Annotated in this window: 102 protein-coding genes, 2 tRNA genes and 1 pseudogene (1 of these 105 cut by a window edge); 17 read left to right on the top strand and 88 right to left on the bottom strand. The window is 39.3% G+C overall.

What is annotated here, in order from left to right; genetic code table 11:
• Nucleotides 1-140, top strand: a pseudogene (locus tag DFR58_RS22590) (IS256 family transposase); the annotation flags it as partial.
• Between the two features lie 451 nt (nucleotides 141-591).
• On the opposite strand, the gene DFR58_RS04310 reads toward DFR58_RS22590, so the two are convergent.
• The 16 genes from DFR58_RS04310 to DFR58_RS04235 form a co-directional block, all read right to left on the bottom strand.
• Nucleotides 592-978 carry a hypothetical protein gene (locus DFR58_RS04310; RefSeq protein ID WP_114296564.1) on the bottom strand — a complete coding sequence of 129 codons (387 nt, stop codon included), beginning with the start codon at nucleotides 976-978 and terminating at the stop codon, nucleotides 592-594.
• A gap of 125 nt (nucleotides 979-1,103) precedes the next feature.
• The gene (locus DFR58_RS04305; RefSeq protein ID WP_114296563.1) at nucleotides 1,104-1,625 is read right to left on the bottom strand and encodes a hypothetical protein; all 522 of its coding nucleotides are present in this window, start codon (nucleotides 1,623-1,625) and stop codon (nucleotides 1,104-1,106) included.
• Nucleotides 1,622-2,971, bottom strand: coding sequence for a RuBisCO large subunit C-terminal-like domain-containing protein (locus tag DFR58_RS04300; protein ID WP_114296562.1), 1,350 nt, complete (start codon nucleotides 2,969-2,971; stop codon nucleotides 1,622-1,624). The genes DFR58_RS04305 and DFR58_RS04300 overlap by 4 nt, the downstream gene beginning before the upstream one ends.
• The gene (locus DFR58_RS04295) at nucleotides 2,949-3,653 is read right to left on the bottom strand and encodes an ASCH domain-containing protein (RefSeq protein ID WP_114296561.1); all 705 of its coding nucleotides are present in this window, start codon (nucleotides 3,651-3,653) and stop codon (nucleotides 2,949-2,951) included. The genes DFR58_RS04300 and DFR58_RS04295 overlap by 23 nt, the downstream gene beginning before the upstream one ends.
• Nucleotide 3,654: 1 nt before the next feature.
• Entirely contained in the window at nucleotides 3,655-4,581 is a 927-nt protein-coding gene (locus DFR58_RS04290; protein ID WP_114296560.1) for a hypothetical protein, read from the bottom strand.
• 290 nt (nucleotides 4,582-4,871) lie between these two features.
• Entirely contained in the window at nucleotides 4,872-5,876 is a 1,005-nt protein-coding gene (locus tag DFR58_RS04285) for a helix-turn-helix transcriptional regulator (RefSeq protein WP_114296559.1), read from the bottom strand.
• Nucleotides 5,877-6,229: 353 nt separating this feature from the next.
• Nucleotides 6,230-6,829 (bottom strand): restriction endonuclease, encoded by a 600-nt coding sequence (locus DFR58_RS04280; protein ID WP_114296558.1) that lies wholly within the window; start codon nucleotides 6,827-6,829, stop codon nucleotides 6,230-6,232.
• Between the two features lie 123 nt (nucleotides 6,830-6,952).
• The gene (locus DFR58_RS22130; protein WP_207659119.1) at nucleotides 6,953-8,434 is read right to left on the bottom strand and encodes a hypothetical protein; all 1,482 of its coding nucleotides are present in this window, start codon (nucleotides 8,432-8,434) and stop codon (nucleotides 6,953-6,955) included.
• Nucleotides 8,435-8,624: 190 nt separating this feature from the next.
• Nucleotides 8,625-12,365: a P-loop NTPase family protein gene (locus tag DFR58_RS04270; protein WP_114296557.1), complete on the bottom strand. Its 3,741-nt coding sequence runs from the start codon at nucleotides 12,363-12,365 to the stop codon at nucleotides 8,625-8,627.
• Between the two features lie 83 nt (nucleotides 12,366-12,448).
• Nucleotides 12,449-13,273 (bottom strand): BRO family protein, encoded by an 825-nt coding sequence (locus DFR58_RS04265; RefSeq protein ID WP_114296556.1) that lies wholly within the window; start codon nucleotides 13,271-13,273, stop codon nucleotides 12,449-12,451.
• A 181-nt stretch (nucleotides 13,274-13,454) separates the two neighbouring features.
• Nucleotides 13,455-14,459 (bottom strand): helix-turn-helix transcriptional regulator, encoded by a 1,005-nt coding sequence (locus tag DFR58_RS04260; protein ID WP_114296555.1) that lies wholly within the window; start codon nucleotides 14,457-14,459, stop codon nucleotides 13,455-13,457.
• A gap of 402 nt (nucleotides 14,460-14,861) precedes the next feature.
• Nucleotides 14,862-15,017 (bottom strand): hypothetical protein, encoded by a 156-nt coding sequence (locus tag DFR58_RS22125; RefSeq protein WP_207659118.1) that lies wholly within the window; start codon nucleotides 15,015-15,017, stop codon nucleotides 14,862-14,864.
• A 55-nt stretch (nucleotides 15,018-15,072) separates the two neighbouring features.
• The gene (locus DFR58_RS22120) at nucleotides 15,073-15,216 is read right to left on the bottom strand and encodes a hypothetical protein (RefSeq protein ID WP_207659117.1); all 144 of its coding nucleotides are present in this window, start codon (nucleotides 15,214-15,216) and stop codon (nucleotides 15,073-15,075) included.
• A 480-nt stretch (nucleotides 15,217-15,696) separates the two neighbouring features.
• On the bottom strand, nucleotides 15,697-16,911 hold the full coding sequence (locus DFR58_RS04245; protein ID WP_242987389.1) for an alpha/beta hydrolase: 1,215 nt from the start codon (nucleotides 16,909-16,911) through the stop codon (nucleotides 15,697-15,699).
• Nucleotides 16,912-17,419: 508 nt separating this feature from the next.
• Nucleotides 17,420-17,938 (bottom strand): dihydrofolate reductase family protein, encoded by a 519-nt coding sequence (locus tag DFR58_RS04240; RefSeq protein WP_114296554.1) that lies wholly within the window; start codon nucleotides 17,936-17,938, stop codon nucleotides 17,420-17,422.
• Between the two features lie 181 nt (nucleotides 17,939-18,119).
• The gene (locus tag DFR58_RS04235) at nucleotides 18,120-19,184 is read right to left on the bottom strand and encodes a PDDEXK nuclease domain-containing protein (RefSeq protein WP_341457383.1); all 1,065 of its coding nucleotides are present in this window, start codon (nucleotides 19,182-19,184) and stop codon (nucleotides 18,120-18,122) included.
• 148 nt (nucleotides 19,185-19,332) lie between these two features.
• Between DFR58_RS04235 and DFR58_RS04230 the strand changes: the two genes are divergently transcribed.
• Entirely contained in the window at nucleotides 19,333-19,521 is a 189-nt protein-coding gene (locus DFR58_RS04230) for a hypothetical protein (protein WP_114296552.1), read from the top strand.
• 235 nt (nucleotides 19,522-19,756) lie between these two features.
• On the opposite strand, the gene DFR58_RS04225 is transcribed toward DFR58_RS04230, so the two are convergent.
• The gene (locus DFR58_RS04225) at nucleotides 19,757-21,115 is read right to left on the bottom strand and encodes a sensor histidine kinase (protein ID WP_114296551.1); all 1,359 of its coding nucleotides are present in this window, start codon (nucleotides 21,113-21,115) and stop codon (nucleotides 19,757-19,759) included.
• A 4-nt stretch (nucleotides 21,116-21,119) separates the two neighbouring features.
• The gene (locus DFR58_RS04220) at nucleotides 21,120-21,821 is read right to left on the bottom strand and encodes a response regulator transcription factor (protein WP_114296550.1); all 702 of its coding nucleotides are present in this window, start codon (nucleotides 21,819-21,821) and stop codon (nucleotides 21,120-21,122) included.
• A 146-nt stretch (nucleotides 21,822-21,967) separates the two neighbouring features.
• Between DFR58_RS04220 and DFR58_RS04215 the strand changes: the two genes are divergently transcribed.
• The 4 genes from DFR58_RS04215 to DFR58_RS04200 all read left to right on the top strand — a co-directional run bounded on the left by DFR58_RS04215 (nucleotide 21,968) and on the right by DFR58_RS04200 (nucleotide 24,627).
• The gene (locus tag DFR58_RS04215; protein WP_114296549.1) at nucleotides 21,968-22,732 is read left to right on the top strand and encodes an ABC transporter ATP-binding protein; all 765 of its coding nucleotides are present in this window, start codon (nucleotides 21,968-21,970) and stop codon (nucleotides 22,730-22,732) included.
• Complete coding sequence (locus tag DFR58_RS04210; RefSeq protein ID WP_114296548.1) at nucleotides 22,729-23,454, top strand: ABC transporter permease; 726 nt, start codon at nucleotides 22,729-22,731, stop codon at nucleotides 23,452-23,454. Before DFR58_RS04215 ends, DFR58_RS04210 begins: the two co-directional genes overlap by 4 nt.
• A 12-nt stretch (nucleotides 23,455-23,466) precedes the next feature.
• Complete coding sequence (locus DFR58_RS04205; protein WP_114296547.1) at nucleotides 23,467-24,231, top strand: ABC transporter permease; 765 nt, start codon at nucleotides 23,467-23,469, stop codon at nucleotides 24,229-24,231.
• Nucleotides 24,232-24,486: 255 nt separating this feature from the next.
• Nucleotides 24,487-24,627: a hypothetical protein gene (locus DFR58_RS04200; RefSeq protein ID WP_479722723.1), complete on the top strand. Its 141-nt coding sequence runs from the start codon at nucleotides 24,487-24,489 to the stop codon at nucleotides 24,625-24,627.
• 83 nt (nucleotides 24,628-24,710) lie between these two features.
• Here the strand turns inward: DFR58_RS04200 and DFR58_RS04195 are convergent, their stop codons facing one another.
• Both DFR58_RS04195 and DFR58_RS04190 read right to left on the bottom strand, forming a co-directional pair.
• Nucleotides 24,711-25,856, bottom strand: coding sequence for an alpha/beta fold hydrolase (locus tag DFR58_RS04195; protein WP_170138028.1), 1,146 nt, complete (start codon nucleotides 25,854-25,856; stop codon nucleotides 24,711-24,713).
• A 27-nt stretch (nucleotides 25,857-25,883) separates the two neighbouring features.
• A complete protein-coding gene (locus DFR58_RS04190) occupies nucleotides 25,884-26,462 on the bottom strand; it encodes a TetR/AcrR family transcriptional regulator (protein ID WP_207659116.1) in 579 nt (192 codons plus the stop codon).
• A 768-nt stretch (nucleotides 26,463-27,230) separates the two neighbouring features.
• On the opposite strand from DFR58_RS04190, the gene DFR58_RS04185 reads away from it, so the two are divergent.
• From DFR58_RS04185 to DFR58_RS04175, 3 genes are read left to right on the top strand one after another with little or no spacing between them, the layout of a single operon-like run.
• Nucleotides 27,231-27,923 (top strand): response regulator transcription factor, encoded by a 693-nt coding sequence (locus DFR58_RS04185; protein WP_114296545.1) that lies wholly within the window; start codon nucleotides 27,231-27,233, stop codon nucleotides 27,921-27,923.
• Nucleotides 27,920-29,314: a sensor histidine kinase gene (locus DFR58_RS04180; RefSeq protein WP_114296544.1), complete on the top strand. Its 1,395-nt coding sequence runs from the start codon at nucleotides 27,920-27,922 to the stop codon at nucleotides 29,312-29,314. Before DFR58_RS04185 ends, DFR58_RS04180 begins: the two co-directional genes overlap by 4 nt.
• Nucleotides 29,311-29,871, top strand: coding sequence for a DUF2680 domain-containing protein (locus DFR58_RS04175; protein ID WP_242987388.1), 561 nt, complete (start codon nucleotides 29,311-29,313; stop codon nucleotides 29,869-29,871). Before DFR58_RS04180 ends, DFR58_RS04175 begins: the two co-directional genes overlap by 4 nt.
• Nucleotides 29,872-30,207: 336 nt before the next feature.
• Here DFR58_RS04175 and DFR58_RS04170 read toward each other — a convergent pair whose 3' ends face one another.
• The 51 genes from DFR58_RS04170 to DFR58_RS03920 form a co-directional block, all read right to left on the bottom strand.
• Nucleotides 30,208-31,620, bottom strand: a complete 1,413-nt coding sequence (locus DFR58_RS04170; RefSeq protein WP_114296542.1) for a nickel-dependent hydrogenase large subunit — start codon at nucleotides 31,618-31,620, stop codon at nucleotides 30,208-30,210.
• The gene (locus DFR58_RS04165) at nucleotides 31,617-32,525 is read right to left on the bottom strand and encodes a hydrogenase small subunit (protein ID WP_242987387.1); all 909 of its coding nucleotides are present in this window, start codon (nucleotides 32,523-32,525) and stop codon (nucleotides 31,617-31,619) included. The genes DFR58_RS04170 and DFR58_RS04165 overlap by 4 nt, the downstream gene beginning before the upstream one ends.
• Before the next feature lie 55 nt (nucleotides 32,526-32,580).
• A complete protein-coding gene (locus tag DFR58_RS04160; protein WP_114296540.1) occupies nucleotides 32,581-33,075 on the bottom strand; it encodes a cytochrome b5 domain-containing protein in 495 nt (164 codons plus the stop codon).
• A gap of 73 nt (nucleotides 33,076-33,148) precedes the next feature.
• Complete coding sequence (locus tag DFR58_RS04155; protein ID WP_170138027.1) at nucleotides 33,149-33,613, bottom strand: hydrogenase maturation protease; 465 nt, start codon at nucleotides 33,611-33,613, stop codon at nucleotides 33,149-33,151.
• Nucleotides 33,614-33,702: 89 nt separating this feature from the next.
• Entirely contained in the window at nucleotides 33,703-33,990 is a 288-nt protein-coding gene (locus DFR58_RS04150; protein ID WP_242987386.1) for a Fic family protein, read from the bottom strand.
• A 96-nt stretch (nucleotides 33,991-34,086) separates the two neighbouring features.
• A complete protein-coding gene (locus DFR58_RS04145; protein ID WP_170138026.1) occupies nucleotides 34,087-36,441 on the bottom strand; it encodes a helix-turn-helix transcriptional regulator in 2,355 nt (784 codons plus the stop codon).
• A 250-nt stretch (nucleotides 36,442-36,691) separates the two neighbouring features.
• Nucleotides 36,692-38,383: an extracellular solute-binding protein gene (locus tag DFR58_RS04140; RefSeq protein ID WP_114296537.1), complete on the bottom strand. Its 1,692-nt coding sequence runs from the start codon at nucleotides 38,381-38,383 to the stop codon at nucleotides 36,692-36,694.
• Nucleotides 38,384-38,502: 119 nt separating this feature from the next.
• Nucleotides 38,503-39,447 carry an alpha/beta hydrolase gene (locus DFR58_RS04135; protein WP_114296536.1) on the bottom strand — a complete coding sequence of 315 codons (945 nt, stop codon included), beginning with the start codon at nucleotides 39,445-39,447 and terminating at the stop codon, nucleotides 38,503-38,505.
• 112 nt (nucleotides 39,448-39,559) lie between these two features.
• Nucleotides 39,560-40,594, bottom strand: coding sequence for a LacI family DNA-binding transcriptional regulator (locus DFR58_RS04130; protein ID WP_114296535.1), 1,035 nt, complete (start codon nucleotides 40,592-40,594; stop codon nucleotides 39,560-39,562).
• A 268-nt stretch (nucleotides 40,595-40,862) separates the two neighbouring features.
• Complete coding sequence (locus tag DFR58_RS04125; RefSeq protein WP_114296534.1) at nucleotides 40,863-41,048, bottom strand: hypothetical protein; 186 nt, start codon at nucleotides 41,046-41,048, stop codon at nucleotides 40,863-40,865.
• Between the two features lie 80 nt (nucleotides 41,049-41,128).
• On the bottom strand, nucleotides 41,129-41,986 hold the full coding sequence (locus DFR58_RS04120; RefSeq protein WP_114296533.1) for an alpha/beta hydrolase: 858 nt from the start codon (nucleotides 41,984-41,986) through the stop codon (nucleotides 41,129-41,131).
• A gap of 15 nt (nucleotides 41,987-42,001) precedes the next feature.
• The gene (locus DFR58_RS04115) at nucleotides 42,002-43,474 is read right to left on the bottom strand and encodes an alpha/beta hydrolase family protein (protein WP_114296532.1); all 1,473 of its coding nucleotides are present in this window, start codon (nucleotides 43,472-43,474) and stop codon (nucleotides 42,002-42,004) included.
• 76 nt (nucleotides 43,475-43,550) lie between these two features.
• Nucleotides 43,551-45,011, bottom strand: coding sequence for a sucrose phosphorylase (gene gtfA / locus DFR58_RS04110; protein WP_114296531.1), 1,461 nt, complete (start codon nucleotides 45,009-45,011; stop codon nucleotides 43,551-43,553).
• 44 nt (nucleotides 45,012-45,055) lie between these two features.
• Nucleotides 45,056-46,534: a CE1 family esterase gene (locus tag DFR58_RS04105; protein WP_114296530.1), complete on the bottom strand. Its 1,479-nt coding sequence runs from the start codon at nucleotides 46,532-46,534 to the stop codon at nucleotides 45,056-45,058.
• Nucleotides 46,535-46,579: 45 nt separating this feature from the next.
• Nucleotides 46,580-47,806 (bottom strand): MFS transporter, encoded by a 1,227-nt coding sequence (locus tag DFR58_RS04100; protein WP_114296529.1) that lies wholly within the window; start codon nucleotides 47,804-47,806, stop codon nucleotides 46,580-46,582.
• Between the two features lies 1 nt (nucleotide 47,807).
• Nucleotides 47,808-48,659 carry an alpha/beta hydrolase gene (locus tag DFR58_RS04095; RefSeq protein ID WP_114296528.1) on the bottom strand — a complete coding sequence of 284 codons (852 nt, stop codon included), beginning with the start codon at nucleotides 48,657-48,659 and terminating at the stop codon, nucleotides 47,808-47,810.
• Nucleotides 48,660-48,756: 97 nt separating this feature from the next.
• Nucleotides 48,757-49,638, bottom strand: a complete 882-nt coding sequence (locus DFR58_RS04090; protein ID WP_114296527.1) for a carbohydrate ABC transporter permease — start codon at nucleotides 49,636-49,638, stop codon at nucleotides 48,757-48,759.
• A 24-nt stretch (nucleotides 49,639-49,662) separates the two neighbouring features.
• On the bottom strand, nucleotides 49,663-50,574 hold the full coding sequence (locus tag DFR58_RS04085) for an ABC transporter permease (RefSeq protein ID WP_114296526.1): 912 nt from the start codon (nucleotides 50,572-50,574) through the stop codon (nucleotides 49,663-49,665).
• Nucleotides 50,575-50,698: 124 nt separating this feature from the next.
• Entirely contained in the window at nucleotides 50,699-52,222 is a 1,524-nt protein-coding gene (locus DFR58_RS04080) for an ABC transporter substrate-binding protein (protein WP_114296525.1), read from the bottom strand.
• Between the two features lie 173 nt (nucleotides 52,223-52,395).
• Nucleotides 52,396-53,229: an alpha/beta hydrolase gene (locus tag DFR58_RS04075; RefSeq protein ID WP_114296524.1), complete on the bottom strand. Its 834-nt coding sequence runs from the start codon at nucleotides 53,227-53,229 to the stop codon at nucleotides 52,396-52,398.
• A 652-nt stretch (nucleotides 53,230-53,881) separates the two neighbouring features.
• Nucleotides 53,882-56,071: a peptidase domain-containing ABC transporter gene (locus tag DFR58_RS04070; RefSeq protein WP_114296523.1), complete on the bottom strand. Its 2,190-nt coding sequence runs from the start codon at nucleotides 56,069-56,071 to the stop codon at nucleotides 53,882-53,884.
• Nucleotides 56,072-56,143: 72 nt separating this feature from the next.
• Nucleotides 56,144-56,848, bottom strand: coding sequence for a hypothetical protein (locus tag DFR58_RS04065; protein WP_114296522.1), 705 nt, complete (start codon nucleotides 56,846-56,848; stop codon nucleotides 56,144-56,146).
• A gap of 15 nt (nucleotides 56,849-56,863) precedes the next feature.
• Complete coding sequence (locus DFR58_RS04060; protein ID WP_170138023.1) at nucleotides 56,864-57,610, bottom strand: ABC transporter permease subunit; 747 nt, start codon at nucleotides 57,608-57,610, stop codon at nucleotides 56,864-56,866.
• Complete coding sequence (locus DFR58_RS04055) at nucleotides 57,603-58,526, bottom strand: ABC transporter ATP-binding protein (RefSeq protein WP_114296520.1); 924 nt, start codon at nucleotides 58,524-58,526, stop codon at nucleotides 57,603-57,605. Before DFR58_RS04055 ends, DFR58_RS04060 begins: the two co-directional genes overlap by 8 nt.
• Before the next feature lie 11 nt (nucleotides 58,527-58,537).
• The gene (locus tag DFR58_RS04050) at nucleotides 58,538-61,630 is read right to left on the bottom strand and encodes a type 2 lanthipeptide synthetase LanM family protein (RefSeq protein ID WP_207659115.1); all 3,093 of its coding nucleotides are present in this window, start codon (nucleotides 61,628-61,630) and stop codon (nucleotides 58,538-58,540) included.
• Between the two features lie 66 nt (nucleotides 61,631-61,696).
• The gene (locus DFR58_RS04045) at nucleotides 61,697-61,948 is read right to left on the bottom strand and encodes a plantaricin C family lantibiotic (RefSeq protein ID WP_170138021.1); all 252 of its coding nucleotides are present in this window, start codon (nucleotides 61,946-61,948) and stop codon (nucleotides 61,697-61,699) included.
• 75 nt (nucleotides 61,949-62,023) lie between these two features.
• On the bottom strand, nucleotides 62,024-62,275 hold the full coding sequence (locus DFR58_RS04040) for a plantaricin C family lantibiotic (RefSeq protein ID WP_114296517.1): 252 nt from the start codon (nucleotides 62,273-62,275) through the stop codon (nucleotides 62,024-62,026).
• A 539-nt stretch (nucleotides 62,276-62,814) separates the two neighbouring features.
• A complete protein-coding gene (gene rpoZ / locus DFR58_RS04035; protein ID WP_114296516.1) occupies nucleotides 62,815-63,021 on the bottom strand; it encodes a DNA-directed RNA polymerase subunit omega in 207 nt (68 codons plus the stop codon).
• Between the two features lie 63 nt (nucleotides 63,022-63,084).
• Nucleotides 63,085-63,363, bottom strand: a complete 279-nt coding sequence (locus tag DFR58_RS22115) for a hypothetical protein (RefSeq protein WP_207659114.1) — start codon at nucleotides 63,361-63,363, stop codon at nucleotides 63,085-63,087.
• A 151-nt stretch (nucleotides 63,364-63,514) separates the two neighbouring features.
• Entirely contained in the window at nucleotides 63,515-64,555 is a 1,041-nt protein-coding gene (locus DFR58_RS04025; RefSeq protein WP_114296515.1) for a nucleotidyltransferase family protein, read from the bottom strand.
• 448 nt (nucleotides 64,556-65,003) lie between these two features.
• The gene (locus DFR58_RS04020; RefSeq protein ID WP_207659113.1) at nucleotides 65,004-65,348 is read right to left on the bottom strand and encodes an SPFH domain-containing protein; all 345 of its coding nucleotides are present in this window, start codon (nucleotides 65,346-65,348) and stop codon (nucleotides 65,004-65,006) included.
• Nucleotides 65,338-66,774 (bottom strand): B12-binding domain-containing radical SAM protein, encoded by a 1,437-nt coding sequence (locus tag DFR58_RS04015; protein ID WP_341457382.1) that lies wholly within the window; start codon nucleotides 66,772-66,774, stop codon nucleotides 65,338-65,340. Before DFR58_RS04015 ends, DFR58_RS04020 begins: the two co-directional genes overlap by 11 nt.
• A 296-nt stretch (nucleotides 66,775-67,070) precedes the next feature.
• Entirely contained in the window at nucleotides 67,071-67,358 is a 288-nt protein-coding gene (locus DFR58_RS04010; protein WP_114296513.1) for a hypothetical protein, read from the bottom strand.
• A 548-nt stretch (nucleotides 67,359-67,906) separates the two neighbouring features.
• On the bottom strand, nucleotides 67,907-68,863 hold the full coding sequence (locus DFR58_RS04005; protein ID WP_114296512.1) for a S8/S53 family peptidase: 957 nt from the start codon (nucleotides 68,861-68,863) through the stop codon (nucleotides 67,907-67,909).
• Nucleotides 68,864-69,351: 488 nt separating this feature from the next.
• Nucleotides 69,352-69,678, bottom strand: a complete 327-nt coding sequence (locus DFR58_RS04000; RefSeq protein ID WP_114296511.1) for a PadR family transcriptional regulator — start codon at nucleotides 69,676-69,678, stop codon at nucleotides 69,352-69,354.
• A gap of 138 nt (nucleotides 69,679-69,816) precedes the next feature.
• Nucleotides 69,817-70,254: a hypothetical protein gene (locus tag DFR58_RS03995; protein WP_114296510.1), complete on the bottom strand. Its 438-nt coding sequence runs from the start codon at nucleotides 70,252-70,254 to the stop codon at nucleotides 69,817-69,819.
• Nucleotide 70,255: 1 nt separating this feature from the next.
• The gene (locus DFR58_RS03990) at nucleotides 70,256-70,462 is read right to left on the bottom strand and encodes a helix-turn-helix transcriptional regulator (RefSeq protein WP_114296509.1); all 207 of its coding nucleotides are present in this window, start codon (nucleotides 70,460-70,462) and stop codon (nucleotides 70,256-70,258) included.
• 4 nt (nucleotides 70,463-70,466) lie between these two features.
• On the bottom strand, nucleotides 70,467-70,865 hold the full coding sequence (locus DFR58_RS22335; RefSeq protein WP_242987385.1) for a hypothetical protein: 399 nt from the start codon (nucleotides 70,863-70,865) through the stop codon (nucleotides 70,467-70,469).
• 102 nt (nucleotides 70,866-70,967) lie between these two features.
• Entirely contained in the window at nucleotides 70,968-71,255 is a 288-nt protein-coding gene (locus DFR58_RS03980; protein ID WP_114296508.1) for a DUF4491 family protein, read from the bottom strand.
• 407 nt (nucleotides 71,256-71,662) lie between these two features.
• Entirely contained in the window at nucleotides 71,663-71,863 is a 201-nt protein-coding gene (locus tag DFR58_RS22110; protein ID WP_207659112.1) for a hypothetical protein, read from the bottom strand.
• A gap of 101 nt (nucleotides 71,864-71,964) precedes the next feature.
• On the bottom strand, nucleotides 71,965-73,248 hold the full coding sequence (locus DFR58_RS03970; RefSeq protein ID WP_114296506.1) for a sensor histidine kinase: 1,284 nt from the start codon (nucleotides 73,246-73,248) through the stop codon (nucleotides 71,965-71,967).
• Complete coding sequence (locus DFR58_RS03965; RefSeq protein WP_114296505.1) at nucleotides 73,241-74,005, bottom strand: LytR/AlgR family response regulator transcription factor; 765 nt, start codon at nucleotides 74,003-74,005, stop codon at nucleotides 73,241-73,243. The genes DFR58_RS03970 and DFR58_RS03965 overlap by 8 nt, the downstream gene beginning before the upstream one ends.
• 265 nt (nucleotides 74,006-74,270) lie before the next feature.
• A tRNA-Leu gene (locus DFR58_RS03960) sits at nucleotides 74,271-74,354 on the bottom strand.
• A 68-nt stretch (nucleotides 74,355-74,422) separates the two neighbouring features.
• A complete protein-coding gene (locus DFR58_RS03955; RefSeq protein WP_114296504.1) occupies nucleotides 74,423-75,004 on the bottom strand; it encodes an ECF transporter S component in 582 nt (193 codons plus the stop codon).
• Nucleotides 75,005-75,052: 48 nt separating this feature from the next.
• Nucleotides 75,053-75,904 (bottom strand): pyridoxamine kinase, encoded by an 852-nt coding sequence (locus tag DFR58_RS03950; RefSeq protein WP_114296503.1) that lies wholly within the window; start codon nucleotides 75,902-75,904, stop codon nucleotides 75,053-75,055.
• Between the two features lie 134 nt (nucleotides 75,905-76,038).
• Nucleotides 76,039-77,073 carry a Gfo/Idh/MocA family protein gene (locus tag DFR58_RS03945; RefSeq protein ID WP_114296502.1) on the bottom strand — a complete coding sequence of 345 codons (1,035 nt, stop codon included), beginning with the start codon at nucleotides 77,071-77,073 and terminating at the stop codon, nucleotides 76,039-76,041.
• 251 nt (nucleotides 77,074-77,324) lie between these two features.
• Nucleotides 77,325-78,596: a pyridoxal phosphate-dependent aminotransferase gene (locus DFR58_RS03940; RefSeq protein ID WP_114296501.1), complete on the bottom strand. Its 1,272-nt coding sequence runs from the start codon at nucleotides 78,594-78,596 to the stop codon at nucleotides 77,325-77,327.
• A gap of 140 nt (nucleotides 78,597-78,736) precedes the next feature.
• A complete protein-coding gene (locus DFR58_RS03935) occupies nucleotides 78,737-80,104 on the bottom strand; it encodes an MATE family efflux transporter (protein ID WP_170138020.1) in 1,368 nt (455 codons plus the stop codon).
• Between the two features lie 118 nt (nucleotides 80,105-80,222).
• Complete coding sequence (locus DFR58_RS03930; protein ID WP_114296499.1) at nucleotides 80,223-80,624, bottom strand: fascin domain-containing protein; 402 nt, start codon at nucleotides 80,622-80,624, stop codon at nucleotides 80,223-80,225.
• 107 nt (nucleotides 80,625-80,731) lie between these two features.
• On the bottom strand, nucleotides 80,732-82,570 hold the full coding sequence (locus DFR58_RS03925) for an ATP-binding protein (RefSeq protein WP_114296498.1): 1,839 nt from the start codon (nucleotides 82,568-82,570) through the stop codon (nucleotides 80,732-80,734).
• Nucleotides 82,571-82,587: 17 nt separating this feature from the next.
• Nucleotides 82,588-83,208 carry a helix-turn-helix domain-containing protein gene (locus tag DFR58_RS03920; RefSeq protein ID WP_114296497.1) on the bottom strand — a complete coding sequence of 207 codons (621 nt, stop codon included), beginning with the start codon at nucleotides 83,206-83,208 and terminating at the stop codon, nucleotides 82,588-82,590.
• Between the two features lie 381 nt (nucleotides 83,209-83,589).
• Here DFR58_RS03920 and DFR58_RS03915 point away from each other — a divergent pair, with 381 nt between their 5' ends.
• On the top strand, nucleotides 83,590-84,333 hold the full coding sequence (locus DFR58_RS03915; protein WP_114296496.1) for a hypothetical protein: 744 nt from the start codon (nucleotides 83,590-83,592) through the stop codon (nucleotides 84,331-84,333).
• A 150-nt stretch (nucleotides 84,334-84,483) separates the two neighbouring features.
• On the opposite strand, the gene DFR58_RS03910 is transcribed toward DFR58_RS03915, so the two are convergent.
• The gene (locus DFR58_RS03910) at nucleotides 84,484-86,844 is read right to left on the bottom strand and encodes a glycoside hydrolase family 94 protein (RefSeq protein ID WP_114296495.1); all 2,361 of its coding nucleotides are present in this window, start codon (nucleotides 86,842-86,844) and stop codon (nucleotides 84,484-84,486) included.
• 222 nt (nucleotides 86,845-87,066) lie between these two features.
• Between DFR58_RS03910 and DFR58_RS03905 the strand changes: the two genes are divergently transcribed.
• The 3 genes from DFR58_RS03905 (at nucleotide 87,067) to DFR58_RS03895 (ending at nucleotide 88,941) form a co-directional block, all read left to right on the top strand.
• On the top strand, nucleotides 87,067-87,957 hold the full coding sequence (locus DFR58_RS03905) for an AraC family transcriptional regulator (RefSeq protein WP_114296494.1): 891 nt from the start codon (nucleotides 87,067-87,069) through the stop codon (nucleotides 87,955-87,957).
• A gap of 106 nt (nucleotides 87,958-88,063) precedes the next feature.
• A complete protein-coding gene (locus DFR58_RS03900) occupies nucleotides 88,064-88,258 on the top strand; it encodes a hypothetical protein (RefSeq protein ID WP_114296493.1) in 195 nt (64 codons plus the stop codon).
• Between the two features lie 137 nt (nucleotides 88,259-88,395).
• A complete protein-coding gene (locus DFR58_RS03895) occupies nucleotides 88,396-88,941 on the top strand; it encodes a hypothetical protein (RefSeq protein WP_114296492.1) in 546 nt (181 codons plus the stop codon).
• Nucleotides 88,942-89,351: 410 nt separating this feature from the next.
• On the opposite strand, the gene DFR58_RS21745 is transcribed toward DFR58_RS03895, so the two are convergent.
• The 8 genes from DFR58_RS21745 to DFR58_RS03860 form a co-directional block, all read right to left on the bottom strand.
• Nucleotides 89,352-89,492 (bottom strand): hypothetical protein, encoded by a 141-nt coding sequence (locus DFR58_RS21745; protein WP_170138019.1) that lies wholly within the window; start codon nucleotides 89,490-89,492, stop codon nucleotides 89,352-89,354.
• 101 nt (nucleotides 89,493-89,593) lie between these two features.
• Nucleotides 89,594-90,043, bottom strand: coding sequence for a Fur family transcriptional regulator (locus tag DFR58_RS03890; protein WP_114296491.1), 450 nt, complete (start codon nucleotides 90,041-90,043; stop codon nucleotides 89,594-89,596).
• A gap of 49 nt (nucleotides 90,044-90,092) precedes the next feature.
• Nucleotides 90,093-91,838: a flavin monoamine oxidase family protein gene (locus DFR58_RS03885; RefSeq protein ID WP_114296490.1), complete on the bottom strand. Its 1,746-nt coding sequence runs from the start codon at nucleotides 91,836-91,838 to the stop codon at nucleotides 90,093-90,095.
• A gap of 82 nt (nucleotides 91,839-91,920) precedes the next feature.
• Nucleotides 91,921-92,100, bottom strand: a complete 180-nt coding sequence (locus DFR58_RS03880; protein WP_114296489.1) for a hypothetical protein — start codon at nucleotides 92,098-92,100, stop codon at nucleotides 91,921-91,923.
• Nucleotides 92,097-93,404: a Ger(x)C family spore germination protein gene (locus tag DFR58_RS03875; protein ID WP_242987384.1), complete on the bottom strand. Its 1,308-nt coding sequence runs from the start codon at nucleotides 93,402-93,404 to the stop codon at nucleotides 92,097-92,099. The genes DFR58_RS03880 and DFR58_RS03875 overlap by 4 nt, the downstream gene beginning before the upstream one ends.
• Nucleotides 93,385-94,503, bottom strand: coding sequence for a GerAB/ArcD/ProY family transporter (locus DFR58_RS03870; RefSeq protein WP_170138018.1), 1,119 nt, complete (start codon nucleotides 94,501-94,503; stop codon nucleotides 93,385-93,387). The genes DFR58_RS03875 and DFR58_RS03870 overlap by 20 nt, the downstream gene beginning before the upstream one ends.
• On the bottom strand, nucleotides 94,493-96,289 hold the full coding sequence (locus DFR58_RS03865; protein ID WP_114296487.1) for a spore germination protein: 1,797 nt from the start codon (nucleotides 96,287-96,289) through the stop codon (nucleotides 94,493-94,495). The genes DFR58_RS03870 and DFR58_RS03865 overlap by 11 nt, the downstream gene beginning before the upstream one ends.
• Before the next feature lie 58 nt (nucleotides 96,290-96,347).
• Nucleotides 96,348-97,211 (bottom strand): 3D domain-containing protein, encoded by an 864-nt coding sequence (locus DFR58_RS03860; RefSeq protein WP_242987383.1) that lies wholly within the window; start codon nucleotides 97,209-97,211, stop codon nucleotides 96,348-96,350.
• Nucleotides 97,212-97,363: 152 nt separating this feature from the next.
• Here DFR58_RS03860 and DFR58_RS03855 point away from each other — a divergent pair.
• Nucleotides 97,364-97,441 (top strand) — tRNA-Pro (locus tag DFR58_RS03855).
• Between the two features lie 352 nt (nucleotides 97,442-97,793).
• On the opposite strand, the gene DFR58_RS03850 is transcribed toward DFR58_RS03855, so the two are convergent.
• Nucleotides 97,794-98,105 (bottom strand): hypothetical protein, encoded by a 312-nt coding sequence (locus DFR58_RS03850; RefSeq protein WP_242987382.1) that lies wholly within the window; start codon nucleotides 98,103-98,105, stop codon nucleotides 97,794-97,796.
• Nucleotides 98,106-98,410: 305 nt separating this feature from the next.
• Here DFR58_RS03850 and DFR58_RS03845 point away from each other — a divergent pair, with 305 nt between their 5' ends.
• Nucleotides 98,411-98,875 (top strand): hypothetical protein, encoded by a 465-nt coding sequence (locus DFR58_RS03845; RefSeq protein WP_114296485.1) that lies wholly within the window; start codon nucleotides 98,411-98,413, stop codon nucleotides 98,873-98,875.
• A gap of 211 nt (nucleotides 98,876-99,086) precedes the next feature.
• Nucleotides 99,087-100,010: a transposase gene (locus DFR58_RS03840; RefSeq protein WP_170138017.1), complete on the top strand. Its 924-nt coding sequence runs from the start codon at nucleotides 99,087-99,089 to the stop codon at nucleotides 100,008-100,010.
• A gap of 243 nt (nucleotides 100,011-100,253) precedes the next feature.
• On the opposite strand, the gene DFR58_RS03835 is transcribed toward DFR58_RS03840, so the two are convergent.
• From DFR58_RS03835 to DFR58_RS03800, 7 genes are all read right to left on the bottom strand, one after another.
• Entirely contained in the window at nucleotides 100,254-101,012 is a 759-nt protein-coding gene (locus DFR58_RS03835) for an ABC transporter permease (RefSeq protein WP_114296483.1), read from the bottom strand.
• Complete coding sequence (locus tag DFR58_RS03830) at nucleotides 101,009-101,770, bottom strand: ABC transporter ATP-binding protein (protein ID WP_114296482.1); 762 nt, start codon at nucleotides 101,768-101,770, stop codon at nucleotides 101,009-101,011. Before DFR58_RS03830 ends, DFR58_RS03835 begins: the two co-directional genes overlap by 4 nt.
• A gap of 15 nt (nucleotides 101,771-101,785) precedes the next feature.
• Nucleotides 101,786-102,136: a DUF1048 domain-containing protein gene (locus tag DFR58_RS03825; protein ID WP_114296481.1), complete on the bottom strand. Its 351-nt coding sequence runs from the start codon at nucleotides 102,134-102,136 to the stop codon at nucleotides 101,786-101,788.
• A 9-nt stretch (nucleotides 102,137-102,145) separates the two neighbouring features.
• Nucleotides 102,146-102,493, bottom strand: a complete 348-nt coding sequence (locus tag DFR58_RS03820; protein WP_114296480.1) for a DUF1048 domain-containing protein — start codon at nucleotides 102,491-102,493, stop codon at nucleotides 102,146-102,148.
• A gap of 157 nt (nucleotides 102,494-102,650) precedes the next feature.
• Nucleotides 102,651-103,022, bottom strand: coding sequence for a DUF1048 domain-containing protein (locus DFR58_RS03810; protein WP_114296479.1), 372 nt, complete (start codon nucleotides 103,020-103,022; stop codon nucleotides 102,651-102,653).
• Nucleotides 103,023-103,026: 4 nt separating this feature from the next.
• The gene (locus DFR58_RS03805; protein WP_114296583.1) at nucleotides 103,027-103,347 is read right to left on the bottom strand and encodes a PadR family transcriptional regulator; all 321 of its coding nucleotides are present in this window, start codon (nucleotides 103,345-103,347) and stop codon (nucleotides 103,027-103,029) included.
• Between the two features lie 440 nt (nucleotides 103,348-103,787).
• On the bottom strand, nucleotides 103,788-104,588 hold the full coding sequence (locus DFR58_RS03800; RefSeq protein ID WP_114296478.1) for a sulfite exporter TauE/SafE family protein: 801 nt from the start codon (nucleotides 104,586-104,588) through the stop codon (nucleotides 103,788-103,790).
• Between the two features lie 305 nt (nucleotides 104,589-104,893).
• Between DFR58_RS03800 and DFR58_RS03795 the strand changes: the two genes are divergently transcribed.
• Nucleotides 104,894-106,760: the 5' portion of a hypothetical protein gene (locus DFR58_RS03795; RefSeq protein ID WP_114296477.1), read on the top strand. 149 nt of this gene lie beyond the right edge of the window; only the first 1,867 of its 2,016 coding nucleotides appear in the window; the start codon lies at nucleotides 104,894-104,896; its stop codon lies off the right edge, out of view.

The following is a 106,760-nucleotide window of genomic DNA, read 5'->3' as shown; positions in this document are numbered from 1 at the left end:
ACGAATCGCTCTTAAAAATGCTGTATCTAGCTACGCAGGATGTATTAAGGAAATGGACAGGCAGGATTCAGAATTGGGGTCAGATATTATTACAGCTATCAATTTTCTTCCCAGAGAAGGTTAAATCGCATTTGCGATAAACCTTGGGGAGCCCTCCGCGGTGGCTCCCCAAACCCCTCATCCGCGGTACTTGCTGAGGATTTTGGGCAAAAACCACCCAAAATCCTCAGCAAGTCAGTTTTGATGGTGAATGGAAGGAAAAAGCACAAAATTATTGACAGACCCAAGGACAATGACGAAAAGACCTCCTATCGTAGAATAGTAACTACGACAGGAGGTCCCGTTTTGTTGTATGGCTATTGCTAATGCGCTTAAACCCCTTTATTTTCAACTCTTGACGTACGTTCAAGCAAGCAGCAACATTCTGTATGCCTTGAGTGGTCAAGAAACGCTAGTGTCAAGTCAGGGCTAAAAATTTTATTGGATAAGCGATTATCCGCACACAAATCTTCATTTTTTTATCGGACACTATAAAAAATCCAATGCATTGCTTTCCATTATATTGATAATGTGTAGTCAGTTTGTTTGCCTTTATAGGATAAGTTTTATACAATAAATACCTAAAGGCGTTATAGCATATTTATATTCTAAATAAGGATTACTTTGTACATTAAGTAAAAATCCTTTTGTCTCTAAATCATTTATGCAAACCCAAAACTCCTGCATCCCCAAATTAGTTATTTTTTTTTGTATTTTAGAAAGTATTTCTTTCAATGATTCACATTGAGATATACGTCCATTCAAGTTCCCATCTGGATCTAAACATCCATTTGCTTTCGCTTCTTCATAAAATGCCAATAACGTAGTCAAATGGATAGGTTCACAATCTTTCAATTTACTTATAATATTATTCTTCCTAAACTGGTCACTATCAAATTCTTTATTCCCAATACCTATTTTAAAACTCTCAATATCCATTAAGTTATCAATCCTTTCCTCATAGACTTTAATATAAAATAATATTTTAGCAAATTCTGATTATTAGCCGTATGTGAAATCCAATATTGTATCTTCTAATATATGGATGTCAAAAAGCTGATCTATCACTTATTCCCTGTTACTATAATATTTATATATTTTTTCATTACATAAATGAAAAGAGCATATATCGAAATAGTAATTAATAACTCAATCCAAGATAATATCACTCCAGAGAATATTGCTATTTTTTCACCCAAACACGTAATTTTCAAATAATTACCATTAACTAACAGTAATTCTACATCAAACCCTCCATCAAATTTAAAAAGAAAATGTCTTATGTTTACGAAATCCGGAATGAAATTAGATATTAAAATTAAGATGAAATAAATACCTACCATAAAAGTATAAAGCCAAAAAAAGGCTCTAGTACATACCTTATTATTGATATCTCCAAATGCTTTTATTGCTGGTGGCAATTGCCTGTATCCATGATTTGCACTATTATGTAATTGTACTAACTCATTATATTTTTTTTCTACTCCTAAGAGTGAGTTAATTCCAATATTGATTAACGCGATAGTTGTTGACAAAATGCTCAATTGCAGTAAATATTGTAAAGAAAAAGGTACCAGATATCTCATTTTCCCATCTCCTTTTTTATTTCAAATGTTTCAATACCTGCTTCAAGCATTTTTTCAAGAAACCTATATTTGTAATTATCATAATCATCTAATGACTTGTTTGCAGTATGTTTAATGCAGTTCATCCATTCTTTTGTTGATTCTTTAAGAGTTGCCGGAAATCCACTTATACCTCCACCCACATAGAATGCAAACTTATGATGATTAAATGCCTTCCTATAAATAAACTGTATTAATTCGGCATTGCTAATATCACAACCATTTGAAATTGTTGGTAATGAATCCTTGACACTAAAACCCTCTATACTATCTAAGAGAAGGCGTTGGGTATATAATCTATCCTGGAGATATTTAATGTTTATATCGTATTTTTCCTTTGAAAACTCATCATCCATTCTTGCCCATTGTGGAGTACCTGTATAAATAATATCTGCACCACATAGTCTTGACATTTTGAGTATGAACTCTCTACTCAAATGTCTATACATTCCAATTGCATCTGGGTAACAAGTGATTGCAACTTGGCTATCTAATTTTGTCCTTATGTATTCAGAAACTAATCTTAAAGAATCAAAACCAGTAACTAAAACATCAATTTTCACAAATTTTATTCCTTTAGAATGTGCATATCTTAGTCGTTCAATCATCTTTTCAATTGAACCAGTAATGTTAACTGAGAATTTTGTCTTATATGAACGCTGTAAATTCGCCATAATATCTACACGACTTGTAAAAGGGCAGTATATTGGATCAATTATCCGTTCATCATCTTCAATTATATCTATTTCACCCTTCGAAACTTCTTCACAGACTTTCTTAAGTTTGTCTATAGTCAGTCCCATTCTGGGTTTAATAGAGAAGGCTACAATAGGCCTTAAATCAGTAATTACTGTATCTTTAAGAAACTCTTTATAAATTCTGTCTATTCCTATATTTGGCCCTTTAAAGTATTCTCTATAAACATCAGAGTTAAGACAAAAATCTGCTACCTGGATTTTATAGAAATAGCTATATGTTAGGACATCTCCTGCTATTGTTGCAATAAAGTGATCAACCCCCTCAGATTCAAAATTAAAGAAGTCATCTTTGAAGGTCAATGTAAATTGTTTTTTATCGGAAGCTAAATATTCAGGTTCTATACTTGGTTGAAAGTCTTTAACTGATTCCCAACCATCAATAGTTTTATCGATTGCTGTTAATTCATCTGCATAGGTTCCCCAAGAAACATCTCTTGCAAAGCTTCTTAACGCTTCTATGGAAACATCTCCGCTAAATTTGCCCATTCGTTCTTTAATTTTTTCTTCTTCTTTTAAAATAAAATTATTATAAGTAATAACTATTGACATTTTTATTATCCTCCACTTTTTCTATTTCAATAGTTGCAATTGTCATTATTTCATTTTTATCTATTTCCCCATAAAATTTTTTAAGCGCATTTTCAAGTTCTTTAAAACTATTAAAACCGTCTTTTCTAGCATCCTCAACTGTAATTTCAGAAAATCCTAGAATCCTTATTTGGGTTATACTGACGACTAAACTATTCGTCTTAAAATAAATTATTGCTTTTCCAGCTTTATAATCTCTTACACCCTTGCGGATAGTAGACTTTTTCTTACCTGATTTTATTAATTCGTAGAATTCGGATGACATTTCAATAAATTGTGGTTGATCAATTAATCTTACTTTAAAAGCAATTAATTTATTATTACCGCAATTTTTAAGTCTTAGAATCTGAGTGCTTAAGTCTATAGCATTTTCTAAGTTAATCGCACCAGAAATGATCTTCTTATAATCAATACTTCTAAAAACATTGTTAATAGAATCGAATGTTCTAATTTCCTCTATTACTCCCCATATAGCCTTTGATGGGTTATTATATCCACACCTTAACTCAACTACTTTTCCAATTTGAATATTTTTCTCCGTATATTGTCTACCATATTTCCTTAACTCCCATTCTTTTCTGTCATGAATAAACCAATTATAAGGTTCCTTAGCAAGCGGGACAAACAATCTCGGTATTTTCATACTATGATCCAACTTTCTTATAAAAATATAGTTTCTTATGAGGAATAAAACATCCTTCTTTTTTATTAAAAAATGGCCTTGAATTCAATAATTTATCATAAACATTATATCCTGCTTTATTGAGGAAACTATTAACTTTAGAATCTAAAATCTCTTGTGCTATACTTTTAGTATGTGTTGTAAAAACTTCTATATAATTTGAAGGAGGTATCATTTTAGTATTGGATACAATTCCGGCATGTTCAGCTAAGATTGTTCCAATACCAATTCCTTGAAATAACTTTAGGACTGCAAACCTACTTGCCCAAGATATTTTTAGCAACCCAATTACAATATCTCGTGATAAATCATTTCCATTAGCATCTTTACCACTTATTAAATATTCATCAACTCCTAATTCTTCAGCAATTTTAATCCTTCCCTTAGGACTTGCATAAGTCAGCTGATCAATAATTGCACAACCTATTATTTTACTAGATTTGGATAATATTTTTTGAAATGGAGTTGATTCTTCGGGTTGGTTGAGTTTCTCAAGGAAGTATTCATGATCTTCATCAGATTCTATTTCTACAAGTATCATCATACCTTTATTGGGTGGTTTCAAATAATGGTTACTTTCTATAATACTATTACCAATGCAATAATCAGATTCATCGATAGCACTTCTTATAACAATACTAATATTATGATTATCATAATTTATCATACTTTTTACATTATAGGCCGGTAATAATTCAATAGATTCAGTTATTCTTTTATTTGTAGCTACCAAATGCTCTACGCCATCTATTATACCATACCTAAAATCATAATCTTGTATAGCTTTTCTGCCTATAATACAATCCTTGGGTAATTTAATCAAAGGAATATCTTTGTTCTTACAAACTAAAAATTCTCCCTTTAAACGCGGCGTCTCCAACTTTATCATAATACACCCCCATACTACACTAACCACTATCTTCTTAATTGATTAAATCCCATAAAACACGAACTCTTTTATCTTCAAATAATTTAATCGCATTCTCCTTATCCATTACATATCCCCCGTATTTTTAAAATTTCACTATCTTAGCTATCTACATCAACTCCAAGATATCGCTGTTTCTTTGCTTATAATAAGATATTATTCGATATAAATTCCCATTTTCCTCCATGCCGCTATAAAAATAATATTTTTACTCAATTTAGTCTATCTAGCACTTCTCAATATCACTGATTTTATAAACGATACTGTTCCAAGTAATCAGTATATTTTCGCCGGACATACTCCACAAACTGCATTTGCAGTTCTTCTGTACGCAATATTTTCGCTTTTGAATCCATGTAAAGCAACCATTGAAAAAAGTCATTTTGATCTGTAACATCAACGATAACCATACATTTATTAAATGGCCGTTCAAAGAATAGTGATTCGTTGCCAAATTTTCGTTTAACTTCTTGTTGAATTATATTATCACAAAGTAATGTTACTGTTTCAAAACTGGGGGAATACAAATTTTGGCTTCTGTCCATATACCACCTTAAATAGTACTCTTTTCTGCCCGGCCATACATTAATTTGAGATGCATTAGTTTTGTCCAAAATCATTAACTTATTGATGAGAGCTATCTCAAAGCAATCCAATTCATTGCTTTTTTCATCATGACCCAGCAAGATATATTTACCATCATCAAGAAATATGTAGTATGGCCTTACTTCTTTTTTATGTCCGCTTCCATAAAAGGCCTCTCCATTAAATTGACGAGGCATTATCATTTGAAATGATACTACTTTGTTTTCGGCAATTGCACAGAGTAGTGCACTAATCTTCTCAAGTTCACTTTCTGTTTCAACCTTATTAGACTCATTTATGAAACTGCCTTCCTCCAGTAGCGCCGCTATGGAAACCGAACATAATGACCATATTTTCTGCAAAATTGCTGTACTTGCTTGAACAGTGAGAAATGTTGCATCTGCAACCAAGTCCGCAATTATTTTCAACTCATGCTTCTCAAAAAGGTACGTTTCCATATAATAGCCGCGATTGTGATTGTCACACTTGATAATTTTATATCCAACGGTTTTCAGAGCTTTCAAATCTCGAAGCACTGCCTTCCGCTCAGCGTCAACACAGCATTGCTTTAATTTGTTTATGATTTCCGTTGTGTTAAGCGGATGATTAACATCTGTCTTTTGAAGCATTTTAAGAACCAGCAAAAGCCTTGGCTTTTTTACATTTTCCATCAGATTTCTCCTTTGGGGATTCTTTTATTTAAGAATAAAATAGAAATCCAGTTTTTACAAGCCTTGTTCGGATATATTCTATGAAAAATCAAAAATGCCATACCATTTCTGGTACAGCACTTTTCAAAACTATTTTAATCTGCAATTACGAAAAAGTCGCTTGAATACAAGGTTTGATTTAAGTTTTTTAATTTTTAGCCCTAATATACGCTCAATAACGCTGGTGTCAAGTCAGGGCTAAAAAATTATTGGATAAACACAAATCTTCAACTTTTTATCGTACACTATATAAAATCCAATACATTGCCACCCATTATATGGATAATGCTAATGATCTAATTCTTTCTATTCTGCTAAACATAATCGTTCATGTTGAAATGTTCTAAAACTTTTTTACGCAAATCTAAATCCATAGATTTTGAAGGATAAATTCGTTTATCCGGGAAATCATACAAGCTATAATTCCATTGGTATGCGTAATACTTAGGTGATTGACGAATAAGTTCAATGTGCAAGCGATCCATTTCAGGATGTAGCGAATTTTGAATATGCATAACGTGTTTATCAAAAATCTGCAATAGTGCAATACCATGCTTTTTCGCATATTCTGATGCACCACTCTGGAAGCCAGATGTAGAGATCAAAATCCCCTTGTGTCCACCTAAACTTCGCACCTTATCTGCTAAAACGACAATTTTTTCACGTTCAATTGGTCGTGTATATCGTTTGCATTCTACAATTACTTTAAAACGAACTGATAATGCAATGAATTCAGCATAAATATCAATTTGATAATCCCCATCATCAGTTTGAATTTTTTGATTATGGATCATGGAGAAATCTTTTAAAGATTCTGATTCAGCATAAGCCTTCAAAACCTCTAAACAATATTCTTCAAATTCATTAGCAGAAATGCTTGAGACAAATTTCCGATATGGATTAATTGTTTCCATTACACTTTATCCCCCCTCCACTTATCTTTGCAGCAACGCATAACCTACTCTATGGATAATCAAGAGCTCATTATTCATGTGACGATAGTATTATAAATCTAATCCTTCAGTCTTTTATTATCTTTATATTTCCCGATACCACTTCTGGGTTGCGCTTTGAAGTAATCCGATATCTAATATCACTATGTTTTCAGTTACAAAAATCGGCGTTGGAAAAGCAACTACCGTATGTTGTTTAATGTAATCTATATGAAGTTTAACTATACAAGATGAATCACTTTGATAATAATCATACTCAAACACATCGTCCAGATTTTCCTTATAGTCCTCTACATAATCTCTTGATAAAAACGAATATCCTGACATGGGGACAGAGGATGATACAGGGTGATTCAATGGTTTTCTTGATGAATCATAATCCATAAATAATGCCGTGCCGTTTATTCCAAACAATTCTGCCAGAGAACAATCATTACAAGCATATTCTAACGACCCTTCTTCCGGAAGTGGAAGTTGCTTATGGTGCAACAGTGTACCCGATTCAAATTCAAGTTCAATGTCAATGTCTTCATCAAAGGTAGTTCCCTCGTTGGACAACAAAAACTGTATACAAGAAAGATTCTCGAAGCATTTTTCTATTGGTATCCAATTCAACAACTCATTGATTGCTTTTTCCAGGGTGATAATGTTGTCATATTTTTTACTTTCGGCATCAGTTCCTTCAAAAGTGCGCCCTCTGCCCAAGATAGTCGGTGTACTCAAATGATTTTCTCGCAAGTGCCCAAGATTAAAAAAGTCATCAGCGATTTCTATTTTCATATAGCCAGCAAAAAAACGAATACACTCTTTAGTTACGTCGCTAATTTCTACCGCTTTATAAAAAGTTCCTAATATAGAATTTTCAAGATTATGATATGAACCCAATTTATTTTGAGATATTTTAGAAAACAATTTTAAAATCTTTTCCTGCATTGCTTTGGAATCTTTGTCGCTGTTTAATATAAACTTTCCTATGTAGGCATCTTCGTATAGTTGGCCTTCATACACAGATTTTAGTTTCAACTGAGGCCGAGCCTTTGACACTAATTCAGTGATTTTAGGCAGTATCAAAAAATACTGAGACAAATGCGCGAAAAACAATTTTCTAAAGTCCTCGTCACTGGAATAGGTGAAATATAAGCCCCTGCCTTTGTATCTATCTTTGAACTCATTCACTTTAACGTACTGTTTGTCATCAATGGAGGAAGGGGTGATCGGCTTTTCTGAAAAATACATAAAGACCTGTTTTCCTGCATCAAGCATGATTTCGATTTCTTCCTCTGAACCAGAACCATACCGATCAGTAGGTGTTCCAAAGCGCGTCCAGAAAATTGCGATTGCAGCGTCACAATCCTTAACAAACTGCTTATTCAGTAATTCCTGCGGCTTGTCCCCAGATTGGGCGTAAGAACTTTTAGACCAATGGCGAGAACGGATATTGATCCCTAACGGATCGGAATATAGTTCATTAAACTGTTCAACAACTTCTTTTATAATATCAATTTCTCTCTGGATATCTCCCGGGCAGGAAATAAGCAAATCGTATTGAATAACATTTTTAGCCATATAATCCTCCGCCAATTTATTGCAACATGATTTTATAAGCAGTTCCCATTATTACCCTTATAGGTATATAAATAATGGTTACAATATAATAAAATGTTCACTTTTTTCTTTGTAAGTAGCATACTTTTATTGTATCTATTGCCATTGTTTATTGCTGAAATCACTTCATTGATATGAAGTTGTTTTTATATCAGCCCCTATCAAATTCAGCGTCATGCTTTTTATCCCATTCCATATTTTCTTTAGCGCGATCTATTTCATATTCTGCCCACTCCCGAATTCTTCTTAATTTATGGTTCAAATATGGACTTACATTTTTATAGATTTCTTTAAACCTATCACTTGCAGGTCCCGAAAAACTCTCAAACGAATGTCTACCTGCACAGAATTCACGAAAAAATCTATCATCATTTTCAAATTCAGTTAATAACCACTCTGTTAATGGCGGTATATAATCAGGAATTGTTTCCGTTGGTTCAGGACTTTGTATATGCCTTGCTATAGCCCTTCCTGCTTCTATACCATTGCTCTGTATCCATCTTTTAACAACATCAAGCCCAATAGCTTCAAAAAGTCTCCTAAATACACTAATAAAGAAAATATCTTTGTATTTTACATCATTTATTTTTAACCCAAGAGATTGCATCACCTCATTTGGACGCACTTTTGCAACTTCAATTAACGATTCTAATGCATCATCTTGCAATAAATGTAATCCTAATTCCCAATTAACCAGTGCAATTGTCAAAATGTCTATTTTTTCTATCAAAAAAGTGTCCGGAAGCATCGATGCTACTTTATTCCAATAATGATCATCAAAAATACAATTCTTATCAATACAATGTTTGAGAATATATAGAGCCGCAGAAGCTAAAGGTTCAATTAGGTTCTCTTTTTTATCATGATTCCATAATGCCAAAAGCTCAAGCGCGGTTTTATAAGCATATTGATCATTATTTTCAGCAAGCGAAATAAGTAGCCTTAGAACTTCATTTTTTTGATTATCCGATAAGAAAGATGACCATGGATTCGATGCCAACCCAAACAAAAGCTGACTAACATTTTCTCCAGCCAAAGGTATGCCCATAAGTAACCTTTTAAAGCCATGTTCACTACAATCAGAATTAATTGTAATAATAATTAATTGCTTAGGATATGTCGGCGCTAATTTATCAAGATCATTCGTAATAAATTCAGGAATGCATCCTTCTCTTTCAAGAATTCCATATATATACCCGTCAATTAAGTCAGTTATTAATTCACTTAATAATTTGGGCATAAAAATCGGATATAATATATGTTTTTTGTCTAAATATCCTAGTTTCATTCCAAAAAATCGTGAAGAAATTGCATCTTTACTTTTAAACCAATCCCATAAGTTATCTAGCACATGTATATTATTTAACGTGTTTTCAGCTAATAATTGATATGTTTTACTTCTATCATTATCGCCTAATACATTCCTAAGCGACCAATACCCTCGGCTAGTAACCTCTTTTATTTCAGACTCAAGCGTAATAGGTTCTAATGAATTCCTCCATTTTTTAATATCATTTAATTCCTTATGGATTCCATTATTTTTATCTTTATCATTATTTAATTCAAGAAAAGATATATACTCATCAAGCTTTTTTCTTAATAGTCTTGACTGCTCCTCATTCAGAGCCTGTAACGTAAACCAGCCACAAAGCAAATCAAAACAATCATTTTTTAAAAATACTTGAATATTTTCAATTATAAGTCTAGTAGGGATATCCTGCTTTTCAGGCCTTAAGCCTTTAACAGCATATATTATTCTACTTGCTGCATCTTTTCGTAAATCATACAACTCTTTATATGTTTTAGGCCTCCATTCTTCAGGTGTCAATCTTCCACCAATTACTTTTGGGGGGATCATTCGCGAGATACGATCTTGTAATAATTTGACACAAGCATTTGCTACAAGATATAGCTCATCCATATTTGCGTTAGAAAGCCTCTTAAGTAATATATTTAACCTATCTTCAAAAGGAATTGCTGTCCAAGACATCACTGGGAGAAATAGACCTTGCCATATTACAGTACTATTATTGCCAATATCATTTTCCGTCTCAAATAAAGCAAGACGGAATAGGATAGATTCACAAGTATAAAAATATTCTGGGAAACATGCTAGATGCTCACATAGCCATACCGCCTGTCTTCTGCCTCTCCATCCACCACTACCATCAGTTTTACCATCAAAGCTTAATAGTATTTGGGCTGGGGCAATTTCAACCGATTTCCTTAACCAAGCTAATCCGTTTTCTGGATCTAGTTCTGTATATGTTAAAAAAACTCGTGAAGCCTCTCGAGTAAATATTAAACTAATGTCATATTCCGCAAATTCTTCCCGAAACCACTCGGCCAATGCCGAGTTTACCTCCTCTCTTAATTTACTATTACATTCTTGTCCTCTTTCGAAAAACCTTTTTTGCATTTGATATGTAGGCATACCTTTTATGAATTTTGTAACTGAATGTTTTATAATATCCCATGTCCAGTTTTCAAAAACAAATCTTGCAAGTGCTCTTGGAGTTGCCTCAAAAAAGTCCCCTTTTGAATTACCGAGTCCGCAACTTATTGCTAAGTTAATCGCCCTATCAAAATCTGTTTCAGGCTTACCAAAATAATTAGAAATATAAGTAAGCTCTTTTCTGTATTTATTCTTGTATCCCAAGTCAACTAACATTGAGAATATTTCATAGAACTTTCGAAATTCATTTATATCACCAATATCATTTTTATAAAGCTTTAAAATCCTATTAAATATCTCCTGAACATTTTGTATCGGCTTATTTCTTAATCCAGGATCTCTTTTATACGACTCTGATAACAACAATGCCAATCTTAGATCACAATCACTCCATTTAGCTATTTCTTCAGACTGTTCTTTTGATATGCTTGAATCATATGATTGTATTACTTTGGTAATATCATCATTATCATCAGGAGGTGTAACAAGAAGAATATTTTCATCATAAAAATCGCCTCTTCCTTTTGGCAATGGACCAATTGTTACAATTCTAATACGTTTATTATACTCCGACAGCCTATTATAAAGTTTATTCCATTCTTCTATGGTTACGTCATCAATAATAACCAAACTATGAATTGATTCATCTCTTGTAATATATCTTTCATAACCGGATGTGAAGCAATCTATGTTTTCAAAATACAATACACTTTCAAGTAATTTTTCTTTTTTACATGCTTCATTAACAGTTCTACTTTTCCCAATGCCAGACTGCCCTACTAAATGTAATATATTGGGACTAAATGTACCATAAAAATGGTCTATTATACGTGTTATTAGGGTCGATCTATTACTGATATCTACCCAAGGCACCTTAAAAAACTTATTATCCTTTATCCATTCATTAATTGTCTTCCATCTAAGAGGTAAAGAAGGAAAATATTTTGGTATAATTCCTGGGTACTTGTTTATCCATGCCGTAATTGTATCATTATACATAAAATGAATTAAGTCTTTGTTAAATTCATACTTTTGAGACAACATATCAGCTTTATCTCTGAGTTTATCTCTATAATTATTATTTACAGGTACTGCAACACACCAAACATATGAACTATTGCTCTTTAGATAATCAAGTACTTTCGGATGTTTGCAAACTTCATTTTCTAAAGTTGATGGTTCCAACCCATCTTTACCAGATTTGATAGACCAATATGATTTTGTTAGTGGCATAAATGAACGTGACTCATTAGTACTGGCTACATTAATCTCTATATCCCTTCCGCCATCCCCCACATTTGTTCTATAATCCCAATTAATTTTATCAAGAGGTATGCCACATAGTATGGATTCAGATAGAATTAAATCATGAATTAACGACTCAAATCTATTGGCGTTACCTATCATTATCTCCAGGTCAGAATTATTAAAAAACATTTCGACACCTCAAGATTGTAATTTTTTATTGTGTTCAACTTCGCCTAAATAGACATAATTGGCGCCCAAATACAACGATTATACTATTCTTTGATCCCCTTTATCCTCTTTGCATTCTTGCTTGTTACAACTTTTTTTCCTGTTGTTTCTTCAAGTTGTTTTCTAGCTGCATTTGCAACCTGACCACCTTGCTGAGCCACTGTCTTATTTTCTTCAAAGGTTTCTGGCTCTTTTTGTTTAGAAATTTCGGTAGTTGAAGCTTCTGCAAGCATATTCAAAACCAACTCAAGATTTGTCATGTTGTCCCGCAAATTTTCTTTCTTTAAGCCTTTGAGATTCTTATATTCTTTAGTAGTTAAACCTGCCCAAGACTTAGAAATCTCGTCCGTTAATATTGCATATTCAATACCTTTTTGAACGCCTCGTTTATCCCACTCATCTGTCAGTTCTTTTCTGACTTCTATTGTTTTTAACCTTTGGTCAATCCATTCTTTTGAATATCCTTTTCTAAGATATGTTTCAAGGGCACGCTCTATAGCAAGTTCAGGATCCGCAGTTTCATCTATTCTTTCGCTTCCAACCTTTGCAAGCCATATTTTAAAAGGTTCTGCTTTGGGTGACGGTATTGACTGAATCAAACGCAGAAGTTGCTCTGTGTCAGCAACATCGGTTTTGTAAAATTTCCCATCTGTTGACTTCATTTTCAGTTGTCCGATTTTATCGGACAACTGGCTTCCCTCTGAATTAAGTTTAGATTTGAGGTCGCTCCAATATTTTCGAGGGCGGTCAGTTCCAGTCAACACTTCAATAACATCAATAATAGAGAAAAACCATTTTTCTTGTTCTTCATCCCATAAAACACGTACTCTTTTATCTTCAAATAATTTAATCGCATTCTCCTTATCCACTACGTATCCCCCACCTTTTAAAACTTCACTGTCTGAGCTATTTATATCAAATACAAAGATATCGCTGTTTCTTTGCTTACATAATATATTATTCGATAAAAATTCCCATTTTCCTCCATAATGTTATAATAAATATTTCTATTCAATTTAGAATGTCTAACACTTCGCAACGTCACTGATTTTATAAACGATACTGTTCCAAGTAATGGGTATATCTTCGCCGGACATACTCCACAAACTGCATTTGCAGTTCTTCTGTACGCAATATTTTTACTTTTGAATCCATGTAAAACAACCATTGAAAAAAGTCATTTCGATCTGTAACATCAACGATAACCATACATTTATTAAATGGCCGTTCAAAGAATAGTGATTCGTTGCCAAATTTTCGTTTAACTTCTTGTTGAATGATATTATCACAAAGTAATGTTGCTGTTTCAAAACTGGGGGAAAACAAATTTTGGCTTCTGTCCATATACCACCTTAAATAGTACTCTTTTCTGCCCGGCCATACATTAATCTGAGATACAGCAGGTTTGTCCAAAAGCATTAACTTATTGATGAGAGCTATCTCAAAGCAATCCAATTCATTGCTTTTTTCATCATGACCCAGAAAGATATATTTACCATCATCAAGAAATATGTAGTATGGCCTTACTTCTTTTTTATGTCCGTTTCCATAAAAGGCTTCTCCATTAAATTGACGAAGCACTATCATTTGAAAGGATACTACTTTGTTTTCGGTAATTGCACTGAGTAGTATCCTAATCTTCTCAAGTTCACTTTCTGTTTCAACCTTATTGGACTCATTTATGAAACTGCCTTCCTCCAGTAGCGCCGCAGCGGAAACCGAACACAATGACCATATTTTCTGCAAGATTGCTGTACTTGCTTGAACAGTGAGAAATGTTGCATCTGCTACCAAGTCCGCAATTATTTTCAACTCATACTTCTCAAAAAGGTGCGTTTCCATATAATAGCCACGATTGTGATTGTCACACTTGATAATTTTATATCCAACAGCTTGCAGAGCTTTCAAATCCCGCAGCACTGCCTTTCGTTCAGCCCCAACACCACATTGTTTTAATTTGTTTATGATTTCCGTTGTGTTAAGAGGATGCTCAACATCTGTCCTTTGGAGCATTTCAAGAACCAGCAAAAGCCTTGGCTTTTTTTCATTTTCCATCAGATTTCTCCTTTGGGGATTCTTTTATTTAAGAATAAAATAGAAATCCAGTTTTTACAAGCCTTTTTCGGATATATTCTATGAAAAATCGAAAATGCCATACCATTTCTGGTACAGCACTTTTCAAAACTGTTTTTAAACCGCAATTACAAAAACCCGCATGAATACAAGGTTTGCTTCAAAGTTTTAGCTTTTTAGCCCCATGTTCGCTCAAAAAAGATGCCGTCTGAAGCTAGTAGCCCCTTGGCGGAGGGATAACTTTTTACATTGATTCAGTCTACATTCATAATTATAATACTGAGGTCCAGGTGACCTGCATCTATTTTACCACTTCAAGGGTCACTACTAGATGAATCTCTGGTGCCGCAAAAAGGTTGAATATTATCAGATGTTAGGCATTTATCATTGATCCATTCTTATTGTTCGGTTAAAATCATCGCTTAATTTCCACGGAATGTCATGCCTTAAGCCTTTGAACAGGATTCCCTTTGCATTTGGAAGCGCTTTGGCAATATCTTTTGCCGACTCCTTCATTGCTTTTGGTTCTTTTTCTCCCACAATTACCAGAGTTGGAACATCGGCTTTAAACAGATCATCAGGCTACTTTAAGTATTTAAACAACTCGCCCATATATCCTGTCGAGAGAGCCCACGATAAGGAGCATGAAGTCCTTCTCCAAACTCTGTCTGTCAGCTTCATTGAAAAAGCCAAATTGTTTAACTTGATATTCCAGCAGCTTTTTGTTTTTCATTATCATGATTATATTTTCTTACTTTTATACTACTCAATTATTCTCCTTAGGTTTAGGCGGTATGATTCTAACATTTTTCATCTCAATCTTTTTAATTTGTATAAGCATAAACGGGGTAGGGTCATAAGCACATTTATATTTTACAAAACAAAAGACGCGAAAGATAGCCTCCACGTCAAAAACAAATTTTCCTATTCGGCCTCTCAAACCTTTGATACGTCAGCGTTTCAGCCTTTGCAACAGGATTATTACTTCCACATGGCACGAGTACTCATTACCGATGTCTGTGTTAGAGGGAACATATCAACAATATAATTATACTGCCAACTACTAAATATGCAATTGGCGTTTTTGTTTCTATTGTTAAAATACTTATTAAATTCCTCATCTTTCTTACCTGTGGGATTATCCAGTCCCCAATCTTCCCTGTGTTTGCATGGAAGGTAAACAATGATGTGGTAATACACAGTGTGCGTAGAGATTTTTTCAATGTACCTCTTTTTCCAGAAAGTCCAGAATTTTAGTCCAGTATTCCTCATCATCTTCTACGTTTTTAAAATCACAGTCCTTTATAATATAATGCACCCGAGAATTGCGTAGCCAGGACTGTGCTTCAGGATAAGCCTCTTTGAGCCTGTCCATATTGATGGGAGGTACCTCAGTATCTCCTGTGCTTGCTATTAATAGTACCGATCTTCCATCGGCGTTTTTAATTTGTTCCACCGGCTTAATATATTTTACTTTTTCACTGCCATATACCAGTTTTAAACAGGATACGATGAAGGGCTCTTCAAGGGATAGAATGAAATTAGGTGTCCCATATCCATCCAGCGTGTCCAGTATAACATCCTCAAAGCTTGAATAGGCCGACATAGCGATCAGTGCATCAATGTCTTTTAGCTGCCCGAAGGAATTAACTGCAATTGCGCCGCCCATTGATGCTCCCTGTACGACAATCGGTACATCCTTATACTTTTCTTGACTGTTAATATAATCCACAACTGCCTTTACATCCTTTACTTCATCATATCCAAGACATATCCTGTTACCATCGCTCTTTCCATGTCCTCGAACATCAAGTAATATGGATGCATATCCATTATCCTGCATAAATTTCGCATGACCGTAAAAATAAGTAACCGATGGCTGTACAATACCGCTCAAATATATAATTACTGCTTTCGGATGAGTGGTTGTTATTTCTGAAGCCCATATTTTCAAACCATCTTCGGTTCTAAAATACATTTGATTTTCCTTCAGGTTAAAGTCCTTTGCCTGGTAAATATCCTGAAGTGGAAAATCATTGGTTACATAGCCGAGGTAATTAACATGCCGGTTCAAAAACATCGGCAGTGCAAAATATGGAAGCAAGATAAGAATTGTAAGAAAGATTCCAGTTCCTATTATAATTACTTTTACAATAATGCGTAAAACAAATTGTTTTCCTGTTCTTATCCCAGTAAAATATTGTTTTATTTTTCGACGAAGTATAATATAAACCGATATAGATGCTATTAGAATAGGAATATAAATCAAACCTTTTAAAAAGGCTCTCAAGGTATTAGTATCAGATACATATTCAACTGTAAAAGTTGTTATCATCATGATAAAACACAAAAAAAATAATACCAAGAACAAAACAGTTATGGCTTTTAATAATATATAAGAACTTCTTTTTTTATTAATATCAAAACATTCCATTATTCCCCTCCTATTTATACCATTTTATCATTGTCGAAAGCAATTTACAACTTTTTAGCTCGTTACTAATTAAGAGGCGGTAGTTCCACAACAGGGCTACCTCCTTAATTTATTTTCAACAGTTCTCTAGTCTCAACCTATCCTAAAAACAGTAGTTCCCTTGTCTCGCAAGGCAAAAAGTAGTTCTGTAGTCTCAACCCTGACTTAAATTTTATGTACAAAGCTATACTCGGAGGATAAAAAGCAAGGTTTCCATTAAATCGGTATTTCTTACCGAAAGTCTGGAAACCTTTGAATGCAAGTCCTTTTGAGCCTCTTTATTTATCTTTGCGTGACATCAAGACAACCGTCTCAACATGCCTTGAGTGTGCAAAAAGATGTCATACCCCTCTGGTACCCCCTTGGCGGAGTCCCTGTAAACAGCATTCGGCTTTGTCGAAAAACGCGTTTATATGCTTGAATTTTAACAATACCTTAATACTGCAAATTATTGGAGCTAAATCTAAAACTACTTTGAAAATTGAGTATAAAATAATTCAGCAAACTGTCCGTATTTCTTTACTTCTTTAAGGTGAAATCGCTTTAATGCTTCCTTCTGTGAAAACAACGGTATTCCTATCCCTAGTAACACAGGAGCGATCTGAATTATCATATTATCTATCATATCATTATCTAATAATGGAGCTATTATTGTGTTTCCTCCAACAATCCAGATGTTTTTATCCTTTTCTAACTGTTTAACAAATTCTATAATATCGCAATTAATTGGAATAAACCCCTTTGCGGATAAGCTTCCATCATGTGTAAAAACATAGTTTTTTGTGGTCGGGTATACACTATCTATATTCTCCATATTTTTAATTTCATTAAATGTCCTTCTACCCATGATAGTAATATCCATACTTTTATAGAAACTATCATAATCAGTTTCTTCTACTGCTCCAGTTTGATAAAGCCAGTCCAAATTATGGTTCTTATCAGCAAGATAGCCATCCAGCGTTATACAGCCATAAAAAAACACACTCATTTTAAATCCTTTCTAAATACGTATCGATTTAATCATACTAAACGGTAAATTAACAATTCCGGTAGGAATTATCCGCCATTGAAAATTTAAGCCTTTACTATTAAACAGCATACTTCTGTATGTACCATACAGGGAAACATATCCACTGACTAAAAATTGCGGTAAACCAATATATTATGTATTATTTTAACATTAATACAACATCAATACAATATATTGCAAGAAAATAGGGACATTCCTCGTCATTGCCTTCTGATTCAGCGATTTCAGTCAATTCGCGCAGTTTGCTTTGCAGCAGCTCCTTATTCGGCAAATGAAGCTGATACTGAGCCACTAACGCAGGTGATAGACTGCGCCGCAATGCATACTCAACTACCGCATCATCTTTATCGGTGCATAGGATCAATCCTACGCTCGGATTCTCATTTGGCTTTTTAATGTCACTATCAAGAGCTTCAAGATAAAATTCCAATTGTCCTAAATGCTCTGGCCTAAATTCGCCAACTTTAAGCTCAATCGCCACAAGACACGCCAGCTCACGATTATAAAAAAGCAAATCGATAAAGAAATCCTTATTACCTACCTGAACCCGATATTCTTCTCCAACGAAAGAGAAATCCCTGCCGAATTCAAGAATAAAATCTTTCAGGTGAGTGACGATGGATTTTCGTAACACCTTTTCCTTGTGCTTATGTGGAATGTCAAGAAATTCGAGAACATAACTGTCACGAAGCGCTTCCAAGCCTTGACTTTTTGCAATGAATACTTTGTTCTTCTCGTCGGAAAGCATAGTACGCTCAAATAGCATACTGTCGATTTGGCGTTCGAGTTCTCTTTTAGAATAACGGTTTTTCACCGCAAGCATCAAATAAAATTCACGTGCTTCTGCAGACTTTGCCCGTGACATAATAATAAGATTATTCGTCCAGCTAATTTCTCGCACCAGTGGTGCGAGTTTTTCAGATTCAAAATAAATCTCATAAAATTGCCTCATACGCCAGATATTTGAAGCTGAAAATCCTTGAATTCCAACGTAATGATTTTGAACAAAGTTTGCAAAATCGCTAACAACAGACTTCCCCCAGCCCTTTGCCTTAACCTTTTCGCTTATATACTTCCCTATCTCCCAATACATAGAAATAAGTTCACGATTGACAGCACGGAAAGTGTTCTCCCGCGCTTTTTCTATTATAGAGAGGATTTCACCGAAGTCCTCAGAATTATTTATTGTCAAATCTTTGCTCACTAAATCAGCTCCTCGGCAGCTCATAACCTATTACATATTGTATATTACTGTAAATAATCATGCAAGCAAAAGATAACCGCCTTTGATAGGGACATTCCCCAACAAATCAACAGAAATAGATGATGAACGTCCCCGGAAGCGTGGAATCATGAAAAGTGAGTTCAACGCAAGAAAGAAAAAGAAAACTCTGAAAAAAGAAGAGATAGAGCTTCTTGCTTGGAAACCGCCTTGGGGACGCTCCTGCTTTTTTCACAGTTTTCCGGCTCTGCCTGCTCCGTACACAACAAAAAAAGAAGCCGACCTTCGGCCAGCCTTAAACCTATCCTATTTGAATTAATGGATTGAAAACTCTTCAATAAACAGGAGCGTCCCCACCTCTCCCAGTTATTTCTACAAAGACAAATAGCAAACAATAAAAAACGAGGCACCAAGATTTTTCTCTCTTAATGCCTCAAGGTTTTCTTGTTTTGCTTTTTCCGATAAACCTAATGCTTACAATTTGTCTATATTTCCGCACATAATATCATTCATTTTTTCACGCACTTTTTCTTGGTTTTGCCATAACAAGCTGCTCATTTTTGAAAGGTTAGGGTTGTTGTAAATCCATGATTAGCAACACTCTTTATCTGCATTGTTCCCTCATGGGCTTCCACAATCTTCCGGACAAGCAGCAGCCCTAAACCATGTCTCAAATCCAGCCTTTCATCAGTGCTGTTCATGTAATGAGGTTTTTTCTCTAACTCTTGCAGCTTTTCAGCCGATAATCCAATACCATTATCAGCGATAATAAGGATAAGGGAAGCATCGTTGCAATCAAGGGACAGCTTGACATTACAGCCTTGCGGATTGTGTCTCATACTATTCTGTACCAAATTGCTTACAGCCCGTGAGATTAAACGGGAATCACAGTCTATTGCGGCTGTTTCAGCAACCGGAGTGATTTTAATATCAATAGAATAAATATCGGAAACACCCGTATTGAATAATTCTGCCACATAGGAACGCAGTAGCTTTGATAACCGAACAGCCTCCTTGTGTAACGGCTGCATTTCATAGTCCAGTTGCGATACTAAATTCAAATCCTGTACCAGCTCTTTCATCTTAACGCTTTGCTTTCGTACAATTTCAGCCTGTTCCCTTACGGTGTCGCTTACGGTTTCATCATTCGCAATGCGTCCGGCATACCCCATAATCATAGAGAGTGGGGTGCGTATGTCATGGGATACTCCACTAATCCAATTAGCGCGGGCTTCGTTCTGCCTACTTAAAATTTTAGACGCTTTATTTACACTGTCAGCCACTTCCGATAATTCGCCGCTGATAGAAAGAGATACTGGTTTACCATTGGAGAGTGTTTCAATGGATGAAATAATCGGCTCTGTACTCTTGATGATTTTCTGCTTCGACAAATGATAAGAGAAAAACAGCAGAAGCAGATCAACCGCTAACATTCCTGAAAAATAAAGCGGCAGGGTTCTAATCGCTTGAATGGAAAAATAATTGCTTGTAAGTTTGGTATAGCTGTCTTTCGGATAGCCCAATACCAGCAGCCCACTATTGGTATTCCAAACAAAAACAGGATAATCTTCAAGATAGCCCCTTGAAAATATAGCGACATCCGAAACAGTATACTCCACCGGAATGTTTTCCGGGGCATTAACAGACCACATGGTTTCTCCTGCTGCATTGAGGAAAATAGCCCAAATATGATTGCTTTCCAATTTATTGCGGGCTTTATCTGATAGTCCATCCAATGTAGACGCTGCGGCAACTTCTTCCAACATATTATTAGGTGATATAGCCCCATAGTCCTTTTTAATAACGCTATGAAAAGTCCATCCAAAGGCAATAACATTGATAAGCAGCAACACAAGAATAAAGCCTGCAAAAGATATCAGGTGTTTAGATATATACTTTCCAAATGATTTCATAGCGTCACTTCCTTGTATTCAATTTGTAGCCTAATCCCTTGATAGTAATAAGGGAAACAGGTTTTGACGGATCTGTTTCTATCTTTTCCCTTATGCGCCGTACATGGGCATTTAGACTGTTTTCATACCCAAAAGGATTATCCCCCCAAAGAGCTTCGCATAGCGCGTCCACAGTGACGATTTTTCCCTCATTTCGGGCGAGTGTTTCAAGCAGAGTATGTTCTTTTGCTGTTAAAGAAATGACTTCACCGCCCCTGCTTACCTCTGCGCGACTGAAATCAATCGTACAACTGTCTAACTTCAACAGTGGGGCATCCTCTTTATAGCAACGGCGCAAGACTGCATAAACGCGCAATAATAATTCCTTCGGCATAAATGGTTTTGCAATATAATCATCTGCGCCGAGACCTAAGCCTGCCAACTTATCCGCAGCTTCGTCTTTGGCTGTAAGGAAAATAATTGGAATATCAGTAAACGAGCGCATTTGTTCCATAAGCAAAAAACCATCCCCATCCGGCAACATGACATCCAAAATTGCTAAATCAGGCTTTTCATTTCTGCCGACTGCAATGCCTTCTTTAACAGAAGCAGCGATGACGATATTTTCAAAACCGTCGTCCGTTAAGATATTTAAAACTAATTTGAGTAAATCCGGCTCGTCGTCTACAAGCATTATTTTTTTTGTGTGCAAAAACGAATGATCCATAGCATTACCTCCAAATGTAAACATTATAACATAGGGCGTTCATTTGGGGTGCAGTATTGCGAAAAAGCAAGGTAAAAGTAAGGACACGAGAATGTAAAAGTCAGGATGGTGTTATAACATGAAATCAACGAAAGGAGATGTTTCATATGAACTATGTTATCACAACAGAACAGTTGACTAAAAAATACAAAAATTTCACTTCCGTCAACAATGTTTCACTTCACATTCGCAAAGGTAGTATTTACGGTTTCATTGGCCCAAATGGATCAGGAAAATCCACTACTATGAAAATGCTGTTGGGGCTGACCGCCCCTACAAAGGGTAGCTTTACCATTGATGGGAAGCACTTTCCAGATGATCGACTGGTAATCCTGAAAGAGATTGGTTCTTTCATTGAATCGCCCTCGTTTTATGCTAACCTGACAGGCCGGGAAAACCTTGACATTATCCGCCGGATTTTGAGGTTATCGAAAAGCTCTGTAGAGGATGCTTTGGAATTAGTTGGTCTTACCGAGTTTGGTGACCGTCTGGCAAAGAAGTATTCGTTGGGTATGAAACAGCGTTTAGGTCTTGCCGGGGCGTTGTTGGGGCATCCGCCTATCCTTATTCTGGATGAACCGACCAATGGGCTTGATCCGTCCGGTATCCATGAAATTCGTAATTTGGTGAAATCCCTGCTTGACATTTACGATTGCACCATTTTAATTTCATCGCATATGCTCTCTGAAATTGAATTGATTGCGGACGACATTGGTATTCTCAATCACGGACATTTATTGTTTGAGGGCAGCTTGGATGATTTACGTCAAAACGCATTACATTCTGGGTTTGCTGCGGACAATCTGGAGGATGTGTTCCTTTCAATGGTGGAAAAGGACAATGCAGCAAGAAAGCAGAGAGCAAAGCTATGAGGACACTTGCAATCGAGCTTCGAAAAGAGAAACGGACTGGAGTTATTCCCGTATTGCTGGCGGTTGGTATTTTGGGTGGTGCATACGCTTTTGTCAACTTCCTTGTGCGAAAAGACACGCTTTTGAACCTGCCGTTAGCTCCAATGGATGTGCTGCTGACCCAACTTTACGGCATGATTATGATACTAAATATGTTTGCCATTATAGTAGCCGCCTGTATGGTCTACAACATGGAATTTAAGGGCAATGCAGTCAAAAAAATGTATATGCTTCCTATAAGCGTCCCGGCTATGTACTTTTGTAAATTTTTGATTATAACCGTGATGTTTTTGGTGGCTGTCGCCCTGCAAAATCTGGCACTGACGCAAATTGGAATGACAGACTTGCCACAAGGGGCGTTTGAATTAGGGACGCTGATAACCTTCGCCGGGTATTCGTTTATTACTTCCATGCCGGTACTGTCCTTTATGTTATTGGTTTCCTCGCGCTTTGAAAATATGTGGGTTCCCCTCGGAGTAGGGGTAGCCGGATTTTTAAGCGGCATGGCTTTGGCAACATCAGATATGGGGCTGCTGCTTATTCATCCCTTTGTTGTAATGCTAAAGCCCGCAGTAGCTATGAGCGCACAGCCTGATATTACAGTTACTATTGTATCTATAATCGAAACAGTCCTTTTCCTTGGCGCAGGATTATGGATGGCAAAAAACCTGCGCTATGAGTAAGGAGGTAAACTGATGAACTTTTTAGAATTGCTCAATATTGAGTTTATTAAAGTGAAACGCTCTAAAATTATTCCCCTGATTTTCGTTGCCCCATTGTTGGTGGTGGCGTCGGGGATCGCCAATTTGAGCAGCTATTTTACGCCTGAATATACCAATGCCTGGCCTGCTATGTTCATTCAGAGTGCTTTGGTCTACGCCTACTATCTGCTACCATTTTCTATGATTGTAGTCTGCGTGATGATTTCAGGACGGGAAACACAAAACAATGGGATGTTAAAAATGCTGGCTCTGCCAATCAGTCGTTATACGCTCTCACTGGCAAAGTTTTGTGTACTTATGTTTTATCTTTTCATGGAAATGGTAGTTTTCCTTGTAGTTTTCGTGATTGCCGGGTTGATTGCAACAAGCTCAATGGGTATTACCGAAACGCTTCCAGTGCTTTATCTTCTGAAATGGTGCGCGGGGCTGTTCCTTACCATGCTGCCTTGTTTGGCAACCATGTGGGCGATTACGGTTCTATTTGAAAAGCCCTTGCTTTCTGTGGGTTTAAACCTGCTCCTTGTCATTCCCGGCATCTTGGTGGCTAACACCCCGCTCTGGATTGCTTATCCGTATTGTTACAGCGGCTATTTGGTGTCCTGTTCGCTGCATGATTTCACAGCAGCATCCTCCGATACTGCATTTTCGCTGATACCGTTCCTACCTTGCGCGATACTGATCTTTGTACTGGTTCTTGTGCTGGCCGTCACCCAATTTGGAAAGAAAGAAATGAGGTAAATATAAAAGATGGGGACATTCCCCAACAAATCGACTCGTAGGGAACGCCCCCCGGTGGCGTTCCTCCCCCCGTGGCGTTCCGCTCCTATGTATTGCCCTGCATCTGGACAATGATATAGCAAGACAGCTGGCAGCAAAAGCTATCCAGATCATCCTTGCATCCCACTTACACCGTTTCAGACGAGCCGCCGAAGCACGGAAACGCTTATAACAACTATTTGAAATTTGCGATGAGAATACAAAAGTCGCGAGAAAATGCTGAAGCTACGGGAAGAGCTACCGGCTGTTGAGGAAGATCGTTTGGCCGGCCGTGCCGGAGTTACACCAGACGAATTGGACATCTATTTAGAAAGCATTATTGATGAGGTGGAGCATGGAAAAGAAGCCTCCATTTAATGGGCCCCTTTTAAGTACCTAATTTTTAGAAATTTATATGTTCTTTTAGAAGTAGAAATCTGGAAAACTTTTACTTAAAATGCTTAAAGTTTTGAATCTACCCAGCCAAGAATATAGTCCAAAGCCAATTGCACATTACCGACTTGACAGTGATGCGACGCGCTTTCTTCTTTAGTGAAGATTCGGCCGCTTACCGATTTGGCGTTTGTTAGAGCCTTGATTTGTTTTTCAAAATAAACGGTATATATGTCCTCCGCCCCCGCGAGAATCAGTACATCTTGCTGAATCAATGATGAGAGCGCTATGGTATTGTAATCCATAATGCATTTATAATAATCATGAAGGTTTGTGATATTACCAAAAACATGTTGGCCTTGTTGAAACAGCCAAAGTGAAAATGGATTCGCTTTCATTAAGGCCTCTATACTCTCCCACTTTGGGCTATCTGGGGCTTCCATTAAATTGTTTATCAATTTCTTAAGCTCATCCGGCGCTCTAACTAAAACCGCTCCGTAAAAATCATAAATTAAATCGTATAACACAACCCTCTTAATGCGATCCTCATAAGCTGCCGCACGCGCCGCCAGATATCCTCCTAAAGAAATGCCGATTAAAGTTACTTCATTTAGCTGGAAATAATCCAAAATTACTTTCGTGCAGATTTCCCATTCAGGTTTCATTTTCATTTCGCATCTGTTTAAAACCTCACCTTGGCCAAATCCCTCAAACATGTAAACATTATATCCATTGGAGTATATATATTGCATAAGCGGGATGAATTCCTGAATAAAGGAATCATATCCTCCATGTATGACAATATCACCTTTGCTTCCATCGGTATGGCACTTATATATTACGGAAAAATACCCGGCTTCAAACGGGACATAGACATATGTCAGCCCGGCATCTTTATAAGCGGCTTGATATTCATTCATACATCGTTCATAGAGCTGCGACTTTTGCATTTGTTTGTTGGCGTCGGCGTTATCATCCAGCATGAAAAACAAGGCCGCGCGCAAGCATGTGGCTGAGGCGGCCAAATCCCCATTATTATGAAATGACTCAACCCGGCTGAGAAAAGACTTAGACCAACTTCCAAAATCTGTTAACTCCTTGCCTATTTCAGCAATCGTGTCATAGTTCAGGCAACCGAATGAATAAAATCTATTCAGTTGGAAATTAAAAGCTACGTCCTGATGAAAATCATGAAAGCCTATTGGAAAATTCATTATGATACCTCCTATACATTGATTCATTTACATCTCTGTATCCAGCATTTTAGAAAGAAGCGCTTTTATATGGATTAATTTTTCTTCTATAGAATTTACTTCAGTATCATGTATAATAGCGCTCATACCAAAAAGAGTAAATTGACTTAGCAAACGAATATTTGGTACAGGCACATTTATGGTATTCTTTTCTAATCCATCAAGGATTATTTGTTCAAACAAAGGAACCATTTTCAGCAATGTTCTGGAATGCAATACCACCATAATTTGAGGATTTACTTTTTCGGTATGCATCAGGCTATATTCGGAAATAGAACCTGGCAGGAGGGTAAATATTTTATTCAGCTTCTCCTTAAAACTCAAACCAGCGGAGTTGACAATTTCGGTGAATTTGGCAATGTATTTCTCGTTGTAATCCTCTAAAGCTGCTTCGTATATCTCGTTCTTGGATTTGAAGTAGTGATAGAACATGCCAATTTCCCCATCCGCTTCTTTCAAAATAGAGCGGACGGACGTTTTTTCATAGCCGTTTTCTAAAAATTGTTTCAAAGCAATTTCTATAAGTTCCTGCCGCCTTACATCCGGCGCTTTTACAATTCGGATCATAACACCCTCCTTACTCACAAAACAATGTTCTGTAGCTATTGTACCAACAGAACATTGTTTTGTCAACAGGCAAATAGAAACCCTTATTAAAAACTATACTTTCAAGAAAAATGTAGACATTGGTTATGAATTAATGGATTGAAAACGCTTAAATAAACAGGTGCGTCCCCACCTCCAAAAGATGGGGACATTTAAAAATAAAACAGTATTACCACAGTGGCGGAACACCACAGGGGGGTGTTCCCTACGAATCGTGAATGCCACCTTTCATTTTATGATTTCCGACATTGCTTGAAAGGACTTGCGGCACATGGTATAATCCTGCGTTTGACACTTGTAATTTCATAGCAATGCGGTGCGTTGGGCGTGTTGAGGAACGGACATGAAAGTGTCTATATAATTATTATACCAACCGCTTTTCTGCTTGAAACACCCTATACAACAAACTGGTCTGAAATAAGCAAGCCCATATTTGTGATAAAAGCATGAAATTTTATTTTAAGGAGTTTGTATTACTGCTTTTATGTTAAAATTTTTATATTATATAGGATGCAATAAAGATTTTACAAACATGGAGAATATAATTGCTTACAGAAATTTTTAATAGCAACGAAAAGACGCCTTGCGGGGAAATGTCTCACGGGTATGTCATCAGGCGCTTTTCGGAAGATGTATTCCTTACGGGTCAAAAAAATTTCTTGCATCAAGTTATATCCCCCATGTAAAATCTTTATTGCTAAATATATAGAAGATTTGGAAGGTGATTTTATGGACGGTGAAAGAATTCTGATTGTAGACGATGAAGATAGAATCCGTGACATGCTGCGGGAATACCTCTCTCCCCAGGGGTATATAATTGACGAAGCAGCTGATGGAACAGAGGCACTGGATTTGTTTAAAAAATATAAGTACTTTATTGTCATACTGGATATTATGATGCCTAAACTGGATGGCTGGACAGTCTGCAGGGAAATCCGAAAGACCTCTCAGGTTCCCATCATCATGCTGTCTGCAAGAGGAGAGGAGTATGACAAGCTTTTCGGATTTGAACTCGGTGTTGACGATTACCTGGTCAAGCCCTTCAGTCCTAAAGAGCTGCTGGCAAGAATGAAAGCCATTATACGCCGGAGCGCCAGTTCTGATTCTTCAAGCAGTCAGAAAAACAATGTCCGGTTTGAAGGATTGAGCATAAATTATAGTTCTAGAAATGTAACTGTAGATGGCAAGCTCCTAAGCCTTACACCTAAGGAGTATGAACTTCTGAGCTTTTTTACCCGAAATCCCAACAAGGTGTTTTCCCGCGATCAGCTTTTAAATGAAGTATGGGGATATGATTTTTATGGCGATCATAGAACGGTGGACACTCATATCAAAATGCTCCGGGAGAGTCTCGAACATTACCGCAAATTTATCATTACCGTGTGGGGGACTGGATACAAGTTTGAAGGAGGTACAAAATGAAAAGTATTGCTGTTAAGCTATGGTCTGGAATGATGCTGCTGGTCATTGTTGTCCTCATACTCCTATGGCTTTTTCAGATCGTCTTTTTGGAAAGCTTCTATACCAATCAGCGGGTTGATGAGGTAAAAAATAGAGGAATTGCAGTATTAAAGGAGTTGGACGATATTAGCAGAGATGAGCTTGAGAGCAGACTTGACAGCTTTATTTATGATTACAACTGCAGTATAAACCTGGTTGATACACAAGGAAATAATGTTTACAGCAACGGAGCGGCACGGCAAATGCCAATGATGATCCAAAACTATTTTAGAGCCGATCACTTCAATGAAGTGATTTCAGGGAAAATCATTTCTGTGCCTCTGACACACCCAAGATTCAACAGCACCTATATGCTGATCGGTATTCCGGTAAATACCGGCGAAAAAATTACCGGCGCCTTGCTTATCAACATGCCTCTTGCACCTGTGAAGGATACTGCCGCAATATTAAAAAAACAATTGATATATATTAGCACTATTCTGTTTTTTGTTGCATTGCTCCTATCCTTTATTCTGGCAAGAACCTTTATTAAACCCATCCTCAGCATTACCAGAGCTACAGGCGAAATGGCTTCTGGAAATCTGGCAGTCCGGCTAAAAATAAAATCCAGAGATGAAATCGGAAGGCTTTCTCTGGCTATAAATCACCTTGGTGAGGAGCTTTCAAAAATTGAACAGCTCAGGAGGGATTTTGTGGCCAATGTGTCCCATGAGCTTCGGACTCCACTAAGCCTTATAAGAGGCTATGCTGAAACCATCCGGGATGTGACCGGCGGCAATGAGGAAAAAAGGGCAAAGCAACTGGAAATAATAATCGAAGAATCCCAAAGGCTTGGAGCAATTGTAGATGACATCCTTGACCTTTCACAAATGCAGTCTGCCACGAAAGCTCTGAATTTAGCTGATTTTGACTTGAATAATACTATAAAAGATATAGCCGAACGGTATGATCTCATAAGCAGCCAAACAGGTATAAGATTACTGGTAAACAGTCACGGCTCCGTAATTGTTAAAGGTGACGAAGCAAGGGTACAGCAAGTGCTGCACAACCTTCTTAACAATGCCTTCAACCATAGCCAATCTGGCGCATCCATAGTAATAAACATGGAAAGAAATGATGAAAAAGCAAGAATAGAGGTTTCGGATACCGGCAAAGGTATTTCACAAGAAGATATGAAGCACATCTGGGAGAGATATTATAAAGCAGATAAATCAAGCAAAAGCAAACATCTGGGAACAGGCCTTGGGCTTGCCATTGTGAAAAATATTCTGGAAGCCCATCAATGTAAATATGGGGTGGAAAGTACCGTGGGGAAAGGAACGGTATTCTGGTTTAATCTTCCTGTTGCTTGATTTTTAAAAGCTTTCAATCTTCTATCATATTTTCATCACATTTAACCATTATAATGAAATCATCAAATCAAAGGAGAGTGATTTCAATGAAAAATCTTAAGCGTTATGCAGCAGTAGCTGCAGCAGTAGCAGTACTTACAACTGCGGGAGCAGTTTTTGCTGCAGAAATTAAAACACCGGCAGATATCGTATCGGGGCTAACGGGAAAGTCTGTCGAGAGCCTTAACACAGAAAGAGCATCAGTCAAAACCTATGGCGCTATTGCCAAGGAAAGCGGGAAGCTGGATGATTTCAAATCACAAATGCTGGAGCAGAAAAAGGCAATCCTTGACCAAAGAGTCTCTGAAGGAAAACTGACAAGGGAAAAGGCTGATGAAATTTATGGTGCAATTAAGGAAAACATGGCTTCCTGTGATGGGTCCGGTTCTTCTGGCATCGGCAAGAAATATGGCGCAGGCTTTGGAAACGGAGCCGGCTGTGGTGCTGGCAAGCAAGCTGGCGGCATGGGTATGGGTCGAGGCAACATGGGCAAAGGTATGGGCTTTGGCAGAAAATAAGGACTGTAAGTAAGTGACAAGGGGACGGGGTCGCTTTTGCTTCTTGGTATACTTAAGATAAAAATTACATCTTGCATGTATAGCTATATATATGCAAGATGTAGTGTCAATAACTCCGTCAGGCTGTGTGAAAACGCTGAACCTGCAAGAAAAATTGCAGACCGTCACCGCTGCGGCATCATGGGGTACGGTTCCTCCGCTTTCCCTTCGGTCCTTCGCTACGCTGCGGAAGCGGACGAATCCGTCCCCAAGATTCCTCCGCTACATTTTTGCAAGAATTATAGCTTGAAATTTCACTCAAAATAGTTTTCATACAGCCTGCCGTCCAATGTCATGCTAAGGAATAACCTGTATGGTATTTATGTGCTTTCCCCCAGTGTAAATATGGGTTGCACAAGATACACAAGGGTCAAAAGACCGGACCGTTCTGCCTAATTCTACAGGATTATTGATATCTCTCACAGGTGTACCGATAAGTGCCTGCTCAGCAGTTCCCTTCAAACCGTTACTGCTTCGGGTTGAAAGATTCCAGGCAGATGGTGTGATGATCTGGTAAAACGAAATAACCTGATTGTTGATTTTGAGCCAGTGCCCCAGAGCTCCTCTTGTTGTATCAATCAAGCCTTTTCCGACAGCGGTCTCAGGAATGGTATACTCCTTTTGTACTGATACGCCGGGAATAAGATTTTCAAGCAGTGTATTCATTATTAATGCTACCTTTCGGGCTTCCAGAACCCTGGCAATGGTTCTGTCCATGGTTGATATTCCATTTCTGTACTCGCCGGAGAGCCATTGCCTTGCCAGAGGCCCGCTCTCAAAAGGCAACCCATTGTATCTTGGAGCCTTTACCCATGAGTACGCATGAGGCTTGCTCATATCAGCTTCCGGGTCAGCTTCAAGAGGCTTACTGAAGCTTTGTTTATCCTTATACCAGGCATAGTCTATCTGCTCAGTGATGTTATCCGGATTGAATAAACTTGTTTCACCACCTATATATACAAGAGGATTCACATATAAGGTTCCCAGATTCTTATAGCCGTTGAAACAGCCAAAGCTTAAAAGGTTCCCATAACCCCTTCCAATATAAAAGTAATCTCTGTAATATTCTGCAATGGTATATACATCAGAGAGCATTCTATCATTAATAAATTGGTATATGGAGTGTAATATCGATTTTATCTTGATGATTTTATCAGCAGTTGCCTGTGTGGTAATTCCTCCAATAAATACTCCATGGTTATGTGGAACCTTGCCGCCAAGTACGGCAAGCATTTCGTGTGCACTACGACTTAAGTCAAGAGAATCAAAGTAATCCTTGACCAGTCTGTCATTCTTTTCTTTTGGCAGTCTGAAATCACTATGTTCTGCCTTAAACAGAGGATAATCCTCAGGAAGCTTAACAAAATCAGGGAGAGTATATTGGTAAAAATGACGGATATGGTTTTGAAGGAATTCACACCCATGGAGTATGTCTCTTAAGTATCTTCCCTGTTCAGCTGGGATAACTCCTATAGCATCCTCCAGAGCAAGGGTGGAAGCCATGGAATGGGCAGTTGAACAAATCCCACAAATGCGCTGGGTGAAATATACCGCATCAAAGGGGTTTCTACCATGTAGCATTTTTTCAAATCCACGAAACAACAGCCCTTCTGTTCTAGCATCCACCACCCGGTTGTTTTCAATATCCGCTTGAATTTCCATGAATCCACTTATCCGGGTAACAGGATTAATAATAATCTTCTTGCTCACTTTTTCACTCCTCTTGTTATGTTGTAGCTGATAAAAGGTTCCATTGCGTCAGGGAATCCAAATTGTGCACAGCCAATGCAAGGAGTGTCATCCTCAATAGGCCAGTTAACATATTGATTCCACTGTCTGATTGGGCAGTCTATGCGTGTTACCGGCCCGCGGCAGCCCAATTTGAACATACAGGTTTTGTCACCAAGCTTTTCTGCAAATATTCCTTTATCAAAATATGACCTGCGGGGACATCTGTCATGAATTAATGTGCTGTAAAATAAAAGAGGCCTATCCCTGCTGTCAAGCTCGGGTTGTCCATAAAGCAGGATATGGGCGATTGTACCCATAAACCAGTCCGGATGGCAAGGGCAACCTGGCAGCTTTATGACCTTTCGATTTAATACACTCTGCACACTGACACACTTAGCAGGATTCGGTCTAGCTGCAGAAACCCCTCCATGGGTTGCACAAGCACCTATAGCAATAACATGGGCTGCCTTCTCGCCAAGTGTTTTAACTGCCTCAAGCGCAGTTATCCATTTACCATTCAGGCGTCCGATAATGTTGTAAAGGCCGTTGTTTTTAGTCGCAACAGCGCCTTCCACAGCAAGGATATAGTCACTTCCCGGAATACTAAACAGCTGCTCCATCGCATTCTGCCCTTCGCTGGCTAAAAGACTGTTATTATAGATAAAATGAGTCATCTGCGAAATCAAGTACTTGAAATCAGGATTCGATCCATCGAGAAGTGATATGATATTTCCTGAACACCCAGTCAATTCAAGCCACACAAGATTCCTTTTCCTCAAAACATCCTGTCTGATTTGTGTCTTCACAGTCTCCACAAGACTTGCGGCTGTGTTGAGCCTTGCTTTATATTCAGGGCAGGTAATACTTCCATTGCTCGTATTCAAAGGGGCCATTCCCTCCTTTATTTGAACCTCTCACCTGTTCAGTGAGTGTGTCCACTTACATTGTTTCCAACTTTCCAACTGCTCTTAATTTACTCAGTATAGGCTGCCCTGCATGACAGGAAGCAAATTCGTTGGTGAGGTTTTTGCCTGCCGTCAGGCCAAAGTGTGTTGCAGCCGCCCAAGTGGCATTGTTTGTAACATCATAAACAATACCATTTACCGCTACATATGCGGGGTTGCCACCCTTTCCATCAAATCTGGATAGCTCTTGCAGTGTAAAGGTTGCTTGGGTTCCCGGAGCCATTGGCTGCATCAAGGCAGGCGGATCTGCTATAGGGGTAACCCCCGGTTGAAGTGGCAGAATTTGCGGCTGCACAGTCTGGCTCATAGCTACAGCAACAGATTCAACCATAGATATTCTGTCTATTAAATGGTTCAGTATCAGATTCCTTGTATATATACATGGAACTACATATAATAAGCTTATATCATAATTAATTTCCGCCATAATACGGTCAAGGTTTTTGCCTGAAAAATCTTGTACTCTCATGCTTTCCTCCGGCAATAAATCTAATATATTTAGTATATTCCGAAGGAGTCTTTTAGGTGATTTATATAATTATTTACTTAACATACCCTGAGAACCATCTGACCTTTTCACAAATAATTCTCTCAACCTCAAGACAAATTTCATTGAATACACCCTTCAGTGCTTCGCTTAGCTCACATCCAAATCCGGCTTCCGCTGCTTCAATACCAATTAAACAGCCCCTCAATGGGTTCGAGTATAGCCGCATTAAATCAAAAATGCTCATGTCATGCTGAAAGCCGGTTTCTCCATATGTAGTAATCACTTCCTCCAAATTATATAAATGAATGCTTCCAGCTGCTTTCCCTGAGTATGCAGCATCCAGAATAATTACAAAATCATCTTCCTTTAGCTGATGAAAGCAAGACTGAAAATCGGTTTCTCCAATAATGACTTGAATTCCCATTGATTCCAGATTGTTTTTTAAATTCTCTAGAATCTCTATGGCAATACCATCATCCATCATAAGCCTGTTCCCAATACCAATAGCTTTTATCATTCCATTAACACAACCCATCGAATTAATCCTGAATAATTGCGCCACTAAATATATATATGCTGAAGCACCATTTTTTATCCATTAGCATTTCATCCCTGAATAAAATCCGACAGGCCCTTGCGTTCCAACTTCATGCCATCGGCAAAAGCCAGCGCTCTTTCCCATGTCTTTTCCGTTTCATACTTGAAAAACTGATACAGTGGACTTAACTCCTCAGCCTCGTCATACTTTTGCAGGCACTCAAAGTACATCCGCTTATCCTCCTCATATACGATGAGGGGAGGATGATTTCGTATCATGAGGTATTTGTCCAAATCGGCGACCGACGTAATTTTGTAAGCTTGCCAAAAGCCAATAATCTGGTTATATTGGTCCAAGTGCATTCCTCCTTTCGTATTACTGGGTATATTAATGTACTCGTATATAATCTCACACTCCGCATTTTTTGTGACTGACTTTATTGGACAGCAGAGCTACTGTTGTAACTTCATATTCTCTCTGTATTTACCCGGTGTAATCCCTTCATATTTTTTAAATGTTCGTATCAGAGCCAGACTGCTGGTATACCCGGCTTTTTCAGAAATCTCAGCTATACTCAGCCCGGTGGAAAGCATCAGCTTTGCATTTTCAATACGCTGTTTATGGATATAGTCTAAAATACTTATCCCAGTACGTTTTTTAAATATTCTGCTCAAGTAGGAAACATTCATTTCATATTTCACTGCTATAGCCGATACATTTAAGTTCTGATCGGAATAATGATGATTAATATAATCAATTATTTCAGTAATCTTACTTTGTGCCTCTTTGGATTGGTTATTGTCGCTGTACTCTACAATACTCTTGAAAATCAGTTTTATCTGCTTCTTTAATTCAGTTCCTGATTTAGAATTAATCATTCGCGTCATGGGATCAAGCTTATTAAAATAATCCATGTCAGCCTTGGATTTAAATTCTCCGATTGCATTGAGCATTATATTAATCAAACCGAACATGCGGCATTTTACGACTTGAAAGTTAGCTGTATGAGACGGCAAATATAATTCCATAATACTGTCAAGCATAAGACTGGCATTCTTAAAATCATTGTCCAATAAATAATTCATAAAACAAATTTCATTTTTCATTGTGTTTATATTCTCTGTCTCATCCGCTTTGCTCTGCTCTATTGATCCATATTTGATCACTATATTTGATTTTTCCATAAGTCTTTTATATTCTAAAATTTCAAGAGTCTCCGAATATGCGGCGGGAATTCCGTCAAAATCCTTCTTAATATCACTGACTGCAGCCGAAAGTTGAATGTCAAAATGCTCCTGTATAAGTTTAATTGAATTCTGAGCCGCTTCTGCAACAGCATTGTAGCCCGAATCAACATCCGCATCGTCCATCCCATGTTTATAATTGATTAGGCAAACACTCATGCCATCTATCTCAGTAAAATATCTTATATACTTATCACCTATCAGCTCCTCAGTGATATTTTGAATAATAAAATAAACCAGCTCAGTATTTTCTTCATCCGGATTTTCGCTGTTATTGAGCAATATACTTTCAGGATTTTCTATTTCAAAAGTAATAACAATAAAATTATTGCTTTCAAAATCTATTTTATATATTTTTTGCAGGTTTTCCATACGGGTTTTATCCCTGATGCTGCCCTTGAGCATTCTCATAAGAAAGTTTTTGCGCAACGGAATATCCTGATTCCTGATCCTTGTTTCTGCGTTTTCCTTGTCGGTAATGAGAGAGTTAATTGCGTTTTCTATCACTTTGTACTCATTCATGCCGGACTGCTTAAATAAAGAAGCATTCTTTGATGAAATCTGGGTTAACCTCCTCAGAGGATCATAATTCTTTTTTGCGACCAGATAAATAACTATAGCACCCAAAACAACGCATACTCCAATATAAAAGTATACTACTGTTTTAATGTATCTGATTTTATAGGCAAAAACCGATGAGGGCATGGAAAGGATATATTCTAGGTTGATAATCTCCGACCCTACGTGGGTTACCGTTATATCCTGATTTTTATTGCTTATGTTAAAAACACTGTTATAAGCTTTTAAATCCTTATAATTTACAAACGGGAAATCGTCCCCGCCATAAAGCTTTAAATCTTCATTTAAATTGTTGAGAATGGATATATTGGCTTTTGATTCGGTATCCAGGCTGCTCATTACATCGCTGAGCTTTTCAGCATTTATAGCTATCATCATTGTAACCCCGGGCGATTTTGAATATATATTGGGTGTAAGGGATTGAAATAATACTACGGAATTTCTGGCACCCGTACCGCTGTCTTTTTTAGAAATCCTTATATTTCCCGGGTTCACTTGCTGAATCTGCTTTTGCCATTCCTCCAATCCTGTCATAAAGGCATCTTCTATAAAGAGTTTTATTTCGCTGCCGGTATATATGCCATTGTCAGTTAAAAGACATCCGCCGTGGCTGAAATACAAATATATATTTTCAACAAAGCTGTTTGACACAATATATTTTTTTAGATCCTTTTGGATATTGCCCATGGTATACAGGTTTTGCGGCGTATACAGTTCCCGGGAATTTGAAAGAGTTTTAATTTTGGGGTCAATTGCCAAAGCATTGCCGATTTTTTTTAATTCCCCCATCTTGCCGTCAACCAATATTTTAAATTGCTGCAAGGAGGCCAGATGAACACTTTCTACCTCATGCTTTATTATGTTTATTGAATTGTAATATACAAATTCGCCTACTATAATAGGGATTATAAAAATTAACAAATTGGTAGCTATCCAGGTTTTAAAAACTTTTTTCCTATTTTGAATCTGTCTCTTTATCTGCATAACTCCTCCCTCTTCCCTTAAGCCGGTAACCTGCCGCATCTAAATATTTAGCAATAAAGATTTTACATGGGGGATATAGTTACAGGCTGTGTGAAAACTATTTTGAATGAAATTGTAAAGCTTTGTCCTTGCAGAAAAACAGCGGAGGAATCTTGGGGACGGATTCTTATGCTTCCGTAGCGCAGCGTAGGACTGAAAGGAAAGCAGAAGAACCGTCCCCATGATGCCGCAGCGGTGGCAAGCTGCGGTTTTATCGCTTGTTATATCTGTCCAGAGCGTTCTGTTGTATTTTTATAATCTGATCAATACCCATATTTTTAATCTCGCTTACAAATGCATCGTAGTTGGAAACAGACTCACTTCCCATTATGAATTTAACAGTCATATCATCGACATAAGCTATGATATCACTCATCCCTGAGGTATAAACAGCCTCCTCCTCATAGGTTCGGTACAAGGGCGGCATATTCCAGCTATTATCCGTTTGTCCCCAATATTTTCTGGATTCCAGCTGTGCCTCAGACAGCAGGGAGTTCATCCACTGCTCGTCGGCTACACCCGGAGTTGATAAGCCATTGAATCTGGTCTCTAACATCCACGCCCATGCCGGTTCCGGATCGTTGAGAATCCTCTCCACTATGACAGGCTTCCCTTCCCTCATATTATAGGAAGTTCCTTCTATACCCCAGTTTGTCATCAGTATGCCCTCTTTTGAATATACATAGTCCAGCCATTTTATTGCTGCTTCGGGATATTTGCAGGAGGTTGTTATGGCAGTAAAGCCACCCACGCTCCAGGTGGTATAGCGGAAATGTACCTGCTCGCCTGTCCCTGATACAGGCGGATTAACCGGCTGCAAATAAAAATCCGGATCTTGGGCGGTTTTCGACACTTTGCTATAATAGTCTCCGACCCACCCAAACCCAAGGTTTGTCGCTCCCGCCTTGCCGGCGGGCATATATTTTGCCGAAAAAGTATCGAGATCAGCATCTCTGACCATAAAGAACTTATCAATCAGGCCTTCCTCATACCATTTGTTCATAAAGGTTAAATACTTCTTATAGCCAGGTTCAATGGGACCAAACTTTACTTTTCCGTTTTCCTGGTAAAACTCCTGCCCTTTTCTGTTAGTATAAGCCGTACCAAATGCAGTCAAAAATTGCGAATTAAGCCCTGCACCTGTTTTATTTATCAACAGTGGGGCCACAGCGCCTTTCTTTTCTTTAAAGGCTTTTAAAACAGTATACCAATCATCCAAAGTAACCGGAATTTCCAGTCCCAGATCGTCAAGCCAGTCCCTGCGGATAACCAGGCCATTTCCCGGATTAGCTGCTCTGGGTATAATGGGCCTGTTTATGTCGGAAATGTCGGCATTAATTTGTGCAATCCCATATATGTTACCTTTATCTGTGATTGTCAGCTTTTTAGTAATTGGGTCAGAATTAATAATTTTTTTATAGTTAGGGGCATATTTATCAATCAAATCATTCAATTTAAGTATGACACCGTCGTCTATTGCCTTGTCGTAACCGCCGGGATAGCTGTAATCATTGCTTTGGGCAGCATTAATATCCTCAATCAGATCCGGTAAATCCCGAGATGCTATCATAAGATTGTAAGCCTCAGCCGCTTGTCCGGCAGGAGGTTCTATCCACTGGATTTTAATACCTGTCCTTTTCTCCAGCTCAATATTGGATTTCATAATTGAATTTGACTTTACTCGTGACTGCAGAATATAAGGCATCCAAACCTTTAAGGTTATTGGTTCTTCGACGATTGGAAGAGCTTTAGCCGATGTATTGGATAATTTGGAATCTGCTGTTGAAGTGTCTGCCGTTGCCGTATTTCCGTCTGATATATTATTATTTGGGCTGCAGCCTGAAAACACCCCAAAGAAAGCCGAAAGAACAAGAATGAGCGATATCTCCTTTACTGTCTGCATAAGCACCCTCCCTGTTTATCATATCCTATTCGCCGGTTGACATGCACCCATATTATTTCATATACATGGGTACCTGTCAACCGCATGGCATATTTTGTGCTACATGCCTGTATTGAATATCAGTCTTCGGGTTTGTTCAAGGCATCTGCCAATGCGTTTATATATTCGTTCCTTGCCCTTTTGCCAATTTCGGTATCGTTGAATATCGTCTCAAATCCATGGAAGCACCCCGGGTATAGATGGAATTCAACAGGGACATCCGCCTGAGCTAAACGGTTGACATACTCAATGGTTTCATCCCTGAAAAGATCAAGGACTCCAATGCAGGTATACGCAGGCGGCAGTCCGGTCAAATCTCTGGCGCGGGCTGGCGCCGCATACCCCGGAACCTCATCGGCAACGCTGCTGCCAAGGTACATGCTCCAGGCCAGCCTGTTTTGTTCCCTGTTCCATAGCCTTGGAAAGTTCTCTTTATTTATTTCATAGCTTGAAGGTGTGGTGTTGCGGTCATCGAGCATAGGATAAAGGGGCATTTGAAACGCAATTTTAACCTCTCCCCTGTCACGTGCAAGAAGTGCCAGCGCGGCTGTAAGCCCACCGCCCGCGCTGGCTCCGGCAACGGCGACTTTAGAAGTATTAATGCATAACTTATCTGCTTCATTCACCATCCATTTAAGTGCCGCATAGCAATCCTCTATAGCCGCCGGATAAGGATATTCCGGTGCCAGGCGGTAATCTACCGATACAGTAACGCAATTTGCCGCAATTACAAATTGCTCGCATAAGCCGTCATCTATGTCCAGGCTTCCCAGAACATAACCGCCTCCGTGAATCCATAGCAATGCAGGCAGAAGCGCTTCTGTTCTCCCGGCAGGCTCATATATTTTAACTCTGATTTCAGACTCCGGCCCCGTTATTTTACGTTCAGAAGTCTTAACAAGCGGAGACCTTTCTATCTTAGGCATCTCAAAGCCCTCGGGGATCTGTGGGTTCCGCAAATCAACAACAGGAAACCCTTCCATTATTTTTCTTAATTCGGGAAGTACGTGTTCCGCTCTTTTCATATTAACCTCCATAAGCCGCATAGCGGCTACAAAATGTAATGAAATCTATATCCTTTATCACTATTCCTCGGTATTCTTATCGCATTTATAAGCTGTTTAAAGAACGCTGTTGCTAGGCCTCGGGAGAGCTTTCCCTGAATACACACTCAGCCTCGAAGCTGAGCTTGACACTGTCCGTCAACGTTCCTCTGGTGATTGCACTGTGCAGTATTTTTATACAGTTACAGCCCATTTCCTGGAGCGGGGGAGCGAAGCTGGTTATACCGGGCTTGATAATACTATTGACAGTATTGTTTCCGTAAGAAATAATCTCAAAATTTTCCGGAATGTCAAATCCAGCTTCCTTAATGCAGCGGACAACTCCCGTCACCATACAGTCTGCCAGAACAAAAACCGCCGTGGGCAATGCTTCAGACTTTAAAATCTCCCGCATCGCATTATATCCTCCCATGTCATTAGCCTCACTAAAAACAGTCGGAAGAATAAAAGCGTCGGTGCCGGAATCAAAATTCTGACTTCTGAATCTGTCAAAATAGCCTACCCCTCGAAGGCTCAACGCCCGGCTTGAATAATCCGGCGATATAGTTACGAATTTTTTGTGCCCCCGCCTGATAAAATGGCTCATTGCCTTGCTTCCCAAAGTATAATCATCAGTAAGCACCGAGCAGTAACCCCTGGCTGTGCGGTTGTATAAAACCACGGGAATATTGAAACTACTGTTCTCGATAAATTCTATGTCACTATCGGTAAGTGCCATCAAAACCGCACCCGAAGCAAATTCACTGCAGATCCACGTGGATACCTGATGTAATTTTCCCAGCTCATACGGTAATAAGATTATTTTGTACTGTAACCCCTGATCCCTCATGTATTTATGAGTATTTTTAAGAAACTGGTTTATAGGGCTTCCTTCCAAATTGAACGGCAAAAAAACACATATTACAGATTTGTGAAAATTCCTTTTTTTACGCCTTTCCCTTTTTACAGGCTGATATCCCAATTTATTCGCAGTCTCTAAAATCCTCTCGGCTGTCTTGTCCGAAATCCTGAATTCATCGCTTCTGTTATTCAATACAATGGAAACAGTGCTTAGCGATACTCCCGTCAATTCTGCTATTTTTTTTGCATTTATTTCGTTAGGTTTCATATACACTACCTCTTGAGCATAATACGCCGTAAATTAATATTTTCTCCCTTTATTGCTATTATACTATAAGCTTTAAAAAACACAAAAATTATTGTTTAAATTGGGTGCATAAATTATATCTGACACAGCATTTCGGAAAATCGCAATAGGGACTACAATTGAAGCACCTTTTTTACATAACAGCATAATTATCCAAAAAAAATGGGTAAAAAGAGCCAATATATTATGGCGTTTTATTCCAGATCCAGATTTTTAATAAGCTCCCTATCTATCTTCCCCTCACTTCGAGGGGAAGGAAAAGAAGGTCCATGTAGGACTTGTAGGATGTCTTCTTATTTCTTTCGCTAGCTGCTTTACATGCGCCTGCGTTGTTCTTCTCATTTTCTTCTCCAGTGCCCTTCTTTTTCTTCCCCTCAATATGAGGGGAAGATAGAAGGGGAGTTAAAATTTGCATTTTCGTCACTTAAATTAAATACACCCGTTGGAATTCATTAAACCAATACTTTCCTATTGAACCACGGATAAGAGTTAATATTAATCTTCGGGATAAATTATATCCCGACGGAGGGGCAGCCATTCCTGCAGTGCAATTTTAAGAGTCTCGTCCCACAAATCCCATTCATGCCCCATTCCCTGAATAACTTCAATCCTGGTTTCATATCCCCATTCCCTGAGATCCTTTTCGGCCAATGTAGCACGGTGAAGTGCGTGATCACTATCGCCGACACGGAAGAAAACCTTGGGCAGCTTCTTCCCCAGTTCTACGTTATTTTTTGCCGCAGCATAAACATCGTTGACAGTACCTTTGATATATTCCGGATCGTTAATTTTCTCATCGATGCCGCCGCTGACCGGGCTTTTCATTATATTGTCAAAATCAATTTTACCATTAACCGTTTTTACCATGCTTGGAACTCCGGGGCGGTAAGAAGCCCCGGACATCAGCAGAACTGCCGCATACCTCTCAGGATAATTCATGGCTGCCTTCATTGCTCCGTGAGAGCCCATAGACAGACCGGCAATAAATGTATCCTCCCTTTTATCAGATATCGGAAATAATGTTTTGCAGAGTCTTGGCAATTCTTCCGTGATATAGGTAAAGTATCTGGTCCCGTCTTCATAGTCAGTATAACAGGAGTTATTTACACTTGGCATTATAACCGCAAGCTTATTGCGATCCGCATATCGGACAATATTGGTAAAATTTACATAATCACTGTCGTCGCCGCTTCCGCCGTGCAGCAGATACATAGCCTGATATTTCATCCCTGGAATATACGTGTCTTCAAAGCCCGCCAAGCTGAGGTCAAAGCTTATTGTAGGTAAAATCACAGTAATATTTGTATTCATTCTTAATGCTTTTGACAGGAAATTCATTTTTAAAACCGCCATAAGTAACCCACCCTTCTAAAATAATAAGAAAATACGCTCCGCCCCTTTTAAAATATCGTTGATAAGATCGGCCATGTTTGCCGATAATACCGAATAGTGGTCGGTAGCATACAATACATTTTCACATACCGAAACATGAAGATTACAGATGCTCCGGCAAAACCATTCAAACGATATATACAGCTCTCCGTTGCGGTGCAGTGCCTCACAAAGCATTGACGTTATACGGTTGTCAACGGCACAGCCAATACTGCCACGCGCAAACTGCAGTTCCCTTCCGTCTTTGAGTATCAGCGCAGCCGAAAGGGTATCCTCCGAAGGTGTATACTCTGCGTCAAATACCTCTGCTATAAACGAAAGAGGTACACACAGGTATTCTCCCCTCACCTCCTGTCCTCCGTTCAGACCATGGTATTTAAGCTTCTGCCACTTTATTGCAGGGCCGGACATACCGATAACACTGTTTTTGAACCATGCTGTTGAGCAGTCCTTTGCGATTGCGACGGCAAAGCTGTCACCGACGCGCGGAGCAACGGTTCCGGTATGCACTATGCTGCCGCCCTGCTCGCGGCGAGTGCCGGAAAAGAAATAATCCCAGACCAGACCGGCGTCATCAAGAGTTTGTCCATGGTCACGGTTCTTGATATCCAGGTAAACCAAATCGGCCCTTTCTCCGCTGTAAAACGCAAGGTTATTCTCACCCTGAATGCTGATTTCAGGCAGGCTTTTACAGCCGTTGATACTAAGCCAGTATTCCCTATTGTATCTGTTTAATTTCAGGTCGTCGGGAAAGCCGTTCAATTCGGGACGGGATTGCCAGATGGCCAGAGGGCCTCCACGGTTTATGATTTTTCCGTCCCCGTCATATAGAAGTCCTCGGCCTACCGCTGCACCCGAACCGGCAGCACCGGCAAGGAGGTTTCCGAAATTCCGCGCAAACTGGTTGGTCATCATGTCTCCCATCGACATACCCTGCATGAAAACCCGTCCCTCGTCAATATTATACTTCGACTTCATCAAGTCGAGCAGTCCAAGCACCAGCCTATTGTCGTGATTTTCCCCGGGACTGCTCGGAGTCGGATGCAAACCCGGTTCAAGGCCTTTTTCCAGCTTGGCCTTATCCCACTCCACCGTCCAGAACCTTCCCGAAGATGAATTGGGAAATACCAGTATAAAGCCATCGCGGTCTGCGACCATTGTCCACGAGGTGTATATAGCCTGTCCCCAGCCCGTCATCATTCCGCCGTGCATCGAAAATACCAGAGGAGTCTTCTTTGACGGATCGTAGCTTTCGGGCACATATTCATACCAGGTGTCTTCAATGCCGTCGGCTATGACTCCAGTGTACTCGGTCAGCCTTTCGGGGTAGACCTGGGAGTTGTTTCCGTTTTCATTTACAACCACATCAGTGGTTTTTATAATCTCGGGAAGATAATCCCTGTTATTGTCGTCTGGGGTTCCCGGCAGGATTGTGACTTTTTTATTCATATTATAAAATCATTCCTTTATTAAAAAATATTTTCATATTATCTTCAACAGCATTGCCCTATCCTGTCACAGCATTTTATAAACAATTTACCGTCCCGTTTTCGTCGGTATAGGTTATCTTATATTCCTTTGTTCTTAAGTCGGCATCCAGTGAGGTGATATAACTGTTTTTTGTCCAGGTTATTTTAAGTAACCCGTTCTCAGCCCCGTCGTCTATTGAAAACTCGCCGTCAAAGGCCGGATAGGTATTTCTGAAGCGCATTATTTCGTACATTCTTTTCAGCATCGGATACTGAACCCTGTCCTTGATTTCAGCCTTTGTATAATTGTGGCGGTTAATGCTTCTGGGCTCTCCTACGCGCTTAAGCGTTTCCAAATCGTTCTCTCCGGCCAGCAGTCCGACATAGTAAACCTGGGGAATACCTGGAGCATAAAACTGCACTATACGGGCAACCAGATAGGCTGCATCATCTTCATCCAATGCAGAATAATAAGTGCACATAAGCTGGTACTGCTTGGCTTTGCCCCCCGACGCTTTTATTATGCTTTCAGGTATTTTTAAATACATCCGGCTTTCCTCGGTTTTTTTGTTAAGCCGTTCCGTCACAAATTCAATTTCTTCCTCGTCCAGCAGTCCGGCAACATCGACAACTCCAATGCCGTCATGAGTATCAAGTGTTGTAAACTGCTTGCGGGGGCATATTTTCATCCAGTTAACCAGCCTGTCGGTACGGCCCGACAACAACCCGTGAAGCAGCAGCATCGGTAATGCAAAATCATACACCCAATGCCCCTTCTCTGCCATTTTAAGCTGTATTTTATAGTTTTCATGAATTTCAGGCAGCATTTCGGTGCCTGAAGCCTTCAATGGCTCCATACCGATATCCAGTACGTCCCAGACCTCCGGTTCCACAAAGAAACAGCTTGTACCCGGGCGCTTTGACGCATATGCAAACGCGTCAAAGCGGATAAGCGGCACATATTTTGCTATGCGCTCGAGGTTTCGTTTATAATACTCCTTTGTAACAGGAGACCACGGATCTATATCTACCTGCTCTTCAAAGAAGGTATTCCATATCTTTACCGTCTTTCCGTCCTCTCTGGTGAATTCCTTGTAAGGCCCTCCCAGCTTTCTGCGGTAAAGGGCTTCCAATTCCTGTTCTGTTGGTTCTCCATTCGGCCAGAACTTTTCCCAGTGTATAAACATATCCTTGTACGGTGAGGCGTCGCCGTTCCTCATGTAATCCTTAAATTCCTCACAGCGTATTGATGCATGATTAATCATAAAATCAGCCATCAAATAATACTTCTCCGAGAACTTTTCTATATCTGCCCAGTCCCCGAAGGAAGGCTCCACAATATCATAGTTGATAACGGCAAAGCCTCTGTCTCCTGACGAAGGAAAGAAAGGAAGGATATGAACCCCGCCGATTACTCCTTCAAAATGCTCGTCAAGAATCCCGTACAGATCTTTTAAATCACTTCCCATGCTATCACCATAAGTAATCAGCATCACCTGATTTGATATTTTTTTCATAATACCTCCCATGAGCCACATAATATAATGAAATTTATAACCTGTCAGCCGTTGTCCTTCAGAATTCCGTTTATAAGATATGCCATGTTCATTGACAGTACATTGTAATGGTCTGTTACATACAGCACATCATCAAATACCGAAACGTGAAGATTGTAGAAGTACCGGCAGAACCATTCAAAGGATATATAAAGCTCGCCGCTGCGGTGCAGTGCTTCGCAAAGCATTGCGCTGATGCGGTTATCTATAACACAGCCGATGCTGCCCCTCGCGAACTGGAGCTCCCTTCCATCCTTCAATATAAGCACCGCTGTAAGTGAATCCTCGGACGGCTGGTATTTTGCTTCAAACACCTCCGCAATAAAGGAAAGAGGAACGCACAGATACTCGCCCCTTACTTCCTGACCTCCTTCCAGGCCATGATATTTTAGCTTTTGCCACAGAATAGCACGTCCTGACATATCGGTTACACTGTTCTTGAACCATGCCTTTTTGCAATCCTTTGCTATTGCGATGGCAAACTCATCGCCGGTACGCGGCGCAATGGTTTCTGAATGCACTATCCTTCCGTCGGGCTCTCTCCGCGTGCCGGAAAAGAGATAGTCCCATACCAGTTCGGCATCGTCAAGCGTTTGTCCGTGATCTCGGTTCTTGATGTCCAGAAAAACCAAATCCGCCTTGTCCCCGGTATAAAAAGCGTAGTTGTTTTCACCCTGAATGCTGATTTGGGGCAAAGCCTTGCAGCCGTTAATCTTTAGCCAATATTCCTTGTTAAGTCTGTTTTTTTCCAATTCCGAACGTGGATTTAAAAATTCGTTCAGCTCGGGGCGGGACTGCCAGACTGCCAAATGGCCTGCACGGTTGTTTATATTCCCATTTTTATCAAAAATGACTCCTAAGTCTGACGGGCCTCCCGCACCCGCAGCACCCGCAAGAACATTTCCAAAGTATCTTGCAAACTGGTGTGTCATCAGGTTTCCCATCGACATGCCCTGCATGAAAATCCGCCCTTCGTCGATATTGTATTTTGATTTCATAAGGTCTATCAGTCCAAGCACAGCCTTCATATCGTGATTGTCGTCGGGATTTTCAGGAAACGGGTTTAAGTAAACTCCGTCCGGACGGGGCTTGGAACGCTCCGCATAAGTTTCTTCATCGCATTCCACTACCCAAAATCTTCTGCTGTTTGCATTGGGGAAAACAACTATAAAGCCTTCCCGGTCGGCCACCATGGTCCAGCAGGTATATATAGCCTGCCCCCAGCCTGTCATCAGTCCTCCGTGCATTGAAAACACCAGTGGTGTCTTCTTTGCCGGGTCATAGGATTCAGGTACATATTCATACCATATGTCCTCAAGCCCATCCGCTATAACTCCTTTGTTTTCTGCCAATCTGGCAGGATAGACCTGAGAGTTGTTTCCGTTTTCATTTACCACCACATCGGTTGTCCTGATAATCTCAGGCAGGTATTCCCTGTTGTCGTCATCGGGGGTACCCGGAAGAATTGTTATTTTTTTGTTCATTTCATCGCCACTCCTTCTACTTAAAGTATAGTAATTAAGAGAATATCAAGCTATCTCTTGATTTCTTTTTGTAAGCTTTTTTCTATTTACTAAAAAGATAACCAATGCAATCAGAATAGGAACCGCCATAATCCGGTACATAACCGTATATCCCATAAGCTTGCTCCCTCCATTTTGTTGTATTAACGTTACAATGGTTCCCGCAAGCGGCGGTATTATCAAATAACCCGTGTCAAGACCTATATAATTTGTATTGCCGGCCACACCTCGCCGTTCCTTCGGGACAAGGCTCATGCAGAGAGTCTGCATTGCGGGCTGGCAGATACCATAACCAAAGGCTGAAACAGCACCGGCAATTAGAAACATCGGCAGAGTACGGGAAAAGCTGACTATGATAAACGATGCTGCAAAAATAATTATTCCCGGAATAATAGTCTTATCTATGCCGTATTTATCCGCAACCCTTCCTCCTATAGGACGTGTAAAAAGCAGGCATATCGCATACGCGGTAAAAAACAGTCCGATATCCTCTATCCCGCATTCCCCTCCGTAGAGAATGATAAACGAATTTATACAAGAATATGTTCCCCCAAGGAAAAACATTATAATAGCCGGAACAATCACATCAAAATCAATTATATTATTTAGAGAAATCTTAAAGCCTGCCAGCCTGTCAGGTTCTTCAGTCTTCATCTGCAGCGACAGTATACACGCAACAGCTAACAGTGCGGCGGCAATAAAAAATACCTTGCTGTATCCAACAGCCTTAAGCAGCTTCAAGCCGATTGTCGGCCCGACAGCGGTGGCTACCGCCTGCCCTAACGAAAAAATGCCTAGCCCCGAGGCCATCTTGTTCTCAGGCAGTGCGTTACTGGCCAAAGCCAGTGTAATGGGTCCGAGAAAGCCCATCCCCATGCCGTGAAGCAACCGCCCTATAATAATCATAGGAATACTTGCAGCAAAGCCATAAAACACAAAAGCCGCAATAATAATGCCAATGGTCACAGCCAGCAGCCGGTTCTTTTTGAAATAGCCGGTGGCCGGGCCTACCACCGGGCGGACACATAGCGCCGTTACCGCAAACATGCCGGATACCATTCCGACGATGGTAGCTGTTGCCCCCAAATGCTCCGCATATTTCGGGATTAGAGTGTTCATCATGAACTGGCCCATATTTAAAATAAAATTTATGGCAAATATAATGAAAAACGCTTTATTCCAAATGGTTTGCTTACCTTTGGATACTGCACCTTCTGAAATCAATTCATTCATATTATCTATCTCCGTATATAGGCTCGCGCTTTAATGGGAGCCAGTTAGAGAGGACTTTTTCCAAATACTTGTCCCAGAAACCATAGTCATGCTTCATTCCTTGGCCTTCCTCAAAATAAACGTCGTAGCCCAGATTTTTCAAAGCCAAATAGTCCTTGTAAACACGATCCCGGATAAAATCCTTTTCACCGACACCGATAAAATACTTCGGCAGGTCTATCTTTTCCGCAATATTTTTTTCAGCGAACGTCAGCAAATCATGTTCAGAGCCTATAAACTCATCCTCTCCCAGCAACGTGTCGCGAACCCTTGTAAATTCTATATTAAGGCTATGTTTATATTCTTCGCGGTCAAGCGTTACGCCGATACCGCCTGAAAGGTCTACAACCGCGGAATATAAATCCGGCCTCATAAGCCCCAGGCCGAGCGCTCCGTTTCCACCCATCGCCAGTCCCACTAGGAAAGTGTTCTCCCTCTCGGTTGCAGCAGCAAATAGGGATTTAACTACAAGTGGTAATTCCTGAGTAAGGTAGTCAAAATATTTAAACCCGTACTTTGTATTCATATAAAAACTGTCGTTTACCGAAGGTGATACCAGCATTACCATGTTTTCCTCGGCATACTGCTCGAGCTTTGTGTATCTGTACGGAGTGGTGTCATCCTCACCTCCGCCGTGGAGCAGGTAGACAGTTTGAAATTTCATTCCCGGTACATAAGGTCTTTTACCATTTCTTTTGAGCAAAGGGTCTTCAAACCCCATTTCAGTCGTCATATACCCTGTCGGATAGCATATTGTAATATTAGTACTAAGACTTAGAATATCCGAGCGGTAGCTGAATCTTAAAATCCCCATCGTTTTATCGGATAATAGAGCAAGCTGCTCAATTATCCCACCCTTTCATATTTATTAATTATTATTTTTTATCATCAGGATATATCACTGCACGATATTAACCCTTTACAGCACCTAGCATAATTCCGTCCGCAAAATACTTCTGCAGGAAAGGATAGAGGATTAAAATCGGCAGAATGGCTATAAAGGCAATGGCCATACGGATTGATACGGGATGTATGTTGGGCGTGCTGCCCGAGCCCTTATTGTAGTTGGCGTATGATACCGTCGCCTGTATATTGGCCATCATCTTATTCAAAAGTGCCTGAATACTGAGCATACTGGGCTCCGATATAAAGTACAGGCCATTTGTCCAGTCGTTCCAGTAAATAAGAACGGTGAAAAGCCCTATTGTTACCAGAATCGGTTTCCCCAGAGGCATCGCAATCTTCCAGAATATTCTTAAATACCCCGCTCCGTCAATTTTGGCTGATTCGTATATTTCGTTGGGTATATTTGCGCTGAAATATGATCGCATGAGTATTATATTAAATGCGTTCGTCAATAAAAACGGAAATATATATGCCCAAATCGTGTTTGTAATTTTCATACTTGTCCACATGATATAAGACGGCACAAGCCCACCGTTAAAAAGCATAGTAAAGAATACAAAGAAGCTTATTGCTTTTTTACCCGGCAAATCCTTTATAGAGAGCCCATAGCTCATCATAGCAGTTATTACCGTACCAATAACTGTACCGACAACTGTTGCTGCTATAGTTATTCCATATGCGCGCAATATCATGTCAATAAACGTCTGGATATACTGATAAGCCCCCAGACTTAACTTTTCCGGGAAAAACGAATATCCGTTGGCAATAAGCACGTTATCATCAGTAATTGATGAAATAAAAACCAATACAAGCGGCAGAATCATCATAAGTGTCATTAAAATCAGTATGGCATTAGATATGATTTTATATGTTTTATTCTCCTTCATTTCTCTCCAATCCCTCTTTTCTTTTTAGAATATTGCATCCTTCTCGCTTATCTTCCGAATTATCGCATTTACCGATATAACCATTATAAAGCCAACAACAGCCTGAAGCAGACCTGCTGCAGCCGAGCGCCCTATACCGCCTGCCGACATCATAAGGGAACGGTAAACATAAGTATCGATTGTATCTGTTACGTTATAAAGCGGGCCAGAGTTCTGAGGTATTAGATAAAACAGGCCGAAATCGGAATAGAAAATCCTTCCGACACTCAGTATAAACAACGTTATCATTGATGGAATCAGACACGGAAGGGTAATATGCTTTATCTGCTTCCATTTTCCAGCACCGTCAATTGAAGCTGCTTCATACAGCGAGCCGTCTATTGCAGATATTCCGGCTATATAAATCAATGTGCCATAGCCGACTGTCTTCCAGCAGTTTACAATTATCAATATCAACGGCCACCAGGTGGGGTCATTATACCATTGAATAGGGTTGTCTTTAAAAATCGTATAATTCAGCATACCGTTCTGCTGACTTAAAAAGGCAAATACGATATAGCTTACAATTACCATTGATAATGTGAACGGCAGAAGTATCGAACTCTGATACAGCTTTTTCAAGCCTTTTCTGCCTATATCAGATATCAATATCGCCAGAAGAATACCGATAACATTGTTTACTATAATAAAGGCAATATTATATAAAAGCGTATTTCTTATAATTATTCCGGCATCACTGGACGATAAGAGGTATTCAAAATTCTTGAATCCAACCCAGGGACTGCCCAACAATCCCTTAGAAATCTTAAAGGATTTAAAGGCGGCTATAATGCCAAACATAGGTATATAGTTGTTGATTATCAGATATACCGTACAGGGCAGCATCATCAGGTAAAGCGGGATAAACTGCTTGATTTTGCCAGTTCTTGTTTTCATTTGTTGTCTCCCTTTATAGATTTGTTCAGAGGTTACCAAAGTCAATTTCGGCTCAAAGCCTCAGGCATTAAGCCGTAATTGACTTGAATTTTCTTTAAAATAACTTCCGACTTATCATAGGTCTCTATTTGTTATTTTCTAACCATGCGTCCATCTGCTTCTGCTTTGCGTCTATGACTTTTTGCAAGCCTGCATTGTAAAGCTCCTTGTTGAATTTAGCCAGCGTAGTCTCAGGATCTACGGCACCGAAGCAGATAGCCGACTCATATTTGGCAAGTACCGCATTGCACTGGCCTATTTCACCGGAAACCTCAGATGGAATGAAATTCAGTCCATATGCCTTTGAAATAATAGAACCCTCATCAAATTTTTTGTACTGTTCCCAGAGATCCTTCGGGTTTCCTGCCCATGGAGTCATTAAATACTGGTTCGGATATATGAATGAGAAATCTTCATGATAATTTACATTTGTACTTGTTATTCCCTCAGGATAGTCTGCCAGGCCTTCCGAGTTGACAACCCAGTCCTTATCGGGCACACCCCAGTTCAAATAATTGTTAAAATCTGCATTTGTATATGCCCAATTGAGGAACTTGAATGCATTTTCCTTGTTCTTGGACTGATACATTACACTGTTAAGCACGGCATTTACCTTGGTAGTATCCTTCATATTCAGCGAACATGGAATGAGTACAGTGTCATAACCCGTCTGTGCCTTTATCCCTGCTTGCTGGTTGGCAACATATGAGGCAAAGAATGACGCAGCCTTGCCTGTTGTCATTTTTGAACGTCCCTCTTCCTTTGAAACTGCTATATCCTTCGACATATAACCTTTGGTATACCAATCTCTTGACAGCTGCGCAAACTTCTTGAACTGCTCAGACTCATACCAGTTTGTAAATTTAGTTGTCTGTCCATAATTTTCAAGCACACCAAAACTATCGCCCAAGCCGTCTACGTATGAAAGAAAATTCTGTCCGAATATACGGTTGCCGTCAAAAGGTATCACATCGGGATACTTTTCCTTAATCTTGGAGAACAGCTCCGTCAGCTTGTCAAATGACGACATGTCTTCGGTGTTAACATTAAAATCGGTCTCCTTGTAGCCAAGAGCATCGAAAATGTCTTTTCTTACAAAGATTCCGGATGGCATTGAACGAGAACCAACCACAGGGAAGCCGAGCAGCTCATCACCGAAGTAGCCTGCATTCACATCATCACCAAGTATTTTGTATATATCCTTTGTATATTCGGTATATTTTGATGCATCTACAATATACCCTGCCTCAAGAAAGGCCGCACGACTGAACGAAAAAACGAAGGATATATCCACAGGTTCACCGGCTGCAAGCATCGCGGGATATTTTGTGTTATAAGTTTCCCATCCGATTGGCATCAAATTTACCTTCATGTTCAGGTCTTTCATTGTAAGCTTGTTTATAAGCTCATTTACTTCTCCCTGGTTGCCTTCCTTAGGTGCATGGTAAACAAAATTTACAGTATATGGTTCTCCTTTGGATACTGTCGAACTGCTTGCAGCAGAAGTCCCGGAATTGTTCCCGTTACTTGTATTTCCTCCTCCGCAGCCTGCAAGAATGGTCAAGGTCATAGCTAATGCAGCCGTTAATGCTATCACTTTTTTTAACATTTTTCAATTCCTCCTCATAATATAAATATATATCTGGATTTTGATACTTACCGGGAATGCAGGTCTTTCCGGCTTACCCCCCCTCCATTCTTAAATTGTCCTGTGATTCCTAATTCCCGGAATGCATTTTTAGCACCGATTATTATAAATAAATACAAATAGAATGAAATATTTTAATATGGACTTGCACCAGTGTCTTCAAGTCCAAAGAACTCAAGGGCATGCTGTATCGCAAGATCCCAGAATCTCCATTCGTGCCGGTAACCGTCAAGTGTCCAATACTCAGCCTCAAGCCCTATCTCTTCGGCATGCTTTTTAAAGATTTTAAGGTTTTGATATATTATTTCGTCTTCGGTACCGCAGGCAAACATAAGACGTGGAAGTTTTCCGGTACCCGCAAGGCTCTCAAGAATATCCCATACATTCTCATTGGAATTCAGGAATGCTTCAAGGCCTCCGGCATTATCCACCATACTCTTGGTACGGATGGCAAACATATTGTCGCTCTGCAGATATTCTTCGGTCAGTTCATGAAAATTTACCGGAGCAGCCGAGAGAACAGCTGCCGCTGCAAACTTTTCGGGATAATTGGCTGCAAATTTGATGGTTCCCCGGCCGCCCATTGAAAGGCCTGCAATAAAATTGTCCTCCCGTTTGTCAGATGCAGGAAACCAATTATAAATCAAAGGCATAAGCTCCTTGGTTAAATAATCGTACATGCCAAATCCCATCATAGCCTTATCCCAGTTTGAGTAGTTGCTGTTTAGCGCGCTGGGCATTACTACAATCAAATCCTTTTCACAGGCATACAGCTCAATATTGGTTCTGCGGACCCAATCGGTATGATCACCGTAAGTGCCATGGAGCAGCCAAAGTACTTTATACTTCTTATTGCTTTCATAATAGTCTTTTGCATCAATGCCACGCGGTCTGTTAGGAAGTATAATGCTGATCTGATGACTGGAATTAAGGTATTGGCTTTCAAAATTCATTGTTACTAAAGACATGTCTTTACCTCCTGTTTTCTTTCTTTATAATTATTTGAATTTTTACAAACTCACTGTATAAATCAATAAAGACTATCAATAGTTAATTAATATAGGTTTGAAGGCGAAGGGTTCAACCGATATTGACTTCATAATATATATAAACCGAATGCAGGAATTTATCATAGAATAAGTATAGCTTCTTGCCAAATTTGCTTTTTTAGCAACAATAAATGCTTAATTTTAGCTTAGAATAATTTGCGCAAATTTTCAATATTGTTTTTTATACTTTAGCAATATACATATTTGTACTATTTATTTGATTGGTTGTATTGCTGAAAACAATACGTTTTGACAGATTGTCAGCTATATGCCGGATAAAAGAATTAATATATTAAGCTTACAGTAATCGAGGTTTTAGCATGATCATATATTCTTAATTTCAATATCGTTTTTTGTACTTAGGGTATATACAGATTTGGACTAGTTGGGGACGCTCCTGCTTTTTCCACGGACTAGTTGGGGACGCTCCTGCTTTTTCCACAGTTTTCCGGCTCTGCCTGCTCCGTACACAACAAAAAAAAAGCCGACCTTCGGCCAGCTTAAACCTATCCTATTTGAATTAATGGATTGAAAACGCTTCAATAAACAGGAGCGTCCCCAATTCTAAATTCTAAAAGAGCACTGCCTCATCTCTATTGTAGTAATCAGGAAGTTGGTGTTTCCATAAATTATAGTAGCGTCCCCTACTACCTATCAACTCCGCATGAGACCCACTCTCTACTATTTTTCCGTTGTTCATCACATAAATCCTGTCACATCTCATTACTGTACTCAGTCTATGTGCTATTATAATAGTTGTTATATTCGTACTAAATTCATGCATAGTCATCTCAATAGCTTTCTCAGTGGTAGAATCTAAACTACTGGTTGCTTCATCCATTATAATGATATCAGGTTTCTTTAATATGGCTCGTGCAATAGCCAGCCTCTGTTTTTGACCGCCTGAGAGGTTAGCACCATTTTCTTCAATTATAGTATCATATCTTAATGGCTGAGAATTTATAAAGTCATGTATCTTAGCCCTCTTACATGCATCAACTATTTTTTCATAATCTACTTCATCACAGCCAAGGCTAAGATTTTCTTTGATTGTATCAGTAAACAAAAAAATATTTTGCGATATATAGGCTATTTTATCTCTTAATACTTCAACATTTAAATCTTTTATATTAATTCCATTAATTAAAAGTTCTCCTTTTTCACATTGGTAAAATTTCATTAATAATCTTATTAATGTCGTTTTTCCCGATCCGCTCTCACCCACCAGTGCAATCTTTTCACCCTGTGATATCTTAAGATCCAGCCCTTCTATAATTAATTGCCTTGTTCCATATCTAAAATGGATGTTTTTGAATTCTATATCTCCTCTTAATGTATCCGGAATGATTTTCTTACTTTCATCCTTACTTTTTTCTATTTCCAGATCTAATATTTCCCCTAGCCTGTCTGCAGCAACTATTGCAGTTTGCAATTGAGGCTGTAGATTAACTAAATTTTCTATAGGCGTAGTAAAATAAGCCAGCAAAGCATTAAAAGCCAGCAATTCACCAGCTGTCAGATTCCCATGAAGAACTTCAACCGCTCCGATCCACAACAATACTATACCAAATACAGACTTTATTCCACCTTTTAATGATGTCTGAATATTATTTATTAATCCGGTTTTAAACACACTTTTAATAAGCCTTATAAATCTTGTTTCAGTTTCCAAGTTTACTCTTCTTTCCGCGTTAAATGCCTTTACAGTTTCAATACCACTTAATGATTCAAACAAAAAGGACGTTATCCTTGCACTACTTTCCATAGTAATTCTGTTTACATTCTTGATAGGCTTATTGAATGACCAAACAATGCTGGCATAAAGTATTACCGGGATGATTGTAATCCCAAACAATAGACGGTTTTGACTATATAGAATAAATCCTCCGATTATCGCCATTAGTGTATCTATCATTATAGTCAGGGTTGCGCTTGAAATAGCTTCCCTTATCTTTGTGGCATCATTAAATCGCGAGATTATTTCCCCTACCTGTCTTGTACCAAAAAAGCTCATAGGAAGTTCAATCACATGATTATAATACCCAAGCATCAAAGGTATATCTATCCGTTGAGATAAGTAAATAAGTAATTGAGTTCTAAAAGCACTTAGTATTATTGAAAATATGCTTAAAATAACAAAACCGATTGAAAATATATGTAATGTACTTTCAAGACTGTTGTTCAATACGTCATCTACTAGAATTTTGAAATAAAAGGAACCTAATATGCCTAAAACTGTATAGGTAATTGATATAAAGAAAATATTTATTATCAATCTTTTTTGCGGCTTTAGGAGTCCAGCAAACCTTGAAAACAGTCCTTTAGTTTCATCGCCTTTTCGAAAGGTGCCTGAAGGTATTATCAGTATCAATACTCCCGCCCATGTTTTAAAAAAATCCTTTGGAGAATATTCCACTATACCCTCGCTGGGATCAGCCACTATAACTTTTTTTTTGGTTATTTTATGTATAACCACATAATGAGGGAACTTACCATCTATCACAACATGGGCTATTGCCGGTAAAGGCATCTTCAAAAAGAATTTTTCTGTATTGCTTTTAATAGCTTTAGCAGTAAATCCAAGTTTTTCAGCTGCTATTACTATACCTAATGCCGTTGTTCCCCTTAAATCCGTTCCCGCATATTCCCTTATACTGCTAATAGGTATTTTAAGTCCATATTGTCTGGATATAGTGGCTAAACAAGCCGTAGCACAGTCCTTTGCGTCATGCTGCTTTATACATATATATCTTCTGAGCATCTCTGAAAACCTTTCTTTTAATAAACAGACTTGTCTTAATTACTACAAATCGCAATTTTGCTTCTGAATAAGTTATAAATCCATTTTTCTGATGATTATACAGTCCGCCAACAGTATAATCATGCTTATGCCAATCATGATAAATATTCTTTCGGCCGGATAATAAAAAACCCGAAAACCTTCCATTGCCTTTAAGAATGGTGTTTCACTAAATATTGACTTCAAAAAATCTATTTTGATTTTATTAGCTGCCATTTGAAGAACACTTATAAATGTATCATAGAACATTATATATAGCACCAGAAATGTGAATATAAAGCTTTTTGTCAACATTGATAAAAAAAATGCTATTGAGCTTATAAATAATGTAAAGCAGATGAAAACCAATTCTATGCTTAAAATTTGCTTTATCAATATAAGGACACCTGTTTCTTTAGCCTCCATACCGATTAATGCCAGCAAATTAAATATCACGCCTAATATCACGGCTATGACGACTGCCGAAAAACTCTTGGATACAACAATGCATATTCTGGATAATTTTCCTGTAAAAATGTATTTATAGGTATCATATTCAAACTCCCTCACTAAAATTGTTGAACATACTATTATTAGAAGCAAAGGAAAAATGCTCATTACCAATTGAGCCTTTAATAATAGTACTTTATAGGGAGGGAAAATAAATATCCCAATAGCAAATATAAAAGAAAAAGCTATGCTGCGCTTATTAATTATACTTCTTATATCGTTTTTAATTATATATAATATGGCATCCATAGTTCTTACCTCTGCTTATTTATTTAAATCCTTTTTCTTTAAAATAAGTATTGAGAATCCTAAAAATAGAATAATATATATTAGCATAAAAATTAATTGGATTATTTGAAATTTAAAAGTATCATTCCAATCGAAAATAATATATGTTGGTGATATTTTTATCAACTCAAACCAAAAAGGAATATTCTCCGCTTTCTCAATGCCGATTATAAATATAGGTGCATAAAACTGAATTATGCCAAAAAGCAGCAGGGTATATATCATTGTAGCCTTCAAGCTAAATGAAATTGATGTTACCAAAATCGAAAAGCTACCAATAAGAGCTGCCACTGCCACGTAAATTATAAGGGTACTGAATAATTCATAATTAAAAATATCATTATACAAGGTCCCCTTGCCGGTCCACAATACAATAATTATTTTAATCAGTACCTGAAGTAACCAGCATATAAAACCCAATCCGGCTATGGCTATTATCTTGCTGAACAATATGCTCATCCTTGAAAAGCATCCGGTAAAGGTATATTTATATGTACCATTTTTAAACTCACGTCCGAGAATAAACACACTGGCCAAAATTATGGCAAACCTTATTACTGAAAAATACTGAGATAGGTAGTCTTTAACCTCAAATGAGGCAGGTCCAGCTTTAAGCCAGAACAAAACATATATTACAGATACTACAAAAGCAGTTTTAATTAAAACCGGTCTAAATGTATTAATAAACTCAATTTTTACTAATGGGAATATATTTTTATTCAATAATATTCTCCTCCATTATCTCAATAAATCTTTTTTCAAGGCTTGCCTTTTGCCTATAAGTCCCCAATATATTAATGTTGTTTTCTAAGAGCATAGACAGTATCTCGCGTATTGAATATTCCTTCAAGTCAGCTATTACTTTCCCTTTACCGTGAATTGATGTGTAGATATTTTTAGCCTTAAAAAAGTCTTTAAGTTCCCTTATATTATCCGTTTCAAATACAAAGCATGAACCCTCAGGGTTTTGCAGATTATCTGCCGGACGAACCTCGTCTACTATTATGCCATTTTTTATGAAGAAAACCTTTTTGCACATTAACTCAATTTCAGTCAATATATGACTGGATATAATCACGGAGATCCTTTTCTCTTCTGACAGGTATTTAATGAATTCTCTTATATTCAATATTACATTGGGGTCCAATCCATTTGTCGGCTCATCAAGCACCAGCAGCTTAGGATTACCCAGAACAGCCTGTGCAAGTCCCAGCCTTTGTTTCATCCCAAGGGAATACTTTCTGGCTTTCTTATGTACAAAATCCTTGATTCCAAGCAGATTAATTATATTATCTATATCTTCCTTTCCGCTGCACCCGGATATTTTAGAGAAATATAATAAATTATCATATCCAGACAGTTCCGGATAAAATCCTGGATTTTCTATTACACACCCAGCTCTTTTTTTATTTTTATTTGTCTCGCTTAATACATTCTCACCTTCAATAAAAACATTACCTTCATAATTTCTAATCAATCCCACGATAATTTTCATCAATGTAGATTTCCCAGCTCCGTTTGGACCTATCAAGCCTGCTACCTCACCCTCTTTTACAGAGATTGTGACATTGTCCAGAGCCTTTTGATTTCCATACAGCTTTGTGACATTATTTATTCTTAGAACTTCTTTATCTATCATTATTATACCCTCTACTCCAACGCCATTATATTTGGCATGTTATCTTCTCTGTCGATTCTTAAAATTTCATATCCGATGCCTGCTAAACCCAGCATAAATCCATTATTTTCATATTGCTTAAAGTCTTCTGTTTCCATTATACCAACCAGATATTCTATAAAGGGTTCAATTGTGCTGACAGACTGCCTGTATAAACTTTCATCATTTAATACAATCCCTGCTTCCTTTAATATGACAAGATTACCCATATCTCCATGGCATAAGCACCAATCCCTTTTTAACCCGCTGCTTATCGTTGTGCTAATTGCGATTTGTATTTCTTTATCTATCATCTCATCCCTAAATCCCCATTTTAGCAATTGAAGCTTACTCATTAATATTCCTGGCGCTCCATGGCACCACCCGCAAGAGAAATTTGTCTCATCTATGGATCTTTTCCAATTTTTTTCTTTCTCTACATATGACGCTCTTTCAAATAATAATGCTTTATTGACAAGAATTTTTATTTTTTCTTGCCGTGTGATACTGTACAGCCTGTAGATCTGAGCAATAACTCCGGCATTTCCATGTGCATATCCGATATAACCTTTTCTGCTCCACGTAATTCCCGGCAGTCCATCAATAACTATTGCTTCCTTTTCAAGCCTCTGATATATTCTTTTAGCTAATTCAAGTGATTTAGATTTCATTAGCATATTATCAGATTTAGTATAAATTGTAAGCATTACCCCTATAATACCAGCTTCTCTTATTATATCAAATTTTTTCAAAACATCAATTTTATTTTCAATTATTTTCATTATATTGTATATTGTTTGATTATATGTATTATTTTTGTTATTAAAGTCAATATAAAATAATGAATATGCGGCTCCGGCTAACCCTGAAAATGCGCCAATATCGATATCTTCTGTATTAATTTCGTGTATGCTCTCCGGTATCTGACGTATTATTGTTTCACAGACCTCCTTTTCAATATTACGGTATTGCGGACTATCCGATAATTGCTTAAGAAGGCTAAAAAACATGGCTATTCCTGACAGCCCATAATATATACTATTATCCATCGGTTTATATATGTTATAGCCAATTTCACTTTCCTGACTTCCAAACCATGTACGATCATTGCCTTGATCTGATTTACCTGCTATGCTCCTAGCTAATAAATAATCTGCAATTTTTTCAGAGGCTCTTATAAATTTACTTTCGTTCCACTTTCTCACACCTGACTTTTGAAACTCTGTTACAGTTTCTTGCTTAACCGGTTCAATCATTAATTTTGAATTGATTATGCTTATCTGTCGGTACATATCGGTTTGACTCATATTTGTAACTTTATCTTTTATTGTACCAATAGTACTGCTTTTTAGTTTTACACCAGAATCTTTGGAGTGTATTCCTTTTACCTTTACTCCATTTCCTTTTACATAAAAATATGGGATGTCCCCCTGAAGCATATCATGTATTTCCAGAAGATTCATTTTATAACTTTTTTCATCTTTCTTATTGGCAATTCTATGCAGAAATACCTTCCTGTCAACGTTATTTGTCAATAAATCTGGATGGTAGCTGCTGTACAAAAGCTGTGCATACACATTAGTAGGTCTGTATACTATTCTGACAATCACATCGCTAAAAAGTTCTTCTATTTTATCAATATAAAGATTTATATTTCTTAATATCCACTTATACATATTCTTGAAGCCATCTATTATCTCTTCTCTGTAGCATTTCGAATCTGCCACTTCTCCTTTGATACTGGGATTATTGCCCTTGGCTTCAATAGCAGCATGCATTATTTTTACTCTCACCTCATCTGTTCCATAATTCTCAATAAACTTCGTGGCAAAAGGTGATTCCTGTTCTTTTGTACCGCTCAATCCGCCTAAATCCAATATTTTATTATTATTTTTGTTGGTAACGTAAGTTGGCAATAAAATATTTTTGGTAACAGAATTACCTAACTCTTTCATTGCAAGCAATGGAGCCGACTTTAATTCATATTCGTCAGAAAAATCCGGATGTATAAAGGTTTCCAGATCCACCAGTACAGGCGTGTCTCCCTGGGCTATGATATTCTCATGATGAATGTCAATCCCATTTGTCGTATATAGCACACACATAAGCAATCCAACTTTATAATAAAAACCAGCCAGTTCTTCGCGGCTTTTGCAATCATGGTATTCAATAAATTCCATCCATCCAGCATCCTCTATGCTATATACTTTTGCCGCAACCAGCTTATATCCATCATCAACTGCAGTACTATTGAGCCATTGCAAAAACTCACGGTACTTTTCTTCAATAGCTAAATTACGCGGTTTATAAATGATAATCTTATCGGTGTTAAAAATCAGTTTTGATACTGATTTCCCATCATTATGGGTATCACCCTCCCCCATACTCATCGTTTTGATTTTTCCTAGGCTTTTACCATCATTCAATCTATTTTCAATTTCATTAATTTCTTTTTCGGTATCGTTAATAATTTTAATAATAAATTCCACGCTGTATTTTACTTTAATATCCAATATTCTTATCAACTCGGGATAATTTCTATAGATTTCTTTTCTATATTCATTATCTTTTAATAATACTTCATTGTAATAATTACCTCTGTCAATACTGCTGTCCCCTCTTAATATACTATCTTGCCTTGCATAGTATATTTCGGCAATAATTGTCTGAAATCCAGCCAGATGCAATAAATTAAGTGTATTATGAATTGCCTGCTGTAAAAAAATGTTTTTATCCTCGATTATATTGCTTTTATCTACTGCGGCAAAAAGCTTGTCTATATATTTTTTCAAAACAGGCTCATAAAAATATACCCACATATTTTGATTTTTCAAATTTCCCAATATGCTATCCAATAATTCCTGTCGGGTAATGCCGCTCCATATCATCGACTGTAATAGTGAATCATCATTTACATTGTACTCATAAATAAATTCTTCAAATCTTTTACCTGATACGTTAGCAATAAGTTCTTCTATATCGCTTATCTCATTGCTTTTCGGGAAAAATGATTTCCAGTAGTTCACTAACTCGTCATGTTTTATCAGGTTTAAAACTTCTCCCATCATCTCAACTCTCCAATACATATTAATACTCATGAAATACGTAAGCAAGCACATGCCCGCTTACGTATTTCATCACAAATAATCCTGTTAACAGGGTAAACCAGTTCTACTGCATTCTGCAGATGTGGTCAGCACCGCACCGCAACTCCATACCTGTGTCGCTATAGTCTGTGTAACGGTGTATAGGATTGTTGTTCCAATTACACATAAAGGAGTACTTCCACCTTCTATTGTTTCAAGATCCTGACGCTGGATCTCTTCTCCCAAACTCCCGACTGAGTTATTAAAGTCATTATTTGCATTATTCCTTAATAATGGATTCCTTTTTGAAAAGTTCACAAAAAGCACCTCCTCTTTTTTAGATTATATCAACAGTCTCTCTGTCTCGAATATGTATTGTACCAGATTTGCCTGTCAGCAGGGGTTGCCTGTTCTGCTGCATTCTGCAGACGTAGTCAGAACCGCACCGCAGCCAAATACCTGTGTAGCGATACTCTGTGTAGCTGTGTATATACCTATTACTCCCAAAACACATCCTAGAGTGCTGCCTCCCTCTATTGTTTCAAGATCCTGACGCTGGATCTCTTCTCCCAGGCTTCCAACTGAGCTGTCAAAACCAGTACTCACATTGTTTCTTAACAGCGGACTCCTTTTTGATAAATTCACAACGAATACCTCCTCTCTTTTTTAACTTTTTAGAGCTTTTAAATTATATCAGCAAGCTCTTCCCTTCGAAGTAGTACAAAAGAACTCGCAAATACCAAGTATCATAAAGATTAGAAATTTCAATACAATCTATCCCATATATGGAATAGATATTATAATTGCATTATACATTAGTGCAAATAATAAGTCAATATAATCCATATAAAACTATAATATGTATTTGATTGCCTTAATTGCTTGGGGACGCTCCTGCTTTTTCCACAGTTTTCCGGCTCTGCCTGCTCCGTACACAACAAAAAAGAAGCTGACCTTCGGCCAGCCTTAAACCTATCCTATTTGAATAAATGGATTGAAAACGCTTCAATAAACAGGAGCGTCCCCAATTCTCAATTCTCTAAATTCTCTACACCCCCAATTATCCACCCCAGATATAATCTTTATATACTGGTTTAAACTTTAGAGGATATAACATTATACTCCTTTCTGTGATAGATATTAACGGCATGATTTGTTTTATACTTGCATCTTTATTACTCTATTTATTTAAGACCGCTTTTGGTTCGAACATAAATAAGTTTTCCTTCATTAACCTCATTAGCTGCAATAGCAACAGGCTTTTCAGAATCACATTTTGCAAGCGAATAAGCCCCGTCCAACAGTTGTCTTGCCCTCTTGCCTACTACAACACATAGTGTATATCTGCTGTCAACTTTCTTCATCAATTCACTTATTGGAGGATTTATCATAAATATTTCTCCTTATACATATATTTGGTAAAACTTGTTCAACATATAAATTATCCTCTGATCTCAAAATACATCCCTTTTTAACCAGTGTCCCACCTCTGTGATCAGCTTTACTTTTCTACTGATTTCCATGAATGCTATTCCATAAGAAATTATGCTTTCAGAGCCTTGATTGTAATTCAGACCTTTTTCATTCAGCCCGTCATAACAAGCACCTGTCTCTTCATCTATTACTTTATTGTCATACGCATAGTTTTCTATATTATTTACAGCAATAACATTGGTATCAATAATTCCCATATTGTCAATTGCGGTTATAAGGTCCTGCGTAAACGTAGCCAAACCACATTCACGAGGCGGGTAAGTACTTAAAAATGCAATTTTCCCACATATACTATTTGATGGCATTTCGATCTGTCCTTTCTATTTCTATATCGAATAGGTAATTTTTATATCATTTATCATAGATATCACTAACCGGGTATTTATTTTTTTATACAGGAATCTGCCGATCTAATTTATGGGAGAAAACTGTATTCAAATAATTTAAATTCCTATTAATAAAGCAGTTTGATGTAACAATAGTATTTACTAGTCTCACCTCACTGCTGATATTGATGTCATTCCAAAGAATGCTTCCAGTAACCCTGCTTCTGCTGCCTATGGAAACGTTATCTCCAATTACCGAATGACTTATAATTGCTTTTGCACAAATTTCAACATTATCCCCGATATAAGCTGGGCCTATTATTTTAGAATCAGGGTGGATTTTAACATTCTTACCTAAACTTATATTGCTGCTGGAAAAGTTGCAGTCAACCATCTTGCATTTATTGTCCATGATGTCCTTATGCACCTGAATATATTTTTCAAAGGTGCCAATGTCCATCCAATAGCCGTCATGCTTATAAGCAGCAATTTTATGTCCTTTAACAATAAACCTCGGGAAAATTTCCCTTTCAGCCGATACCACCCTGTTATTAGGAATTTCTTTAAGAATTTCCGGCTCAAATATATAAATGCCTGCATTTATATAACTGGAATCGATTTGCCCTTGCACAGGTTTTTCCACAAATGAAATTGCATATCCATCCGTATCATGATCAATAACGCCATATGCTGATGGGTCCGAAACCTCCGTTATTGCTATAGTAGCAATTGCATGTCTATTTTTGTGGCAGTCCAGCATTTTGGGTATATCTATGTCACTTAATATATCAGCGTTAAATACAATAAAAGTATCTTCAAACTGTGCTTCTGCTTTTTTTATAGCTCCTCCCGTACCTAATGGAATGTCTTCCACGATGTATTGAATTTTCAGCCCGAATTGTTTCCCATTTCCAAAATACTCTTCTATGTATTGTGGCTGGTAGCAGCTGCTTATCACAATTTCGGATATCCCACTCTTTTTAAGGTGTACCATTGTCCTTTCCAGTAAAGGCTTGTTCATTATAGGAACCATAGGCTTCGGAACCTTATCGGTTGAAGGCTGCAGCCTGATTCCCTTACCTCCGGCAAGAAATAGTGCTTTCATAATTTTTTTCCTTTCTCTTTAAACTTAATAAATCTAAAAATATTAATTTTCTTTAGTAATCATAATGTGAAAATTATTCTTAGAGTAGTTGATAAAACGCATAATCATGGGTTGAGATTTGTCGTAACTCAAACATCGGCATTCATGTCTAAGGTCATGGAATACCGATTAAGAAAAGGGGTTTAGATAAGTATGCTCTGACTGCAAAGTCGCACTTTTGAGTATATGACCACATACCAAATGCTTGCGAAACAAACCTTTGGTACTTTTAATCAAACAGATTATAGTGCTAACAAGTCTATTTAGGTTTGTTCGTTGAAAGCAGCGAAGATGTTGGAACTATTATTTTCTTCTCAGCCTTTTTCTTCTTTTTTTCACGTTTCTTTGGACTTTTATCTCCCATATTCAACACCTCCTGGAATTCATATATTAAACGGCAAATAATCTCCTACCCGATATTAACAGGCAGGACGCCCGACATTTCACCAATTACATTAATTAATTGTGAATTTGAAGGGACTACAATTTTTGCATTGCTTTTTAGTGCTGTTTCTGTTGCCTGCAATTTTCTTAAAAGCTGGGCATTACCTTTGAAATACATCTCAGCGGCCTCGTTTACAAGCTTTAATGTCAAAGTTCCGATAATATTTCGGAGTGTCGTCCTAGCAAGATTCACAATCTGGAACTTATAATTGTTGACATTGTATACGGAATTTTTTACACTTTCCTCATTCGGTTTGATTCTAAAGTAAACCTGTGCATCAACATTATGTCCTGAAGTATTATCTGGCATATAGTGTTTCTCTTTCGAATATCTTTCTGAAATGATATCCATATATTGAATAGGTTATGGCCAAGGGAAAAAGCCTTGGCCGTTTAAACAGCGTCCAAAAAAACAGCCTCCAATAATAAACCCTTTCTTTCCCTATGATCCCAAGACGAAATATGGACTTGAACAAGGCTATTAAATTACTGAAATTCATATTAACCTTTGTTCTTTGCTGCATAGTATTATATTCCTTGAAAAACCGCATAACGCGCGCATAATAATATTTGGGTTCATAAATAGTGCCAAGAACTTTTGTATATCCTTCAATAAGCAATTTATGATCCATTTTAGGGATAAAATTAATTGAGAAATCAGTATTATCGCCCGTCATGCCGTTCAAGATGCGGCCTTCTTTTGTAAGCCTCTGATACAGTTTCGTTCCGCGCGGAGCGTTTAATAAACCCACCATAGCTGTAATAACACCGCTTTCCTGTATAAACTTGATCAGGGTTTCGAATATCGAATCCGGATCGTTGTCAAAACCTACTATAAATCCTCCCTGAACTTCCAGACCTGCCCTTTGGCATTTATTAATACAGGCTAAAAGGTCACGGTTTTTGTTCTGATACTTGTTGCATTCAATCAAGCTTTCTTCATTCGGAGATTCAATACCTATGAATACCATATTGAAACCTGCTTTTACCATTAAATTCATAAGTTTTTCATCATCTGCAAGGTTTATGGAGCTTTCTGTTAAAAAGTTGAAAGGATATCCTTTTTTCTCCATCCAATCAATCAGGGCGGGTAAAACTTCATTTTTGATGATCTCCTTGTTACCAATAAAATTATCATCCACAAAAAATACACTCTGTCGCCAGCCTGCTGAATATAAGGCTTCCAGTTCCAGAAGAATTTGTTCTTTGTCTTTAATTCGAGGTGCTCGTCCAAATAGTGTTATAATATCGCAGAACTCACAATTAAAAGGGCACCCCCGCGAATACTGAATATTCATAGAGGCATATTTGCTCATGTCTATGAGTTCCCATAGAGGAACAGGAGATTTTTTTATATCCGCCCATTCTGTGGATGTATAGATATGCTTTGTCTGCCCCTTTTCAAGATCTTCAAGGAAAAGAGGAAGGGTTATCTCTGCCTCATTCAGCACCAAATAATCAACATCATCAAATTGCTCACTCCATGCCGTAAAGAGTGGCCCACCGGCAACCATTTTAACTCCCATTTTTTTGCACCTGGCAATAATGGTTTTTACTGATTCCCTTTGAATCGACATAGCACTTATGAATACATAATCAGCCCACACCAAGTCCTCGTCCTTCAAATATTTAATACTCATATCAATAAGCTTTTTCTCCCATTCCACAGGAAGCATGGCTGCCACTGTAATTAAACCCAAGGGAGGAAAAGCGGCTTTTTTCGAAACAAATTTCAAAGCATGCTTGAAGCTCCAGAATGTATCTGGAAATTCCGGATAAACCAGTAGAATTCTCATAAAAAATACTCCTTACATAAAGATTTTTAATTGTTCACTTTTTATTCCAAAATATATTTCTGTGCCTTATACTGGTATTATTAAAAAATAATGAATAATACAATTTCCGCAACATTGCAATTCCATCCTGATTTTTTTCTCGCTGTTTCATATAAATAAAAGGTGGCAACTCTAAAATGAGCGTTCCACCCTAAAGGTCTTGCCAATAAATTGTATAATCTACTTGAGTATTACTGTTATTCCAATTTCATATCATTTCTCAAATGGTCAATAGAATAATTCTTTCTATTCCCTACTTTAGGTAAAGATGCCACCACTTTCGCAACATCATTTTCCTCAAGACTTTCAAAGTACTCGATAAGCACCGCAAGCCTTTCATATTCAGCAATTGAAAATAGTACTGCATCAGGCTGGTTGTTTTTCAAAACAAATATCTTACCGAAGCTTTCCGCCTTTTCCCTGCAAGCTTTATAATTCTTTATCATTTCTGAATTTGCAACTATTGCTTTTGTAGAAATATTCATTTGTATTATCCCCAACCTTTCCTTTTATATATATCATATTCTTATTATTATAATTTGTCAATTAATATTTAGATAAATTTTTCTAACTATTTTTCTAACTATTTTTCTAACTATTTTTCTAATAACTTTTCTAATAACTTATTAATATTCTTTGTATTGTATACAGACATTATTCAATTAACCCGCTTAACCGCTTTTTCAAGCTTTTTATGGATTGATTTTCATCTATAAAATGCCCAAAAAACCGGGCGAAAAAATGTACTTTTGTGGCTCAATTTTTGTTAATTTTTCACCTCAAACCCACAGCATATTGCAGTTGAAATGCCTTATTTATCGTTTTGACCACCAGGACATTGGGGACGCTCCTGCTTTTTCCACAGTTTTCCGGCTCTCCTGCTCCGTGCACAGCAAAAAAGAAGCCGACCTTCGCCCCGCCTTAAACCTATCCTATTTGAATTAATGGATTGAAAACGCTTCAATAAACAGGAGCGTCCCCAATTCTCGTAAGATTCATAAGCATTTGATGTAAAAGTCTTAATTAGTATATACTAATAATTTTCTTTAATATAAGCGACGGCTTTTCCAACATCTGCCACATGGGATATGTTTGATTTTAGACCAAAGCCCCAGTCATAATATTCAGTCTGATAGCTGGTCTTTATTAGAGCATCTTTGTAGTCTTGCGGTGATAAATTAGGATTTATTGATTTCAATATTGCTACAAACCCGGCCAATACAGGTGAGGTTGAGGACATAGATAAATATGGAACATCATCACCAGTTTTAATTTTTGAAAAGTCTCCATTAAAACTTTTGTATTTTTCATATTTATTTTGAATTAGAATGTTGTAATCATAGTGCAAAATATTTACATCGGCTTCCCTTTTGCCCTCGGAAGAATCAAAGAATCCGTTAGGATAAAAATTGTTTGGATTATCATAATGTATAAAAGTTGTAACAATTCCATGATCTACTGCTTTGTTAACAGCTTCATCAATTTTGGGGCGGTTCTTTTCTGAAAAAGATGCATTTGAATACGTAAGAACATCAATATTGTTTTGGATAGCCCAGTCGATAGCTTTAACCATGTTATCCACCTGTTTATCCTCATCCATATCGGTGGTGCATAAGGCGTAGATATCACAATCTGGTGCAATTTCTTTGAGTGTATTAGCCATCCAAAATCCATGCAATTCTTCATCAAGGGCACCTTTGTTTTCACTGAAATTCACTGCATCAGCATAAAGGTCTTTATGAGTGCTATAGCCAAAGCTCCAGTCCATGATTCCCACCTTGACGCCCTCACCAGTACTTATTGCTTGTGCGGCTTTTAAATTATGTACCGTAGAGTAAGTATCTCGTGAATTTGCATTTGAAAATACTACTAAACCATTTGACACGCTTGCCTCTTTCATCGGATTCCGCCATAAATAAAAATTAAATATTAACGAAGCTACTAACATAATTGATATCACAGGTAATATAAATTTACGTATTTTTTTCATTTTATAATTACTCCTTTTAATCTTAATAGTGACTATAAATGTTACCTTACGATATAGACATACGAATAAAATAGCATATTGTTTATTTGATAAATTATATCAATTCATTGTGCGGCACCATATAAATCCAGCAAGACCAAAAATTAAAAATACCCTGTTTATAGTATAGTACAACCTCCCACCAAAATCAATTCTTTTAATTCTATTCTTTCTTTTTGGACATTAGGGACGCTCCTGCTTTTTCCGCAGTTTTCCGGCTCTCCTGCTCCGTGCACAGCGAAAAGGAAGCAGGCCTTCAGCCTGCCTTAAACCTATCCTATTTAAATTAATGGATTGAAAACACTTCAATAAACAGGTGCGTCCCCACCTCCGTCTTGACTTTCCGCATTCGTCGGAATATTTTCCAAAAGTTCAAGCCGCACATTATATTCACCCGGCATACACTCTTCAAAGGTATATTTACAGAAACCAATTGCAAATTGTTCTTCTCATAATTTCTCACCATCCATAGTCGCCTTTCCATTTTTTAAAAGCTCTTCAAGTCTACCGATTTCTGTTTTAACAACTTCCTTTCCGAGTGAAGTAATCTGATATTCTTTTTTCCTGCTGTCTTTTTCTCCAGAAATTGCAGTAATCCAACCTCTTTCAAGCATGGTACTTATTGCACCGTACAATGTTCCAGCTGCAAGCCTCACTCTTCCCTGGGAAAGCTTCTCAATATTTTGCATAATCCCATATCCGTGAAGGGGAGTTAGTATAGAAAGCAAAATATAATATACCGCTTCTGTTAGCGCACCGTTTTGATTTATTGACATAAAGAATTAACCTCCACTATATCCTTTGCCGTTATATCGTCCAACGATATATTTAATTATATCGGGCTCCGATATAATTGTCAATTGAATTTTAAAAAAATGGGACATTCTAAATAGTTTAAGAATGTCCCCAATTTTTCAAACCTTTTTTCTGTAATACAATTTTAGTATCCCTTTTACCAGTAAAGAAAGTATCATTGTAATCATTAAAGTGAAAAAAACAGTTCCATCAATAAAGCCTGAAACAATTGTAGCAAAGATAATACCACCCAGAACAATATTTAATGCTATACTGCTAATCTTTGATTCAATAAACTTTTTGCGCTCATCATTTTCTTCGATGTACAGCAGCTTAAGCTTTTCAGGGATTTTTAGTGCGGCAGCATATTTGGCCATGTAGTAAATTATAACGAACTGTAGGCCCACAAAAAACCCCATCGTAAATCCGACGGCTATATCGGGAACATCGTATCTTTTACTTACCATATAGCCCATTGCAAAGAGTATAATTACAAAACCGTTATACACTCCAGCTATAACCAAACGTTTTCTCAACTTCGTTTTAAAGATTTCCATTTTATATTTCCTCCACATCTGAAAAATCAAAAATATCCTCTATTGTAGTCTCAAAATACTTGGCAATTTTATAAGCCAATATAAGCGAAGCTGTGTATTTTTCGCATTCCAATGAGGTAATGGTCTGCCTTGTAACACCTACCGCCATAGCCAACTCCTCCTGTGATATTTTCTTCTTCTTTCTCATCTCTTGAATTTTTGATTTCAAAACTTCACCTCCAAAAAAAGCAAAGCTCACTTTGCATATAAAGCATAGCAAGCTTTGCATTGTTTGTCAAGTTCACTTTGCATTTGGGGACATTCCTCAAGAAATAGTATATATCAAATTTCTCCCCGCCGTAAATTCGCTTGAGGAAAACATGCGCTAATAAAAATTCAAAATAAAAATTCCTCTTTCCCTTAAATATCTTTATATATACTTTACCAATATTTGCAGTATCAATTAATAACTGAAGAATTGAAATAATTTTTTTATGCTTATTGTTAACCCAGGAACAAGTTGGTTTAAAACAATATTTTTGCATAATGCCATATCCGTGAAGGGGAGTTAGTATAGAAAGCAAAATATAATATACCGCTTCTGTTAGCGCACCGTTTTGATTTATTGACATAAAGAATTAACCCTCACTATATCTCTTGACGTTATATCGCCCGACGATATAATTGTCAATTGAATTTTGAAAAAAGACGGGTGGGAATGCCCCCGGGGAGCTTCACAGATGATGCTTGGGGTTCTTTGGGAACCAGCCTCTTTCCGTCCGTCTTTTCTGCTCCTTTAATTCGCCTATGGACCATAATGATGAAAACCCAATGACAGCTAAGCCGGCCGACACAATATCATGTCCAACAATCAAAGATGCGGCAAGGCAAAGAATCCCGCAAACCAAAAACACCGGCCATACCTTATCTGTGAAGTGATACTGACATTTGATTACGATTGGGTGGAATATACCGATGCACAAAAAAGCTATGACACCGATGATTATACCGGAAAAGTTCATACTATACACCTGCCTTTTAATAATATAATGTCGTATTTTCATACACTGTTATGCCAAGCACCTTAACTTCGATCCCGGCAGCGTATCCATCAGTGCCTCTGACCACCCTTTTATTCATTGTCTTCCTCCTCAATAAAATTCCGCATTTATCTGCAAGATATATATCTGTTTTACTATATAAAGTCAAATAAGTCAACCGTAACCTCGATCGACTTATTTCAAAAAGATAGTGAGAAAAAGCCCCTCATCCGAATAGTGGGTCGTGGCTGCAGCCAATGCCGTTGCCGGCAAAAGTTACATGGCAATGCACAAACACAGCAGAATGCTAAGTAATCGTTTTTTCATTTCATTCTCTTCTCTATTTTAGGTTGATTTCCGGCCAGAGGCAAATTCCGACCTCCAGCGCTTTAGGCTTGTCCAGATGAAAGTCTGCATACCGGCAAAACCAGCACTCCTCCATCCCGGGCGGCGCTGCCTTCCGCGGTGTGAACGCAGGACACCTCTGCTTCGGCCACACATTGCCTCCGCCATTTGGAGCGGACAACATTCGAGCTGACGTTTCGGTTTCCGCCATGAAACTTGCCTCCTCCACTTTTGTTTGTCTGCATGATAGCATAGAAAAAAGCAAAAACGACCGTTCTGCACTTAATCAGTCGTTTTTACGCTCAAATAACACAATTTATTTTTTAAGAAAGGTTTGACAAACGGTTCAGAGCATGATCCGAACCCGGAATACGCCTCTGTCAACCTTGTAGCCGATCTCTCCGCTGCAGCGGCTCACGAAGGCGGTCACGCTCTTTGTGCCGATACCATGGCCGTCCGCTGTGGGGATCGGTAGTCCGTTTTCACCCAGTGCCGTATCCTGTAGACAGGCATTTTCTACTCCGATGAGTAACTGTCCTGCAAATGTCGCCGTGCAGCGGAGGAAACGCTTTTCCTTCGGAAGCTGCTTATTTGCATGGATAGCATTTTCCAGCAGATTGCTCAGCGCCATGGCAAGCTCCAGTGAGTCCGCTTCGCAGTCTGCCGGGATATCCAGAGATATGTCACAGCGGATGTCGGAATCCTCAGCCATGGCGATGTAATAGCCCACAATGGCGTTGACCGCCTGATTCTTGCAGTAAGTCTTTGCGCGCTCCGGCGTCGCAGAGGTGTGGCGCTGCAAAAGGCGCATAGCCTCCTCGCTTTTTCCCTCCTGCAGCAACTCCAGCAAAGCCGCATCAAAGTGTCGTTGGTCATGGCGCCGGATGCTGGCAGCCCGGTCTGCCTCGTCCATCAGCGCAAGGCGGTGCTCCATGGCATTTGCCGAGGAACGGAGAAGATCATCCTCCGCCTTCATCCGCAGATTTTCCTCCCGTAGCGCATGTTTGCCGGAGATCATCTTCAGCGACGAGAAAATAGAGCCGTAGACGCACAGCGCCATCACGCAGAGAACCAACAGCGTACCGGCATTCTCCTGCAAGGCCTGCTCCACATTGCTGTCCTTGACCAGCACATAGAAAAAGCACACCAGAATGCTGATCGCGGCCAGAAAATAGGCTTTCCATTGCTCCATAACCTGTCGGTACAACGGCCGAAGGAAGCGGTAACACAGAAAGAGCGCTGCGGCAAACAGAAGCAGACGGATCACCGTGTTGCCGTATTGGGGAGCGGGCAGCGGCCTTGAGAGCCAGTAGGACAGAACCAGTACCACGGCGAATACATTCATCGCCGTCACCACATTGAAGCACCACTGTGCAAAAGTCTCCTTGAACAGCAGCTTGAATAGAAACATCACCGGCACGGAAAGCAGCACGCTGCCATAGACTACGGCGGTATAGTTTCCTGTCCGATAAAAGCCGATATTCAGCATGGCATCTGCCAGAAACAGGGCAGTCAATGCAAGAAGTGAAAAACGTTTGCTGTACTTCGGCTGCGCCACAGAAAACAGCAGCGAAAGGATGCAGAGATTGGTCACCGCACTGCGCACAACATCCGAAATGACATCAGTCACGCGTTTCTCCTCCAAGCCGATAATTGAGATACGCTTCCTTTACCGCATCGTAGCGGCTGCGGGCAACGGGGATCGTCCGTCCGACGGATAGCTCGATCTCAGTGCGGGTCAGACGCCTAATCGCCGACACATGGACAGCAAAGGCGGCATGGCACTGCAAAAAGGTGCTGGAGGCGAGGAGTGGTGCAAGATGAGCGGCAAAGTCTCCACGGAAAGAGACTGATGTAATGGTTTCGCCTCCCTGCAGCGTATACTCTATACAATGCCTGATATATTCACAGCACACGATGTCGCAAAGGCGCAACGTCCGATAGCCACCAGACATCTTCACCGCGATGGTTTTCTCATCAGTCAGATTCAGTCGGGAGATGGCAAACTCCATCGTCTTGAAAAAGCTCTCCTGCTGCAAGGGTTTTAAAAGATAATTGACAGGGCTTGCGGCGTAGGCCTCCAGCGCAAAGCCCGGCTCCGTAGTGGCATAGATGATCTGGGCATAGCTGTCCAGCCGCCGAATCTCCCGCCCCACATCAATGCCGTTTACCATGGGCATGACAATATCAAGAAGATAGAGATGAAATGTCTCTTTTTCACAAACCGTCAGCAGTTCATCCGGATGGGAAAACTTTCGCACCTCGGCGCTCAAATTATGTTGAATAAGATACTCCCTTGTCAGCGCAACAATTCGCTGTAGTTCTTCCTGAATATCATCGCAAACTGCTATCCGAAGCACTTTAATCACCACCCTTTTCATCATCATACCATGAAGCCTGCAAGATCTCAAGAATGGTGATAATTTAAAATTTCTGTTGTTATGTATACACCTTTTAACGATTCAAACCCGACCTTTCGTTAAAAGGTTTGCCCGACATACAGCAAAACAGTCTCCGGAAGCTGATTCTTTTCAGCTCACCGAGACTGTTATTGTTAAATAGTTCAATAAAAGCCTTCTATATCGGCGTTTTCGCAATAAGAAACTGCACACCGGTTAAGATAACCATTATATCAAAACTGGTGTGCAGTGATGGTGCGGATGACAGGACTTGAACCTGCACGGGGTTACCACAAGATCCTAAATCTTGCGTGTCTGCCAGTTCCACCACATCCGCACGAATTTACTCTGCAATTATAGCAAGGCTTTCATCCTTTGTCAAACTGTATTTTTATAAAATATTTTTCACAACGCTTCCCTCTTAGCCTCCTGCATTAAGCCGGCACGGGAAAGTGCCATTCGGACTGCCTTAGCCAGAGGCACGGCAACAATCACCGCAATAACGGCATTTATTGTGGAAACAATAGCCTTTTGCAATAATGAAAGCAATACCGGCGTTAACTGCATACGCATAATATAATAGTTTTCAATGTAGCCCCGGGAAAGATATAGTATAACATACAAAACAGCACCGCATGTGGCCGCTATAATATTTCTCAGTATCTTTTTAGCATCTGCGCCATTTCCCCATGCGATTTTTCCGCACAGCCATGCCATGGCAAACTTAAATGCAAATGTAAAAGGTGCCGAAGCAGTATACAGAGGATTTGTCAAATCAAAGAACATCGAACCGAAGCCCGCGGCAAGGCCCCCCCACATAGGCCCTAAAAGCAGCCCCGATAACAGGCACATGACATTCCCCATATGGATGCGCGTGTTGTCAATTGCGGTTGGAATGGGAATCTGCAGGAACGCCGAAGCAGCATATACCAACGCCGCCAGTACACCTGTCATTGCCATCTCCTTGACTGTAATTTTGTTTTTCATGATATTATTCCTCTCTTTCTTAATATAATTTATGTAAGGCAGCTTGCTTTACAGGCCGGAAGGACGCAGAACTCCTGCCAGCTCGCCTAAGCTGTACTCAAAGCTTACACCAAAGCGTCTGTCGGTAGCACCTGCATAGCTGCACCTGATAGAATCGGAAGTGTACTTTGAGGCAATTTCAGTCGAGTCATACAGGCTAAAGCCGTTTAGCAGCGCTGCCAGCAAAGTACTGCCGAATATGTCCCCCGTGCCGTGATAGCTCCCGGGGATTTTCTCATTGAGAACATAGGCTATTTCTTCGGTATCTCGGTCATAAGCCGCCGCCCCCAGTGTGTCGTCGTCAAAGTATACTCCTGTCACAACCACCTTCTTCGGCCCCAGCTCAGCCAGACTTTGGAGTAAGTATTTTATATAATCCTCAGTGTATGGGCCATTTCTGTATTCCTCTCCAAGCAGCAGGGCAGCCTCCGTAAGGTTAGGGATAATTACATCGGCTTTTGAGCATAGCTTTGTCATTCCCCCGGCAAACTCAGGATAAAACGAGGTGTAAAACTTACCGTTATCTCCCATGACAGGGTCTACAAACAGGAGGTTGTCTTCCGCAGAAAACATGTCCAACAATTCAGAAACAATTTCCAACTGCTGAAAAGAAGCAAGGTACCCCGTATACATGGCATCAAATCTAATGTTTAATGATTTCCAATGCCTTGCAATGGGGAGAATATCACTGCTTAGATCCCTGAACGTGAATCCCGGAAATCCACCGGTATGAGTCGACAGGATAGCAGTGGGTATTACGCTTGTTTCAATTCCTCCTGCTGAAAGAACCGGTAATGCCACAGTAAGGGAACAACGCCCGAGGCAGGAAATGTCATGAATTGCAGCTACCCTTTTTTGCATCTAAAGCACCTCTTCTAAGTATTTGTTCACTTTAATTCACTATTAACTAACAAATTTGTATATAATATTATATTATACAATAATTTGATTATTTTTCAACAGCGAATTTCATATTTTATAGAGAGGTTCCCACTTTAAAAAAGGTTTTTTTCCGCTTGCCTGTACACTATTTCCCTGCCCGAATCAGCTGACAATTGGACATCCTCCAGCAGCCTGTGAAGCCTTAGCATTTCCTCACCGGTTGTAAACGAGGTATTCCTTTTATCATTCCGGATTGCATCAATTATGCTTCTGGCATAGCACCCGAAGGAGCTTCTGAATATTGACTCCGACTCATTATAGTAATCGGGAATATCCACGCAAACGGCATCACTGTTGAAAAGAAGCTTTTTATCCAAATCAAACGTGGCAACTCCCTTCTCCCCCATTATAATTATGCTGAAGGCTTTATCCCCAAACCCTACCGCCGATGCTGAAAGATGAACGCTGATATCATTTTCAAAGCATAAGTCGGCGCTGCAAAAATCTGATGTTTTATTCGAAGCGTCAAGAGAGCTCATAAAACCTTTTAAAGAAATGCACTGTTTATCGCCAAGCCAAAACAACAGCAAATCTAAAAGGTGAGGAAATATCGCAAGCCGTATTCCCCCTCCCATGCTTCCATCTAAATTCCAGGTGTTTTTAATGCTGTCATCCCTGTACAGCGAAGACTGAAAATGCACCTGGATAAAGTATATTCGTCCAAGGGTACACTCAATCAGCTCCTTTACCTTCTTGAAATATGGATTGAATCTCAGCTCAAGATCTATAAGGCATAATTTTTCAGTGCCTTCAAACAAGTCAATCAGTCTTTGTGTCTGTCCAAAATTCAGGCACAGGGGTTTTTCACACAGCATATGAATGTTATTTGCAATGACATATGAGGCTTGTTCAAAATGATATTTTGTGGGAGAGGCTACACATATCAAATCAATACCGGGCATTGCACACATCTCCTCCACACTTTTGCAAGCATTGGAAAGCTTGTATCTGTCGGCTATTTCAAGGGTATGGCTATAGTTTGAGGCTAAAATTCCGGCTATATTGACATTAGCAATATCTCTGAATTTAGGGAAAATACATCTAAGACCCAAGCCCGCTCCAATAATACCCACATTAATATTTTTCATTCTTCACTTCCACCCTTTTTCAGTCCACTATCTATATAGTTGGCTTTTGCATATCGGATAACGGAGGATGTAAAATAATATCCTCCAGAATAATTTCTACTCTAACTATAGAAGCATGTATACCTGTAGAAGACGCTTGTGAATTTAATTAGCCTAACTTGTAGCGCGGTCACGTATTCCGGGGAAATTATTCCTCCGGATATTATTTTACATTCTTTTTAGATAGTTTTTATCCTAATTTATGTAGCGCACTATCGTATGTTATAATTCCGGCTTATTTTTGACATTTCCTCATACTCGTTGTATAGGGCCTTAGGAGGTCTCATATCCGGGGATATTTTCCCCTTCAGTCTCAGAAACATCCTCTCGCACGCCGCCTTTGACTCCATTGAAAGCACCCTTATATAATTGGCCTTGTCAAAGCAGTTGCATACTGCCGGCCCTACGCTGATGCCAAAATCCTTTTGCAGGTGAAAGGCAAACAATTCCCCCGATTTATTACCGTATTCCTCCTCAAAGCTCTTGGGAACAGGCAGTAAAAACGAAATTCCCGCGTGGGGAAATTTTAAATCACTCCAGCCCAAATCTCTGAATCCCGATACTAATGTCTCCATGCTTCTGGATATTCTCTCTCTCACTTGGGGAGGATCAATCTTTTTAATGGCCAGCTCGGCCACCTTTTGATTAAAAAGAGGAACCATAACATTCATTTCATAATTATGATATTTTATAGCATTGACAAGCTCCTCATTTCCGACAATTATCCCTACGCGCAGCCCAGATAAGCCAAATTCCTTAGATAGGGTATAAATCTCTATGCAATTATTAAAAGCCGCCTCACAATGAAAAAGGCTTATGACCGGCCTGTCCTCAGAATAAGATGTCAGGCAAATGTCGTGATCATGAACAACCCTTAAATTATATTTCTGCGTCAGGCTAACTATCTTGTTCAGTTCATCAAGTGTTACCTGGCTGCCTGTCGGATTATTGGGATAGTTTAGGTATAAATACATCCAATCCTTTTCCTCATACTGCAATATTTTTTCCTCAAGATCCTCTAAATCAATCAGTCCGTTATTGGTTTTAATCAATACTACCTTTGCCCCATTAGCAGCCGGTATGGATTTTGCAAAAGTTACCGTAGAATCCATAACAAACACTACTTTACCGGTAAGAATAGTCGAAACTGCATCAATAGCCTGCATGGTTCCCTGGCACACCATTGTGCCAAGCCTTGAAATATCTAAATTATATATCCTTTTTATAAATAAACGGAATGTATCTAAAAACCCCTGATCCCCCTCCGGCGACGGGTAGTTTTGATAATAATTGCCTTCAGTAAGCAGTTGGGCATATTCCTCTTTTGCCAGTATTTGAGGAACCACCTTTGAAAATGTACTGGCAGAAAAAAGATCCATAAACTCCTGCTTGTATGCCTTTCCATAAAAAGAATTAAAAAACAGGTATTTCTTATATACTTCATTGTAATATTCTCTGGCCACTAAGAAATTCGGGTTAATCACTAATTATCATCCCCTCTATTGTCATGTATTTTAGTTATATTATACCATAATATGCCAAGCATTTACATCATTATTATTCAAATTACTATATTTCTAAACCTTTTATTCCCTAAATACAGACAATTATTTGATGTATGGTGCTATTTTCTTTCTTTCACGGCCATATGCTCCCATATACCCATTTTATACCGAATTGTCAAGCTTAATGTACTTATTAAAAAGCTCAGTGGCCTGCTGGAAAATATGCCCATGATACCGAATGCCTCAGTCAATATAAGCGCAAATATAATTCTGGCAGCTAACTCCAAAAAAGTATTGAATATGGGATACTTGACTTCTCCCGAGCTTCTCAAAAAATTGGTCAGTATGTATAGTGCCGCCAGGCATATATAAAAAAGCCCCACAATCTGCAAGTATTTGAAGCCCAGCAGAACCACCGCCTCATCATTTTTCACGATAACCCTCATAAGGCTTTTTCCGCCAAAAAAAACAACCGCATTAACTCCCGCTGTGATAAACATTGCTATTTTAAATGAAGTCTTAAGTCCATCCCGAAGCCTCTTACTCTCACCGGCACCGGCATTTTGGGCAACAAAAACCCCCAGTGTTGTTCCAAGATTTACAACGGGTATTGTCATAATTGATTCAATTTTATATGCCGCCGCATATGCGGAAATAACATCGACACTAAATGTGTTTATAATGCTTTGTATTATAAGCATACTCACACCTGAAAAAAAATTCTGAAAAATAGATGTAAGCCCATATTTAACAATTAACGCTATTACCTGGACATCTATTTTGAAATTTATTTGAAAGTCCTTTAATGTAAATAAACCGTTTCGGAGAAAATATATAGCTATGCCGGCTCCGCTGAATAACTGCGCCAATACTGTCGAAATTGCAATCCCCCTAATGCCCATTCCCAAAATTATTACGCTGTATATGTCAAACAGTATATTCAGAAAGCATGAGAGTACCAGAAAATAAAAAGGTATTCTGGAATTTCCAATGGCTCTGGATATAGCGGCTAAAAAATTATATACTACAACACAAGGAAAGCCTAACGCTATAACTGAAAAATACAGTGTCCCTTGCTCCAGCATTTCAGACGGCATATTCATCATCTTAAATATTGCCCCTGCACTCATAAGACTCCCTATAGTCAGCAATGCAGACAGCACCACAGCTAATTCAATAACAGCGGTATATGCCTTTTTTATCTTGTCGGTATTTTTTCCTCCAAAGTATTGAGAAATTAGTATTGAAATACCTGAAGCTATTCCCATAACAATACCGTTTACAAGCAGCATGGGAATATATGAATTTCCTACGGCGGCCAAGGCATCCTTTCCCAGATACCTCCCTACAACAATTGTATCCGCCACGTTATACAGGTTTTGAAGTATGCTTCCCATAATAAGAGGAACCATAAATTCCGTCATGATTTTGGATGGCTTCCCCTGTGTCATGTCTACATTCATTCTATTAAATCTATTATTTTTCATGTCTCTTAAAACCATCCTTCTCTTTTCAAAAGACGCTCTTTTATTGATTTATATTTGCATATTATAAGGGAGCAGTAGAATATATCTTCTGCTCCCTTATAATATAATCTGCCGATATTTACCTGAAAACAGGTATAACCTCAAAGGTTTGCTCTGCTCCTATGTCATCGCTGACTGCCCTAAGCAAATCATTCTGAGTTTCATGCAAGCCTAAGTACTTTCCCGTATGGCCCTTAATGGCAACCCTGTTTGCTCCTATGCAAATGAAATCAAATGCTTCGGTATGTCCGATGGTGTTGGAATTAGGTATAAGTTCTAATTCCCCAGTGTCTTTTAAGCTGACATATTCTCTTGTATGGGTCTGCACAAATACTTTGTCAACTGCCAGAGGTACAAAAAATGTAATCTCAGGGCCGAAGTCATCACTGCAATCCTTTAATTTTAGTTCGCCTCCGTCGTCAATCGATAAATATTTACCATTAGAGGCTTTTAATGCGACTCTTGCACCAATAAAAGACATATATTTCACTCTCCCCCATTACATGTATTATAATTCAGTTTTTACAGGGATAATTATACCAAATCTATTTAAAAGTCGCAATGAATTTGTCAAAAAAGCAAACATATTTAGTGCTCAGCTTTTTGAGGGATGGATACATGAACCGCTGTCCCCTTGCCTTTTTCGGATTCAATGCGGATATTCCCTCTGAATTGACCCTTTAAAGCAATATTCGCTATATAAAGCCCTAAGCCTGTCCCCTCTTTTCCCTTTGTGGTAATCATTTCATCAAAAATCCTGTCCTTTATTTCCTTGTCAATGCCCCTTCCATAGTCCTTGACGGTAAAAACAACCTGTCCTGCGGACTTTTCCACAAGCACATCTATTTCTCCTCCATTATCATATGCCTGTATTGCATTTATGATAATGTTGTTTAAGATCTGAGTAAGAGCGGTAATATCCCCCTCAATCTCCGCCTCACTGTCCAATTCCAATATTTTATTCAACCTGCAGCGGTATTTTTTCAGCTCAAACTCCATCAATATGCTTACCCTGTCCAGTATTTTTTTAACTGTAAACACGTTTCTGTCGCCGCTGTTGAAGCTGGTTGCCTGGTCCTTTACAGCTGTTATTATGTCGGATATGTATATAAGATAGTTTTTTATCATATCCCCCCACTTGTTCATCTCCTTTATGACGCTGATATATTGAGGATATTGAGAATAAATATTAAGATCCTCCAAAAGCTTGTCAATACTCCGGGTATGCCTGCTTATCGCAAGAATTCCTCCAGAGGACGCCATAAGGGGAGACTTTATGTTGTGTGCAATTCCGCCTATAAGCTGATTAAGCGAAATAAGTCTGGCCTTCTCCACCATTTGGTTTGTATTTTCCTCTATAAGCTTAAGCACCTGCTTGTGCTCAGTTATATTTTTAAACAGTATAAGAGTTGCCATAAATCTCTTTTGTATAAAAACAGGTGTGATTTCGACATCAAAATATTTGACGGAGCCCCCCGCACCAAATTCATACTCAAATTTCACACTGGCTGCATCCTCCCGGGCCTTTAACACTCCGTCCGATATTTTCATATTAATATTTCCAAATATTTTATTTTTGAATATTTCAGAAAAATCATTTTCATTTTCATCTATGTATTTGCCAAATTCGTACTTAAAGGCTTTGTTTATTTTAAGTATATTATTTCTGTAATCAATTAATATAAAAGAATCGCTTATATTGTCAACAATACTTTTAACTGCAATGGGAATCATGTCCAGAAAACGATATTTGTAAATTGCGTAGGTTATGCATATTGCAGTAAAGCAATAGCTTATGGTATGTACATAGTCGGGCAGCTCCAAAGGCATCATTAAAAAATACCCTAAATACAAAAGATAGTCCACCACTATGGGGGTAGACATTCCAAGCACCACGATCAGAATCTGCTTGGAAAGACATTCGGTATACTTTAAGCTGAAACGGATTATATAAATTATCGCCCCTGTTGCAAAAAACAACTGCCACGTACAGTGTATGTAATAGTAAGTGCCGTAGGAAATGACCTTAGCATAAATGGGGTGTCTTATCAGAAAAACTCCGTGCAAATCGTTTGTAATAATCATAAGCGTACTGACAACAGGGGGTATAAGAGTCCAGACATATGTTCTTATACCCTGTATTCTATCGTTTATCAGCAAAACCGAAAGTAAAATCAACGTTGATGGGAGAAAAAATACGCTGATAGAGCCCATGCAGAAAAACAGCCACATAATGTCTTCGGTTAAAATAGCCGAAGCCTGATTCAACAGCCTGAATAACGTCCACAGGAAAAGAAGCCCTACGCTTATACTGCACATTCTGTGAAGCTGCTTCTTATTCTTAAGCGTTTCAATCATTATGATAAGCAGCAAAAGCACCGCGGCTGAAAATAAATATACCAGTATCCTTGCCGTAGCTCCTGTCATATACCTCTCTTACTCCCCTATCTTTTTGGATTATACGGACTTTCCGCAAAATTGGCCTTATAACACAGCAAATAGTCTGTGGTTACCTTGAAAAATTCAGCAAGCTTTTTTATGTTTTCCCCGGTGGGTTCAGTCTGATTTGTCTCCCAGTTAGCTACGGCAGTTCTGCCTACACCAAGTATTTTGCCAAGCTCCTCCTGATTAATTGAATGAAGCTTTCTGAGCCTTTTTAACCGGACTCCGAAGGTTCCTTCCTTTCTTGCATGTTCAACAGATTTTACGGCAGACTCTATCATGATTAATATTTCTTCAAAATTAGCGGTCTTTTCACAGTACATTTGTATGTCCATGCTCTTTAACGTTTCTACCCCCGGGACCTCCTCCGCTCTCCCGGTTAACAGCATGATATAAATTTCATCGTCAATTTTTCTGATTTTTTCGGTAACCTGTCTTCCATTCATGCCATCTATGAAATAGTCAAGTATCAACAAATCATAATTACCCTCTTTTATAGCCTCAATTCCCTCTCTGGAAGTTAGAAAGCCATCAACAGAATACTCTGCGGAAAGGTTTGCTACAATGGAATCTATTATTCCCTGCTCATCATCAATTACGGCTATTCTGAATTTGTTTTCCATAGAACTCTGACCCCCGTTAAAATAATTATAATCTTATATTAACACAATAATATTACTTTATCAATAGGTTATACATTTTTAGTGACTTATTAATTATGTATTAAAATTAAATTATTCATATTTATTGACATTATTGTTTATAAATATGAATAATTTAAACCCATATATTTATTTAAAAATATATTATAATTAAACATTTGTTGTTTTTATATCCATAAAAATTTTTTTATAGAATCTATTGACATGTCATTAACTATGACGTATATTATTATTGTAGATGATATCATTTATGACACATTCTGGTAGTCCTTCATTAGCTATCAGCAATGGAAGAAAAATTTAAGTATTTTAAAAACAATTTAAGAAAGGTGGATTTTAAAAATGGCAAATATTAATTGGAACGACGGGAGACTTATCACATTAGGAGAAGGGCAGGGAGCTACCTGCACAGTCCTGAACAAGGGACAGCTTTACGGACTGGTATTTTACAACAGCGCAGGAAATGACACCGGTGCTGACGTAACCATAGTATGGGGGAACGGTAATCCTCCCGAAACCATCCATGTTCCCGGTACAACAGGCAATCAGGGACTGGCATCGGTTTTCTTCCTTAACGGGACAGATACAACCACAGTTTCCGCTACAGTGCTTCCCAATCAGCCCGGGGCTCAGGTACAGACCTACATAGCAAGCGTCAAGATGCCGGTAAACACTTCGGGAATCAACAACATTTCTCTTCCCGCAGACAGTACTCCTCACAGCTTTAACAAGTTTACCCGTTATTACACCGTACCTGCATCACACTGGTATAACGTGCAGATTAACAGTAACATAAACCAGTTTATATCAGTATTATTTACAGAGCAAAAGGCAACGGTATATGTTGTCAACGCGGCAGGTGACATATCTTCCTTCATTACCGGTGTAGGCAGTGCCAAATCACTGAGCCAGTACAGCATTGTCACATCCGCGTACCAGACTATTTCACAGCCTATAATAGGCAACGGAAGCCAGTATGTGTTTGTAAACGCCGACAGCGTACAGGATTCACAGAGCGCGACCATCGCCTTCACCTCCCTCAGCGCACTGTATGCGGCTCATGATGAAGCAGAGAAGAGTGCATAATAAAAACACAGGCATGCTTTGACACCTGTGCTTGTATATAATTTTCCGCAGGGCGGCAAGCCCTCCCGCTGCCACCCTGCGGAAATTGCCTTATATCCGGTGTGCCCTGTAACAGAATTCATGTGGCGGCATAAAAGGACATTAATAATTTCACCCCATAATCACTGTAACGGAATGCGTGGTGCCCTTGCCAAACACGGGTATTTTATCTGTTTCACTTCCGTCCACAACGAGCTTGCGCACGCCCTTCGATACTCTGTCGGGATTCTTTACTTCAATATTATATACCGCTCCTCTAAACACCCTCTTTGCTTTAAAGCCCTCCCATTCGGAAGGAATGCACGGATCTACCGTAAGGCAGTCATAGCCCTGGCGAATACCCAGAATGTATCTGGAGGATGCCAGCATATTCCATGCCGCCGTTCCCGAAAGCCACGAGTTTCTGCCGGTACCGAACTGAGGGTGCTCCCTGCCCAAAATATTCTGCGGGTATACATAGGGCTCAACCTCAAGAAGCTCCGCCGCGTCATTTCTCGCAGCAGGCAGAATCTGCTTGTAGTATTTAAAAGCCCTGTCCCCATTTCCAATCATTATATTGGCTATCATAACCCAGGGGTTTGTATGTAGGAATATGCCTCCGTTTTCCTTTGTTCCGGGAGGATAAGTGGTAATACCTCCCTTTGACTTATCAAACTGCCTGTAGGCAGGATATACCGTAGCAATACCATATTCAGAATTCAAGTATTTCTCTACCGCTTCGAGACACTTTTTTGCATACTCTTCAGTTGCCACTTTCCCAAGAACGGCCCACGACTGGGAATTTATATATATCTTTCCGTACTCGCAAGTCTCAGAGCCCAGAGGCATTCCCATATCGTCAAACGCCCTCTTATACCATTCTCCGTCCCAGCACGAGGAGTTTATTGCCTCCTTCATGTCGCTAAACATGTGGGTATATTTTATGGAGTCCTCATCCCTTCCAAGGTAGCTGCAAAGCTCAATCATTGTATTAAGCACATTGCAGTACAGCATTGATGTGAACACGCTTTCGGCCACACCATTTCCCATATCGAGATTGAGAGTATCGTTCCAATCCGCCCTTCCGGCAAGAGCCAGCTTATTTGGCCCCAGATTTGCCCCTGTGAATTCAATCGCCCGGCACATATGCTCCCAAACGGTCCCAACGGTCTGCTTATCGTTGTAAGGAACCTCCATATCAAGAAAATCAAAATCACCCGTTTCTTTTATATAGTCATCAACAGACATAATAATCCACAAATGATCATCCGAATACCAGTCAAACTTTTTAATGGGGGCATCTCCCTCACCGCCGCTTCCCGTAAGCGGAAAATACAGGTGGTACGCCCTTCCGTCGGTGTACTGGCATTTAAGTATGTTTGTAATGAGCCCCTTTGCCTCATCGGGAATTGAATGCATTACTCCCATGATATCCTGCGCGCTGTCCCTAAAGCCCATTCCGCGTCCAAGGCCGGTTTGATAAAGGGACACAAACCGCGACCAGTTGAAGGTGACCTTGCACTGGTATTGATTCCATAGGTTTACAAACAAATTCATATCCTCGTCAGGCGTTTCTACATAGAGCTTATCAAGGTAGCTGCTCCAATATTCCTTAAGCCGGCGCAGAGACTCACGTGCAAATTCGGGACGCAGGTACTCCCGTATTTCCTCTCTTATCTTGCTTCTGTCCTGTGCAGAGCCTAGAATAAATACCATTTCACGCTCTTCATTTTGCTGAAGCTCCACATTTACACAAAACGCACCAACCCCATTCATCCTGTAGGATGTTGAGTTTGAGCACGCCCCCAGCTCTACCGCTATGGGATTGGACTCAGACCTGTATTTGCCTATAAAGGCCTCCAGGCTTGCATCATAGCTTGCGACCTCTTCCCCCGAAGCAACAAAAGCTCCCTCCATGCTCTGCTCAAACTCGTGAGGATAGTATACTATTATTTTATCCTCATATTTGCACTGGTTAATCTGCTGGCACCAGTCAATGTTCTGCTGATCCTTTATTGCGTCCCAGAAGCAAAACTCCGCATACGAAAATACCTGAAGCCTTCTTGGCGCCCCGGTCAAATTTTTAAGCTTTACAAGCCATATCTCAAAATTTTTATCATCAGGAACAAAATAAGTAACCTCTGACGCTACTCCCTTATTCTCACCCTGTAAAACGGTATACCCCAGACCATGCCTGCAGCAGTAGCTGTCCAATTTACCTTGTACCGGCTGCCATCCCGGATTCCAGTATTCTCCGTCGGCAGCATCTCTTATATAAATATACCTTCCCGGTCTGTCCATCGGAATATTGTTGTATCTGTACCTTGTTATTCTTCTGTTTTGAGGGTCCCTGTCGAAGCTGTAGCCCCCGCCGGTATTTGAAACAATTCCCCCATATTTCCCCATGCCTATGTAGTTAATCCAGGGAGTGGGAGTGTCGGGTCTTGTTATCACATACTCGCGTTCCTTTTTGTCAAAATACCCATATCTCATTTTTTGTCCCCTTTCAAAAAATCACTTTGCTTTATAGTTTGCCATATCTTACAATTACTTATATAATATAGCTAGGGGGCTATAAAATCTATCCAAAATTTTATTATTTATTTCAAAATCTTATTAAACAAGAGGAGCTATCAGGCTTATTTTGCCAGCTAAAATGAACATTTTTTGGAATTATCCTGAAAGCATCCCAAAACAAAAAGAGGAGAATGTAAAATGGATACCAGTACAGTAAGCTCTTTTATAGATACCGGCCTTATATCCCCGAGAGTTATCAAAAGCAGTCTCTTTCTTCAGGGAATGGATTTCCCTGTCGGCCACAAGCTTGAAAAAAGATTTGTCTATGACTATGAGCTGGAGCTGATCGTCGAGAGCCGCGGCTCAATGGAAATAGACAATAAAATACACAATATAAAAAAGGGAGACATCGTTTTCAGAAAGCCCGGCCAGCAAACCCAGGGCATTATGCCCTACTGCTGTTATCTAATATGCTTCGACATCAGAGGAGATCTGAGAAAGGACGCCGACAACTACGACTTTCATAAGCCGCAGGAATTTCAGCATTATTACATAAATCCCATTCTCGAAGCAGTCCCGACGGTACTCTCCCCTGTCTCAAGCGAAAAATACACCCGACTTTTTGATCTTGTATTGAAGGAGTTTATAAACCGCTCCCACATTTCGGATCTTTTGTTGAAATCATATATGCTGCAAATACTGTATCATCTATATATGGACGTAAACAACTTTATTACCAGAAGCACTTACCCCTATTCTTGCCACAATAAATCATTAGATATGGTTATTGAGCACATTCATGGCAATATGGAGCAAAAGCTTACACTCAGTGCCTTAAGCAAAATAGCAAATTTGAGCCCCAGCCATTTCCACAAGGTTTTTACAGCCTCTATGGGGATTTCTCCCATAGAGTATATTACAAAAAAGAGGTTGGAAAAATCCAAGGAGCTTTTGGTCAAAACCAATCTTTCCATAGCGGAAATTGCACTAAGCTGCGGCTTTGAAAATATTCCGTACTTCAGCTATGTTTTTAAAAAGAAGGTTCTGCTCACTCCCGGAGAATTCCGCAAAAAGTTCTGCTATATGTAAGAAGGCTGAAGCATTCCAGAACTTACTATAAATTAGCTCAGCTGTTTTAACAAATTCTTTTTTACAGCATATAACTGTTATTATGATAATGTTGGAGAGCCGGTATATGCTTTGCTTACATAAGCCTGACCCTTTTAAAATTGCAATTATAGCTGCATTGCTCGCAATAATAGGAGATACGCTTGCACTATTTCTTGTAGTCTCAGCCTTTAAAGACAAACAGGAAGATATAGCGGAAGAAAGAAAGTTTTTAGAAAACCAGATACAGCTTTATCAGGAAAAGTTAAGCAAGCTGAAATAGACTGTATTTTAAGTATAAACGCATACATGTTAACATAATAATTGGCTTTTTGTAACCTAAACGTTTATGTACTCATAATATGTAGTATGCAGACAAACGATTAACTGTAGCTATTATATTTAAGGGGAGGTTTATCTATGCAGAGTTTTAATCCTAATTATATGCAAATGATGAGTATGCCTCAGCAGTATTCTCCTATGACAGCAATGCCCGATGAGCAACTGGAAAACATGTATCCTAAAACCTATCATATTGTTCAGCCTATGGTAGAGAATGAGTGCAATAATATGGTTTCAAATTACGGAGATATGTATTGCCCCAATAAGGCTCACTTAGAAAACATGATAGAGAATATATATAAAAAGGTGGAGGCAAATGTTGAAGTAAATGTAGAGGCTGACATGAAGGTGGAGGCAGACGTAAAGGGTGCTGTTAAAGACGATATAAAAGAAAAGAGCGCTGAGAAGGAAAAAGAGAAGGATAAGGAAAAAAGCAGGCAGTTCGGCTTTGGAGGAAGGCGTATACTGAGAGATTTAACAGGCATACTTCTTATAAGGGAGTTAATGCGCAGAAGGCGCCCATTCTATGGATATCCTGGCTACTACGGCGGAGGCTTCGGCGGGGGCTACGGCGGAGGCTTCGGATACCCCGGATATTACGGAAGAGGCTATCCCATGTATTAATATAGAACTGTTTGTTTTATAAAAAGGTGTTTTCAGGACTTCAGTTTTGGTGCTGAGGTCCTGAAAAATGTATTTAAAAGATGGGGTTAGCATTTTCACAAAAAAAGCCTTACATTGCTGTCATTTTCAGTTGAGGGCTTTTAACAGAGAGTCTTGGCTTAAGCATTTATGTCATAAACCATAACTAGAAAAGTCATTTTTCGTGACGTTTTTAACGCATCTGCGTCTATATGCCACTTACTATATAATACCTTATATTTGATAAAAAATCAATGTTTTTTTAATTTTTATGGATATTTTTTTATCTTTTTATATGAGCTTAATGCAAGTGCTTATAAGCAATTTTGTCCATATTAATGACATGCATAATATGCTTTGCCTGCCTATTTAAGAAAAATATAAGCCAAGGTCTAAACCTCGGCTTCACCGTCAAAATCATCCTCATATTCAGGAAAATTGTCCATACTCCATTCCATACATTCATAGCACAGGCCGGTAAACTGGTCTATGTCCTCAGTCTGTTTATGGCAAACTATACAGCATTTTTCCATTTCACCTTACCTCCTTATATAGTGCAGCTTTAAGTCTACGCTATTGACCAAGTAAGTGCATTAATATTTTATCATCTTTCACACACTTTGAACATACTTTTTTACTCATTGGAAAAATATTTTTTCTCTTCCTTACATTCATGGCAGTATCCATAAATTTCAAGCCTGTGCCCTGTAACGTCAAAGCCTGTTTTGTCCTGCAGCAGCTTTTCGTATTCCTCTAACGGACACCCGTCCACGGGAAATATTTTTTTGCATCCCGAGCATATCAAATTGTGCTTATGCTCCCTTTTATTAATCTCAAAAAACGCGCTGCTGCTGTCTGCTATAGTGGATTTTACCACCACCTCTTTAAACACAAGGATATCCAGAGCCCTATAAACGGAGGAAAGATTTATAGAAATATTTTTGCTCTTCAAATTCAAAAAAATTTCCTCGGCAGTTACAGGCTTTCCGCTTCCTTCGATAGTCTCCAGAATTGAATTCCTGTGCTTTGTATTCCTTAGCCCCTCCCGCCTTAATACTTCCGTATAGCTCCCCGTTTCTATCATCCCGTCCAACCTCTTCGTAAATTTTAATTTTTGTACATATATTATTTTATCAATTAGCTTGAGTTTTTTCAAATTTTAATGCTTGTGACAAATATTTTTCTCCACAGGCGGCATACGCAATATCGTTGGCAGCCTTCATCCCGCTTTGCAGAGCTCCCTGAATCCATCTGTGCACAGCCGAAATGTGATCACCCGCAAAACATACTCTTCCATTGTACTCCGGCAGAGCCATTGCATATGAGAATATCCTCTTTTGCTGAGGTGAAAAAAAGCAAAGAGCTCCTCTCGTCCATGGGTTTCTGCTCCAATCAATAGTTTTTGACTCAATGACAATATCATCAAGATATCCCTGCGGAAGCCCGTGAACCCTCTCTACTTCATGCTTTATTTCATTAAACCGCAAGTTCTCCGGCAGATTTCCCAGCCTCACCGAATCAAGGTTATAGTTATATGATGCCAAAAGCACTCCTGGCTCTTCCGCCGGGCTATAATTATTCGGACAGCAATTTGAAGAACCCAAAGGGTACCATACAGTCTGTATCGGAAGGTCTGTATATGATCCCCCTCCCGTTATTCTCCTACCCGGCTCCCCCTGCTCCCAGAAACGCTTCCTGCAAAGCATAATGCATTTCATTGAATCTATATAGTTTACCTCCTTGACAGCCTGCATTTTCAGCCCGCTGAAAAGAGGCTCTATATGTACGGTGCGCAGTGATGAAAACGGTATGGCACACACAACATAATCAAAGCGGCACTGATAGGTGCTTGCTGTTTTTCTGTCCAGATATGACAGCCTTACCTTATCTCCCTCACTGTAAATCCCCGTCACAGGGCTTCCCATTTTCCACACCACCTTCCCTAAGTCTGCAATACTAATCCCCGGATAATGCTTTGCAGCATTAACATCCGATAGTGAGTCGCGAAATGCATCCGTAAGTCTTGAGGCCCCCCCGGGGATTTCATATAAAAATGACAGGTTGGCGGGATAATTTGCCTGTGCAATATCAATATAGCTATTGTATAAGTTTGAACCGACAAGAGGAGATAGGCCGGAAAGCATACTTATTGCCGCGTTGGTGAGTCCTGCCTCCTCCATTATTTTTCTTATTTCTAAAAAGTCCCAATAAACTATGTATTTGTTATAAAAGGGCTTGACCTCAAGCAGCTCTCTTCTTTCTTCAGGGGATGCACACAGCAGAGGTCTTTCAAGTGCATAGTAATACAGCCTTTGCCACGGAGTATTTCTCTCCCACTCATTCAGGCAATATTTAGGATATATATACTCCATTACATTTCTGCCCAGAGGATCATTTCTCACCCTTGTGTCTCTTAAATAAATGAAGGCATTTGGGTTATTCTGTACAAAAGGTCTGGTTTCCAGCCTGAAAAGATTTATGTAATGCCACACCGTCTCATGAGTAACGGGAATTCGCATGGCGCCCAATTCGCCATACAGCTCCTTGCTTTTATCAAAATAGTAAGTGTATACCCTTCCGCCTACTCTGCTTTCCTCCGCTTCAAATATGGTTATGTCAAAGCCCGCTCTTCTCAGCTCGAATGCTGCCGAAAGCCCTGCTAAGCCTGCTCCTATTATTGCTACCTTTATATTCTTGCATTGCCCCGGTGCGGAAATGGATGCAATGCTTGCAGGCGGAGACATAAGCTGAAAAATATTATTTATGTCCTCAGGACGGCCCCTCTCCATCAAAGCATATTTCGCCATGATATATCTTTGAGTGTTTGTGGGATTGCAGGGCTGGGCAGGCGGAGAGATTAATATATTATTTATGCTCATACTATTAACTATTCCTTTCTCGTTATATAAGGATTTAATCAGGAATACTATAGTTAATAATATGAAACAACGTCCTCATTTGTTAATTAATCCAAAAAACAATTGAGCAAACAGGCAGTACAATCACTACCAGTGCCAGAAGCATAAGCATAATCCCCCCCAGTATATTTTTCCTTTTGCATGTCCATATGCCATATGAAAAGGTGTATATACCTGTCCATACAACAATAAGAATAGCTATTATATGTCCGTGTACACTCATCGTGCGTATATCTCCCCTTCGGTTGAAGTTATCGGTGATGACCTGATGGTAAGCCCCGGCCTCCTTATTTTCACATCCACGCTTACGTTAAAGGTAGCTTCCTTATATCTTGAAAGCCATTTAAAGTCCTTCCATTGATCCCATGTAAGAAATTTCTTTTTCATTCCGCTTCCCAAACCGCAGATATCGCTTTGGAAATCCTTTGAGGTCATTACCAGAAAGTCTGAAACGCCCTTTTTTATAAACTCCTCATAGCCTCTTTCAAGTATGCTCATCTTTTCGGGACTTTCATAGTTTATTCCGCTCTGTATAACTGTAATATCTCCCTCAAGCATTATCCGGATATCTATAACAGGCTTGTCATTTACCATTTTAATGTTTTTGTTCGGCTTTCTTGCCTGTCTTATATTTAAAATCACAAACCGCTCTTTTTCTATAGGATCCGGCATTGTCACATAAGCCTTGTTAAATTTTCCTCTCACCATGAGATAACCCATGGTTTGCTCACCATCTAACTCACCCACCATTTTCCCCCTGTCAAATACCGCCAAGCCCATTATTTCGCTTTGAACGCTCCCTGATTTGGGCAGGCTTCCCGCCTTAAAATCCCCCTCAAGAGGCGCCGGTCTCCCCTTATCCTTATATGTAGAGTCGGCAAGAGAAAGATCCTCGGGAGATTTATACTTCGATACTCCCGCAAGGGTTGCAACAGGCTGAATTGAAAGAGATTTGCTCTGAATATAAAAATTATGAAACATCGTATCGGCAGTGAATCCCGTGTGGAGGTGAGAAATGTTGTTCAACTCGTAATACTTTGCAGGATTGCCCTCCAGCTCGGGCTTGACGCTCTTTATATAATCGACGGCAGTCCCCTTGGCCACAAGTATATTTACCGTAGGACGAAACTCTCTCCCCTTTGGAAGCGCGATAACAAGATCAGCTATACCATTTCTTGCAAACTCCTCCGAGAACACAAGCACCTTTGTATGAGAAAGATTAATCTGCCTGCTTATAAAGTTGTTTGCCATGTTAAGCCCCGAATATATTGTGGGTGCCTCCAGCGTTATAATCTGGGAGCCCTCTTCGGCGTCTCCTCCGCCTCCTCCGTCTCCTCCCTTAATTTTAGGAGGCACAACAAGCTGCAAAGTCATCATAAGCTTATTGGTTTTCCCGGTATCCAGACCTATTGCAACAATGTATGCCATGTCATCAATCTCACGGCTGTCATAGCATCCCGTAAGAGTAATGCAAAGCATGGCAAAAATGATTATTGTCCTTACAATGCTACTCAACGGCTTTTTCACCTTTTCTCTCTCCCTTTTTTCTTTTTTGTGAAATATTCGCTATGCTCAATACTATAATAGGAAAAACAATTGTAACTATCCATATATATTTCCTGAAGTATTCCTCCTCCAGCTGTATGGCCGTCGCAAGATTTGGAGGAAGAAGGCTTATATTAAAAATAAGTATGGCAAACGGCGCTATCAAGGGCTTTTCATATTCAAGCTTAAAGGTTTTCCTGAATATATGGATTATAAAATAAAAGGCTCCCGACAGGTACAGGAGTGCCGTCGCAGCCCATATAAATACAAAAACCGATTCCACCCTCTGAAAAAATCTCCCATAGTTTATAAGCCTGGCCATCTGGTATATGGGCAGAAAATTTTCAATGGAGACTGTGTATGGGAAAACCATAATGTAAGACAACACGCTCCACAGAAACAGGCATGAGGATATTAATATGGAAGCATACCCTACTATTTTAAAATTTCTGTTTGTTCTTATATAAGGAGCAATAAAAAACAAAATTGACGCTGCGGAAAATATGGAAATTCTAAAAAACCCTTCACCGAAAATCTTTTCGGGCCCCGCACCCAATACAGGAAAAAGATTTGCCATATCATAATATGGAGAAACTCCTATCGTAATAAACAAAAAGCCTATCGTTATCAACGGTATAAAAATTGCTCCAAGCCTTACTATAGCCTCCAGACCCAGATATGCGCCCACGATCATTCCTGCCACAAAAAAAAGAGTTACAAAGCTTATCGGGGATTCGGGCAGTATTATCACCTTCATATCCTCTGCAAATTCTCTGAGTACAATAGAAATTATATACATAATATATGCTGTCATAACCAGTCCTGTTATTACTCTTAAAATTCCCCCTCCCGCAATTTGGCTTATATCTATAATATCCATCCCCTCAAAGCGTGAATAGAGCTTCGAGATCAGCCAAAAGGCCACAAGCATAATAACAGAAACATAAATAATTGTGATCCACGCTGCAGTACCCGCCATTTCTGTCATGACTCTGGGAAAGCCCAGTATTATCTGCGTGCATATAAGATTAATCAGAAGTACAGTCCCTTCCCATTTCCCAAATATGATTTTACTGCTCATCCTCATCTTCCCCCTTCGAACCGTTATCCATCCAGCCCCTGCTTATCGGCGCCTGCCTGCGATCATCCTTCGGGTTCAGGTAATCGGGTCTTCTCTCCTGCTTCCATATGGGCGCCCTTAAAATGCTGTCGGTAAAAGCGTTAGCTGTCTTTGGCCCAAAGGGTACCAGAAATGGAACCCCAAAGGACTTTGCACTGACCAGCCACATGCCGTAAATGAATAGCCCGGTGGTTATTCCGAGGAACCCTGCCATAGCCCCGATTATAATAAACGCAAATCTAAGTATTCTGAAAGAAAATGCAAGTGAAAAATTAGGAGCCGCAAAAGATCCTATCCCTGTAACCGCCACTATTATAATCAGCACAGGGCTTACTATATTTGCCGCCACCGCCGCCTGTCCCAGTATTAATGCCCCTATTATTCCAAGGGTAGGGCCTATCGGCCCGGGAATTCTTATTCCCGCCTCACGTATCAGCTCAAATGCAATTTCCATAATAAGAATTTCGATCACCGAGGGAAAGGGCACCATTTCCCTTGCCGCCTCTATGGAAAACAGCAGATCGGTAGGGATCATCTCCTGATGATAGTTTGTTATCGCTATATACAGTCCCGGCAGAAGAAGAGACAGCGCAATCCCAAAATACCTTATTAAACGGAACAAATTTCCATACGGAAACCTGACATAGTTATCCTCAGGTGACTTAACCATATCCTCCGCGGTAATAGGCATAATAAGCACAAACGGACTTCCATGCATTATTACGGCAACTCTTCCCTCTGTCAATGCGGTTGCCACCCTGTCGGGCCTTTCTGTAGCAATTATCTGGGGAGCGGGAAGAAAGGAGCTGTCCTCTATAAACTGCTCAAGCTCTCCCGAATCGGACAAATAATCCACCTTGAGGCTTTTTAGTCTTTTTGCCACTTCCTCTACCAGAGACTCATTTGCGATATCCTTTATATACATCATGGAGCAGGGGGTATTGCTCCTTTCCCCTATCTCAAAATTTTGGCATATCAGGTCCTCATCCTTAAGCCTTTTTCTTATCAGAGCGGTATTAGTCCTAATTGTTTCTGTAAACCCCTCCTGAGGACCTCTGATTACAAGCTCGGTATTGGGCCTTTCCACTCCCCTGTGCTCCCAGCCCTTTACATCCCCAGTAAACGCTTTGGCTATGCCGTCTACAAATATTGCACATCCTCCAAAATTTACCTCGTCCATTATTTTTCTGTATGAGGTAAATTCCTTCATTTGATTGTGGGGGAGTATTTGTTTTTTTATATATTCCGCGATATCCTCCTCAGCCTTCTTTATCTCGAGGCTTGAAAGCATCATCAAGGGCTGAAGTATGTTATTATTTATAACCTTTCTGTCTGTCATCCCGTCAAAGAATATAATAAACGCTCCTACCGCCCTGTCCTTAAGTATAATATCAAACTCTCTTATTACCACATCCCCGTTCATGGGGATATTATAAAGCCTTTTCATAGAAGTGAGATTATGCGAAAGGTATACGCTTACCTCAGAGTCTTTTCTTTTATTTTCATCCTCTTTTTGTATCTCCTTCTCCTTTTTGCTGCTTTCGTCTGTGCCGCGGTCTATTTTTCTTATGCCTCCCGGCTCCTTCCGCCTTCTGGCTCTGTACTGCTTATCCTTTTCGGCATTGTTTTCAGCACTGTCCTCGGTTCTGTTTTCCTTTGAGCTGGTTTCCTTCAAAACAAACCTTTCCATCTTTTTCGGTTCATTAAAAAATAACAGTTTTTTTATTATTTTTTTATACCCTTCCAAACATCCCACTCCCTTTAGAGGCTTGTTTTTTTAATATAAATGTTAAAGTGCATAGGTGCTAAAGCACCACCCTATCCGCTTTTCCTTCTCCCATCTTTACAAGGTATACATCCAATTTTCTCACACCGAAGGTGTGTGCAAATTTTTTGTCAAACATGGCAAAATCGAACCTGTTTTTTCCCTTTATAGCGCTTCCGGTATCCATAGCAACAGCATATCCCAGCCCTTTTATATAGAACACCGTGCCAAAAGGCCAGTATTTTCCGTCAACAGCCAGAGAAATACCGGGTATTATGGGTTCTCCCGAATTGGTTATTCCCTTGTCATTTCCGCACTCGTCGGCACTTGGGGTATACGCTGTTATAGTAAACTTCCCCAAATAATCGCCCCTTTGTATCTCACCTCTCGAGGTTATGCCGGTAAACTTAGTAAAGTTTTGGGGCTTTATACCCACAGACGCAGCCATTTTGAGGCTGTTTTGGAGAGCAATATTATCTTCCGTAAGCTCCCTGTTCTTCTTTATAAGCTCCTCATTGCTTTTCTGAACCTCATCTATCCTTTTAAGTATCTCCTCATTCTGAGAGCTTATTTTTAAGTACTCCTCTTTTATTTTGACATTCTCCATGGATATTTTCTCATTTTCCTCGCTGATGGCTTCCTTATCCGCCGATATTATGCTAATATTCTCAAATGCCGTGGTATATTGCTGTTTTGCATCCATATATCTATTATAAATATAAACGCTGTTTAATATGAGTCCTGCCGTCAAAACTAAAAAAATACCTATCAAAATAGAATATCTGCTGAATTTATGTTTTAAGTTTTTTTTCTCCAATTCGCCCATTTTCCTTTCTAAGCTGGCACAAGCATTTGTGTTTAAGTCCTCGTGTCCATCCAACACAATTTTTCGGACATCATCCATAGTATTCAACTCCTGTTTTTTATTACTAATCAACCTTATTTTTATTTGTTTCCATATTTTTAGCACATTATTCATACGGGGGACATTCAAAAATTTTTTCTGTTTACATATTGCCTTTTAAAAAACCATATGCTATAATAATTAAGCGTTGTCGGGGTGTAGCTCAGTTTGGCTAGAGTGCTTGCTTGGGGTGCAAGAGGTCGCAAGTTCAAGTCTTGTCACTCCGACCAAAAAGAAGGGGATTACAAGAAATTGTAATCCCCTTCTTTTTGGTGTGAAATGGGTGAAAGGGGGACGCTCCTTAATAGAACTCATATTTGCGGGGACATCCCCTAAAAAAAACCCAAAAAACTCCTCGTTGCTGTTAAACTAGCGTTATCATCTTTTAACATTGTCTGGACAAGATTAAAGGATTAAAGGATAGACAAGATTAATAGCAAATGCACTCATCCTGTAAATCTTTTAATCCCGCAATCATGTTCAGACAGCTTGATGGGGACATTCCTCAAAAAAACCCTGCAAAAGCTCTACCCTGCTGCCTAAGAAATGTCCCCGCATCAGAACGCCACAGGTCTGCTTTCCCTAGCCTACCCTCTGATAGATCAGCATTTCAAGAAGTGATGACAACAGATTCCCTTTGGTTATCAGCTCAAATCTGGGACCACATTCCTCCCGATAAATGCGTAATACCTGCAAAACCGCTATTTTGTTGTACCTTTCCGGTTGTACCTTAATAACATACTCTACATCGTTGATTGTCATATTCACCGTATAGCTCGCTTCCAATGGCTCGACATGCGCTTTCGTAACCAGAAATTTGTGCAGTCCTTCAAACTGCTTTGCCTTTAACTGCCGTATGATCATAATGCTCTTCCTTTCTTTGATATTGTCCACATTTCTTGAAAGGATTTGCTGCGCATGATATAATATTTACGCTGCATTTGCTTTCAGGCATGTGTCAGCCGGGAAGTGGCGTGTTTCTTTGATGAGTGTGCGCCGCTTCCTTTACTTTTTATTGAGGCCGTCATATATCTTGTCAATTCCCTTTCGGACAATATCTGTGCATTATTATTACGGGAGCGTTCTTAAAATTTTGCACAATATTGTATTTTAAATGAACAAATGTATTTGACTTTTAGTGGGAATTAATGTATTATTTAGCAAGTGATATAGAGCAGTAATTAAAGGAGGATAAATTTATGATAAGAAAAGCACTTAAAACTATGTCTTTATGTTTAGTATTAGTATTATGTTTTTCAATTACTACTTTTGCATATGACGATTCAGGGGTAGTCAGCGAAAATATCCAAATCTCAGACCAGAAAATAACATCTGTTGAAGGGGATGCAAACGGAGGCGTCACAACTCGCGCTCCAGCCCCTCCAGTCACTAACGTAGGTATTACAAACGCATTTATACAAAACGGAAATGTATATGTTGAAGTTACTGTAATAGGTTATGGAGACCAGTATGCCTATTATGACAGCTCAAGAGTTACCAGCTATACAACTGTGTATCTTGGAAGCTATGAAGTATATGGTTTTGTATACACATATAATTGCGGTCCGGCAACTGTTGGATCACATTCATTTTCATTCCGGACAACTTCATTTAATTCCCCGTGGAATACCATGACTGCTTCGGCAACGTTAACTATCAGCTAAAATAACAAAATTGAATCATTACTGCTCTAATTCTGTTAAAGAAGGGAAACCACTGTTATTGGGCTTCCCTTCTTTAATGCCGGGACACTCCGTTATTGTTCAAGATAAGGGGGATGCTTCAAAAGACAAAAGGGGACGCTCCTTAATAGAACTCATGTTCTTGACAAATTATACCCAACATTGTATAATGAACCCAAGGGGGGCTGGTATAATGCCAAGAGCAGCGAGAAAGAAATCAGTAGAATGCACGTATCATGTGATGTCCAGGAGCATAAGCGAAATAGACCTTTTTCAGTGTGACGAGGATAAGGACTACTATCTTGCACTGCTGAAGAAGTATAAAGATAAGTACTGCTGCAAAATATACGCTTACGCTCTTATGGACAACCATGTGCATGTTTATATAAATCCTTGCGGGTACGATATATCGTTATTCATGCGCTGCCTGAACAATGCCTATGTGGCGTATTTCAACAGAAGGTATAACCGCCATGGGCACCTGTATCAAGGAAGGTTTGGCAGCACCATAGTAGACAGTGACACATACAGTCTGACGCTGTCGGCATATATACACAACAACCCAAAGGATCTTCCCGACTATGCAGGGAAAGAGGAGCTTTACAGGTATTCGTCATATGGAATCTACACGGGCCGAAGGAAAGACCTTGAGGGAATAGTTGACGTAAGCTTCATACTCGCTCACTTTGGCGGAGACAAAAATGCCGCCCGCGAAAAGTACAGGGCCTTTACGGAGTCAATGAGAGAGACAGGCATAATGAAGGAAGTGGATAACAGCATTATAAGGGCATACACTGAAAATGTATACAACAGTGAAAAGTCTTACATAGTGCGGAACAGGACACCGGAGGAAATAGTGCAAAGGGTAGGCCAATTGCTGGGGGAAAGGCTGGAGGAGGCTCTAAGAAGGAAGCACAGCAGGGAGACGAGCAAGGTCAGGGCATTTGTGACCTATATAATGAGGATATTATGTGGGTACACTTATAAAAGCATATGCAAGTACATGGGAAATATGTCTACGGGCGGGGTAACGAGGCTGTCTAATGAAGGATTCCGGCTACTCAAAAAGAATATACAGTACAACAATGCTTTCAATTCACTGATTCAAATGGGATAAGGCTGCTTTGGGCAAACATGTAGCTGAGCCTTAAAAAGGCCTCCACATTGTGCGCAGGCCTTTTTTTCGCGCCTGAACTCAGGCTGTCAAAAAACCAAGGCACAACAGATATGGCCTTGGTTTCTTTTGATTTTAATCAAAGATGCTTCTTAAAGTAGAATTACATTATTATTTTTACATATTTTCTATAATTTATAGTATTGGTTTGTTTTAATTTAAGCAAAAAACAGGAGCGTCCCCTACTTAAGCTGCTTTGCGTTTATACGCCCTCATCGCAAAGATATAAGCAACGGCCATGATACCGATACACCACGCGAGGGCTACCCAGATATCGTTTCCTACGGGTTCGGAGTTAAGCAGCGAGCGAATCGACTCAACCATTGACGTTACAGGCTGATTCTCAGCAAATACGCGGACAACGGTTGGCATTGTTTCTGTCGGAACAAAAGCTGAGCTGAGAAAGGGCAGAAAGATCAGCGGATATGAGAACGCTGATGCGCCCTCCATAGATTTTGCCGTAAGCCCCGGAATGACCGCGATCCACGTCAGTGCAAGCGTGTATAGTACAAGTATTCCCGATGCCGCGAGCCAGTTAAGTATTCCCGCACTTGAACGGAAACCCATAATAAGCGCGACAAAGAAAATAATAACGACGCTAAGCATGTTGGACACAAGAGAGGTCAGCACATGACTCCACAGCACCGACGAGCGGCCGATAGGCATGGAATTGAACCGCGAGAAAAGCCCTTTCTGCATATCCAGAAACAGCCGATAGGCAGTGTAGGCTATGCCGGACGCAATAGCCATCAACAGTATGCCCGGCAGTTGGTAATTAATATAATTCACGTCCGTGCCCATACTCATTCTTACCGCACCGCCGAACACATAGACAAACATCAGCATCATCGCAATCGGCGTCAGCGCCACCGTGATAATCGTGTCCGGGCTGCGCAATATGTGCTTCATTAATCGCCCGGTCAGTACGCCTGTATTGTTTTTCATTTTGATTGCCCTCCTTTACCGATAATCGCGAGGAAAATCTCCTCGAGTGTCGGTTGTTTTTCGATATATTCTTTTTTTGCGGGCGGGAAAAGCTTTTTGAGTTCCTCAAGCGTCCCATTAGCGATAATTTTGCCCTCGTTCAGGATCGCGATTTTGTCGGCAAGCTGTTCCGCTTCATCCAGATACTGCGTTGTGAGCAGAATGGTCACTCCGCTTCCGGCAAGCTCCTTAACGGTTTTCCAGACCTCAAGCCTCCCCTGCGGGTCAAGTCCGGTTGTCGGCTCGTCAAGAAAGATGACGGATGGCGTTCCCACAAGGCTCATCGCTATATCCAGCCTGCGCTTCATGCCTCCAGAATACGCACCCGCCCGTTTGTTTGCCGCGTCAGTAAGCCCAAAGCGCTTGAGCAGATCGTCGGCAACCTGGTCTGGTTTGGGAACACTCCTTAGCTTTGCGATCAGTAGAATGTTTTCCCGCCCGGTCAATATCTCGTCCACAGCGGCGAACTGCCCGGTCAGGCTGATATTTTCGCGCACCTTTCCCGACTGACGCGAAACGTCAAAGCCGCAGATGCTTGCGGTTCCTCCGTCAGATTTTAGAAGTGTCGAAAGGATGTTGACCGCCGTGGTCTTGCCCGCTCCGTTGGAACCGAGCAGTGCAAAAATCTCACCTCGCTTCACTTCAAAATCAACGCCCTTCAGAACTTCTATGTCCTTGAAGGACTTTCGCAGACCTTTCACCTCAATTGCTTTTTCCATCCCCTTATCCCCCTTTTACTTTGTTTTATCCGTAACCTTTTTTATGGCCTTATTAACTTCCCGGTCAACAGATTCTTGATAGATGTCAGCGTAGGTTTTTGAATCTTTGATTAGATCATCACAGAAAGCCGCTACGTCACTGCCTGTCACTTCGAGCACGCCTTTCCCGGAGGCTGCGCCCTCTTCAAATAAATCGACAATTCCCGAGAGCAAGTCCGTCCCGTCGGTTAGCTCGACAGGACCGACCTTAAAGAGATATTTTTGAAGCTCCTTATAAACAATCTGATAATCCTGCGGAAGTGCTTTGACACGTGCTACGTGTGCTCGCCACTCTTTTTTGCCTTCAATGATATCTTGTATTCTCATTTTTTCCTCCTATTTACCTAATTTTTTAGCTATATTATTGTTGAGCTGCTCGCGCCACTTGTCGCGATAAGTCTTTGCCCCTTCTTCGCCGGCCAGCGCTGAACAGAAGCCTTTTATATCGTCACCCAAAACCTCTTGGACACTCTGACCGTCCGCCGCCGTTTCTTCAAGCAGGCCAAGCACACCGTCAAGAATTGGCATGAGGTTGCGACCGGTGAAATCTCCGTGCGGCAAAAGATTGGCAAAAATTATTCCCCATGCCGCTTGATAATCAGCAGGCAGCTTTTGGGCTCGCGATTCAAAAGCTTTCAATTCTCTAGTCATGTCACTACCTGTGATTCTTTCCCAAAAGTTCATTATTTCCTCTCCTTTAACTCGTTAATTTTCAATTCAGCAAATTCCCATTTTTTCCGAAACTTTCGCAGTTCCTCGCACCCCGCTTAGAAGGCAGCGCCTTTCAGAACTTCTTTTTTGTAGGATTTTTTCAATCCTTTTATGGTTATGGCTAAATCAGTTATTTAGAATCGTTTCCCTTTCCGAATTTATTCAATATGTCGCGGTTTAGCTTCTCGCGCCAGCTTTCCGTATATGTTTTAGCGTTGCGCAAAAGTTCGTCGCAGAAGGCCGCCACATCCTCGCCCGTAATTTCCAAAACTTGTTTACCTTCCCCTGCACCAGTTTCAAACAAATCTATCAATTCATAATGAAGCTTCAACATGTCATAGCCGTCTCCTGACGCAAAATTCCACATGTGCCCCTGAATTTTCTTAAATACGTATTGATAGTCTTTCGGCAGAGCCTCCACCCTTGCCATTTGCTTCTTGTATTCGCGCTTGCTCTCAATTATTTTTTTGATATTAAAATAATTATCGAAAAACTCCGACATTTGATTATTCCTCCTTTAATTGGTTGATTTTCGACGCAACAAACTCCCATTTTTCCCAGAACTTCCGCAGCTCCTTGCGCCCCGCGTCGTTGAGCGCGAAAAACTTTCGCGGCGGCCCCATATCGGATGGCTTTTTCGTAATTTCCACCAGCTTGTTTTTCTCAAGCCGTACTAAGATGGTATAAACCGTCCCATCCACAACGTCCGAAAACCCGAGGGCATTCAGCCGCCGTGTGATCTCGTAACCGTAGATTTCCTCGTGGCTGATGATTTCAAGTACACAGCCCTCAAGCACGCCTTTGAGCATTTCCGTTAGGTTTTCCAGCACAATCACCCCTTGCTATTCTGTATGACTTGTATTCAGTAATACTAATTACTAGTATATAGTATCACATAATAGTGTGGTTGTAAATAGGTATATTTTTGAGGAACCAAAATATCTCCCTAAGTAATATGTGCAATCCTTTCATTTTGATTAAAATAACAGTACTCGGTATTTGCTATTTTGCACAGGAATGGCTTCAGTCTGTGAGTACAGGTCTACTATGGAATTTCCCAGATCACTTTATGTCCATAATACTACCGGCAAACTGGAATTTAACCTCTTTTACTAATTTCATCTGCTATCTGTGATTTTGAAATATACATTGCTTTTATCATGTTGTTGAAACGAGTGGGATGAGATGTACCCTCAGCAAATTTGGGCTGCGTTTTTTCACATCTCTCCTTATTTAAGGAGACATTCCTCAAATGTCCCTGCTTATGCTAAATATATTTTGTAATATTGAAAATATTTATAAAAATAATAATAGTTATCATGCCAATAAATAATTTATTCAGTGTTTGATTCTTGATAAATCTGTTTATCTTAGAACCTGTTAGTCCTCCTAATACACCACATGCACACATCAGCAGCAGCATGTATACGGAAAATTCAGGGATATCCCTCTGCAGCAGCGCGCTGAGAATACTGGATATTTGAGACAGAAATATGACATAGAGGGAATACACGGCTGCCTGCTTCTCACTCATGGAATATAAGTAGAATAATACAATAAGATTAAAAGGTCCTCCGCCAATTCCTAAAAAGGAGGATATGACTCCTAACAAAAAACCTGCAATAAAGGCAATTCCCTTAATGGTTACCCGTTTGGTTTTTATCATATTTTTAAAAAGAGAATATACTAAGGTTCCCGCAGTAAGTAATACCAGAACAACCGCTTGTACCCCACCTATGTAATCGGGATTGGGAGAATTTTTTACAATCATCTGAAAAATTTCTTTCCCAGCCAGTCCCCCGACAATACTTCCTAAAGATATAACAACCGCAAAAGCCCTATCAACCTCCCAGTTATCCCCATATTTCTTACCGCATTTCGAGCTGCTGAGCAAGGACACTCCCGACATAGATAAAACCGTACAGCCGGAAAGAAAGCTAATTGTTGTTACCGGCATAACTCCGGTGGCATCCAGTACGGGCTTGATGATAACACCGCCTCCGATGCCGCAGATAGAGCCTGTTACTGAAGCTAAATAGCATACCAGAGCAATAATCAGGTTAATCATTTTATACCTCTAATAATTTATTTTTCAATCCATAGTATAAGCCTTGAAAAATTATATGTAAAGCATTAACCTGAAAACTACTATGGCATAATTGCTGTAAATCGTCCATAGACATTCCTCAAAAATACAGCAAAATTTCTGCGTTATTGTTGAGGATTGTCCCCTCTTATCTGACATGATTCTTTAAACTAAATGATATAGTTTTGTAAAACAAAAATGGTATAATTTATTTGTTTACAGTGTAATTGCGGATTTAATTTCACTAATGAGCTGTAAATTCAATTTGATTTTTTGGAGGAAATTAAATGAAAAAAATTATTGCAGGAATATTAAGTCTTTTAATCGCTATTGTACTGGCTGGACCTGTTAATGCAGAACAAGCACCCATTAAATCACCTGAGTCTTCCATCTGGCAAACCGGTAAGATAGCAGCAAGTATCGAAAGCTTTAGCCGTGTAGTATGTTTTAAAAACAAGCTATATGTAGCAATTGCAGCTGGTGGAAAGATTAAAGCTTCAGTTGATGGTATAAACTGGACTGAAAACCTGAACACTTCCCATGAAATCCCTTCCGAACTGAATGATATCATCTGTACAAATAGCCAGATTGTAGCAGTTGGCCATAACGGTACTTTTCTAAGATCGACAAACGGATATGACTGGAATGTGGTAAAGCCCATTACAACAAGTTCAATAGAAAAAATTATTGTTGGAAAAAATCTATTTCTTGCATTTACTGATAAGCAGGGAGAAATTCTGACATCAAGCAACGGTAAAAACTGGAAAATTCAGAAAACAGCCTTAAAGCAATATGTCTCCGATGCTGTCTGGAACGGAAAGGTCTTTGTAGCTGTTGGTGCAAAAGGGGAAATCAGCACCTCTAAAGATGGAGTTGCATGGCAAACGAAAACCCTGAAAAATAAGCCTGGTTTTAATAAGATTGTATGGAATGGCAAGCTGTTTGTTGCGTCAGGAACTACATACGCGAGTACAGATGAATATGATTATACGTCAGGATTATATATTGCTACCTCAAGGGATGGGTATAATTGGGGTATTAATACTCTTATGACTAAATACCTGAAAAAGAATTCTCGCGAAATATATATATGCATGTGTGAAAATATTATCTGGAATGGTAAATCCTTCATTCTTATAGTTAACGAGATAACCGGTCAGGGACCTGGCCCTGAATGCAGGCTAATTACTTATTCCTCACTCAATGGGGTAAAATGGCAGCGTACTAATGCCAACGTCGGAGGGGATTCATTAGTTACAGTATGGTCAGGAAAAGCTTTTGTAGCTGCAGTTAACTACTTCGCGCTCCCGGGTTATTGGTATGAATATGATATTTACTATTCAAGCGACGGTGTAAAGTGGAAAAAAGCTTTTCAGCAGAGTAGGGCAAACCATAAAATTAATGACATAATTTATAATAACGGTAAGTTTGTAGCTGTTGGTGATAACGGTGAAGCTAAATGCTCTACTGATGGTGTAAACTGGATTGAAAGTGAAATGATCCATACTCCACAATTTTGGGATGGCAATAAATTCATTTCGATTGATAGTGAAACGTATTCTATCTATTCATCAAAGGATGGATTGGAGTGGAAGAAAGAAAACAAGAGTGCTGAGGAAATTATTCGTTGGGGTATATGCTGGTCTGGAAAAGAATACGTCTCTTTTGGCCCGGACTTTTATCTGGCAGCCTCAAAAGATCTTGTTTCCTGGGATAAGATAAAACCTGCGGTTATGGATAGTTTCTATAAAAACGTCGGTCAAATAAATGCTTTCGCATCAGATGGATCTACATACATTATTGCCGGCTCTGATGGTACAGCCGTTTCATCTGATATGAAGAGCTGGGTATCAAGAAAAGAATTAAATTATTATAAGTCTATTATAATCGGTAGTTCTAATTATTTAGCTATAAATACATATGGGCAAATAGATGCTTCTCCCGATGGGTTTAGGTGGAAACGCATTAAAATAAAGGACTACAACAACTCGATAATTAAAATTATTTATTCAAACAATAAATTCATTGGTATTGGAAGCAATGGTGAGGTATGGTACTCAAAGAACGGGACTGACTGGGCTAAGGCCGAAAGCCATACTAATAAAGCTTTGAAGGATATCTGCTGGACGGGTAATGAATTTATTGCGGCAGGTG

This window comes from Anaerobacterium chartisolvens, assembly GCF_003337415.1.
Taxonomy (GTDB): Bacteria; Bacillota; Clostridia; order Acetivibrionales; family DSM-27016; genus Anaerobacterium; species Anaerobacterium chartisolvens.
Note: the sequence above shows the minus strand (reverse complement) of the source record. Positions and strands in the feature narration are given on the sequence as shown.

What these genes read in the sequence shown, in the direction of transcription:
- DFR58_RS04310 (WP_114296564.1), bottom strand. Translation starts at nt 978, where the DNA reads ATGGATATTGAGAGTTTTAAAATAGGTATTGGGAATAAAGAATTTGAT.
- DFR58_RS04305 (WP_114296563.1), bottom strand. Translation starts at nt 1,625, where the DNA reads ATGAGATATCTGGTACCTTTTTCTTTACAATATTTACTGCAATTGAGC.
- DFR58_RS04300 (WP_114296562.1), bottom strand. Translation starts at nt 2,971, where the DNA reads ATGTCAATAGTTATTACTTATAATAATTTTATTTTAAAAGAAGAAGAA.
- DFR58_RS04295 (WP_114296561.1), bottom strand. Translation starts at nt 3,653, where the DNA reads ATGAAAATACCGAGATTGTTTGTCCCGCTTGCTAAGGAACCTTATAAT.
- DFR58_RS04290 (WP_114296560.1), bottom strand. Translation starts at nt 4,581, where the DNA reads ATGATAAAGTTGGAGACGCCGCGTTTAAAGGGAGAATTTTTAGTTTGT.
- DFR58_RS04285 (WP_114296559.1), bottom strand. Translation starts at nt 5,876, where the DNA reads ATGGAAAATGTAAAAAAGCCAAGGCTTTTGCTGGTTCTTAAAATGCTT.
- DFR58_RS04280 (WP_114296558.1), bottom strand. Translation starts at nt 6,829, where the DNA reads ATGGAAACAATTAATCCATATCGGAAATTTGTCTCAAGCATTTCTGCT.
- DFR58_RS22130 (WP_207659119.1), bottom strand. Translation starts at nt 8,434, where the DNA reads ATGGCTAAAAATGTTATTCAATACGATTTGCTTATTTCCTGCCCGGGA.
- DFR58_RS04270 (WP_114296557.1), bottom strand. Translation starts at nt 12,365, where the DNA reads ATGTTTTTTAATAATTCTGACCTGGAGATAATGATAGGTAACGCCAAT.
- DFR58_RS04260 (WP_114296555.1), bottom strand. Translation starts at nt 14,459, where the DNA reads ATGGAAAATGAAAAAAAGCCAAGGCTTTTGCTGGTTCTTGAAATGCTC.
- DFR58_RS22120 (WP_207659117.1), bottom strand. Translation starts at nt 15,216, where the DNA reads ATGATAATGAAAAACAAAAAGCTGCTGGAATATCAAGTTAAACAATTT.
- DFR58_RS04245 (WP_242987389.1), bottom strand. Translation starts at nt 16,911, where the DNA reads ATGGAATGTTTTGATATTAATAAAAAAAGAAGTTCTTATATATTATTA.
- DFR58_RS04240 (WP_114296554.1), bottom strand. Translation starts at nt 17,938, where the DNA reads ATGAGTGTGTTTTTTTATGGCTGTATAACGCTGGATGGCTATCTTGCT.
- DFR58_RS04230 (WP_114296552.1), top strand. Translation starts at nt 19,333, where the DNA reads ATGAAAAGTGAGTTCAACGCAAGAAAGAAAAAGAAAACTCTGAAAAAA.
- DFR58_RS04225 (WP_114296551.1), bottom strand. Translation starts at nt 21,115, where the DNA reads ATGAAATCATTTGGAAAGTATATATCTAAACACCTGATATCTTTTGCA.
- DFR58_RS04220 (WP_114296550.1), bottom strand. Translation starts at nt 21,821, where the DNA reads ATGGATCATTCGTTTTTGCACACAAAAAAAATAATGCTTGTAGACGAC.
- DFR58_RS04215 (WP_114296549.1), top strand. Translation starts at nt 21,968, where the DNA reads ATGAACTATGTTATCACAACAGAACAGTTGACTAAAAAATACAAAAAT.
- DFR58_RS04210 (WP_114296548.1), top strand. Translation starts at nt 22,729, where the DNA reads ATGAGGACACTTGCAATCGAGCTTCGAAAAGAGAAACGGACTGGAGTT.
- DFR58_RS04205 (WP_114296547.1), top strand. Translation starts at nt 23,467, where the DNA reads ATGAACTTTTTAGAATTGCTCAATATTGAGTTTATTAAAGTGAAACGC.
- DFR58_RS04200 (WP_479722723.1), top strand. Translation starts at nt 24,487, where the DNA reads ATGCTGAAGCTACGGGAAGAGCTACCGGCTGTTGAGGAAGATCGTTTG.
- DFR58_RS04195 (WP_170138028.1), bottom strand. Translation starts at nt 25,856, where the DNA reads ATGAATTTTCCAATAGGCTTTCATGATTTTCATCAGGACGTAGCTTTT.
- DFR58_RS04190 (WP_207659116.1), bottom strand. Translation starts at nt 26,462, where the DNA reads ATGATCCGAATTGTAAAAGCGCCGGATGTAAGGCGGCAGGAACTTATA.
- DFR58_RS04185 (WP_114296545.1), top strand. Translation starts at nt 27,231, where the DNA reads ATGGACGGTGAAAGAATTCTGATTGTAGACGATGAAGATAGAATCCGT.
- DFR58_RS04180 (WP_114296544.1), top strand. Translation starts at nt 27,920, where the DNA reads ATGAAAAGTATTGCTGTTAAGCTATGGTCTGGAATGATGCTGCTGGTC.
- DFR58_RS04160 (WP_114296540.1), bottom strand. Translation starts at nt 33,075, where the DNA reads ATGAGAGTACAAGATTTTTCAGGCAAAAACCTTGACCGTATTATGGCG.
- DFR58_RS04155 (WP_170138027.1), bottom strand. Translation starts at nt 33,613, where the DNA reads ATGATAAAAGCTATTGGTATTGGGAACAGGCTTATGATGGATGATGGT.
- DFR58_RS04145 (WP_170138026.1), bottom strand. Translation starts at nt 36,441, where the DNA reads ATGCAGATAAAGAGACAGATTCAAAATAGGAAAAAAGTTTTTAAAACC.
- DFR58_RS04140 (WP_114296537.1), bottom strand. Translation starts at nt 38,383, where the DNA reads ATGCAGACAGTAAAGGAGATATCGCTCATTCTTGTTCTTTCGGCTTTC.
- DFR58_RS04135 (WP_114296536.1), bottom strand. Translation starts at nt 39,447, where the DNA reads ATGAAAAGAGCGGAACACGTACTTCCCGAATTAAGAAAAATAATGGAA.
- DFR58_RS04130 (WP_114296535.1), bottom strand. Translation starts at nt 40,594, where the DNA reads ATGAAACCTAACGAAATAAATGCAAAAAAAATAGCAGAATTGACGGGA.
- DFR58_RS04125 (WP_114296534.1), bottom strand. Translation starts at nt 41,048, where the DNA reads ATGCAAATTTTAACTCCCCTTCTATCTTCCCCTCATATTGAGGGGAAG.
- DFR58_RS04120 (WP_114296533.1), bottom strand. Translation starts at nt 41,986, where the DNA reads ATGGCGGTTTTAAAAATGAATTTCCTGTCAAAAGCATTAAGAATGAAT.
- DFR58_RS04115 (WP_114296532.1), bottom strand. Translation starts at nt 43,474, where the DNA reads ATGAATAAAAAAGTCACAATCCTGCCGGGAACCCCAGACGACAATAAC.
- gtfA (WP_114296531.1), bottom strand. Translation starts at nt 45,011, where the DNA reads ATGAAAAAAATATCAAATCAGGTGATGCTGATTACTTATGGTGATAGC.
- DFR58_RS04105 (WP_114296530.1), bottom strand. Translation starts at nt 46,534, where the DNA reads ATGAACAAAAAAATAACAATTCTTCCGGGTACCCCCGATGACGACAAC.
- DFR58_RS04100 (WP_114296529.1), bottom strand. Translation starts at nt 47,806, where the DNA reads ATGAATGAATTGATTTCAGAAGGTGCAGTATCCAAAGGTAAGCAAACC.
- DFR58_RS04095 (WP_114296528.1), bottom strand. Translation starts at nt 48,659, where the DNA reads ATGGGGATTTTAAGATTCAGCTACCGCTCGGATATTCTAAGTCTTAGT.
- DFR58_RS04090 (WP_114296527.1), bottom strand. Translation starts at nt 49,638, where the DNA reads ATGAAGGAGAATAAAACATATAAAATCATATCTAATGCCATACTGATT.
- DFR58_RS04085 (WP_114296526.1), bottom strand. Translation starts at nt 50,574, where the DNA reads ATGAAAACAAGAACTGGCAAAATCAAGCAGTTTATCCCGCTTTACCTG.
- DFR58_RS04080 (WP_114296525.1), bottom strand. Translation starts at nt 52,222, where the DNA reads ATGTTAAAAAAAGTGATAGCATTAACGGCTGCATTAGCTATGACCTTG.
- DFR58_RS04075 (WP_114296524.1), bottom strand. Translation starts at nt 53,229, where the DNA reads ATGTCTTTAGTAACAATGAATTTTGAAAGCCAATACCTTAATTCCAGT.
- DFR58_RS04070 (WP_114296523.1), bottom strand. Translation starts at nt 56,071, where the DNA reads ATGCTCAGAAGATATATATGTATAAAGCAGCATGACGCAAAGGACTGT.
- DFR58_RS04065 (WP_114296522.1), bottom strand. Translation starts at nt 56,848, where the DNA reads ATGGATGCCATATTATATATAATTAAAAACGATATAAGAAGTATAATT.
- DFR58_RS04055 (WP_114296520.1), bottom strand. Translation starts at nt 58,526, where the DNA reads ATGATAGATAAAGAAGTTCTAAGAATAAATAATGTCACAAAGCTGTAT.
- DFR58_RS04050 (WP_207659115.1), bottom strand. Translation starts at nt 61,630, where the DNA reads ATGTATTGGAGAGTTGAGATGATGGGAGAAGTTTTAAACCTGATAAAA.
- rpoZ (WP_114296516.1), bottom strand. Translation starts at nt 63,021, where the DNA reads ATGATAAATCCTCCAATAAGTGAATTGATGAAGAAAGTTGACAGCAGA.
- DFR58_RS04025 (WP_114296515.1), bottom strand. Translation starts at nt 64,555, where the DNA reads ATGAAAGCACTATTTCTTGCCGGAGGTAAGGGAATCAGGCTGCAGCCT.
- DFR58_RS04020 (WP_207659113.1), bottom strand. Translation starts at nt 65,348, where the DNA reads ATGCCAGATAATACTTCAGGACATAATGTTGATGCACAGGTTTACTTT.
- DFR58_RS04010 (WP_114296513.1), bottom strand. Translation starts at nt 67,358, where the DNA reads ATGAATATTTCTACAAAAGCAATAGTTGCAAATTCAGAAATGATAAAG.
- DFR58_RS04005 (WP_114296512.1), bottom strand. Translation starts at nt 68,863, where the DNA reads ATGAAAAAAATACGTAAATTTATATTACCTGTGATATCAATTATGTTA.
- DFR58_RS04000 (WP_114296511.1), bottom strand. Translation starts at nt 69,678, where the DNA reads ATGTCAATAAATCAAAACGGTGCGCTAACAGAAGCGGTATATTATATT.
- DFR58_RS03995 (WP_114296510.1), bottom strand. Translation starts at nt 70,254, where the DNA reads ATGGAAATCTTTAAAACGAAGTTGAGAAAACGTTTGGTTATAGCTGGA.
- DFR58_RS22335 (WP_242987385.1), bottom strand. Translation starts at nt 70,865, where the DNA reads ATGTCAATAAATCAAAACGGTGCGCTAACAGAAGCGGTATATTATATT.
- DFR58_RS03980 (WP_114296508.1), bottom strand. Translation starts at nt 71,255, where the DNA reads ATGAACTTTTCCGGTATAATCATCGGTGTCATAGCTTTTTTGTGCATC.
- DFR58_RS22110 (WP_207659112.1), bottom strand. Translation starts at nt 71,863, where the DNA reads ATGCAGACAAACAAAAGTGGAGGAGGCAAGTTTCATGGCGGAAACCGA.
- DFR58_RS03965 (WP_114296505.1), bottom strand. Translation starts at nt 74,005, where the DNA reads ATGATGATGAAAAGGGTGGTGATTAAAGTGCTTCGGATAGCAGTTTGC.
- DFR58_RS03955 (WP_114296504.1), bottom strand. Translation starts at nt 75,004, where the DNA reads ATGAAAAACAAAATTACAGTCAAGGAGATGGCAATGACAGGTGTACTG.
- DFR58_RS03950 (WP_114296503.1), bottom strand. Translation starts at nt 75,904, where the DNA reads ATGCAAAAAAGGGTAGCTGCAATTCATGACATTTCCTGCCTCGGGCGT.
- DFR58_RS03945 (WP_114296502.1), bottom strand. Translation starts at nt 77,073, where the DNA reads ATGAAAAATATTAATGTGGGTATTATTGGAGCGGGCTTGGGTCTTAGA.
- DFR58_RS03935 (WP_170138020.1), bottom strand. Translation starts at nt 80,104, where the DNA reads ATGAAAAATAATAGATTTAATAGAATGAATGTAGACATGACACAGGGG.
- DFR58_RS03930 (WP_114296499.1), bottom strand. Translation starts at nt 80,624, where the DNA reads ATGTCTTTTATTGGTGCAAGAGTCGCATTAAAAGCCTCTAATGGTAAA.
- DFR58_RS03925 (WP_114296498.1), bottom strand. Translation starts at nt 82,570, where the DNA reads ATGACAGGAGCTACGGCAAGGATACTGGTATATTTATTTTCAGCCGCG.
- DFR58_RS03920 (WP_114296497.1), bottom strand. Translation starts at nt 83,208, where the DNA reads ATGGAAAACAAATTCAGAATAGCCGTAATTGATGATGAGCAGGGAATA.
- DFR58_RS03915 (WP_114296496.1), top strand. Translation starts at nt 83,590, where the DNA reads ATGGCAAATATTAATTGGAACGACGGGAGACTTATCACATTAGGAGAA.
- DFR58_RS03910 (WP_114296495.1), bottom strand. Translation starts at nt 86,844, where the DNA reads ATGAGATATGGGTATTTTGACAAAAAGGAACGCGAGTATGTGATAACA.
- DFR58_RS03905 (WP_114296494.1), top strand. Translation starts at nt 87,067, where the DNA reads ATGGATACCAGTACAGTAAGCTCTTTTATAGATACCGGCCTTATATCC.
- DFR58_RS03900 (WP_114296493.1), top strand. Translation starts at nt 88,064, where the DNA reads ATGCTTTGCTTACATAAGCCTGACCCTTTTAAAATTGCAATTATAGCT.
- DFR58_RS03895 (WP_114296492.1), top strand. Translation starts at nt 88,396, where the DNA reads ATGCAGAGTTTTAATCCTAATTATATGCAAATGATGAGTATGCCTCAG.
- DFR58_RS21745 (WP_170138019.1), bottom strand. Translation starts at nt 89,492, where the DNA reads ATGGAAAAATGCTGTATAGTTTGCCATAAACAGACTGAGGACATAGAC.
- DFR58_RS03890 (WP_114296491.1), bottom strand. Translation starts at nt 90,043, where the DNA reads ATGATAGAAACGGGGAGCTATACGGAAGTATTAAGGCGGGAGGGGCTA.
- DFR58_RS03885 (WP_114296490.1), bottom strand. Translation starts at nt 91,838, where the DNA reads ATGAGCATAAATAATATATTAATCTCTCCGCCTGCCCAGCCCTGCAAT.
- DFR58_RS03880 (WP_114296489.1), bottom strand. Translation starts at nt 92,100, where the DNA reads ATGAGTGTACACGGACATATAATAGCTATTCTTATTGTTGTATGGACA.
- DFR58_RS03870 (WP_170138018.1), bottom strand. Translation starts at nt 94,503, where the DNA reads ATGAGCAGTAAAATCATATTTGGGAAATGGGAAGGGACTGTACTTCTG.
- DFR58_RS03860 (WP_242987383.1), bottom strand. Translation starts at nt 97,211, where the DNA reads ATGGATGATGTCCGAAAAATTGTGTTGGATGGACACGAGGACTTAAAC.
- DFR58_RS03845 (WP_114296485.1), top strand. Translation starts at nt 98,411, where the DNA reads ATGATAAGAAAAGCACTTAAAACTATGTCTTTATGTTTAGTATTAGTA.
- DFR58_RS03840 (WP_170138017.1), top strand. Translation starts at nt 99,087, where the DNA reads ATGCCAAGAGCAGCGAGAAAGAAATCAGTAGAATGCACGTATCATGTG.
- DFR58_RS03835 (WP_114296483.1), bottom strand. Translation starts at nt 101,012, where the DNA reads ATGAAAAACAATACAGGCGTACTGACCGGGCGATTAATGAAGCACATA.
- DFR58_RS03830 (WP_114296482.1), bottom strand. Translation starts at nt 101,770, where the DNA reads ATGGAAAAAGCAATTGAGGTGAAAGGTCTGCGAAAGTCCTTCAAGGAC.
- DFR58_RS03825 (WP_114296481.1), bottom strand. Translation starts at nt 102,136, where the DNA reads ATGAGAATACAAGATATCATTGAAGGCAAAAAAGAGTGGCGAGCACAC.
- DFR58_RS03820 (WP_114296480.1), bottom strand. Translation starts at nt 102,493, where the DNA reads ATGAACTTTTGGGAAAGAATCACAGGTAGTGACATGACTAGAGAATTG.
- DFR58_RS03810 (WP_114296479.1), bottom strand. Translation starts at nt 103,022, where the DNA reads ATGTCGGAGTTTTTCGATAATTATTTTAATATCAAAAAAATAATTGAG.
- DFR58_RS03800 (WP_114296478.1), bottom strand. Translation starts at nt 104,588, where the DNA reads ATGATTAACCTGATTATTGCTCTGGTATGCTATTTAGCTTCAGTAACA.